This is a genomic window from Rhizobium sp. Leaf341, from assembly GCF_001424325.1.
GTDB lineage: Bacteria > Pseudomonadota > Alphaproteobacteria > Rhizobiales > Rhizobiaceae > Ferranicluibacter.
The window spans coordinates 332,633-447,537 of sequence record NZ_LMPE01000015.1 but is presented as its reverse complement, the minus strand read 5'-3'; the positions used below and the strand labels follow the sequence as shown (position 1 = coordinate 447,537).

At 64.0% G+C, this 114,905-nt stretch carries 100 protein-coding genes, 2 tRNA genes, 1 other RNA gene and 1 pseudogene (1 of these 104 cut by a window edge); 61 read left to right on the top strand and 43 right to left on the bottom strand.

Annotation, left to right across the window (positions count from 1 at the left end):
- The 8 genes from lpxC to ASG03_RS16840 all read left to right on the top strand — a co-directional run.
- Nucleotides 1–341, top strand: partial view of a UDP-3-O-acyl-N-acetylglucosamine deacetylase gene (gene lpxC, locus ASG03_RS16875; RefSeq protein ID WP_062695270.1) — the 3' portion only. 607 nt of this gene lie to the left of the window's left edge; only the last 341 of its 948 coding nucleotides appear in the window; the start codon falls outside the window, past its left edge; the stop codon is at nt 339–341.
- 223 nt (nt 342–564) lie between these two features.
- Entirely contained in the window at nt 565–1,383 is an 819-nt protein-coding gene (locus ASG03_RS16870) for an outer membrane protein assembly factor BamD (protein ID WP_244475317.1), read from the top strand.
- Between the two features lie 21 nt (nt 1,384–1,404).
- The gene (gene recN / locus ASG03_RS16865) at nt 1,405–3,078 is read left to right on the top strand and encodes a DNA repair protein RecN (RefSeq protein ID WP_062474151.1); all 1,674 of its coding nucleotides are present in this window, start codon (nt 1,405–1,407) and stop codon (nt 3,076–3,078) included.
- A 139-nt stretch (nt 3,079–3,217) separates the two neighbouring features.
- The gene (gene ligA, locus ASG03_RS16860) at nt 3,218–5,368 is read left to right on the top strand and encodes an NAD-dependent DNA ligase LigA (protein ID WP_062694665.1); all 2,151 of its coding nucleotides are present in this window, start codon (nt 3,218–3,220) and stop codon (nt 5,366–5,368) included.
- A 109-nt stretch (nt 5,369–5,477) separates the two neighbouring features.
- Nucleotides 5,478–6,353 carry a pantoate--beta-alanine ligase gene (gene panC / locus ASG03_RS16855; protein ID WP_062474147.1) on the top strand — a complete coding sequence of 292 codons (876 nt, stop codon included), beginning with the start codon at nt 5,478–5,480 and terminating at the stop codon, nt 6,351–6,353.
- Nucleotides 6,350–7,183, top strand: a complete 834-nt coding sequence (panB, locus tag ASG03_RS16850; protein WP_062474145.1) for a 3-methyl-2-oxobutanoate hydroxymethyltransferase — start codon at nt 6,350–6,352, stop codon at nt 7,181–7,183. Before panC ends, panB begins: the two co-directional genes overlap by 4 nt.
- Nucleotides 7,184–7,375: 192 nt before the next feature.
- Nucleotides 7,376–8,071 carry an AzlC family ABC transporter permease gene (locus ASG03_RS16845; RefSeq protein WP_062474606.1) on the top strand — a complete coding sequence of 232 codons (696 nt, stop codon included), beginning with the start codon at nt 7,376–7,378 and terminating at the stop codon, nt 8,069–8,071.
- A complete protein-coding gene (locus ASG03_RS16840; RefSeq protein ID WP_062694662.1) occupies nt 8,068–8,394 on the top strand; it encodes an AzlD family protein in 327 nt (108 codons plus the stop codon). The genes ASG03_RS16845 and ASG03_RS16840 overlap by 4 nt, the downstream gene beginning before the upstream one ends.
- A gap of 105 nt (nt 8,395–8,499) precedes the next feature.
- Here ASG03_RS16840 and ASG03_RS16835 read toward each other — a convergent pair whose 3' ends face one another.
- From ASG03_RS16835 to ASG03_RS21560, 4 genes are all read right to left on the bottom strand, one after another.
- Nucleotides 8,500–10,329, bottom strand: a complete 1,830-nt coding sequence (locus ASG03_RS16835; protein WP_062695268.1) for an aminopeptidase P family protein — start codon at nt 10,327–10,329, stop codon at nt 8,500–8,502.
- 446 nt (nt 10,330–10,775) lie between these two features.
- Nucleotides 10,776–11,657: a 50S ribosomal protein L11 methyltransferase gene (locus ASG03_RS16830; protein ID WP_062694660.1), complete on the bottom strand. Its 882-nt coding sequence runs from the start codon at nt 11,655–11,657 to the stop codon at nt 10,776–10,778.
- A 114-nt stretch (nt 11,658–11,771) separates the two neighbouring features.
- Complete coding sequence (locus ASG03_RS16825; RefSeq protein WP_062694658.1) at nt 11,772–12,371, bottom strand: SCO family protein; 600 nt, start codon at nt 12,369–12,371, stop codon at nt 11,772–11,774.
- A gap of 181 nt (nt 12,372–12,552) precedes the next feature.
- The gene (locus ASG03_RS21560) at nt 12,553–12,708 is read right to left on the bottom strand and encodes a hypothetical protein (protein WP_156379658.1); all 156 of its coding nucleotides are present in this window, start codon (nt 12,706–12,708) and stop codon (nt 12,553–12,555) included.
- A 212-nt stretch (nt 12,709–12,920) separates the two neighbouring features.
- On the opposite strand from ASG03_RS21560, the gene ASG03_RS16820 reads away from it, so the two are divergent.
- The 3 genes from ASG03_RS16820 to pncA all read left to right on the top strand — a co-directional run bounded on the left by ASG03_RS16820 (nt 12,921) and on the right by pncA (nt 16,215).
- Complete coding sequence (locus ASG03_RS16820; RefSeq protein ID WP_062694656.1) at nt 12,921–14,990, top strand: methyl-accepting chemotaxis protein; 2,070 nt, start codon at nt 12,921–12,923, stop codon at nt 14,988–14,990.
- A 2-nt stretch (nt 14,991–14,992) separates the two neighbouring features.
- Nucleotides 14,993–15,457 carry a chemotaxis protein CheW gene (locus ASG03_RS16815; RefSeq protein WP_062474135.1) on the top strand — a complete coding sequence of 155 codons (465 nt, stop codon included), beginning with the start codon at nt 14,993–14,995 and terminating at the stop codon, nt 15,455–15,457.
- 116 nt (nt 15,458–15,573) lie between these two features.
- On the top strand, nt 15,574–16,215 hold the full coding sequence (gene pncA, locus ASG03_RS16810; protein WP_062694654.1) for a bifunctional nicotinamidase/pyrazinamidase: 642 nt from the start codon (nt 15,574–15,576) through the stop codon (nt 16,213–16,215).
- A 45-nt stretch (nt 16,216–16,260) separates the two neighbouring features.
- Here the strand turns inward: pncA and ASG03_RS16805 are convergent, their stop codons facing one another.
- Complete coding sequence (locus ASG03_RS16805) at nt 16,261–16,761, bottom strand: CreA family protein (protein ID WP_062694652.1); 501 nt, start codon at nt 16,759–16,761, stop codon at nt 16,261–16,263.
- 241 nt (nt 16,762–17,002) lie between these two features.
- Between ASG03_RS16805 and ASG03_RS16795 the strand changes: the two genes are divergently transcribed.
- From ASG03_RS16795 to ASG03_RS21185, 4 genes and pseudogenes are all read left to right on the top strand, one after another.
- Nucleotides 17,003–18,256, top strand: coding sequence for a YeeE/YedE family protein (locus ASG03_RS16795; RefSeq protein ID WP_082475815.1), 1,254 nt, complete (start codon nt 17,003–17,005; stop codon nt 18,254–18,256).
- Nucleotides 18,257–18,503: 247 nt separating this feature from the next.
- On the top strand, nt 18,504–19,721 hold the full coding sequence (locus tag ASG03_RS16790; protein WP_062694648.1) for a DUF2778 domain-containing protein: 1,218 nt from the start codon (nt 18,504–18,506) through the stop codon (nt 19,719–19,721).
- Nucleotides 19,722–19,793: 72 nt separating this feature from the next.
- Complete coding sequence (locus ASG03_RS16785; protein WP_062694646.1) at nt 19,794–20,507, top strand: spermidine synthase; 714 nt, start codon at nt 19,794–19,796, stop codon at nt 20,505–20,507.
- A gap of 96 nt (nt 20,508–20,603) precedes the next feature.
- Nucleotides 20,604–20,884: pseudogene (locus ASG03_RS21185) on the top strand (helix-turn-helix domain-containing protein); the annotation flags it as partial.
- A 614-nt stretch (nt 20,885–21,498) separates the two neighbouring features.
- Here the strand turns inward: ASG03_RS21185 and ASG03_RS16780 are convergent.
- Complete coding sequence (locus ASG03_RS16780) at nt 21,499–24,072, bottom strand: ATP-dependent helicase (RefSeq protein ID WP_062474126.1); 2,574 nt, start codon at nt 24,070–24,072, stop codon at nt 21,499–21,501.
- 232 nt (nt 24,073–24,304) lie between these two features.
- Here ASG03_RS16780 and ASG03_RS16775 point away from each other — a divergent pair, with 232 nt between their 5' ends.
- The 4 genes from ASG03_RS16775 (at nt 24,305) to ASG03_RS16760 (ending at nt 34,289) form a co-directional block, all read left to right on the top strand.
- The gene (locus ASG03_RS16775) at nt 24,305–25,531 is read left to right on the top strand and encodes an efflux RND transporter periplasmic adaptor subunit (protein ID WP_062694644.1); all 1,227 of its coding nucleotides are present in this window, start codon (nt 24,305–24,307) and stop codon (nt 25,529–25,531) included.
- Nucleotides 25,528–28,683 (top strand): efflux RND transporter permease subunit, encoded by a 3,156-nt coding sequence (locus tag ASG03_RS16770; RefSeq protein ID WP_062694642.1) that lies wholly within the window; start codon nt 25,528–25,530, stop codon nt 28,681–28,683. The genes ASG03_RS16775 and ASG03_RS16770 overlap by 4 nt, the downstream gene beginning before the upstream one ends.
- Nucleotides 28,684–28,872: 189 nt before the next feature.
- Nucleotides 28,873–30,282, top strand: a complete 1,410-nt coding sequence (locus tag ASG03_RS16765; RefSeq protein WP_062694637.1) for an FAD-binding oxidoreductase — start codon at nt 28,873–28,875, stop codon at nt 30,280–30,282.
- Between the two features lie 197 nt (nt 30,283–30,479).
- A complete protein-coding gene (locus tag ASG03_RS16760) occupies nt 30,480–34,289 on the top strand; it encodes an AsmA family protein (RefSeq protein ID WP_082475813.1) in 3,810 nt (1,269 codons plus the stop codon).
- Between the two features lie 82 nt (nt 34,290–34,371).
- Here the strand turns inward: ASG03_RS16760 and ASG03_RS16755 are convergent, their stop codons facing one another.
- From ASG03_RS16755 to ASG03_RS16735, 5 genes are all read right to left on the bottom strand, one after another.
- On the bottom strand, nt 34,372–34,602 hold the full coding sequence (locus ASG03_RS16755) for a ribbon-helix-helix domain-containing protein (protein WP_062474118.1): 231 nt from the start codon (nt 34,600–34,602) through the stop codon (nt 34,372–34,374).
- Between the two features lie 52 nt (nt 34,603–34,654).
- Entirely contained in the window at nt 34,655–34,864 is a 210-nt protein-coding gene (locus tag ASG03_RS16750) for a DUF4169 family protein (protein ID WP_062474116.1), read from the bottom strand.
- A 6-nt stretch (nt 34,865–34,870) separates the two neighbouring features.
- Complete coding sequence (locus ASG03_RS16745) at nt 34,871–35,392, bottom strand: SspB family protein (protein WP_062474114.1); 522 nt, start codon at nt 35,390–35,392, stop codon at nt 34,871–34,873.
- A gap of 200 nt (nt 35,393–35,592) precedes the next feature.
- Nucleotides 35,593–35,995: a transfer-messenger RNA gene (ssrA, locus tag ASG03_RS16740) on the bottom strand.
- Nucleotides 35,996–36,098: 103 nt separating this feature from the next.
- Nucleotides 36,099–36,977 (bottom strand): transglutaminase-like domain-containing protein, encoded by an 879-nt coding sequence (locus tag ASG03_RS16735; protein ID WP_062694634.1) that lies wholly within the window; start codon nt 36,975–36,977, stop codon nt 36,099–36,101.
- 319 nt (nt 36,978–37,296) lie between these two features.
- On the opposite strand from ASG03_RS16735, the gene ASG03_RS16730 reads away from it, so the two are divergent.
- From ASG03_RS16730 to ASG03_RS16710, 5 genes are all read left to right on the top strand, one after another.
- A complete protein-coding gene (locus ASG03_RS16730) occupies nt 37,297–38,091 on the top strand; it encodes a thymidylate synthase (protein ID WP_062694632.1) in 795 nt (264 codons plus the stop codon).
- Nucleotides 38,088–38,642: a dihydrofolate reductase gene (locus ASG03_RS16725; RefSeq protein WP_062694630.1), complete on the top strand. Its 555-nt coding sequence runs from the start codon at nt 38,088–38,090 to the stop codon at nt 38,640–38,642. The genes ASG03_RS16730 and ASG03_RS16725 overlap by 4 nt, the downstream gene beginning before the upstream one ends.
- Nucleotides 38,643–38,786: 144 nt before the next feature.
- Nucleotides 38,787–39,929, top strand: coding sequence for an FtsH protease activity modulator HflK (hflK, locus tag ASG03_RS16720; RefSeq protein ID WP_062474103.1), 1,143 nt, complete (start codon nt 38,787–38,789; stop codon nt 39,927–39,929).
- Nucleotides 39,929–40,870 (top strand): protease modulator HflC, encoded by a 942-nt coding sequence (hflC, locus tag ASG03_RS16715; RefSeq protein WP_156379750.1) that lies wholly within the window; start codon nt 39,929–39,931, stop codon nt 40,868–40,870. Before hflK ends, hflC begins: the two co-directional genes overlap by 1 nt.
- A 258-nt stretch (nt 40,871–41,128) precedes the next feature.
- A complete protein-coding gene (locus ASG03_RS16710) occupies nt 41,129–41,515 on the top strand; it encodes an ACT domain-containing protein (protein WP_062474099.1) in 387 nt (128 codons plus the stop codon).
- 33 nt (nt 41,516–41,548) lie between these two features.
- Here ASG03_RS16710 and ASG03_RS16705 read toward each other — a convergent pair whose 3' ends face one another.
- Nucleotides 41,549–41,767 carry an alkylphosphonate utilization protein gene (locus ASG03_RS16705; RefSeq protein WP_062474597.1) on the bottom strand — a complete coding sequence of 73 codons (219 nt, stop codon included), beginning with the start codon at nt 41,765–41,767 and terminating at the stop codon, nt 41,549–41,551.
- A gap of 315 nt (nt 41,768–42,082) precedes the next feature.
- Between ASG03_RS16705 and ASG03_RS16700 the strand changes: the two genes are divergently transcribed.
- Nucleotides 42,083–43,732 carry a DegQ family serine endoprotease gene (locus ASG03_RS16700; protein ID WP_062694628.1) on the top strand — a complete coding sequence of 550 codons (1,650 nt, stop codon included), beginning with the start codon at nt 42,083–42,085 and terminating at the stop codon, nt 43,730–43,732.
- A gap of 68 nt (nt 43,733–43,800) precedes the next feature.
- Here ASG03_RS16700 and ASG03_RS16695 read toward each other — a convergent pair whose 3' ends face one another.
- Both ASG03_RS16695 and serB read right to left on the bottom strand, forming a co-directional pair.
- Nucleotides 43,801–44,346, bottom strand: a complete 546-nt coding sequence (locus ASG03_RS16695; protein WP_062694626.1) for a GNAT family N-acetyltransferase — start codon at nt 44,344–44,346, stop codon at nt 43,801–43,803.
- A complete protein-coding gene (serB, locus tag ASG03_RS16690; protein WP_062694624.1) occupies nt 44,343–45,245 on the bottom strand; it encodes a phosphoserine phosphatase SerB in 903 nt (300 codons plus the stop codon). The genes ASG03_RS16695 and serB overlap by 4 nt, the downstream gene beginning before the upstream one ends.
- Between serB and miaA the strand changes: the two genes are divergently transcribed.
- Nucleotides 45,244–46,140, top strand: a complete 897-nt coding sequence (miaA, locus tag ASG03_RS16685; RefSeq protein ID WP_062694622.1) for a tRNA (adenosine(37)-N6)-dimethylallyltransferase MiaA — start codon at nt 45,244–45,246, stop codon at nt 46,138–46,140. The genes serB and miaA overlap by 2 nt on opposite strands.
- Before the next feature lie 24 nt (nt 46,141–46,164).
- On the opposite strand, the gene ASG03_RS16680 is transcribed toward miaA, so the two are convergent.
- The gene (locus ASG03_RS16680; protein WP_062694620.1) at nt 46,165–48,297 is read right to left on the bottom strand and encodes an ATP-binding protein; all 2,133 of its coding nucleotides are present in this window, start codon (nt 48,295–48,297) and stop codon (nt 46,165–46,167) included.
- A 355-nt stretch (nt 48,298–48,652) separates the two neighbouring features.
- On the opposite strand from ASG03_RS16680, the gene ASG03_RS16675 reads away from it, so the two are divergent.
- Together ASG03_RS16675 and ilvN are read left to right on the top strand one after the other, a co-directional pair.
- Entirely contained in the window at nt 48,653–50,437 is a 1,785-nt protein-coding gene (locus ASG03_RS16675) for an acetolactate synthase 3 large subunit (RefSeq protein WP_156381880.1), read from the top strand.
- A gap of 191 nt (nt 50,438–50,628) precedes the next feature.
- Complete coding sequence (gene ilvN, locus ASG03_RS16670; protein WP_062474084.1) at nt 50,629–51,201, top strand: acetolactate synthase small subunit; 573 nt, start codon at nt 50,629–50,631, stop codon at nt 51,199–51,201.
- Between the two features lie 191 nt (nt 51,202–51,392).
- Here ilvN and ASG03_RS16665 read toward each other — a convergent pair whose 3' ends face one another.
- Entirely contained in the window at nt 51,393–52,235 is an 843-nt protein-coding gene (locus tag ASG03_RS16665; protein ID WP_062694615.1) for an aldo/keto reductase, read from the bottom strand.
- A 59-nt stretch (nt 52,236–52,294) separates the two neighbouring features.
- The gene (locus tag ASG03_RS16660; RefSeq protein ID WP_062694613.1) at nt 52,295–53,389 is read right to left on the bottom strand and encodes an AbrB family transcriptional regulator; all 1,095 of its coding nucleotides are present in this window, start codon (nt 53,387–53,389) and stop codon (nt 52,295–52,297) included.
- 346 nt (nt 53,390–53,735) lie between these two features.
- On the opposite strand from ASG03_RS16660, the gene ASG03_RS16655 reads away from it, so the two are divergent.
- Entirely contained in the window at nt 53,736–54,863 is a 1,128-nt protein-coding gene (locus tag ASG03_RS16655) for an ATP-dependent DNA helicase (protein WP_062474078.1), read from the top strand.
- 69 nt (nt 54,864–54,932) lie between these two features.
- Here the strand turns inward: ASG03_RS16655 and ASG03_RS16650 are convergent, their stop codons facing one another.
- The gene (locus tag ASG03_RS16650; protein ID WP_156381856.1) at nt 54,933–56,201 is read right to left on the bottom strand and encodes a hypothetical protein; all 1,269 of its coding nucleotides are present in this window, start codon (nt 56,199–56,201) and stop codon (nt 54,933–54,935) included.
- 616 nt (nt 56,202–56,817) lie between these two features.
- Between ASG03_RS16650 and ASG03_RS16645 the strand changes: the two genes are divergently transcribed.
- Nucleotides 56,818–57,573, top strand: coding sequence for a pyridoxine 5'-phosphate synthase (locus ASG03_RS16645; protein WP_062474074.1), 756 nt, complete (start codon nt 56,818–56,820; stop codon nt 57,571–57,573).
- Between the two features lie 33 nt (nt 57,574–57,606).
- Here the strand turns inward: ASG03_RS16645 and ASG03_RS16640 are convergent, their stop codons facing one another.
- Nucleotides 57,607–58,491: an SDR family oxidoreductase gene (locus tag ASG03_RS16640; RefSeq protein WP_062694609.1), complete on the bottom strand. Its 885-nt coding sequence runs from the start codon at nt 58,489–58,491 to the stop codon at nt 57,607–57,609.
- Nucleotides 58,492–58,699: 208 nt separating this feature from the next.
- Here ASG03_RS16640 and ASG03_RS16635 point away from each other — a divergent pair, with 208 nt between their 5' ends.
- On the top strand, nt 58,700–59,062 hold the full coding sequence (locus ASG03_RS16635) for a winged helix-turn-helix transcriptional regulator (protein WP_062695265.1): 363 nt from the start codon (nt 58,700–58,702) through the stop codon (nt 59,060–59,062).
- A gap of 10 nt (nt 59,063–59,072) precedes the next feature.
- Here ASG03_RS16635 and ASG03_RS16630 read toward each other — a convergent pair whose 3' ends face one another.
- Complete coding sequence (locus tag ASG03_RS16630; RefSeq protein ID WP_062695262.1) at nt 59,073–59,801, bottom strand: aspartate/glutamate racemase family protein; 729 nt, start codon at nt 59,799–59,801, stop codon at nt 59,073–59,075.
- Nucleotides 59,802–59,961: 160 nt separating this feature from the next.
- On the opposite strand from ASG03_RS16630, the gene ASG03_RS16625 reads away from it, so the two are divergent.
- The 5 genes from ASG03_RS16625 (at nt 59,962) to ASG03_RS16605 (ending at nt 65,141) form a co-directional block, all read left to right on the top strand.
- On the top strand, nt 59,962–60,426 hold the full coding sequence (locus ASG03_RS16625) for an Lrp/AsnC family transcriptional regulator (RefSeq protein ID WP_062474070.1): 465 nt from the start codon (nt 59,962–59,964) through the stop codon (nt 60,424–60,426).
- A gap of 178 nt (nt 60,427–60,604) precedes the next feature.
- Complete coding sequence (locus ASG03_RS16620; protein ID WP_062694607.1) at nt 60,605–61,249, top strand: TetR/AcrR family transcriptional regulator C-terminal domain-containing protein; 645 nt, start codon at nt 60,605–60,607, stop codon at nt 61,247–61,249.
- Between the two features lie 36 nt (nt 61,250–61,285).
- Entirely contained in the window at nt 61,286–62,305 is a 1,020-nt protein-coding gene (gene ilvC, locus ASG03_RS16615; RefSeq protein ID WP_062474066.1) for a ketol-acid reductoisomerase, read from the top strand.
- A 561-nt stretch (nt 62,306–62,866) separates the two neighbouring features.
- A complete protein-coding gene (locus ASG03_RS16610; RefSeq protein ID WP_062474064.1) occupies nt 62,867–64,096 on the top strand; it encodes an aminotransferase-like domain-containing protein in 1,230 nt (409 codons plus the stop codon).
- A 127-nt stretch (nt 64,097–64,223) separates the two neighbouring features.
- Nucleotides 64,224–65,141, top strand: coding sequence for an SHOCT domain-containing protein (locus ASG03_RS16605; protein ID WP_062694605.1), 918 nt, complete (start codon nt 64,224–64,226; stop codon nt 65,139–65,141).
- Between the two features lie 191 nt (nt 65,142–65,332).
- On the opposite strand, the gene ASG03_RS16600 is transcribed toward ASG03_RS16605, so the two are convergent.
- Nucleotides 65,333–66,391: an aldo/keto reductase gene (locus ASG03_RS16600; RefSeq protein WP_062694602.1), complete on the bottom strand. Its 1,059-nt coding sequence runs from the start codon at nt 66,389–66,391 to the stop codon at nt 65,333–65,335.
- Nucleotides 66,392–66,556: 165 nt separating this feature from the next.
- On the opposite strand from ASG03_RS16600, the gene ASG03_RS16595 reads away from it, so the two are divergent.
- The 7 genes from ASG03_RS16595 to ASG03_RS16565 all read left to right on the top strand — a co-directional run bounded on the left by ASG03_RS16595 (nt 66,557) and on the right by ASG03_RS16565 (nt 73,652).
- Entirely contained in the window at nt 66,557–67,660 is a 1,104-nt protein-coding gene (locus ASG03_RS16595) for an endonuclease/exonuclease/phosphatase family protein (RefSeq protein ID WP_062694600.1), read from the top strand.
- Complete coding sequence (locus ASG03_RS16590) at nt 67,653–68,423, top strand: NUDIX hydrolase (RefSeq protein WP_062694598.1); 771 nt, start codon at nt 67,653–67,655, stop codon at nt 68,421–68,423. Before ASG03_RS16595 ends, ASG03_RS16590 begins: the two co-directional genes overlap by 8 nt.
- Nucleotides 68,424–68,512: 89 nt before the next feature.
- The gene (locus ASG03_RS16585) at nt 68,513–69,430 is read left to right on the top strand and encodes a PhzF family phenazine biosynthesis protein (RefSeq protein ID WP_062694597.1); all 918 of its coding nucleotides are present in this window, start codon (nt 68,513–68,515) and stop codon (nt 69,428–69,430) included.
- A 98-nt stretch (nt 69,431–69,528) separates the two neighbouring features.
- Nucleotides 69,529–69,604 (top strand) — tRNA-Lys (locus ASG03_RS16580).
- A 381-nt stretch (nt 69,605–69,985) separates the two neighbouring features.
- Entirely contained in the window at nt 69,986–71,695 is a 1,710-nt protein-coding gene (locus ASG03_RS16575; protein WP_244475293.1) for a methyl-accepting chemotaxis protein, read from the top strand.
- Between the two features lie 229 nt (nt 71,696–71,924).
- Complete coding sequence (locus ASG03_RS16570; RefSeq protein ID WP_062694592.1) at nt 71,925–72,953, top strand: four-carbon acid sugar kinase family protein; 1,029 nt, start codon at nt 71,925–71,927, stop codon at nt 72,951–72,953.
- 3 nt (nt 72,954–72,956) lie between these two features.
- Entirely contained in the window at nt 72,957–73,652 is a 696-nt protein-coding gene (locus ASG03_RS16565; RefSeq protein ID WP_062474050.1) for a FadR/GntR family transcriptional regulator, read from the top strand.
- Between the two features lie 185 nt (nt 73,653–73,837).
- Here the strand turns inward: ASG03_RS16565 and ASG03_RS16560 are convergent, their stop codons facing one another.
- Genes ASG03_RS16560 through ASG03_RS16550 form a run of 3 tightly spaced genes read right to left on the bottom strand, consistent with a single transcriptional unit; the run spans nt 73,838 to nt 77,126 of the window.
- Nucleotides 73,838–74,962, bottom strand: coding sequence for an iron-containing alcohol dehydrogenase (locus ASG03_RS16560; RefSeq protein ID WP_156381855.1), 1,125 nt, complete (start codon nt 74,960–74,962; stop codon nt 73,838–73,840).
- 5 nt (nt 74,963–74,967) lie between these two features.
- Complete coding sequence (gene pdxA / locus ASG03_RS16555; RefSeq protein ID WP_062694588.1) at nt 74,968–75,933, bottom strand: 4-hydroxythreonine-4-phosphate dehydrogenase PdxA; 966 nt, start codon at nt 75,931–75,933, stop codon at nt 74,968–74,970.
- Complete coding sequence (locus ASG03_RS16550) at nt 75,930–77,126, bottom strand: sialidase family protein (RefSeq protein WP_062695260.1); 1,197 nt, start codon at nt 77,124–77,126, stop codon at nt 75,930–75,932. Before ASG03_RS16550 ends, pdxA begins: the two co-directional genes overlap by 4 nt.
- 319 nt (nt 77,127–77,445) lie before the next feature.
- Here ASG03_RS16550 and ASG03_RS16545 point away from each other — a divergent pair, with 319 nt between their 5' ends.
- From ASG03_RS16545 to ASG03_RS16515, 7 genes are all read left to right on the top strand, one after another.
- The gene (locus ASG03_RS16545) at nt 77,446–78,945 is read left to right on the top strand and encodes an ABC transporter substrate-binding protein (protein ID WP_062474044.1); all 1,500 of its coding nucleotides are present in this window, start codon (nt 77,446–77,448) and stop codon (nt 78,943–78,945) included.
- A gap of 97 nt (nt 78,946–79,042) precedes the next feature.
- Nucleotides 79,043–79,957, top strand: coding sequence for an ABC transporter permease (locus ASG03_RS16540; RefSeq protein WP_062694586.1), 915 nt, complete (start codon nt 79,043–79,045; stop codon nt 79,955–79,957).
- Nucleotides 79,958–79,967: 10 nt separating this feature from the next.
- Nucleotides 79,968–80,891, top strand: a complete 924-nt coding sequence (locus ASG03_RS16535) for an ABC transporter permease (protein ID WP_062694584.1) — start codon at nt 79,968–79,970, stop codon at nt 80,889–80,891.
- Nucleotides 80,884–82,500, top strand: a complete 1,617-nt coding sequence (locus ASG03_RS16530; protein WP_062694583.1) for an ABC transporter ATP-binding protein — start codon at nt 80,884–80,886, stop codon at nt 82,498–82,500. Before ASG03_RS16535 ends, ASG03_RS16530 begins: the two co-directional genes overlap by 8 nt.
- Nucleotides 82,501–82,544: 44 nt before the next feature.
- The gene (locus tag ASG03_RS16525; protein WP_062474035.1) at nt 82,545–83,432 is read left to right on the top strand and encodes a dihydrodipicolinate synthase family protein; all 888 of its coding nucleotides are present in this window, start codon (nt 82,545–82,547) and stop codon (nt 83,430–83,432) included.
- 136 nt (nt 83,433–83,568) lie between these two features.
- Nucleotides 83,569–83,644 (top strand) — tRNA-Lys (locus tag ASG03_RS16520).
- A 316-nt stretch (nt 83,645–83,960) separates the two neighbouring features.
- Nucleotides 83,961–84,896: a dihydrodipicolinate synthase family protein gene (locus ASG03_RS16515; protein WP_062694580.1), complete on the top strand. Its 936-nt coding sequence runs from the start codon at nt 83,961–83,963 to the stop codon at nt 84,894–84,896.
- A gap of 81 nt (nt 84,897–84,977) precedes the next feature.
- On the opposite strand, the gene ASG03_RS16510 is transcribed toward ASG03_RS16515, so the two are convergent.
- The 4 genes from ASG03_RS16510 to xylF all read right to left on the bottom strand — a co-directional run bounded on the left by ASG03_RS16510 (nt 84,978) and on the right by xylF (nt 89,585).
- Nucleotides 84,978–85,964 carry an aldo/keto reductase gene (locus ASG03_RS16510; protein WP_062694578.1) on the bottom strand — a complete coding sequence of 329 codons (987 nt, stop codon included), beginning with the start codon at nt 85,962–85,964 and terminating at the stop codon, nt 84,978–84,980.
- Between the two features lie 203 nt (nt 85,965–86,167).
- Nucleotides 86,168–86,923, bottom strand: coding sequence for an ATP-binding cassette domain-containing protein (locus ASG03_RS16505; RefSeq protein ID WP_062474587.1), 756 nt, complete (start codon nt 86,921–86,923; stop codon nt 86,168–86,170).
- Between the two features lie 98 nt (nt 86,924–87,021).
- Nucleotides 87,022–88,335, bottom strand: coding sequence for a sugar ABC transporter permease (locus tag ASG03_RS16500; protein WP_062474585.1), 1,314 nt, complete (start codon nt 88,333–88,335; stop codon nt 87,022–87,024).
- A 209-nt stretch (nt 88,336–88,544) separates the two neighbouring features.
- Nucleotides 88,545–89,585, bottom strand: a complete 1,041-nt coding sequence (xylF, locus tag ASG03_RS16495) for a D-xylose ABC transporter substrate-binding protein (RefSeq protein WP_062474029.1) — start codon at nt 89,583–89,585, stop codon at nt 88,545–88,547.
- Between the two features lie 222 nt (nt 89,586–89,807).
- Between xylF and ASG03_RS16490 the strand changes: the two genes are divergently transcribed.
- Nucleotides 89,808–91,037: an ROK family transcriptional regulator gene (locus tag ASG03_RS16490; RefSeq protein ID WP_062694576.1), complete on the top strand. Its 1,230-nt coding sequence runs from the start codon at nt 89,808–89,810 to the stop codon at nt 91,035–91,037.
- A gap of 5 nt (nt 91,038–91,042) precedes the next feature.
- Here the strand turns inward: ASG03_RS16490 and ASG03_RS16485 are convergent, their stop codons facing one another.
- Both ASG03_RS16485 and ASG03_RS16480 read right to left on the bottom strand, forming a co-directional pair.
- A complete protein-coding gene (locus ASG03_RS16485) occupies nt 91,043–92,689 on the bottom strand; it encodes a Na/Pi cotransporter family protein (protein WP_062474025.1) in 1,647 nt (548 codons plus the stop codon).
- 186 nt (nt 92,690–92,875) lie between these two features.
- A complete protein-coding gene (locus ASG03_RS16480) occupies nt 92,876–93,529 on the bottom strand; it encodes a TetR/AcrR family transcriptional regulator (protein WP_062694575.1) in 654 nt (217 codons plus the stop codon).
- Between the two features lie 114 nt (nt 93,530–93,643).
- On the opposite strand from ASG03_RS16480, the gene ASG03_RS16475 reads away from it, so the two are divergent.
- From ASG03_RS16475 to ASG03_RS16465, 3 genes are read left to right on the top strand one after another with little or no spacing between them, the layout of a single operon-like run.
- Entirely contained in the window at nt 93,644–94,729 is a 1,086-nt protein-coding gene (locus ASG03_RS16475) for an efflux RND transporter periplasmic adaptor subunit (protein WP_062474583.1), read from the top strand.
- Entirely contained in the window at nt 94,726–95,793 is a 1,068-nt protein-coding gene (locus ASG03_RS16470; RefSeq protein WP_062474021.1) for an efflux RND transporter periplasmic adaptor subunit, read from the top strand. Before ASG03_RS16475 ends, ASG03_RS16470 begins: the two co-directional genes overlap by 4 nt.
- Complete coding sequence (locus ASG03_RS16465; protein ID WP_062694573.1) at nt 95,790–98,894, top strand: efflux RND transporter permease subunit; 3,105 nt, start codon at nt 95,790–95,792, stop codon at nt 98,892–98,894. Before ASG03_RS16470 ends, ASG03_RS16465 begins: the two co-directional genes overlap by 4 nt.
- Nucleotides 98,895–98,948: 54 nt before the next feature.
- Here ASG03_RS16465 and ASG03_RS16460 read toward each other — a convergent pair whose 3' ends face one another.
- A complete protein-coding gene (locus ASG03_RS16460) occupies nt 98,949–99,806 on the bottom strand; it encodes a LysR substrate-binding domain-containing protein (RefSeq protein WP_062695258.1) in 858 nt (285 codons plus the stop codon).
- Between the two features lie 87 nt (nt 99,807–99,893).
- On the opposite strand from ASG03_RS16460, the gene ASG03_RS16455 reads away from it, so the two are divergent.
- A complete protein-coding gene (locus tag ASG03_RS16455; RefSeq protein ID WP_062474017.1) occupies nt 99,894–100,598 on the top strand; it encodes a haloacid dehalogenase type II in 705 nt (234 codons plus the stop codon).
- A gap of 16 nt (nt 100,599–100,614) precedes the next feature.
- Complete coding sequence (locus tag ASG03_RS16450) at nt 100,615–101,406, top strand: aldolase (RefSeq protein ID WP_062694571.1); 792 nt, start codon at nt 100,615–100,617, stop codon at nt 101,404–101,406.
- 47 nt (nt 101,407–101,453) lie between these two features.
- Here ASG03_RS16450 and ASG03_RS16445 read toward each other — a convergent pair whose 3' ends face one another.
- The 3 genes from ASG03_RS16445 to ASG03_RS16435 form a co-directional block, all read right to left on the bottom strand.
- Nucleotides 101,454–102,944, bottom strand: coding sequence for a PAS domain-containing protein (locus ASG03_RS16445; RefSeq protein ID WP_338012405.1), 1,491 nt, complete (start codon nt 102,942–102,944; stop codon nt 101,454–101,456).
- 177 nt (nt 102,945–103,121) lie between these two features.
- Complete coding sequence (locus ASG03_RS16440; RefSeq protein WP_062474013.1) at nt 103,122–103,271, bottom strand: hypothetical protein; 150 nt, start codon at nt 103,269–103,271, stop codon at nt 103,122–103,124.
- A gap of 61 nt (nt 103,272–103,332) precedes the next feature.
- A complete protein-coding gene (locus tag ASG03_RS16435) occupies nt 103,333–103,932 on the bottom strand; it encodes a DNA-3-methyladenine glycosylase (protein ID WP_156381878.1) in 600 nt (199 codons plus the stop codon).
- Nucleotides 103,933–104,050: 118 nt separating this feature from the next.
- Between ASG03_RS16435 and ASG03_RS16430 the strand changes: the two genes are divergently transcribed.
- Nucleotides 104,051–104,392, top strand: a complete 342-nt coding sequence (locus ASG03_RS16430; protein WP_062694566.1) for a hypothetical protein — start codon at nt 104,051–104,053, stop codon at nt 104,390–104,392.
- Nucleotides 104,393–104,420: 28 nt separating this feature from the next.
- Nucleotides 104,421–105,437, top strand: coding sequence for a YihY/virulence factor BrkB family protein (locus ASG03_RS16425; protein ID WP_062694564.1), 1,017 nt, complete (start codon nt 104,421–104,423; stop codon nt 105,435–105,437).
- A gap of 142 nt (nt 105,438–105,579) precedes the next feature.
- On the opposite strand, the gene ASG03_RS16420 is transcribed toward ASG03_RS16425, so the two are convergent.
- A complete protein-coding gene (locus ASG03_RS16420; protein ID WP_162241403.1) occupies nt 105,580–105,756 on the bottom strand; it encodes a DUF2735 domain-containing protein in 177 nt (58 codons plus the stop codon).
- A 420-nt stretch (nt 105,757–106,176) separates the two neighbouring features.
- Here ASG03_RS16420 and ASG03_RS16415 point away from each other — a divergent pair, with 420 nt between their 5' ends.
- Nucleotides 106,177–107,217 (top strand): glutamine synthetase beta-grasp domain-containing protein, encoded by a 1,041-nt coding sequence (locus tag ASG03_RS16415; RefSeq protein ID WP_062474003.1) that lies wholly within the window; start codon nt 106,177–106,179, stop codon nt 107,215–107,217.
- Between the two features lie 411 nt (nt 107,218–107,628).
- Here ASG03_RS16415 and ASG03_RS16410 read toward each other — a convergent pair whose 3' ends face one another.
- The 4 genes from ASG03_RS16410 to ASG03_RS16400 all read right to left on the bottom strand — a co-directional run bounded on the left by ASG03_RS16410 (nt 107,629) and on the right by ASG03_RS16400 (nt 109,441).
- Nucleotides 107,629–108,309, bottom strand: a complete 681-nt coding sequence (locus ASG03_RS16410) for a TerC family protein (RefSeq protein WP_062474001.1) — start codon at nt 108,307–108,309, stop codon at nt 107,629–107,631.
- 192 nt (nt 108,310–108,501) lie between these two features.
- Nucleotides 108,502–108,672 (bottom strand): hypothetical protein, encoded by a 171-nt coding sequence (locus ASG03_RS21550; RefSeq protein ID WP_156379747.1) that lies wholly within the window; start codon nt 108,670–108,672, stop codon nt 108,502–108,504.
- Nucleotides 108,673–108,880: 208 nt separating this feature from the next.
- On the bottom strand, nt 108,881–109,063 hold the full coding sequence (locus ASG03_RS16405; protein ID WP_062473999.1) for a hypothetical protein: 183 nt from the start codon (nt 109,061–109,063) through the stop codon (nt 108,881–108,883).
- Nucleotides 109,064–109,255: 192 nt separating this feature from the next.
- Complete coding sequence (locus ASG03_RS16400) at nt 109,256–109,441, bottom strand: hypothetical protein (RefSeq protein WP_062694562.1); 186 nt, start codon at nt 109,439–109,441, stop codon at nt 109,256–109,258.
- Between the two features lie 702 nt (nt 109,442–110,143).
- Between ASG03_RS16400 and ASG03_RS21545 the strand changes: the two genes are divergently transcribed.
- Both ASG03_RS21545 and ASG03_RS16395 read left to right on the top strand, forming a co-directional pair.
- Nucleotides 110,144–110,308 carry a hypothetical protein gene (locus ASG03_RS21545; RefSeq protein WP_156381854.1) on the top strand — a complete coding sequence of 55 codons (165 nt, stop codon included), beginning with the start codon at nt 110,144–110,146 and terminating at the stop codon, nt 110,306–110,308.
- Nucleotides 110,309–110,441: 133 nt separating this feature from the next.
- Nucleotides 110,442–110,681, top strand: coding sequence for a DUF6894 family protein (locus tag ASG03_RS16395; RefSeq protein ID WP_062695254.1), 240 nt, complete (start codon nt 110,442–110,444; stop codon nt 110,679–110,681).
- Nucleotides 110,682–110,717: 36 nt separating this feature from the next.
- Here the strand turns inward: ASG03_RS16395 and ASG03_RS22275 are convergent, their stop codons facing one another.
- The 4 genes from ASG03_RS22275 to cysW all read right to left on the bottom strand — a co-directional run bounded on the left by ASG03_RS22275 (nt 110,718) and on the right by cysW (nt 114,867).
- On the bottom strand, nt 110,718–111,596 hold the full coding sequence (locus ASG03_RS22275) for an SGNH hydrolase domain-containing protein (RefSeq protein ID WP_443216636.1): 879 nt from the start codon (nt 111,594–111,596) through the stop codon (nt 110,718–110,720).
- A 55-nt stretch (nt 111,597–111,651) separates the two neighbouring features.
- Nucleotides 111,652–112,775: acyltransferase family protein (locus ASG03_RS22270; RefSeq protein ID WP_443216624.1), on the bottom strand; the 1,124-nt coding region annotated here is incomplete at its 3' end.
- Between the two features lie 150 nt (nt 112,776–112,925).
- Nucleotides 112,926–113,963, bottom strand: a complete 1,038-nt coding sequence (locus ASG03_RS16385) for a sulfate/molybdate ABC transporter ATP-binding protein (protein ID WP_062473992.1) — start codon at nt 113,961–113,963, stop codon at nt 112,926–112,928.
- 16 nt (nt 113,964–113,979) lie between these two features.
- Nucleotides 113,980–114,867: a sulfate ABC transporter permease subunit CysW gene (gene cysW, locus ASG03_RS16380; RefSeq protein WP_062473989.1), complete on the bottom strand. Its 888-nt coding sequence runs from the start codon at nt 114,865–114,867 to the stop codon at nt 113,980–113,982.
- Nucleotides 114,868–114,905 lie beyond the last annotated feature (38 nt).

Sequence of the window (114,905 nt, the reverse complement as noted above, 5' to 3'; positions counted from 1 at the left end):
TCGAGCGGATGTGGGCAGCCGGCCGCGGCCTCGGCTCTTCGCTCGAGAACTCCGTCGTCATTGCCGACGATCATACGGTCATCAATGTCGAAGGGCTGCGCTACGCAAAGGACGAGTTCGTCCGGCACAAGACGCTCGACGCGGTCGGTGACCTAGCGCTTGCGGGCCTGCCGTTCATCGGCTGCTATCGCTCCTATCGCGGCGGTCACAAGATGAATGCCAATGCCCTCCAAGCGCTGTTCAGCGATCCCACCGCCTACGAGATCGTCGAAACGGCCATGCCGCGGACCCGGCTCCCCCGGGAGAAGCAGGTCGCGGGCGCGTCCGAACTTTCGGCCTGACACACAGTTTACCATCGGAATTGCCTTAAAGCCGGTCATATGACCGGCTTTTTCATGGACGTGATGCCACAAAATTGCGTTATTCGATCACCATGACGTTGCGGACTTGTTCTAGTATGATCTAGAACCGCATGGTCGGCGGCGGGGCAGCTGCCACTCGAGTTGGGATGTTCTGATGGCTTTTGCAGACGGCTTCGAATGGAAGACGATCACGCGTGTTGCGATGGTCTCGCTTGTCGCGGCGACGACGAGCATCGCGGTGACGGCTTGCCAGAACGATCCCGACATCGACATCACCAAGCTCTCCGCGGAAACCGATCCGCCCGACGTGCTCTACAACCAGGGTCTCGCCAACCTGAATGCCGGCAAGACGACGGAAGCCGCGCGCAAGTTCGACGCGATCGACAAGCAGCAGCCGTTCTCCGAATACGCCCGCAAGGCGCTGGTGATGAAAGCCTTCGTCAATTACCGGCAGGGCCAGAACCAGGACGCGATCAACGCAGCCACCCGCTATCTCAATCTCTATCCCGAGTCCGAAGACGCGGCCTACGCGCAATACATTCTCGGTCTTGCCTATTCCAAGCAGATCCCGACAGTCACGCAGGACCAGAAGCCCGCCTTCAAGACGATCGAGGCAATGCAGGTCGTTGTCGATAAATATCCGAACTCGGAATATGTCGAGGATGCGCAGGCGAAGATCCGTTATGCAAAGGATCAGCTGGCCGGCAAGGAAATGCAGGTCGGGCGCTATTATCTGGAGCGCAAGGAATATCTGGCCGCCGTCACCCGGTTCCGCACCGTGGTTGAGCGGTATTCCGGCACGAACCAGGTCGAGGAAGCGCTGGCCCGTCTCGTCGAAAGCTACTTTGCCATGGGGATTACCAGCGAGGCGCAGACGGCTGCCGCCGTTCTCGGGCACAATTATCCTGACAGCCAGTGGTATGCCGACAGCTACAAGCTTCTGCAGACCAACGGGCTCGAGCCGCGCGAGAATGGCGGATCCTGGATTTCCCGGGCCGGCAAGAAGATCCTCGGCGTCTGATCCGAAAGAACAGAAGACCGAATGCTTTCACAGCTCTCGATCCGCGATATCGTCCTGATCGAACGGCTTGACCTGTCCTTCGATGCAGGCCTCTCGGTTCTGACCGGCGAGACCGGGGCGGGCAAGTCCATCCTGCTCGACAGTCTCTCGCTGGCCCTTGGCGGGCGAGGGGACGGGTCGCTCGTGCGGCACGGCGGCGACAAGGGGCAGGTGACCGCGGTCTTCGACGTCGCGGCCGACCATCCCGCCCGTCTTCTCGTGCGCGAAAACGGCATCGATGACGATGGCGATCTGATCTTCCGGCGCGTGCAATCGTCCGACGGCCGGACCAAGGCCTATGTCAATGACCAGCCGGTCTCCGTTCAGCTCCTGCGGCAGGCAGGGCAGCGGCTCGTGGAAATTCATGGACAGCACGACGATCGCGCACTCGTGGATACCCACGCGCACCGCCTCCTGCTGGATGCCTTCGGTGGCTTGACGGCGGAGGCCGAGACTGTCGGGGATCTCTTCCGGATCTGGCGGGACGCAGAGCGCGGGCTGAAGCGTCATCGCGAAAAGGTCGATGCCGCCGCGCGGGAAGCCGATTATCTGCGCGCCGCCGTGGAAGAGCTCGAAGCCCTCTCGCCGCTGGATGGCGAAGAGGACGAGCTTGCCGAGCGCCGGGCGACGATGATGAAATCCGAGCGCATCGCCTCCGATATCAGCGAGGCCAGCGATTTCCTGAATGGCAATGCCTCTCCCGTGCCGCAGATCGCCTCGTTGGTGCGCCGGCTGGAGCGCAAGAGCCATGAGGCGCCGGGCCTGCTGGAAGAAACGGTCAACCTGCTCGATCTTGCGCTCAATCACCTGTCCGACGCGCAGATGGCGGTGGAGGCGGCGCTCCGGCGGACGGAGTACGATCCGAAGGAACTGGAACGGGTCGAGGAACGGCTGTTTGCGCTGAGGGCCGCCGCACGCAAATATTCGGTTCCCGTCACCGAGCTTCCGGCTCTGGCCGTGCGCATGATCACCAGCGTGGCCGATCTGGATGCGGGCGAGGAGAAGCTGAAGCAGTTCGAGGCGCAGGTCGCCATCGCGCGGGCGGATTTCGATGCGGCGGCAGCTGCCCTGTCATCCAAGCGGCACAATACGGCGAGCGCGCTTTCCGAGGCTGTGATGGCGGAGCTGCCGGCGCTCAAGCTGGAACGCGCACGCTTCATGGCCGAGGTTGCGAGCGACCCGACGCAGCTCACGGCCGAGGGCATCGATGTCGTCGAGTTCCATGTCCAGACCAATCCCGGCACCCGGCCGGGCCCGATCATGAAGGTCGCTTCGGGGGGCGAGCTTTCGCGCTTCCTGCTGGCTCTGAAGGTCGCGCTCGCCGACCGCGGATCCGCGCCGACGCTCGTCTTCGACGAGATCGACACGGGCGTCGGCGGCGCGGTCGCCGATGCGATCGGCCAGCGGCTCAAGCGGCTGTCGAAGACGGTCCAGGTTCTCTCCGTCACCCATGCGCCGCAGGTGGCGGCGCGGGCGGCGACGCATCTCCTGATCTCGAAGGGGCCGTCCGAGAAATCCTCGGAGACGATCGCGACGCGGGTGGCGCGCATGGACGACAAGGCCCGCACGGAGGAGATTGCCCGGATGCTCGCGGGCGCCTCGATCACCGAGGAAGCGCGGGCGGCTGCGGCAAAGCTGCTGGCGGGCGGCGGCTGAAGCTCGAGCCGCTTTTCTCAAGCATTCTTACGTTCTTGCGCAAGAGCGCAAGAGCGCCTGCGCTTTGGATCTCCGCCGGCATCCTCTTCTCAAAAGGGTGATTTTCGCTACAACACTCCCGACAGCAGGAGTGACCGCCATGACCGATACCAAGCCCGTGGATGCGCTGAGCGAAGCCGATGCCGTGGAGGAACTGGCGTTCCTGGCCTCCGAGCTGGCCCGTCACGATGCGCTCTATCATGGCAAGGACCAGCCGGAGATATCGGACGCCGACTATGACGCCCTGAAGCGGCGCAACGGAGAGATCGAGGCGCGGTTTCCCGATCTCGTGCGGCCCGACAGTCCCTCCGGCAAGGTCGGCGCTGCGCCGTCGGGACTGTTCCAGCAGGTCACGCATGCCCGCCCCATGCTGTCGCTCGACAACGTGTTTTCCGACGAGGACGTGAACGACTTCATTGCCAGCGTCTACCGGTTCCTCGGCCGGCTGCCGGATGATTCCATCGCGTTCACGGCCGAGCCGAAGATCGACGGCCTTTCCATGTCGCTGCGATACGAGAAGCGCAAGCTCGTCACGGCCGCCACGCGCGGGGACGGCACGACGGGCGAGAATGTGACCGCGAACATCCGGACGATTGCCGAGATCCCGCAAACGCTTCCGAAGGGCGCGCCCGACGTGGTGGAGGTGCGCGGCGAGGTCTACATGGCCAAAAGCGACTTCCTCGCCCTGAACGCGCAGATGGAGGCCGAAGGCCGGCAGACCTATGTCAATCCGCGCAACACGGCTGCGGGTTCGCTTCGCCAGCTCGATCCGGCGATCACCGCGACGCGGAAGCTGCGCTTCTTCGCCTATGCCTGGGGCGAGATGTCGGACATGCCGTCGGACACGCAGTCCGGTATGGTCGAGGCTCTGAAAGGGTGGGGGTTCCCGGTCAATCCGCTGACGCAACGCCTGACCTCCGTTGCCGACATCCTCGATCACTATCGCCAGATCGGCCTGCAGCGACCGGAGCTCGATTACGACATCGACGGTGTTGTCTACAAGGTGGACGATCTTGGCTTGCAGCGGCGGCTCGGCTTCCGTTCGCGCTCGCCGCGCTGGGCGACGGCGCACAAGTTTCCGGCCGAACAGGCGTTCACGATCCTGACCGCCATCGACATCCAGGTCGGACGGACCGGCGCCCTGACGCCCGTGGCGCGCCTCGTGCCTGTCACGGTTGGCGGCGTGGTCGTCACCAACGCCACGCTGCACAACGAGGATTACATCAAGGGCATCGGCAATGCCGGCCAGCCGCTGCGCGAGGGACGCGATATCCGCCTCGGCGATACCGTCATCGTCCAGCGTGCAGGCGACGTCATCCCGCAGATCGTGGATATCGTCGAAGAAAAGCGGGACGCCGACAGCGCGCCTTATGTTTTCCCCAAGTCCTGTCCCGTCTGTGGCAGCCACGCCGTGCGGGAGGTTAACGAGAAGACCGGCAAGGTCGATTCGGTCACGCGGTGCACGGGCGGCTTCGTCTGCCGCGCCCAGGCGGTCGAGCATCTCAAGCACTTCGTCTCGCGCAACGCCTTTGATATCGAAGGCTTCGGAGCCAAGCAGATCGACTTCTTTTTTGCGGTCGAGGATCCGTCGCTGTCCATCCGGACCGCGCCCGACATCTTCACGCTGGAGAAACGGCAGCAGGCCTCGCTGTCCAAGCTCGAAAATATCGATGGCTTCGGCAAGGTCAGCGTGCGCAAGCTGTACGAGGCGATCGACGAGCGACGGCAGGTGGCACTCTCGCGCTTCATCTATGCGCTCGGCATCCGCCATGTCGGCGAAACCACCGCAAAGCTTCTGGCCCGCTCGTACGGAACCTACAGGGATTTCGACACGGCGATGCGGGCAGCGGGTGAGCCGGGTGCGGAGGCCTGGGACGATCTCAACCGGATCGACGGCATTGGCGAGGTCGTCGCGCGGGCCATCGTGGAGTTCTACAAGGAAGACCGCAACAGAGCCGTGGTCGATCGCCTCCTTGAGGAGGTGACGCCGCTCGATGCGGAAGCGCCGTCCGGTGCGGGGAGCCCGGTCGCCGGCAAGACGGTGGTCTTTACCGGCTCCCTCGAAAAATTCACCCGTGACGAAGCAAAAGCTCGGGCGGAGAGTCTCGGTGCCAAGGTGTCCGGATCGGTGTCCAAAAAGACGGATATCCTCGTTGCCGGTCCCGGCGCGGGCTCCAAGCTCGAGAAGGCGCGGGAACTCGGCGTCGAGACCATGGACGAGGACGCGTGGCTCGCCTTGATTGGCGGGTAAGAGACATCCGAACTGTCCTGAACCCGATTATTTGACATCGGCGTCGCCTTTGAATTGTCTTTTTGCAGCGCACGCGATACCGGATGCCGGATATCGGAGGAGGTCCGGGATGGAGACAGTTTCAGCGATTGGCGACCTGCGGCGGTTGCTCGGCGACCATCGGCGCGCCGGGCGGTCGGTCGGTCTCGTACCGACGATGGGATATCTTCACGCGGGTCACATGGATCTCGTCCGGCGCGCGCGTGCCGACAATGACATCGTCGTCGCCAGCATCTTCGTCAACCCGCTCCAGTTCGGGGCGGACGAGGATCTTTCGCGCTACCCGCGCGATCTGGCGCGCGATCAGACGATGCTGCGGGACGGCGATGTCGACATCCTGTTCGCGCCCGGTGTGTCCGACATGTATCCCCGCCCAATGGAAACGGTGGTCGATGTTCCCGCGCTCGGGGCCGAGCTTGAGGGCGCCGTGCGGCCCGGTCATTTTGCCGGCGTCGCGACGGTGGTGACCAAGCTCTTCAATCTTGTCCAACCGGACCGCGCCTACTTCGGTGAGAAGGATTACCAGCAGGTGCAGATCATCCGCCGCATGGTGGCGGATCTCGCGCAGCCGGTCGACGTGGTTGCCGTGCCGACCGTTCGCGATGCGGACGGTCTCGCTCTGTCCTCGCGCAATGTCTATCTCTCGTCCGACGAACGTCGCGCGGCCGCGATTATTCCAAAGGCTCTCGCGGAAGCCGGCCGTCTGCTCGGCTCCGGCCTGCAGTCGGCTGACGCGCTCGAGCAAGCCCTTGTCGACGTCATCCGCCAGGAGCCGCTCGCCGTGGCGGAGATCGTCGCCGTTCGCGACCCGGAGACGCTCGCCCGGCTCGACACGGTCTCCAGGCGTCCGGTCCTTGTCCTCCTCTTCGTTCGGTTCGGCGCCACGCGGCTCCTCGACAATCGCGTCTACCAACCGGCGTCCTCTCTCGAAAGTCGCCAGCCATGAGCGTTCAGCCCTCGTCTCCCGCGCCCCGTCGCCGGCTCACCCCCTCCGCCATCCAGGCGCTGAAGGGAGAGCGTCCGATCGTCAGCCTGACCGCCTACACGACGCCGATCGCCCGTCTCCTGGATCCGCACATGGACTTCCTGCTGGTGGGCGATTCGCTCGGCATGGTGCTCTACGGCATGGAGTCGACGCTCGGCGTCACCCTCGAGATGATGATCGCGCATGGCCAGGCCGTGATGCGGGGAACCACGTCTGCCTGCGTCGTGGTGGACATGCCGTTCGGCTCCTATCAGGAAAGTCGGGAACAGGCGTTTCGCAATGCGGCGCACATCCTGAAGGAAACCGGCTGCAGTGCCGTCAAGCTGGAGGGCGGCGCCGAAATGGCGGAAACGGTCGATTTCCTGTCCAGCCGGGGGATTCCGGTGCTCGGCCATGTGGGGCTGATGCCGCAGCTGGTGAACACCAACGGGGGCTATCGCTCGCTCGGTCGCACCGAGCGGGAAGCGGCAAAGATCCGGCGGGATGCCAAGGCGATCGACGATGCGGGTGCTTTCGCCATCGTCGTTGAGGGGACCGTCGAACCGCTCGCGCGGGAGATCTCGGCATCTCTGCGGGCGCCCACGATCGGGATCGGTGCATCGCCTGCCTGCGATGGCCAGATCCTCGTGTCCGACGACATGCTCGGTCTGTTCAATGATTTCAAGCCGCGGTTCGTCAAGCACTTCGCTCATCTCGCTCCCGAGATCTCGGCGGCTGCCGAGGCCTATGCGGCCGACGTTAAGGCGCGCAGTTTTCCAGGCCCCGAGCATACCTTCACGGTCAAGACCTGAGCCGATCCACCGCCGGCGTCATGCATGATCGGGGTTGATCCGCGCATCAACGGATTTCATTTGCCGTTCTGGGTGTCGATGGCTAAGCCGGACCTGGCCCTTCTTCCTGCCGCATCGTCCGGTGGCCGAGCAATCACGCTCTGTCCGGACATGCCTTGGTGCCGCTGGTGCGGCAAAGCCTTGGATTTCAACATGGCATCTCGTGATTTCTGGGACGGTGCGCGCCGCGGCGTTCCGATCGTCTTGTCCGCATCGCCTTTCGGAGCGCTGTTCGGCGCGCTCGCCATCGACAACGGTTTCAGCATCGTCGACGCGCTCTTCATGAGCGCGACGGTGTTTGCCGGCGCAAGCCAGATGGTGGGGCTGGAACTCTTCGGTCATGCGGTCCAACCCTGGCTGATCGTGCTCTCGGTCTTCGCCGTCAATTTCCGTCACGTCCTGTATTCCGCGTCCATGGCACGTCACATCGCGCACTTCTCGCTCGTCCAGAAGGCGGCGGCGCTGTTTCTCCTGACCGATCCGCAATATGCCGAGACGGAGAAGCGTGGCGAACGCGGCGAGCCGGTCACCTTCGTCTGGTATATGGGGCTCGGCCTGGCGATCTATCTGCCTTGGCTGGTCGCGACGGCCCTTGGAGCGGTCTTCGGCGGTTTGATCGGCGACCCCAAGGCGATCGGCCTCGATGTGATGCTGCCGATCTATTTCATGGCGCTGGTGCTCGGGTTTCGTCGTCGTGACCATTGGCTGCCGGTGGTCGCGGTCAGTTCCGTCGTGTCCGTGATTGCCATGCGGCTTGTCGGGTCGCCCTGGCATGTCAGCATCGGCGCCCTTGCCGGCGTCGTGCTGGCCGCCTGCCTGCCGGTCAAATCCGGGGAGACCGCCCGATGAGCTTCGATCATCTCCTGCCGCAAGACCTCCGGCTGATTGGCGTCATCATCCTTGCCGCGATCGCCACCTATCTCACGCGCATCGGCGGCGCGATCATGATCGCCCGCATGGAGAAGATCCCACCGCGGATGGAGGCGGCCCTGAATGCCGTTCCGGCCGCCGTCCTCTCGACCCTGGTGGCGCCGGCCATCGTCTTCGGCGGCGTGGATGTGACCATCGCGATCCTCGTCGCCTTCCTCGTCGGCCTCCGGCTCTCGGCTCTTCCCATGCTGCTTGCCGGATGGGCCGTGGTGATGCTGCTGCGCTCTGCCGGGCTGTTTTGATCGTCGCTTCGACCGCCGAGACGACGTCGGCGGCCGAAACACTTTAGGTTCTTGTTTTAATGCATGTGTTTCCCGAAACCGCTGCACACGTTCGGGCAACATGCATTAAAGGGCGGCCGTCGCGGCCTCCAGCCAGCGCTTTGCCTCCGCGTTCTCGATCAGCGGCGTGAGCTTCTCACGGGTTTCAACGTGATAGCGATCGACCCAGGCGCGCTCGTCCGCCGTCAGGAGCTCCGGCAGGATGAGGCGGCGGTCGATGGGGCAGAACGTCAGCGTTTCGAAGCCGAGCATCGCCTGATCGCCCCCCTCGACGGCTGCGGCCTCCTGGACGTACAGCAGGTTCTCGATCCGGATGCCGAACGCGCCGGGGCGGTAGTAGCCCGGCTCGTTGGAGAGGATCATGCCGGGCAGGAGCTCCTGCATGCCGGCGCGCGAGATGCGCTGCGGCCCCTCATGGACCGAGAGGTAGGAACCGACGCCATGCCCGGTGCCGTGCCCGTAATCGGCGCCCGCCTTCCATAAGGCTATGCGCGCCAGCGGATCGAGTTCCACCCCGCGCGTGCCCTTGGGGAAACGTGCGGTGCTGATGGCGATCATGCCTTTAAGGACGAGCGTGAAGAAACGCTTCTGTTCGGCGGGCACGTCGCCGATGGCCACGGTGCGGGTGATGTCCGTGGTGCCGTTGACATATTGACCGCCGGAATCAATCAGAAACATGCTTCCCGCTTCGAGCGGCTGGTCGCTGTCGTTCGTGACGCGGTAATGCATGATCGCCGCATGCGGCCCGGCACCGGCGATCGTGTCGAAGGAAACGTCCTTGAGCGGATTCTGCAGCCGTTCGCCGCAGGCCGTCCGTGCGGCTTCCAGCTTCTGCGTCGCGGCGATCTCGGTCACGGTGCCGGGCGTCGTTCCATCAAGCCAGGCCAGGAACTCGACCATGGCGGCGCCGTCCTGAAGATGTGCGCGGGCCGAGCCTTCGCGCTCGACGGCATTCTTGCACGCCCGGGGAAGACGAGCGGGATCGGCCGCCTCGATGACGGTGCCGCCGTGCTTGCGAATCCGGTCTGCGAGCGCAAAGGCGGCATGATCCGGATCCAGCATCACGGCGGCGCCGGATGCCGCGATGGTCGAGATCCGCGCCTCAAAGGTGTCGGGCGCTTTGATCTCGGCCATCTGCGTCAGATAGGCCTTTTCCTCGATCCCGGTCTTGCGGGCATCGAGGAAGATCTCGGCTCCGCCATCGGCATGGATGATCGCGCGGGCGAGGGGATGCGGCGTATGGGGCACGTCATTGCCGCGAAGATTGAAGGTCCAGGCGACGGAGGAAGGGTCGGTGAGGATCACGGCCGCGGCGCCCGCCTTCACCACGTTCTCCGCCATATCGGCGATTTTTTCGGTGGCGAGGATGCCGGCCTGTTCGATCGTCTGAATGGCGACGCGGCCGAGCGGGATGTCGGGCCGGTCCGTCCAAAGGCGGTCGAGCGGATTGTGGTCGAGGTGGACGAGTGTTCCGCCGATCTTCGCGAGTGCCGTTTCCAGCCTGCGCACCTCGGCGCTGGTGTGCAGCCAGGGATCGATACCCAGACGAAACCCCTTCGGTGCATGGTGCTCGATCCAGAGATGCGGCGGCGCGCCGATCAGGTCGCCGCCGGTGTAGACCGTGCCATCCACCTGTTCGGCCAACTGGGTGACGTAGCGCCCGTCCACAAACACCACGGCCGTGTCGCGCATGACGAGGGCGACGCCTGCCGATCCGGTGAAGCCCGTCAGCCAGGCGAGACGCTCTGCGCAGGCCGGTACATATTCCCCCTGATACTCGTCGGCCCTCGGAACGAGAAATCCATCGATGCCGAGTGCATCGAAGGCGGCGCGGAGGCCATCTGCCCGCGCGCGTCCGAACTGAGGAGCGGAGGTAACGTCGAAGGACTGGAACATGGTGTCTTCCTGCATGCGGATGAACTGGGATGCCCGCTTATAGCAAATCCAGCCGCGGTGTCCCATCAAAGCAACCGACCTGTCCGCGCCCGCATTCATCATACTTATGCGGATTCTGCATGGCACCTATTCGCCCCGGCCCCTAGCGGATCGTGCCGAAAGCGGTAAAAGCATCTCCAACGGACGGGCTGCGAACACCCCGTTGCCGCAGATGCCGAAAGGCAATCTTCTGAGTGATCCGTTCGATCGTTTGCCTTCTCCTCCTCCCTCCGGGCGGCGTTTAGGGATCACGCAGAGTCCGCTTGAGCATTCCTCCTCCCTTGGCTCGCGGACATGGCCGGCTTGCCGGCCACGGGCGGTGCTCCGGCATCGCCTTGGATTGAAAAAGACCGTCCGACGCTGCCTGCGTCGGACGGTCTTTTTGTTTCGCCTGATCGATGCCGCCGTCAGGGACGGCTGTCGAGATGGATGGTGACCCAGCCGTTGCGCCAGAGCGTACGGACGTGACGCAGCTTCTGGGCATTGTAGGCGGAGAGGACCTTCCAGCGCTGCTCGGCGAGGATGCCCGAGAGAATGACGGAGCCGCCCGGCAGCAGGTGGCGCACAAGCTCCGGCGCCATGCGCATCAGCGGACGGGCGAGGATGTTCGCGATGATCAGGTCGAAAGGCCCGTATTCGGCAAAGGCCGGCGACTGAAAACCGGTGGCCGTGACGGCGGAAATGCCGCTGGCGATGCCGTTGCGGCGCATGTTCTCGCGGGCGACGCGGGTTGCAATCGGATCGATGTCGGTGGCGAGGACAGGGACGGCCTTGATCTTGCGCAGGCCGATCGCAAGCACGCCGCTGCCCGTTCCCAGATCCAGCGCATTGGTGACCGTGCGCGACCGAACGACGCTTTCGATCATTTCGAGGCAGCCGGCCGTCGTGCCGTGATGACCCGTCCCGAAGGCTTCCCCGGCGTCGATCTCGATTGCAATCTGCCCCGCGCGCACCTTGTCCCGATCGTGCGAGCCGTGGACCAGGAAGCGCCCTGCGGCCACGGGGCTGAGGCCCTCAAGCGATTTGGCGATCCAGTCGATATCGGGAATTTCTTCGCGCAGGATTTCGGTGCCCGGTTTCCAGCCCTCCACGATATCGGCAAACCGCGCGCGAATCTCGTCCTCCTCTGCGAAATCGAGATAGACGGACGCCTCCCAGATGTCGCGCTTCTCGTCGATCTCCATCGTGGCGATGGCATAGCCGTCGTCCTCGAAAGCGTCGGTCATGCGGGCGAGAAGGCTGTTGGCACCTTTTTCGGTGGTGGTGAGATAGAGGCGCAAGTCAGCCACGGGTCGTCCTTCCGGTCTCAAAAGCTTCGGATGAGCGCTTTACCACGACGGCAGGGGTTTGCACGGCCAAAATGGCATGCGTTTTTCCAATCGAACGCATCACCCGCGCTCGGATCAGCCCTTGGCCAGATTTTCCAGCTTCTGGACGGCCGTATCCGTGTTCTCGCCATAGGCGATGGTGCCGCGGAAGCGACCGTCGGCATCCAGCAGGAAGACGGAGGCCGAATGGTCCATCGTGTAGTCGCCGTCCGGCTTCGCCGCATCGAGCGGGACCTTCTTTGCATAGATCCGAAAGCCCTTGACCATCTCCATGACCTTGTCCGGCGGCCCGGAAATGCCCGTGACGCGGCGGCTGACATTGGACACGTACTGGCCAAGGATGTCCGGCGTATCGCGTTCCGGATCGACGGTCACGAAGAAGGCGTTAAGCCGGGTGCTGTCGGGATCGACCTTCTCGAGCCAGCCGTTCATTTCAAACAGCGTCGTCGGGCAGACCTCCGGGCAATGGGTGAAGCCGAAAAACAGGACCGAGGGCCTGCCGGTCAGGGCTTTCTCCGTGATCGGCTGGCCGTCTTGCGCCACCAGCGTGAAGGGAACGCCGAAGGGACCGCCGGCTGCAGCCTCCTTCGTCTCCGTCATCTGGTAGGTGAGGAAGCCGAGCGCGGATGCCGTAACCAGAACAGCGGCCCAAAGCACGATTCGAAGAAGTCTCATGTCAGGCGCGTCCCGCGTTCATGCTGTGCCGTTGAAGTCCGGACGACGGTTTAGAGCCAAGCAACCCTCCACGCAAACCGATTTCGGTCGCGCGGCGGGTCGGGACGATCACGTCCCCGGCACCCGACGGTGCTCGGTATCTCAGGCGCGACCGAACGCCGCGCATCCATCACATCATCCGTCAGAAACAGAGCGAAAGGCTGCTCGATGCCAGCCCGAGGAGCATTTCGGGGCCATAGCGCCACCAGCCGATCATTCCTGCCCAGCCCAACAGCAGCAGGCCTGCGCCGATGAGCGCGACCCGGGTCGTGTTGGTGGTGACGAGGCGTTTGTCCATGGCCTCCTATAGCGCGTTTCCGGCCGCGGGAGAAGCGGGGAGGGGCCGACATCATCTTTACCAGATCTTTAATGCATCGCTGTTATGCTCTTCGTCCGTGCAGGTATTCCGCGCGTCGACATGAGGTCGGCCGCTCCCGCCAAAGACATCTGTGACCGCTGCTTCTTCCCCTGTGCGCGACACGATCCCGCGCCATTCCGGACGCTTCAAACATGCATCACGAGACCCGTCAAAGATCCCTTACCGTTAGTCAGAGGCTCGCCACGCTGGGCGTGGCGTCGTTCGTCGGAATCAGCGCGATGCTGGCGACTGGCTGGTATGAGCACCGTCAGGTCGAACGGGTTCTGGACGAAGCGACCGTTGCCAAGCACGTGGAGAACAAGGCCATCGACCTGCGGGCGACAAGCCTCGACCTGGTGCTGGCGGCGATGGATACGATCGTCGACAAGGCCGACAAGGTGATCGCGCCGGACCGCATGAAGGAGATCGACGAGAGCGTCTCCGGCCTGACGAGCGCCAGCGGCGATATCGCCAGTCTTGCGGCGGCGGTCGGCAAGCCGGACCTGGGCGCCGGTGTGCCCGAGATGATCGTGCTGTTGACGCAGTCGGTCCAGACAGAACTCAAGGGTCTCGTCGTGTCCGGCGCGGATCAAGCTGCGTTCGATGCCATCGACGACAAGATCGACGCCGCAGGCGCACAGCTGACGGAACGCCTGAGCCGTCTCGCCGATGCCAGCATGGCGATGACGCAGGCCCGCATCGAGGAAGCGAGCGCGATTTCGAGCGAGGCCTTCTTCTGGCAGTTCATCTGTGGCCTTCTCTCCATGGGCCTGGTTCTCGGGCTTCTGACCGTGCAGGGCAATATCCTGCGCCGCGGGATTCTCGGCGTGCGCGACAGCATGCAGCGCATTCACGGCGGCGATTACGCCACGCCGGTCGGAGCGGTGGAGCGTGGCGACGAAATCGGCGACATGGCGCGCTGCGTCGATCGCTTCCGCACGGATGCCATCGACAAGCAGCGACTGGAGCGGGATGCTGCCGACAGCCGCAGCCACAACGAAACGGAGCGCCGGCAGCGCGAGACATCGAGCGCCGATGACGCGCGCCAGGTGCAGATCGCGGTCACGGCGCTCGGTCAGGCCCTGAACAAGCTTGCCGACGGCCAGCTGACCGTCGCCATCGATACACCCTTCCGGGCCGACCTCGAAACCCTCCGCCTCGACTTCAACCAGGCCGTCGAAAAACTGCGCACGGTGCTGTCCGGCATGCGCGACAACAGCGCTTCCATCACGGCCAACGGACGCCAGATGCGGTCGGCCGCCGACGATCTTGCCAAGCGGACCGAACAGCAGGCGGCCTCCCTCGAGGAAACCTCCGCTGCGCTCGACCAGATCACGGTCACGGTGCGCACGGCGACCGAGAAGGCGGAAGAGGCCAGCCAGATGGTCAGCCGCACCCACGCCAATGCCGAAGAGTCCGGCCGTATCGTTAGCGAGGCCGTGGCCGCCATGGCGCGCATCGAGGACGCATCGGCCGAGATCGGCAAGATCATCAACGTCATCGACGAAATCGCGTTCCAGACCAACCTTCTTGCGCTGAATGCCGGCGTCGAGGCTGCCCGTGCCGGCGAGGCTGGCAAGGGCTTTGCCGTCGTCGCCCAGGAGGTGCGCGAGCTTGCGCAGCGGGCCGCGGGCGCCGCCAAGGACATCAAGGGCCTTGTCAGCCGGTCCTCGGCCGAAGTCGGGACGGGCGTGCGGCTGGTCCAGGAAACAGGCGAAGCGCTCGGTCGCATCGGAACCGATGTCGACCAGATCAACGAGCATATGCGCACCATCGTCGTCGCCGCACGCGAACAGTCCACGGGTCTCACCGAGATCAACATCGCGATCGGCCAGCTTGACCAGATGACGCAGCAGAACGCAGCAATGGTCGAGCAGACGAACGCGGCAAGCCATACGCTGGCGCAGGATGCGGAGAGCCTCTCGACGCTGATCGGCCAGTTCGCCATCGGCGGTGCGGCGGCGTCCTACGCGACGGCTTCCACACCCTCGCAGGCATCCCGCACGATGTCCTCCGCCCCGGCAAGCCACCGTCCAGCTACACCTGCAAAAACAACGTCTGCCGCCCCGCGGCCGGTTGCCGCCCGTCCGGCGACCGTGCGACCCGCGGCTGCCAACTCCCGTCCTGCTCCGTCGCCCGCCAAGGCGCTCATGGGCAAGCTTTCCGGCGCCTTCGCAGCACCGGCGGCCTCCAATTCCAAAGATCAATGGGAAGAATTCTGATCATGAACACCACATCCAAACAGTCGGGAAGCTCGATGGAGATCGTATCCTTCCATCTCGGCAACCAGGAATTCTGCATCGACATCATGGCCATCCGTGAAATCCGCGGCTGGGCTCCCGTGACGCCGATGCCGCACACGCCGCCCTACGTCCTCGGACTGATTAACCTGCGCGGCGCGGTCATTCCCGTCATCGACATGGCGTGCCGCCTCGGCATGAACATGACGGAGCCGTCGGAGCGCTCTGCCATCATCGTCACCGATATCGCCGGCAAGCTGGTCGGACTGCTCGTCGAACAGGTTTCCGACATGATGACGATCCGCAGCGAGGACCTGCAGTCGGCACCGGAAATCATTCCCGAAGAACAGCGTGCCTTCTGCCGTGGCATCGTGGCGCTGGAAAAGACCATGGTCTGCTTCCTCAATCTCGACACCGTCATCGCGGACGAGCTCGCGCAGGCGGCCTGATCGACGGCCCGCGGGCGTCACCACATCTGCAGCGTCGCCGCGCAGGGCTAGCCCTGCGCGGTCCTGCGGTTTAAGCTCTGCTTGCCAGAACCCAAGCCGCGGGAGAGACGCAGCCGATGAAATGCCTTCTGCTGATCGATATCCAGAACGGTTTCTGTCCCGGCGGAAACCTTGCCGTTCCCGACGGGGATGCGGTCGTGCCTGTCGCCAATCGGCTGATGGCGGAGGGTGGCTACGATCTCGTCGTCGCGTCGCAGGACTGGCATCCCGCCGATCACGGCAGCTTTGCTTCGCAACATGAAGGTGCGGTTCCCTTCACGATGGGAACGCTGAAGGGGCAGCCGCAGATGCTCTGGCCGGACCATTGCGTCCAGGGAACGCAGGACGCGGCACTTCGTCCGGACCTCGATCTCACGCGGATCGACATGATCCAGCAGAAAGGCCTCGACCGCACGGTCGACAGCTATTCGGCGTTTCGGGACAATGATCGAACGGCCGTGACGGGCCTGTCCAACTGGCTCTCGGCCCGCGGCGTGACCCGCCTCGATCTCTGCGGACTGGCGACGGACTATTGCGTAAAGTTTTCGGCCCTCGATGCCCGGACCATGCTGCCGGCGGTGCAGATCCGGTTCATCGAGGATGCCAGCCGCGGGATCGACCCGGCGGGTGTCCGCCGGGCCATCGATGAAATGACGGCATCCGGAATCGTCGTCGTGACGTCGGACAGGGTTGTCGGCGAGACGCGAGCCGCGACATAACTCCGGCCTCACCGATGACGCCCTGCGTCCGGTATGCAGCGCGCCTTATTGTGGAGCGCCCTTCTTCCACGTCACCTGCTGGTTGAACAGCGGCACGGTCGAGATCGACATCTTTGCAGAGCCCTCGACGACCTGGCGGGAATGCGCGAGGTAGATCAGCGTGTTGTTCTTCCTGTCATAGACGCGCGTGACCTGCAGCGACTTCCAGATCAGGGAGAGGCCGGAGCGGAAGACCTCCTCACCACCCTTCGACAGGTCGATATCATCGATAACGATGGGCCCGGTCTGGCGACAGGCAATCGAATTGTTGGACGGATCTTCAAACCAGTTGCCCTTGCGCAGGCGATCGATGACGCCGCGGTCAAAATAGGTGACATGGCAGGTTATGCCCTCGACCTTCGGGTCCGTGACGGCATCCACGACGATATCGTTGCCGGTCCAGTCCACACCGACATCGCCGACGACTTCGGCCATGGAAGGAGACGTAAGACCGACAAGGCCAACAAAGGCAGCAGCGGCAGCAAGGCGGATCGTGGGCAAAGGCATCGGCAGGTCTCCGGATCAGGTTCACAGCCGAGATAAGCGTGCACCGCCGCAATACAAGCCATCCATGATGAAATGTCGGCCGTAGCGGCGCTCCCTATCGATCACCGGACCGGATATCCCGGCCCGGTCTGAGCGGGCATCGCCGTGGAACAACTTTCCGACCTGGAGCTCCGGGATAGAACAGGTTTCCTCGAAGGACGGTACCCCCGCCTCTATATCCCGGGTATTAGGAGACTTGCCCATGTCCGTTCTGTCGCCATCCGATCTTTCACCGTCGAGGCCGTCGCCTGCGGGCGCGCCGCAAAGCGACGCGCCGTTTCTCGGGGCGCCGGGCCTCGTCGCGATCGCTGTCCTTCTTCTCGGAACCCTTCTTCTCGGTCTTGCCTACGGGCCGGTGCAGGGTGCGCTTTTCCTGGTGGGCGGCGCGCTTGGGATATCCCTTTATCACGCGGCCTTCGGATTCACGTCGGCCTGGCGCGTTTTCATCGCGGAGGGTCGTGGGCGCGGCCTTCGGGTCCAGATGATCCTGCTTGCACTCGCCGTCATCCTGTTTTTCCCGGCGCTGGCCGACGGAACGCTGTTCGGGCATCCGGTCAAGGGCTCGGTCTCGCCAGCAGGTCTCGGCGTTCTCGCCGGCGCTTTCATGTTCGGCATCGGAATGCAACTTGGCGGCGGCTGTGCCTCCGGCACGCTCTTCACGGCGGGCGGCGGCAATGCACGCATGTTGGTGACGTTGCTCTTCTTCGTGATCGGCTCGGTTCTGGCCACCGTGCATTTCGACTGGTGGACGAGCCTGCCCGCGCTTCCGCCGCTCTCGCTCGTCCAGACATTCGGCGCATGGGGCGGCATCGCGGTCTCGCTGGCCATCTTCGCCGCGATCGCAGGCCTGACCGTGATGGTCGAGCGGCGGCGCAACGGTGCGCTGGAGCAGGCGCCGCCATCGCCGCGCAGCGGGATGGGGCGTTTCCTGCGGGGCCCGTGGCCGCTGGTCTGGGGCGCCGTTGCGCTGGCGCTCCTCAACTTTGCCACGCTGGCGCTCGCCGGCCGGCCCTGGGGCATCACCTCTGCGTTTGCGCTCTGGGGTGCCAAGGGCGCGCAGGCCATCGGTCTTGATCCCTCTGCCTGGGCCTACTGGCAGACGCCGGCCAATGCCAAGGCGCTCGCCGAAAGCGTCTTTGCGGACGTAACCTCGATCATGGATTTCGGGCTGATCGCTGGTGCCATGCTGGCCGCGTCGCTGGCAGGGCGATTCGCGCCGAGCCTCGATATTCCCCTGAGGTCCATCCTGGCCGCTGTCGTCGGTGGTTTGCTGCTCGGCTATGGGGCGCGGATTGCCTATGGCTGCAACATCGGAGCGTATTTTTCCGGCATCGCGTCCGGCAGCCTGCATGGCTATCTCTGGGCCGTCGCTGCCTTTGCCGGCAATGTTCTGGGCGTGCGCCTGCGCCCCTGGTTCTTCCTGGAACGCCGGGCTCCGGCGCGGATCGACGGTTAAACCCACGGCCAAAAACGCGAATCAGACGGAAGCCGCGGCCATGCCCGCGGCTTCCGCTTTTTCACAATCGTCAGAATTCGGGATGCTCGTAAAGGAAATGGTTACCATGTTTCGCCATTCTTTCGCCTAGCGGCAGTGTTCTAGGGAGCGCGCAACATCAGCGCCAGGCGACCCAAACGGCCGGCTTCGACGACAGCGCACGGCGTGCTGTCGTCGGATTGCGTAACCAATTTGGGTAAAGAGTTCCATGGCGCTAGCGATTGAGAATGTTCGACAGGTCGACACGCGTTCGCAAACGCGTCCCCCCCGCCAGCAGTCCCAGTCGCCGCACAGGCCCGGCCTTCGCACGGAGAAGCGCGCAGGCTGGCTGCCGGGGTTTGCCATCGCAGGCGTCGGCCTTGCCGGAGCCGGTTGGCTGATGGCGACCCTTCTGACCATGCACGGCGTTGCGGGCGATCTTGCCACCGGAGGGCGTCCGGCCTTCCAGACGTCGCTTGGCCTCAATGCCATCGCACGCGGCCCCGTGGGCGAGCGGACCGTGCATGTGGCAAAGTTCTCGCGCCTCGTGAAAACACCGGTCGTCGCCGTTGCGGTCGCCAAGGCCCCGCCGCCGATCGCATCCGCCAGCGCGGCGCACCGCATCGTCCTGGCGGCTCTGCCGCCGAAGCCGGCCGCGCCGGTCGCGACAGCTGCGGCGGTTCAGGTCGCGTCCCTCGATGCCCGCGCGGAGGTTTCTGTTCCCTTGCGTGAAAATGCGATGCTGGAGCCGGACAACCAGACGACCGGTTCGCTGCCAAAGCCTTTCAGTCTCGTGCTCAACGATGACGAGACGACGGATCGTCTGCCCGACCTCGGGCCGCTGCCTCTGTCCCGCCCCGGCGTCACCATCGAGGCCGACGAGGCGCCCGCGGCTGCGGAGCGTCCGCGCAAGCCATCGATGCAACTGGCCTATGCCAAGCCGAACGCGCCGATCGACCTGGAGGACGACGACGGGCCGTCGATGGCGCCGACCCGGCCGCTGTTCGGCAGCCGCAAGGGTGTCGCATATTACGATATTTCGGCCGGGGTCGTGCATATGCCGAACGGGGAAAAGCTCGAGGCGCATTCCGGCATCGGCAAGCTGCGCGACAACCCCAATGCCGTGCACATTCCGATGAAGGGGCCGACGCCTCCCGGCACCTACAAGGTGACGATGCGCGAAGCCCTGTTCCACGGCGTGGAAGCCGTCCGCCTGACCCCGATCGATGGGGTCGCACCGCATGGCCGCGTCGGCCTGCTGGCGCACAGCTATCTACTGCGCAATCGCGGCGACAGCCATGGCTGCGTGGCCTTTGCCGACTATCCGCGCTTCCTCAAGGCCTTCAAGCGTGGCGAGATCACCCAGATGGTCATCGTCAAGAGCATGAAGGGCGGCTTCTCCAAGCCCGCCAAGACCCTCGCCTCGCTCTTCTCGCGCAACGGCTGATCGGGCCAGCAGGCGGTTCCCGTCCGTCGCGATCTGGGGTAGGGAGGGGCGTCTTCAACCGGACCCCTGCCGATGCTTCCCTGGATCGAGATCGATAGAGCCGACATTCCCGGCGCGACCCCTGACGCACTTTCCGGTGCCGCCGGTGGCGGCAACGTGGGCGAATTGCGGCTGAAGAGCCGCGGCGAGGAGTTCTCCATCATGCTCGGAAACAACGAGCTGATGAACAGTCGGCTCAGCGGATCCGAGGAGGCACTGGCCTCTCTCGCCTGGGCGAAGATCGGCGAGCGGCCGCGTCCGGCGGTCCTCATCGGTGGGCTCGGCATGGGATTTACCCTGCGTGCCGCGCTCGCCATCCTGCCCGAAGGGGCCGAGGTGATGGTGGCCGAACTGGTGCCGGCTGTGGTTCGATGGGCGCGGGGACCGATGGCGAGCGTGTTCAAGGGCTGTCTCGACGACCGGAGGGTCACGATTCACGAAGGCGATGTCGGGACCTGCATCGCGTCCGCGCGCGCAGCCTATGATGCGATTCTGCTCGATGTGGACAACGGCCCCGATGGGCTGACCCGCGCATCCAACGATCGTCTCTACGATCACCACGGGTTGCGGGCCGCGCATGCGGCGCTCCGTCCGGGTGGCGTGCTCGCCGTCTGGTCGTCTCGCCCGGATCCGCGTTTTACCCGCCGGCTGAAAGAGTGCGGCTTCGACGCAGACGCTGTCTCGACGCGGGCCAACGGCAAACGTGGCGGCGCCCGCCATGTCATCTGGCTGGCGGTCAAGCGCTAAGGCGCTAAAGCGCGTCCTCACTGACTGCGACTCTTAGGCTTCCCGAACGGCAATGAACGAGAATCTCTGGTGCAAACTGCAAACCGGAGATGGGCCATGGGGGCAGCGATTTCATTGCGAGCAGATTTCGACGGGAAAAGTCTTCGGCGTCTGGCCCGCCAGAGCAGTATGCGGCGCAGGCGCGTCGTCTTATGGCGCTTGCCTTGATCTATGAGGGAGGCTCGCGCTCGGATGCGGCGCGGCTGGGCGATGTGACGCTGCAGATCGTGCGAGACTGGGGCTTGCGGTTTAATGGCAATGGCCCCGCCGGGCTGGTTGATGGAAAGGCTCCCGGACCTCGGTCACGGTTGAACGATGCTCAACGGGCTGCACTGGCAAAGGCATCGAACGGGGTCCGACTCAGGAACTAACGGCGGCGAAAGCGGCTTGAACCTTTTCGTCAACGACGTGAAAACGGTTAGGTTAGATAACACTGACGACTATAGATTACTTATATAAAACTAAACAAATACAAACACTTCTAGACCGATGTACGATAATAGAAGGGGAATTTATAACACTAAAGCGAAGAGAGCATGGCGTTTGAATCATTTACCCTATATTAATATATTATGATATATTAATATATGTCAGTGACCTAGCAGAGAGGGAGACATGGGTAGTTTTAGTTTATGGCATTTGCTAATAGTTCTGATTTTTGCGGTAGGCTTTGTAGCTCCATTCTGGATCATTTTTAAGCGAACTGGCCTGCCGGCAATCCTGTCGATCTTGACAGTATTACCTTTGATCAGCATCGTCTTTCTATGGATTATCGCGTTGAAGCGCTGGCCGAATGATCCAGCGGTTAATCTCGATCAGAAAAAATAAAAAGAGCCTCACCTGCGATAAAAAGCAGGTGAGGCTCTTTAGTGTAAAAAGCTTATTCATAAAATCATAAGCAGAAGAAGCATACGCACCATACAGGGATCCATCGGGACTAAAGTCTTCGCCGTCAGACCTTTTCGACGAAGCCGTCCAGCACGCGTTTCTGGCCGGCGCGATCGAAGTCGATCGTCAGCTTGTTGCCTTCGATACCGGCGACATTGCCATTGCCGAACTTGATGTGGAAGACGCGGTCGCCGATGGCGAATTTGGAGGGCGTTTCCACGGTCGAGCGGACCGTCAGTTCCCCCTCGATCGTCCGCGCCTTGGGCCCGCTTTCGCCGTAGCCGATGCGGTCGATGGCAACGCCGGAACGGTTGCCCCAGTTGTCGCGGGTCGCATCCGTCTTGTTGGCCTGGGCGCGCTTCCAGCCCGGCGTGGCATAGGTGTTCTGGAAAGGCTCCTGCTTATCGAAGCGGGACTGGCCATAGCCGCCGCGCCCGTAGCCGCCATAGGACTGCTCCATCTCCGCAACCTCGACATGATCCACCGGCAGCTCCTCGATGAAGCGCGAGGGGATGGTCGACTGCCAGAGGCCGTGGATGCGGCGGTTCGACACGAACCAGAGATGGCAGCGGCGCTTGGCGCGCGTGATGCCGACATAAGCGAGGCGGCGTTCCTCCTCGAGCCCCGATCGCCCGCCTTCGTCCAGCGAACGCTGGTGCGGGAAAAGGCCTTCCTCCCAGCCGGGAAGAAAGACCGTTTCGAATTCCAGCCCCTTGGCGGAGTGCAGCGTCATGATGTTGACGGCGTCGAGGCTCTCGTTCTGCTCGGCATCCATGACCAGCGAAACATGTTCGAGGAAGCCGCGCATGCTCTCGAAGGCCTCCATCGAGCGCACGAGTTCCTTCAGGTTTTCCAGTCGGCCGGGGGCTTCGGCCGTCTTGTCGACCTTCCACATGTCGGTATAGCCGGATTCCTCGAGAATGATTTCCGCAAGCTCCGTATGCGGCGTGTTTTCAAGCAGCCCCTGCCAGCGGCGCACCATGGTGACGACGTCGAAGAGGGACTTGCGGGCCTTGGCTTTCACCTCGTCGGTCTCGATGATATCGGCCGCGGCCGCCAGCATCGGGATATCGCGGGCGCGCGCATAGTCGTGGAGGAGGCGGATCGTGGTGTCGCCGAGGCCGCGCTTCGGCGTGTTGACGATGCGCTCGAAGGCCAGATCGTCGGCATCCTGACAGACGAGCCGGAAATAGGCCATCGCGTCGCGGATCTCCATGCGCTCGTAGAAGCGCGGACCCCCGATGACGCGATAGTTCAGCCCGAGGGTGACGAACCGGTCTTCGAACTCGCGCATCTGGAAGGACGCGCGCACAAGGATCGCCATGTCGTTCAGCATGTGCTTGTCGCGCTGGAGCTGTTCGATCTCTTCCCCGACCGCGCGGGCTTCCTCTTCGGAATCCCAGGCGGCGTGCACCTGGACCTTCCGGTCGTCGCTATCGTGCCGGTCCGTGAACAGCGTCTTGCCGAGGCGGCCTTCATTATGGGCAATGAGATGGCCGGCCGTCGCAAGGATATGGGCGGTCGAGCGGTAGTTGCGTTCCAGCTTGATCACGACGGCGCCGGGAAAATCCTTGTCGAACCGCAGAATGTTGTCCACCTCCGCGCCGCGCCAGCCGTAGATCGACTGGTCGTCGTCGCCCACGCAGCAGATGTTGACGGTGTTGTCCGCGGTGCGTGGTTCCCCTTTGGCGGGGCTCGGTCGCTGGGCCAGAAGGCGGAGCCACATGTACTGCGCCGTGTTGGTATCCTGATACTCGTCCACCAGAATATAGCGGAAGCGGCCGTGATACTCGCGCAGCAGATCGGGATGCTTGCGGAAGATCGCGATCGGGTGAAGCAGGAGGTCGCCGAAATCGCAGGCGTTCAGGGTTCGCAGACGCGCCTGGTAGGCCGCGTAGAGCTCGCGGCCCTTGCCGTTGCCGAAGGCGCGCGCATCACCCTCGGGAATGTCCGCGGGCGTCAGCCCCTTGTTCTTCCAGCCGTCGATCAGCTGCGCGAACTGCTTGGCCGGCCAGCGCTTGTCGTCGATCGATTCGGCTTGCAGGATCTGCTTGATCAGGCGGGTGACGTCGTCGGTGTCGAGGATGGTGAAATCCGAGCGGATGCCCGCGAGCTCGGCATGACGCCGGAGAAGCTTGACGCCGATGGAGTGGAACGTGCCGAGCCAAGGCATGCCCTCCACGGCGCCGCCCACGAGAACGCCGATGCGCTCCTTCATCTCGCGCGCGGCCTTGTTCGTGAAGGTAACGGCCAGGATCTGGCTCGGATAGGCCCGGCCGGTCGCCATGATGTGGGCGATGCGCGTGGTCAAGACCCGTGTCTTGCCTGTGCCCGCGCCTGCCAGAACGAGCACCGGACCGTCCAGCGTTTCCACTGCCAGGCGCTGTTCTGGGTTGAGGCCAGAGAGATAATCCGGGGCACGGTCGCGGTCGCGTGCGGCCATGGCGCGCGCGGCAAGACCCGAGGGCCCCTGCGAGGGCGCAGGGCGCCGGTCCTGATCCGCTTCGCCCGGGGTGCCGTGGCCATCCGGCGCGCCACCGGCTGCCTTTGCCGATGCGAGGCTTCCGCGATCGCCTTTCGGAGGCGTGCGTGCGGGCTCTTCGTCGAAGAAGGGGATGTCGTCGAAACCGTTGCTCATGCGGCTCAATGTAGTGATTCGGGTCTGAAAGGCCAGAATTGCGTTCTTCTTTTATTCCGGGCCCGAAGGCTGAACGATCTGCCGGGTACGGGAAATCCGTCCGCATTACAATTGCGTAATGATGGCCGTCCGGGATTGCGTGACACGCGTGCCGCCCGGTACTTTGCCGCTGGCCGTTGCATTCCGCTCGTCTGAACCATCCCTTTCGGGAATGCCCACTTCGGAGACCTGCATGCAGATCTGGAAACAGCTGATCCTCAGCCTCGTCATTCTCCTCGTCGGTCTGGGGGTATGGGTGCGGTTCGCGCCGTCGGCCGGACCCTTGCTCGTCTCGGCAGGCGTTCCCGGCGGGATGGTGGCTCTTGTCGCGCCGGCGACGACCGGGCAGGACAAGGGGCAAGGACGAAGCGGGCCGAGCGGCACGCAACGGGCCGCTGCCGGCAACCAGACGCCGCTTGTCGTGACCGAAGCTGCGGGGACGGCGCTCGTCAATGATCGGCTCAATGCCATCGGCAATGGCGAAGCGATCCTCTCCGTCTCCGTCACGCCGTTGTCGACCGGCAACCTGACCGAAGTTCTGGTGAAATCCGGCGACCGGATCGAAAAGGGGCAGGTGATTGCAAAGCTCGACAGCGACGAGCAGGTGCTCGCGGTCGCGCAGGCAAAGGTGCTCCTGGATGCCGCCCGCGACAAGGTCGAGCGCAATCGGCGCCTCGGCAATGCGGTTTCGATCGCGACACTGCGGGAGGCCGAGTTTGCCGAGCAGGCCGCGGAACTTGCGCTGAAGACGGCGGAACTGGACCTCGCGCGACGCGCCATCACGTCGCCGTCCAAGGGTGTCGTCGGCATCATCACGGTTAATCCCGGCGATTACGTCACCACCTCGACGCCGATCGCCGTCGTCGATGATCGCTCGCAGATCCTTGTCGATTTCTGGGTTCCCGAGCGGTTTGCGAACAACATGAAGGTCGGCCAGGAGGTTTCCGCCGTTGCCGTGGCCCAGGTCACGCGCCAGCTGACCGGCGCGATCCACGCGATCGACAACCGCATCGACCAGGCGAGCCGGACCCTGCGGGTGCGTGCGCGCCTCGACAATCCCGACGACAGCCTGCGTGCGGGCATGTCCTTCTCGGTCACCGTCCGCTTCCCCGGAGACAGCTATCCCACGGTCAATCCGCTGGCCGTGCAGTGGAGCGCCGATGGCTCCTATGTCTGGCGGGTCGTCGACAGCAAGGCCGAGCGCGTGCCGGTGACGATCATCCAGCGCAACTCCGACAAGGTCCTGGTGGATGCCAAGCTTGCTAAGGGCGACATGGTCGCCACCGAGGGCGTCCAGCGCCTGCGCGATGGCGGCGAGGTCAAGGTCGCCAATGTACCTGCCCGTTCGACCAAGGACGGGGACGAGCAGAAGATGTCGAGTGCGCAGCCCGCTGTGACGGCCACGGAGGTGGCGCGATGAGCGGTGCGCACAAGACGGATGCGGGGGGATCGGCGGGTTTCACCGCGCTCTTCATCCGACGGCCGATCTTTGCGCTGGTGGTCAATACGCTGATCATCGTCGCAGGCCTTGCCGCGTTGAACGGCGTGGAGATCCGCGAACTGCCGGAGGTCGACCAGCCGGTCGTCTCCGTCAATACGCGATTCGAGGGTGCTGCGCCGGAGACGGTCGACCGCGAGTTGACGTCGGTGATCGAGGGCGCCGTCTCGCGCGTGCAGGGCATCAAGGATATTTCGTCCACCTCGCAATACGCCCAGAGCCGCGTGACGCTCCAGTTCTCCGACACGACGGATATCGGACAGGCTTCCAACGATGTGCGCGATGCGCTCGGCCGTGTCACCAATGATCTGCCGGACAGTGCCGATGCACCGCAAATCGTCAAGGCGGACGCCGACAGCCAGCCGATCCTGCGGCTTGCGCTGACCTCCGACACGCTTTCGATGGAGGATCTTACCCTTTTGGCCGAGAACGAGGTGACCGACAGGCTCGCTTCGGTCGAAGGCGTGGCCGACGTCCAGTTGAACGGCGAGCAGGAGAAGATCTTCCGCATCGACGTCAACCAGGGCAAGCTCGCGGCGCGCGGACTTACGGTCGCCAATCTGCGCACGGCGCTGGCCACCGCCTCGCTCGACGTTCCCGCGGGATCGTTGACCAGCGCCAATCAAGATCTCTCCGTCCGCGCGACGGCCGACCTGCAGACGCCGGAGCAGTTCGAGAAGGTCATCCTCGGGCCGAATGTGCGCCTCGGCGACGTCGCCACCGTGACCATGGGCCCCGACGTCGGCACGTCCTCCCTGCGCTCCGGCGGCAAACAGGGCATCGGCCTCGGCATCATCCGCCAGGCGCAATCGAACACGCTGGACATCTCGAACGGCGTCAAGACGACGGTCGCGGAGATCGGCAAGATCCTTCCGCCGGGAACCGAGCTCACCATTACCAGCGACGACGCCGTCTTCATCCAGGGCGCCATCCACGAGGTGGAGATCGCGCTGGTGGCTTCCGTCATCATCGTGACGGTGGTCATCTACCTGTTCCTCCTCGACTGGCGGGCGACCCTGATCCCGGTTCTGACCATGCCGATCGCGCTGATCGGCACCTGTGCCGCCATCTACATGGCCGGGTTCTCGATCAACATCCTGACGCTGCTGGCCATCGTGCTGGCGACCGGCCTGGTGGTCGACGATGCCATCGTCGTGCTCGAAAACATCGTGCGACGGCGAAGCGAAGGGATGGGGCCACGGGCCGCCGCCGTGCTCGGCACGCTCGAGGTGTTCTTCGCGGTCATCGCAACCACCGCGACCCTGGCTGCCGTGTTCATTCCGTTGTCCTTCCTGCCCGGGCAGACCGGTGGGCTCTTCCGCGAATTCGGTTTTGTCCTCGCCTTCGCCATCCTTCTGTCGGCCTTCGTGGCGCTCACCTTCTGCCCCATGCTGGCGTCGCGCATGCTCACGGCGCAGCATGATGGGCATGGTCACAGCGGCGTCCTCGGACGGGTCGGCGGCGTCTTTGCCCGTGGCTATCGGCGTTCCCTCACGGCCTGTCTCAATTCACCGCTCGTCGTCTTCCTCGCCGCCGCCATGCTCGTCGTGGCTGGCGGCGTCGCCTTCACCACGCTTCCGTCCGAGCTGACGCCGACGGAGGACCGGGCGCGTATTCTTCTGCGCATGCAGGCGCCGCAGGGCGTTTCGCTGGATTACACCCAGGCGCAGATGCGCCGCGTGGAAGATGCGCTGCAACCGATGGTCAAGGCAGGCGAAATCGCCAATGTCTATTCCATCTCGGGGCAGGGCGGTGCCGTCAACTCCGGCTTCATGGTCCTGTCGCTGTCCCCCTGGGGCGACCGCGAGCGGACGCAGCAGCAGATCTCGCGCGAGATCTCGCGCCTGTCGGCCGAGATTCCGTCGATCCGCGTCTTCCCGGTCCAGCCCAACAGCCTGGGGATCCGCGGTGCCGGCAACGGGCTGCAGCTCGCTTTGGTGGGCAATGATTACAAGGCGCTCGGCGATGCCGCCGCCAAGCTCGTCCGGCAGATGGAGGACAGCGGCCGGTTTGAAAACGTGCGCCTGAACTACGAGGCGAACCAGGCGCAGCTGTCCGTCACCATCGACCGGGAACGCGCCTCGGATCTCGGCATTGACATCAACGGCCTGTCGGCGGCTCTGCAGGCGATGCTCGACGGCAACAGCGTCATCGACGTCTATGTCGAGGGCGAGGCCTATCCGGTAAAGCTGCTGTCGACCACCAATCCCGTCAACGATCCGACGGACCTGCAAAACCTCTACCTGAAGACCGGGGACGGAAAGATCGTGCCGATGTCGTCGATCGCGACCGTCAAGGAACAGGCCGTCGCGCCACAGCTGTCGCGCGAATCGCAGCTTCGTGCCGTGTCGCTCTCCGCCGGCCTTGCGCCCGGGACCGGGCTTGGCGAAGCGCTTGCCTATGCCGAGCAGGTTGCCAAACCGCTCCTGCCCGCAGGGTCCCGCGTGGTGCCGCTGGCGGAAGCTGCCACGCTTAACGAGAATTCCGGCGCCCTGTTTGTCACCTTCGGCTTTGCGATCGTCATCATCTTCCTTGTGCTGGCCGCGCAGTTTGAAAGCCTGGTTAGCGGCCTCGTGATCATGTCGACGGTGCCGCTCGGCCTTGCCTGCGCCGTGTTCGCGATGATTCTCACGGGCAACACGCTGAACATCTACAGCCAGATCGGCCTTGTGCTCCTGGTCGGCATCATGGCGAAGAACGGCATCCTGATCGTCGAGTTCGCCAACCAGCTGCGCGACCGCGGGCAGGGCCTGCGCGAGGCGATCGAGAATGCCGCCAATATCCGGCTTCGTCCGGTGATGATGACGATGATCGCGACCATCGTCGGTGCCGTACCGCTCGTGCTTGCCAGTGGTGCGGGGGCGGAGGCCCGTGTCGCGCTTGGCTGGGTTCTCGTCGGCGGCCTCGGTCTTGCCACCGTCGTCACGCTGTACCTGACCCCTGTCGCCTACCTGGCCATCGCACGCTTCTCCAAGCCGCAGGTGGACGAGGAACGGCGCTTGCAGCGGGAGCTCGCCGCAGCCTACGGCGTCCACGAGGTGGAGCAAGAGGAACGGCTGCGCGCGGCGGAATAGTCGGCCGCGCACCGCATCTGTCTCGAAACGGTGCAGCTGTGGCGCCGGCGTCCCATGCGTTTTGCAAAATGCCGGGAGATCCTCACGCGACGAAGGAGAGGCTGGACAAAGTGATTCCGGATTCTACAGTAGCGCATTGATATCTCAGCAGGACCGCAGGCACCGTGCCTCGGTTGGAGGATGCGGTCGATGGCTCTGAAGGCGATCAAGTCGGGTGTTCGCAACGAGCCGGGGATCACGGATGCGATCGTCGCGCTGAAGGCGCAGTTCGGTGAACGCCTCCAGACCGGGCAGGCGATCCGCGAACAGCACGCCCACACCACCACCTACATACCGGCGCAGCTTCCCGACGCCGTGGTGTATCCTGAAACGAGCGCCGAGGTTCAGGCGATCGTCCGGGTCGCCGCCGAATACCTTGTGCCTCTCATACCCTTCGGGACAGGCTCTTCGCTCGAAGGCCATGTCAATGCACCGCACGGCGGCATCAGCCTGGACATGAGCCGGATGGATCGCGTTCTCTCCGTCAACGAAAGCGATCTCGACTGCACGGTCGAGCCCGGGATTACCCGCGAGGCGCTGAACCGGGAGCTGCGGGCAACGGGCCTGTTCTTTCCGATCGATCCCGGCGCCAATGCGTCGATCGGCGGCATGGCGTCCACCAGAGCGTCCGGAACCAACGCGGTGCGCTATGGCACGATGCGGGAAAACGTTCTCGCCGTCACCGCGGTCATCGCGGATGGCCGCGAGATCCGCACCGCGCACCGGGCGCGCAAGTCCTCGACCGGCTACGACCTGACCCGGCTGTTCGTCGGCGCGGAAGGCACGCTCGGCGTTCTGACCTCGGTCACCCTGCGGCTGCACGGCATCCCCGAAACGATCGCCGGCGGCGTCTGCGCGTTCGACGATGTCGGTGCCGCCTGCAACGCGGTGATCCTGACCATCCAGTCGGGAATTCCCGTCGCGCGGATCGAGCTTTTGGACGAGACCCAGGTCATCGCGAGCAATGCCTATTCCGGTCTTCAACTCCCGGTGAAGCCGACCCTGTTCGTCGAATTTCACGGCAGCGCGGAAAGTGTCGCGCTGCAATCAGCGGCCTTCGCCGAGATCGTCGCAGCCTTCGGCGGCAGCGATTTCAGCTGGACCGCGAATGCCGACGAACGCGCCGTTCTGTGGAAGGCCCGCCACAACGCCTACTGGGCGCAGAAAGCGCTTCGCCCCGATCTCGCCATGCTCTCCACCGATGTCTGCGTGCCGATCTCCCGTCTGGCCGACTGTGTCGAGGCCACACGCGAGGACATCCGGGAAAATGGCCTGATCGCCCCCATCGTCGGCCATGCCGGCGACGGGAACTTTCATGTCGGCCTTCTGTTCGACGACAAGGATGCAGCCTACGTCGCGCGAGCGGAGGCCTTCGTCGAGCGGCTGAACGCGCGAGCGCTCTCCATGGACGGGACCTGTACGGGAGAGCACGGGATTGGTCAGGGGAAAATGCCGTTTCTGGAGGCGGAACTCGGCGATGCTTTGGTTCTGATGCGACAGATCAAGCGGGCCGTCGACCCGGCGGGAATTTTCAATCCGGGGAAGATTTTTAAAGGATGAACGAGAATTTGCCGCCGCGCCATGCTACTGCATCGCCCGTACGGTGCCCGGCAGACATGGGGCAGAACGGCAGGTCTTTGACAGTCGACCGCCGCCGACGCGCGATGCGCAGCTGCAGCGTGGCGGCAGTAGGGATAACGGGGAGACACCAGCCCATGGGGGGCTGCGTGGCAGGATCGGACAGGACGTAACGCTCGGTGCTTTCGCGTATTTTCGTCATCGTCGGCGGTTTGTTCGTGCTCGCGCTCTTTGGCGCGCTGATCGCACCGCTGTTCATCGACTGGACGGATTTCCGCAAAGACTTCGAGCGGGAGGCCAGCCGGATCATCGGACAGCCGGTGGTCGTGCATGGCAGCGTCGATGCCCGGATCATTCCCTTTCCCTCGGTAACCCTCAGCGATGTGCGCATCGGAGAAACCGAGGCCGGCGCCCCTCTCGTCCAGGTCGAGCGATTCTCGATGGACGCGGAGCTTGCGCCCTTTCTCTCCGGCGAGGCCCTGATCTTCGACATGCGGCTGGACAAGCCCAAGGCCAAGATGCGGCTCCTGCCGGACGGAACGCTCGATTGGGCGCGCGGTCGCCGGGCCGCCATCCCCGCAAAGACGGTGGTCCTCGAGAACGTCGAGATCACCGATGGCGAGATCGAGTTCATCGACGAGCAGACGGGCCGCACGCGGGAGGTGACCGCCCTGAATGCCGACCTGTCCGCGCGCACGCTTGCCGGCCCTTGGAAGGTCGAGGGGCGGGCTGCGCTTGATGGCGAGGCGGGAAGCTTCGCCTTCTTGAGCGGCGAGCTTCTGGACGGCGGCGGCCTGCCGCTGCGCGCGCGGCTGACGCCCGACAAGCGACCCTTCGGCGTCGATCTCGATGGCGAGCTGAAGGTCGTCGAATTCCGCCCTGTCTACCAGGGCAAGTTCACGATGACGGAAAACCGTCCTGCCGATGCGGCCAAGCGCGAAGACGACGTGGCGGCGCTCCGGATCAATGGCCAGTTCGAACTGACCAACGACCGGATTCGCGTGCCGGACTATCGCGTCGAGGTCGGCCCGCGGGACGATCCCTATCTCGTCACCGGCGAGGCGACGCTCGATACCGGCAAGACACCCGAGTTTCTTCTCCTCGCCGACGGCCAGCAGATCGACGTCAGCCGGATTGGCGGCAAGGCCGGCGCTGCAGGCAAGACGGGGCGCGATCCCGCAATCTCGATCCGCCAGCGGCTCTCCGCGATGATGGAAATCATCGCCAACATCCCCATTCCCCAGGTACCGGGCAGGGCCAATCTGAAGCTTCCCGCCATCGTCATCGGCGACACGACCGTCCGGGACGTGCGGCTGGATCTCCGTCCCGACGGCGCAGGCTGGATGGTCGACAATGCCGTCGCGCAGTTTCCGGGCCGAACCCAGCTCGAAGCCAAGGGGCGGCTCAATCTCTCGGGTCAGCGCGCGTTCCGCGGCGACCTGCTCGTCGCATCCAATCAGCCTTCGGGGCTTGCCTCCTGGCTCGCCGGCTCGGTCGATCCCGCGATCCGGCGCCTGCGCACCGCCGGCTTTTCCGCGACGGTCAATCTGACAGATTCGCTGCAGCAGTTCGAGCGTCTCGAAGTTGCCGTCGGGCCAGCCACCTTGACCGGGCGGGTGGAGCGGCAGGCCCTGAACGGCGTTCCCCCCACGCTTTCGGTGCAGCTCAAGGGCAACCGGATCGATCTCGAAGCGCTGCAGGCGTTGACGGGACTCGTGGCGGGCGATGCGTCCTACGAGACGCTGCTGTCGCACACGATTGCCGCGGATATCTCTGCCGACACGCTCCTAGCCTTCGGCGAGGAGGCGCGCGACGTGCAGCTGGTCGCGACGCTGAAGAACGGACAATTGCAGGCCGAGCGGGCCTCCATCGGCAACATTGCCAGCGCGCAGCTTGCAGCATCCGGACGCATGGGCGGAACGCTGGCGGCGCCGATCGTGTCCGCAAAGATGAAGATCGCCGCGCCGGATATGACCGCCTTCTTCCAGATGGTGGAGCGACATGCCGCCGCCCATCCGATTCTCGCGCGGCTCGCCCGCAGCGGTGGCTACTACAACGACGCAGCCCTGGACGTGACGCTGACGGCCGGAAGTCGCGAAGGCGACGCACCGGTGACCTTCGGCATCGTCGGCACGGCGGGCGGCAGCCGTGTCGCCGCGAACTATCAGGCGCCGACGATTGCACAGGCGCTGGCGGGGCAAGGCATCTTCCTCGAGGCCACGCTCGAAAATCCGTCGAGCCTGGCGCTGCTCGGGCAGGCGGGTTTCGACCCGCTGCCGTTCGATACGGATGCCAACGGCCTCCTGTCGATCAAGCTGCAAAGCACGGAAGGCGACAAGGCTTCGGGGACGCTGAGCTTCACCACGGAGAAGACGGCGCTCAACGCGAGCGGGGAGATCGACCTGTCCCGCGACCGGTTCCTCACGGGGCAGACCAAGCTGACGCTCGAAAGTCAGGATATCGAGCCCTTCCTGCTGGTGCAGGGGATCGCGCTGCCGCAGACGGGGGCCGGACTGCCGGTGAGCCTGAAGAGCGACGTGACCGTGACACCCGAGGCGGTGACGCTGTCCGGTGTCGAGGGCAAGGCGGACAGGAACGCGTTCACCGGCCAGATCGCCTTTGACCGAACGGTGCCCGGCAAGGCGACCGGCCAGCTGGCGGTCGATACGCTCGATCTCGCCTGGGCAGCGGAAGGCCTGCTCGGGCCGGTCCTCGACCCGCTCGAGGGGACGCTCGCGACCTCGCCGGTCGCGCCCGTCGCGTTGAGCGGCTACGATGTTGCGCTCGACCTGACGGCCAAACAGGTGTGGCCCGGCGTCTACGGCGCCATTTCCAACATGATCGGCAAGGCCGTCTGGAAGGGTGACCAGCTCGAGATCACCGATGCGGCCGGCGAGTGGCTCGGCGGCAAGATGTCAGGCCGGATGTTGCTCGGCAACGGCAACGGGTCCGGCTTCCTGCAGGCCCGGCTCGATCTCTCCGGAGGCGATCTTTCCGCCGCGGCGTGGAAGACATCCGGAGCCTCGGTCGCCAACGGGCGTTTCGATCTGGCGCTGGCGCTTGAAGCGTCCGGCAAGACCCCGGCGGCCATGGCGCAATCGGCGAGCGGGTCCGGCGAGGTCAACCTTTCGGACCTGACGGTGCGCGGGCTGAACCTGGGCGCGTTTCCGGCGATCCTCGATGGGGCGGACCGGCTCGAAGGCGAGATCACGCCGGTGGCCGTCGAGCCGCTTGTCCGGCCGGCGATCCTTTCGGGCGATGCAGCCCTCGGCTCGGTCAAGGTCCCGTTCAGCATTGCGGGAGGGACGCTCCGGGCGCAGAACGTGACCGCGAAAGTCGAGGGCGCGACGGTCACGGGCAATGCCGAGGTGTCGCTCCCGGACGAGACGCTGAATGCAAGGCTGCGGGTTCTCTTCGACGCAGGCGACCAGACCGTTGCCGGTGCCGAGCCGGAGGTCGACCTGTCCTACCAAGGGGGTCTGGACGCGCCGGGGTTCCAGTTGCAGACCGGCGAGCTTGCCAGCTTCCTGTCGCTGCGCGCCTTCGAGCGCGAGCGGCGGCGGGTGGAGATCCTCCAGGCGAACGTGCTGGAGAAACAACGCCTGCGCCGGGAGGCCACGCTCTACAAGGCACGCGCCGAGCAGCGGGAGGCCGACCGGGTCCGCGCCGCGGAGGAGCAGAGGCGGCGCGCGCTCGCTCTCGAGGAGGCCGCGCGGCAGAAGGCCGAGGCAGATGCCCGTGCCGCTGCGGTCGCCAAGGCGGCGGCGGAGGCCAAGGCGCTCGCCGACCAGCGGGCAGCCCAGGCGGCGCGGCAGGCTGCGGAAAGAAAAGCGGCCGCGGACGCGCGTGCCGCCGAAGAGGACCGCCGGTCAGGTCTGATGCCGGTCAACCCAAGCGATGAGGTGGAGCGGGGCGGTGCTTTGCCGGCGCCCGGATCAGCACCGGATTCGCTGAATTTCCAGACCCTACCGGGAATCGGGCCGCGATAGGCCTCAGCGGTGTCGGCCTATGCTGCGCGAGATCCGCAGCGCCGGACTTGAACCGTGCAGCGCCCGACGGTCGGTGCAGCGACTATGCGTCCGGCGTGGTATCGCGCGTCGACTTGATCCAGGCCAGCACATGGACGCGGAGGGCGGAGGAGAGATTGCTGTCGGCCGACCGGGCATCGTCGATCTCGGCCACGAGACGGGCAAGGGGAATGGCGCGGGCGGCGGCGATGAGCTTCAGCTCGTCCCAAAAGACCTCTTCGAGCGAGAAGCTCGTGCGGTGACCGTGGAGGGTGGCCGAGTGCTTCCTCAGCATGTCTGGAGCCTGTCCCGGACAATCGCCGTCCGGCGCGGAGATGCGGGGCGCATCAATCCTCGTCCGGCCGCTCGGATCCGGTCGGCGCTTCCCGCCGGCCCTGTTCGAGCCGACGCTCCGCCTGGTCGTTCAGCGTCCGGGTCAACGTCTTTTCGGCTTTCGTCCGGCCGAAGTCGATGCGGTTCTGATCCGCAACCTTGTCATGCTCGGCGCGGGTCTTCTTCTTGCGAAACTGACGCAGGTTGACGACGTCGCCGGTCATGGACGGTCAGTTCTTCTTGCGAAACGCGTCAAGGGAGACGACGGACGCACCGGGTTTGCCATCTTCACCCTTTGGCGCCTCGGCTTCCGTCTCTTCGTCGCGTTCGACCGTCACGCCGGGATAGGCCGTGATCTCCGCCGATTCTGTTTCCGTATCCTCGTCCTCGCCGACGGCCACGTCGAACTCGAGCTCGAAGTTTACGGACGGATCGTAGAACCCGCGAATGGCATTGAAGGGAATGACCAGCTTTTCCGGTGTGTCGGAGAAGGAAAGGCCGATCTCGAACAGCGACTCCGTGACCTTCAGATCCCAGAACTGGTGCTGCACCACGATCGTCATCTGCTCGGCATATTTCGACTTCAGATGCTGGGAGATGCGAACGCCGGGCGCGCCCGTGAGAAACGTGATGAAGAAGTGGTGATCGCCGGGAAGGTGACCTGTCGCTGCAACCTCGCTCAGAACCTTGCGGATGACGCCCCGAAGCGCGTCCTGTGCGAGAATGTCGTAGCGGATATGGTCCTGGCCCATCGGATCCCCGTCTTGCCTAGATGTTTCAGTGCGCAGGGGCATCGGCCGCGAGAACGGCATCGACCCTGCGTCGTCCATCAAACCATTTGCACTATTGATGGACGATTTCAAGGCGCGGCGGGCGGCCTGCGGGAAATCACATGGACGCACCGAGGCCGGGAGCCTTATTCCTTGGAGCGGTCGTCGCATGTCATGGGAAAAGTGGAGGTTTCTGTTGCCAGGTACCTCCGAACCCCGCCTTACGGTGCGAACCGGAAGGGCTTGATTTGAAGTGTCACACCGCGATTAAGCAGCGAGACGAGCTTCCGCATAGTTGTCGTTTGCAACTACTGTTTGAGCCCGATAACGGTGGTACAATGCCGAGCAAAAGTTCGATCTTTACGCCCTTGTCGATCCTATTTCGCCCCCATCAAAAGCCGGCCGCCTGATTGGCGTGGCGCCATTCCGGTCTCCTGTTTCCAGTGAACCTTCAGGCCGGTTTTTGGTGGAGGCGCCGGGTACCGCCCCCGGGTCCAATAGGTTTATTACACCGACAGTTTATTGCCATAGCCGCCTTGCGACGGCACGGAAGATATAGGCGTTCCCGCAGCCGATGGAAAGGGCAAAGCGCATCGAAAAAGGGCATCGCCGCCAAAAAGCGGGATGCCCATTCTCGATGTCGGTTCGCACTTGGTCACGCCGGTTGTTCGATCCGCCGTCTTGCGGGTCAGGCCGCGTCCTGTTCGATCTCGGCGATCTCGATGCGATCGTCCGTGGAGATGGCGTCGATCGTCCGGCCGGGTTTCTCCGGCGTGCCGTCGGCATGCTCGATCGTGATGTCGACCGCACCGGGCTCCATCAGGCCGAAAGGTGTGCAGAATGCGATCTCGGCAGCGTCGCGACCGACGCCGATGCGCACCAGACCGTCGAGATTGGCCTGGCGGGTCGCGTCGAACAGCCACCAGCGGCCGTCAAGATAGGCTTCGAAGACGGCGTGAAAATCAGAGGGGCGCAGGCCGTAGGCATAGCAGCTGACGAAGCGGGCGGGGATGCCCAGCGCCCGGCAGAACGCGATGCCGATATGCGAGAAGTCGCGGCAGACGCCGGCGCGCAGCAACAGGCTCTCGTCCGCTGTCGTCTGCCCGTTGGATGAGCCGCGCTGATAGTCGATATTGTTGTAGATCCAGTTGCAGATCGCCGTCACGCGCTCATGGCCCTTCGGCAGATTGCCGAATTCGCGGATGGCAAAGGCGCCCAGACGGTCGGAGGATACGAAGCGCGAAGGCAGCAGGAACGGCATGATGTCGAGCGGGATGTCCGACAGCGGCGTCTCGTTGATGGTTGCGGGATCCGCGCGAAAGACGTCGAGCGTGACCTCCGCCGCGTAGGTGACCGACAGCGGGCCGGGCGCGACGTCGATCTTGAAGTAGCGGTTCCGTTCTTCCGGCACCGTATAGGTCCAGCGCGCCGTCTTCGGGCTGATCGTCAGGGTTTCCACCAGATCATGATGACGCTGAAGCTTGGCGACTTCGACGTTGAAGATGAACACGGTGGGTTCGCGAACCTCGTAGGTGAGGGTACAGCCGAGCTTGTAACGGACGGTCATGACAGTGCTTTCGTGGCGGGATGCGCACGGCCTGTGGCCGGACGACAGGATCTGGATGGCAGACGATCTGGGATGTAGCAGATCTTGAATGGCAGGGGGAGGTGAAGGTGCCGGGGAACACGCAAGGTGCCGAAATGGTTCCCTCGCTTTTTCGAAAATGATAAATCGCGCCGATGTCAGCCCTGTGACGACTGTGCCGAGGCGTCATCACGGTCCAAAATCGACGAACGCCCGCGGGGGACAAACCGGCAAGGGGTCTATCGCGCCTGCGCTCCAGGTCTTATCCTAGCCGGACTCGAATTTGGCGGACCCGTCTCTCATGAAGCAATATCTTGATCTCCTGCGCCATGTTCTGGAGACCGGCAACGACCGGAGCGACCGGACCGGAACGGGCACACGCTCGGTCTTCGGCTATCAGATGCGCTACGATCTCGCGGACGGCTTTCCCGTCCTGACGACGAAGAAGCTGCATCTCCGCTCGATCATCCACGAACTGTTGTGGTTTCTGCGCGGCGATACGAATGTCGCCTATCTCCGGGAAAACGGCGTCAGCATCTGGGATGAGTGGGCCGACGCGAACGGCGAGCTCGGTCCCGTCTACGGCTACCAGTGGCGGTCCTGGCCGGCACCCGACGGGCGGCACATCGACCAGATCGCCCAGCTCGTCGAAGGCCTAAAGACCAATCCGCATTCCCGGCGTCATATCGTGTCGGCCTGGAATCCGGCCCTTGTGGACGAGATGGCGTTGCCGCCCTGCCACTGCCTGTTCCAGTTCTACGTTTCCGAGGGCAGGCTGTCCTGCCAGCTCTATCAACGGTCCGGTGACATCTTCCTCGGCGTTCCCTTCAATATCGCCTCCTATGCGTTGCTGACGCTGATGCTGGCGCAGGTCACCGGTCTGGAGCCGGGAGACTTCGTGCATACGCTCGGAGACGCGCATATCTACAGCAATCACTTCGAGCAGGCGCGCCTCCAGCTGACCCGGACGCCGAAGGCGCTGCCGGAGATGCGGCTCAATCCGGACGTGAAGGATCTGTTCGCGTTTCGCTACGAGGATTTCCAATTGCTGGGCTATGACGCCGATGCAGCGATTCGGGCGCCGATCGCCGTATGAGTGCGGCACGGATCGTCATCGTCGTCGCAGCCGCCCGCAACGGCGTCATCGGCCGGGATGGAGGCATGCCCTGGCGGTTGCCGACGGATCTCAAGCATTTCAAGGCGCTGACACTGGGGCGTCCGGTGGTGATGGGTCGAAAGACCTGGCAGTCGATCGGCCGACCGCTGCCAGGCCGGCCGAACATCGTCATTACGCGCGACACCGGTTTCGAGGCGGACGGCGCGACACGCGTCGGGTCGCTGGAGGAGGGGCTCCATGTCGCCGGGGAAAAGGCGCGTGAGCTCGGGGTCGACGAGATCTGCATCATCGGCGGCGGCCAGATTTACCGGGATGCGATCGCCATGACCGATACGATCGAGATGACCGTGGTCGAGGCGGATCTGGACGGCGACACGGTCTTTCCGGCAATCGACCCCGCCGTTTTCGAGCAGGTTTCGCACGTGGTTCCGATGCAAGCCGAGGCGGACAGCCATCCGGTCATCTTCACGACATGGCAGCGGCGCGCACGCTCCGCGGGGCACGAAGGCGGGGCTTCGCTCGAACTTTAGCAATAAACGGAACGAAATCGCCTTGTTAACGCCAAAGTTATGACGCGGCGCGTTGAAAGGCTCCGGGGCGATACCTATAACGGGTTCACTTCCCAGTCGGTTCCGCCGATTGCCGGAGGCGGGAGTTTAACGAAAGAGGTATGAATGCCCTGGAGCAATCAGAACGGCGGCGGCGGCGGTCCTTGGGGCGGCGGCGGCAACGGCGGCGGTGGTAATGGCGGTGGTGGAAACAAGGGCCCGTGGGGCCAGGGTCCCAATCGCCCGCGTGGCGGCGGCGGTGGCCGCGGCAATGGCGGCCCGCCGGATCTCGAAGAGATCTTGCGCCGGGGCCAGGACCAGCTGAAGAACGTCGTTCCCGGCGGTTTCAACGGTGGCGTCGTCGCCATCATCGGTCTTTTGATCGTCGGCTTCATCCTCATCAACTCGATCTATACGGTCCAGCCGGACGAGCGTGGCGTCGAGATGCGCTTCGGCAAGCCGAAGGACGAGATCTCCATGCCGGGCCTGCATTATCATTTCTGGCCGCTCGAAACGGTCGAACTGGTGAAGGTCACCGAGCAGCAGCAGAATATCGGCAGCAAGTCGGTGTCGGCCGATCCGTCCTCGGCGGGTCTGATGCTGTCGGGCGACCAGAACATCGTCAATGTCCAGTTCTCGGTCCTGTTCTCCGTCACCGACCCCAAAGCCTATCTCTTCAATGTCGAGGATCCGGCCAACACCCTGCAGCAGGTCGCCGAAAGCGCCATGCGTGAGGTCGTCGGCCGTCGTCCGGCACAGGACATCTTCCGCGACAACCGTCAGGCGATCGCGCAGGACGTGAAGGCGACCATCCAGGCGACCATGGACACCTATGGCGCCGGCATCTCCGTCAACACGGTCGCGATCGAAGATGCGGCGCCGCCTCGCGAGGTCGCCGATGCGTTCGACGAGGTGCAGCGCGCCGAACAGGACGAGGATCGCTTCGTCGAGGAATCCAACCAGTACGCCAACCAGGTGCTCGGTCGGGCACGCGGTCAGGCCGCGCAGAACCGCGAAGAAGCCGCCGCCTACAAGGATCGCGTCGTCAAGGAAGCCCAGGGTGAAGCACAGCGCTTCGTCTCGGTCTACGACGCCTATGCACAGGCTCCGGACGTGACGCGCAAGCGCCTCTATTTGGAAACGATGCAGGAGGTTCTCGGCAAGTCCAAGAAAGTTATTCTGGACGAGAAGAACGGGCAGGGCGTCCTGCCGTATCTGCCGCTTACCGAAATCGGCCGACCGGCCCCGCAGGTCGGAGGAAGCAACTGATGAACAGCCGTCTTCCCTATTTCCTGATCGCCTTCGCGGTGATCCTGATGGTCGTCTATTCCTCCATCTTCGTCGTGACCGAGCGCCAGCAGGCGATCGTCGTCCGCTTCGGCCAGATCCAGGACGTCAAGACCGAGCCGGGCCTCTACTTCAAGCTGCCCTTCGCCTTCATGGATGCCGATCGCGTCCAGTATGTCGAGGATCAGGCTTTGCGGTTCGACCTCGACAACATTCGCGTCCAGGTGTCCGGCGGCAAATTCTACGAGGTCGATGCCTTCGTCGTCTACCGCATCCAGGATCCGCGCCGCTTCCGCGAAACCGTATCCGGTGATCGATCCTCCGCCGAGGCGCGTCTGCGCACGCGTCTCGACTCCTCGCTGCGTCGGGTTTACGGTCTTCGCGGGTTCGAGTCCGCGTTGTCCGAAGAGCGCGCGTCCATGATGCGCGAAGTGCGCGCCGACCTGAAGAGCGATGCCGAGTCTCTCGGCCTCAACATCCAGGACGTGCGCATTCGCCGGACCGATCTGACGCAGGAAGTCTCGCAGCAGACCTTCGACCGCATGAAGGCGGAACGTCTGGCCGAGGCCGAACTGATCCGTGCCCGCGGTAACGAGGAAAGCCAGCGTCGTCGCGCCATCGCGGATCGACAGGTCGTCGAGATCGTCGCCGATGCCCAACGGGATGCCGAAATCCTGCGCGGTGAAGGCGAAGCCGAGCGGACCCGCGTCTTTGCCGATGCCTTTGCGCGCGATCCGTCCTTCTTCGAGTTCTACCGCTCGATGACGGCTTACGGTGCGGCCATCGCAAGCCCGGATACGACCCTCGTCATCTCTCCGGACTCCGAGTTCTTCCGCTACTTCAACAGCTCGCAGGGCACGCCGCAGCCGCCTGCTGCTCCGGCAGCGCCGGCCGCACCGGCTGCCGCGCCCGCGGCAAACTAAGCGGGTTGCCGCTGCCGACGCGGCGGAACTACCGGGTGATAAAAGAAGGGGCCGGCAGCGATGCCGGCCCCTTCTTTCTTGACGACATGCGCTGGGGATGGCAGGGCAAGGCCAGCAGGGCGTCATGTCTCCCGTTCCCGCCCTGATCGAATGGTTTTGCCTGCTGCCCTGCTGCAGCAGACGTTGCGTCCACCGCGCTTGCCGTCCATCAGGTCTTCGGAAGGCCTTGGCCGGACCACGGCGTCTCGAGGGGTATGAATGTCTCGCAAACTGCTGATCCGGCTGGTCGAAGCCGAATATTCGATCACGCGTCTCAATGTCGGTTCGCCGCTGCCGGATTGGCTTCCCGGCGCGGGCTTCTGGGCCGTCTCCTCGTCGCGCGAAGAAATGACGCTCGTGTGCCGCGCAGCCCGCGTGCCGACCAGCGTCATCTCGTCCAACGGCTGGCGGTGTCTTCGCATCGAAGAACACTTCGCCTTCGACATTCCCGGCATCCTGTCGTCGGTTCTCGACCCGCTCTCGACCGCCGGCGTCGGGCTGTTCGCAAACTCCACCTTCAGCACCGACTACATCTTCATCCTGGGATCGGACCTCGACAAGGCGGTCGCCGCGCTCAGGAACCATGGCCACGAGGTCATGGTCTGAAACGACGCGGTGGAAGCGACGTGGGTGGCCTGCTCAGGCCTTTTTGAGAAACTCCGTCCGCAGCACCAGGCCCTTCACCTTCTCGGCATTGCATTCGACTTCCGCGGCGTCGTCCGTCAGGCGGATGTTCTTCACCAGCGTGCCACGCTTCAGCGTGACCGAGGTGCCCTTCACCTTGAGATCCTTGATCAGCGTGACCGAGTCGCCATCGGCAAGCGCGGTTCCGTTGCTGTCTCTGACGACAATGCTCATGATGTCACCTCTCCGGCGCGCCTGCGCCCACATATCTGTTTCATCGCTTATGAAGCGCGGCCGCCGCCTGCGCAAGAGGCCGCGTTGCGGGATGTGACCCGGGTGTCGCCCCGGTCCCGGCATAACGAAAAGATGACTGGACGCGTTGCCTTCGCGCCTTATCTTCGCTCGCACCAGGGCTGACATCAGCAGTGGTATGAACACCGGCGTCCGCGCTTGCCGGGTTCGTCGTTCCTGCCCTTAGGCTTTTCCTTCCGCCATCGGACCGATAAGGTACGCGCGAACCGATTGCCCCATCATCGAAACGAGGACCTCATGGGATCACACCGTTCCAGCTTCACCCGGGCGGCGGCGCTTGCCCTGTCGAGCGCCCTTGTTCTGACGGCTCCTTTCACGGCGATGGCGCAGGTCGCCAAGCCGATCGCGCCGCCGGCAGCGGGCACGGCCACGCCGCTTCCTGTTCCGCCCCAGCCGTCGCCGTCGATCGCTCCGCCGGGACGCGCTGTCCAGGGGCCGGACTCGGTGGCCGATCTCGCGGCCGGGCTGCTCGATGCCGTCGTCAACATCTCGACCTCGCAGAACGTGAAGACGGACGACGATGCGCCGATGCCGAAGGTGCCGCAGGGCTCGCCGTTCCAGGATTTCTTCGACGAGTTCTTCAAGGGGCAGAACGGGCAGGGCGCGCCCGGCCGCAAAGTCGAATCGCTCGGCTCCGGTTTCGTCATCGATCCGACCGGCTACATCGTCACCAACAATCACGTCATCGAAGGTGCCGACGATATCGAGGTCAACTTCGCCAACGGCTCGAAGCTGAAGGCCAAGCTGATCGGAACCGACACGAAGACCGATCTGGCCGTGCTCAAGGTGGAGCCCAAGAAGCCGCTGACGGCCGTGCCCCTCGGCGATAGCCGCGCGATGCGGATCGGCGACTGGGTCATGGCGATCGGCAATCCCTTCGGGCTTGGCGGCACGGTGACGGTCGGCATCATCTCGGCGCGGGGCCGCAACATCAATGCCGGCCCCTACGACAATTTCATCCAGACGGATGCGGCCATCAACCGCGGCAATTCCGGCGGACCTCTCTTCAACATGAAGGGCGAGGTCATCGGCATCAACACGGCCATCATCTCGCCGTCCGGCGGCTCGATCGGCATCGGCTTCTCCGTGCCGACGGAGCTCGCCTCCAACGTGATCACGCAGCTCAAGGATTTCGGCGAGACCCGGCGCGGTTGGCTCGGCGTGCGGATCCAGCCCGTGACCGACGATATCGCAGAAAGCCTCGGCATGGACACGCCGCGCGGCGCGCTGGTCGCCGGCATCATCGAGGGCGGCCCGATTTCGAAGGGCGAGATCAAGACAGGCGACGTGATCACCAAGTTCGACGGTCGCGATGTTGCGGAGATGCGCGACCTGCCGCGCGTGGTGGCCGAAAGCCCGGTCGGGAAGGCCGTCGACGTCATCGTGATTCGGGACGGCAAGGAGATGACGGTGCAGGTCACGCTGGGCCGGCTCGAGGATGCCGATGTGGCGAATGCCGAGACGGCGCCGACGTCCGATGATGCGCCGGCAACCTCCGAGGACGCGCCGGACGATCAGAGCGACGGCGGAAAGGGCGGCCAGGAGGGAACGGACCAGGCGGAACCGCCGGCGGCCGAACTGCCCAAATCCGACGAGGTTCTCGGCATGAAGCTGGCGCTGCTCGAGGCGCCCAATCGCCGGAGCTTCGGGATCGCAGACGATATCGAGGGTGTCGTCATCACCGATGTGGCCAAGGGCTCGGCTGCGGCCGAACGCCGGATCACCGCCGGAGACGTGATCGTCGAAATCGGTCAGGAAGCCATGAAGACGCCGGAAGATGTCACCGCGCGGATCGAAGAGCTGAAGGCCGACGGACGGCGCAATGCCTTGCTGATGATTTCCAACAAGACGGGCGAACTGCGCTTCGTGACCGTGCGCATCGAATAGGCGCACACACCGCCCGCGCAAAAAGACCTTAAAGCGCGTTGCGTGAATCCTTTTTCACGCGACGCGCTTCAGGCCCCGCGCGTCCGGCGATAGAGGACGTGACGCTTCAGGTGCGGATGTGTTTCGGGGATGCGGGGATGGTCGAAGTCGCCATCGATGTCGCGCACAAGACCGATGCGCTCCATCACCGCGATCGAGCGGTGATTGTCGGCCACGGCGAAAGAGACGATCTCGCCGAGACCGCGGACGTCGAAACCGAACGTGATGAGGGCGGTTGCCGCTTCCGTTACGTAGCCTTTGGACCAGTTGCGGTGCACCAGGCGCCAGCCGATCTCGACGGTGTCGCTCGGCAGGATCGGGCTGAGATTTGCCTTGGCGAGGCCGCAAAAGCCCAGAACTTCGTCGGTCGCCTTCAAGGCAAGCGCGTAGAAGCCGAAGCCCGTGTCGGCAATGTCTCGACGGTTGCGGTCGAAGAGCGCATCCGCCTCGCTCCGGTTCCGGCGCGTCGGGAAAAACGTCATCACGTCAGGATCGCTGTTGATCTCGAAGAAGAGATCCCGATCGCGTTCCTCCCAGTTGCGCAGCCGCAGCCGTTCGGTCTCCGTCAGGATCACGGACGGTCTGCCGGGCTGACGAAGTCGGTCTTGCGATAGCCCTGAATGTAGAGAAGCGCCGTCAGATCGCCGTGATCGATGCGGATCCGGGCCTCGGCGGCAACGGCGGGCTTTGCATGCAGGGCGACGCCCGAGCCGGCAAGCTGGATCATGCCAAGGTCATTCGCACCGTCGCCAACGGCCATGGCGTCCTGCGGGTCGATGCCAAGCCGCCGGGCAATGGCGATCAGCGCATCGACCTTGGCCTGGCGACCGAGGATGGGTTCTTCCACAGTGCCGTCGAGAATTCCGTTCGCAACGACCAGCCGATTGGCGCGGTTTTCGTCGAAGCCGAGTCTGTTGCCGATCGGCCCGGTAAAGACGGTGAAGCCGCCCGAGACGAGCGCGGTGTAGGCGCCTTTCGCCTTCATGGTCGCGATCAGTTCCATGCCGCCCGGCGTCAGGGTGATGTGCTTTGCGATCACGTCATCGACCACGCTGAGAGGCAGGCCCTTCAACAGGCGCACGCGCTCGATCAAGGCGGGTTCGAAGGCGATATCGCCGTTCATGGCCCGCGCTGTGATCAGGGCGACCTGATCCTTGAGGCCCACCTCGGCGGCCAGTTCGTCGATGCATTCCTGGCCGATCATGGTCGAGTCCATATCGGCGATCAGAAGGCGCTTGCGCCGTGTCTCCGCATCCTGGACGACGACGTCGATCGGCGCGCCGGCCATGGCGTCGCGCAGCCGCTGCTCGGCAGCGTCAGGGTTCGTTCCGTCCCGCAGCGCGATATCGCAGGCCACGCCGTCGGCAAGCCAGTAGAGGCCGGATGCCTGGACGGCCGCCGCGGCCGTTTCGCCGAGAGCCGCGCTCAGCGCCGGATTTGACGGATTGGCGACAAGCGTGGCAACGAGAGCCATGATGAAAAACCTTGAAAGAGGACAGGACACGATCCTGATAACGGGGCCGACCGCCAGCGGCAAGTCTGCGCTCGCCCTGCGGCTGGCGCAGGCCCAAGGCGGCGTGGTCGTGAACGCCGACAGCATGCAGGTGTACGACACCCTCCGGATGCTGACCGCGCGGCCCGCGGATGCCGAGATGGAGGGCGTGCCACATCGGCTCTACGGGCATGTGCCGGCCGGCCACAGCTATTCCACGGGCGAATGGCTTCGGGACGTGACGGCACTGCTCGGACATCTGCGCGCGGAGGGACGCGTTCCCGTGATCGTCGGCGGCACGGGGCTCTATTTCAAGGCGCTCACGGGCGGACTGTCCGCGATGCCCACCGTGCCGGACGAGATCCGTTCGGAGCTCCGCGCGCGTTTGCTCGCGGAAGGAGCGGAGGCGCTTCACGCGAATCTCGCGGCCGTCGACCCCGAGACGGCGGCCGTGCTCAGGCCCGCAGACGGGCAGAGGATCGTGCGGGCTCTCGAAATCTTCCAGGCGAGCGGACGGTCGATCCGCGCCTTCCAAAACGCGCCCGGCGCGATCGTTGTCGATCCTGACCGATCGCTGAAAATGGTCGTCATGCCGGACCGGGACGAGCTTCGTCGCCGCATCGACCGGCGGTTCGAGACGATGCTGGAGCAGGGGGCCGTCGAGGAGGTCGAAGCGCTTCTGGCGCTCCGTCTCGCGCCCGATCTTCCGGCCATGAAGGCGATCGGCGTGCCGCAGATCGCCGCGATGCTGCAGGGGACCATGAGCCGGCTCCAGGTGATCGAGACGGCGTCGGCGGCCACACGGCAATATGCCAAGCGGCAGATGACATGGTTTCGCAACCAGCTGACGGACGATTGGGCGCGCGTCACACCCTGAGGACATGCGCCGCGAAGCGGATGCTCACTTGCGGATCATGCTGCCCAGCGGCTTTCGGAGCAGGCTTTCCCGCAGGGACGGGGCGCGCGTGAAGGCTGCGGCCTCGTCGGTCCCGCTCGCGACCGGAGCGGGAGCCGGGGGCGGGGGCGATGCCGGGGATTGTGACGGAAGCGCCGGCGTGTCCGGCCCGCGCCTGTCCAGCTCGCCGCCAAGGATCTGCCGGCGATAGGCATTGAAGCGGTCGGCCTGCGGATTGGACAGCGGATCGGCCGGTGGCGGTTCGGCGCGCGGCAGCATGTCCGGGCGATAGCTGTCGAGCCTGTCCGCCCGGCTCTGGATGTCCCCCCGGTTCTGGATGTCCGGCCGGCTCGGCATGTCCGGTCGGGCGCCGGTGTCCTGGTTTTCCGGCATGCGCCCGGACGGAAGCGGCTCGAAGGGGTCGGCTGGGGAAAATCCCCCGGCCCCTGCTGCCGAAGCTGCGAAGGATCCTGTCTCACCGACGGTGCTTGCACGCATGCGCGCGACGATGGTGCGCAGATCGACATTGGCCGGCGTTTCGTCTTCGCCCTTCACAAGTCCGCCAGCTGCCTTCGGCAGGCGATTGTCCGGGATGCGCGAGAAGCGCATGCGCATGGGCACCGACACGGCTTCCCCGAAGGCGATGGCCTCGCCATTACCGATCGAGGATAGGAAGCTCATGGTGGAGACGGACGAATCCGGGATGGCGGAGCGAATGATGTCCTGGTCGCGATCGTTCGAGAGCCGCATGGCAAAGACCGTGGAGCACTGCGACAGGATGGTCGGATCGAGCTCTCCCGGACGCTGCGTGATCATGCCGAGAGAGACACCATACTTCCGGCCTTCCTTGGCGATCCGGGCGATGGCTTGGCGCGTTGGCAGAAAGCCGAGCGACTGGTCCGACGGGACGTACCGGTGTGCCTCCTCGCAGACCACGAGCATGTGAACGCCACCATTGCTCCAGAGCCCGATTTCGAAGGCCATCCGGCAGAGGACGGAAGCGACCGAGTTGACGACTTCCGAGGGGATGCCGGCCAGCTGGAACGTCGTGATCGGACGTCCTTCGCCCGGGATGCGGAAGATCTTGGCGATCGTTTCGAGGATGGTGTCGTTGATCGTGTTCGACGAGAACATGAAGGTGTATCGCGGATCGTTGACGGCGGCCATGATGCGCACCTTCAAGGAGCGGAGCGCCGGCTTTTCGCCGCGTCCCTCCAGGCGGCCGATCCTCTCATCGATCAGCGCGATCAGATCAGCGATGCGGTAGGGCACCGGCGTATCTGCCGTCAGGGAGCTCTTTTCCGTCTGGCGCCGCATCAGTCCGCTGTCGCCCTTGAAGCCGCGCTTGGCCTCGGGGATGAGATCGCGCAGGATGTCGAGCTCTTCGGCGATGGCGGAGCGTCCCCGGAAAACGACCTCCGCAAATTCCTCGAGCCGCATCAGCCAGAAGGGCAGGTCCAGCGTGTCGGTGTCGATGACGACGGCATGGTCGGGGAACGCGGCCGCGAACTCGTTGTGGGGATCGAGAATGAGAACCCGAAGCTTCGGATCGGCTTCGATGGCCTTGCGCAGGAGAAGCGTGACGGCCGTGGACTTGCCGACGCCTGTGGTGCCGACCACGGCGAAGTGCTTCGACAGCATCGACGGAATATGGATCGCGGCGTCCAGGCTGTCGTCCTGCGTCAGCTTGCCGATGGTGTGGCTGCCACCGCGACCGGTGTCGTAGATGCGCGCGAGATCCGCCGTCCGGATCCGGTGGGCGACGGCGCCGAGATAGGGATATTGGCTGATGCCCGCTGAAAAGGCTTCGCGCCCGTCGCTGTCGACCCGCACTTCGCCGACAAGTTCGACATCGATGCGGAAGATGTTGTCCTGCTGCTCCGCCCAGTTGTCGTCGCTGGTGCGCATGGACGAGACGAGGGCGACGACACGATTGGTGCCGACGGTGATGGACACCAGCCGACCGACCGACCAGAGTTCGGTCAGCGACGTCTCGCCGTTCTCGGCCAGAGCGGCGATGGTCGCGCGCGAACCGTTGCAGGCGATGACGCGGCCGAGAAAGCGATTGCCTCGGGCGACCGTATCGCGCCTGTCCGCATCCGCCGTCCGGCCGTCGGCCTGTATTTCGTTGCTTACCACGTCGCACCTCGCTTACAATCGCGAATGTAAGTGGCGGACTTTAAGAAGATGTTTCTGTTTGGCTCTTTTAACCCCGCGAAGCATCACGGCTTTGGCATCGCGGAGGAGAGGGCGTTGCCGGGCAGGATCGCGGCAAAGGTGTAAAAACCGTTGACGACATGCCCGAATGCCGGTATCAGTGCGCCCCATGAACATTCAAGCAATCATTCTTGTGGTGGGATCGCGCATGGGCAGGATGGTGTAACCATCCGGCGATAGCCACCCATGCGCGAACCAAGGCTCCTGACGGGGCCTTTTTTTATGCCTTCGAACACGCAGAGCACAGGATCGAGATATGTCGGGCGGGAATAGCGAAATGCATGCAGCGACCAAGGACAACAGGATGACAGGCGCAGAAATCGTTCTGCGTGCGCTCAAGGACAACGGCGTCGAAGTTATCTTCGGCTATCCCGGCGGTGCCGTCCTCCCGATCTACGACGAGATCCACCAGCAGGAAGACATCAAGCACATCCTCGTGCGCCACGAGCAGGGCGCAGGCCACATGGCCGAGGGCTATGCGCGCTCGACGGGCAAGGTCGGCGTCATGCTCGTCACCTCCGGTCCCGGCGCGACCAATGCCGTCACGCCGCTGCAGGACGCGCTGATGGACTCGATCCCGCTCGTCTGCCTGTCCGGCCAGGTTCCAAGTTCGCTGATCGGCTCGGATGCCTTCCAGGAATGCGACACCGTCGGCATCACGCGGCCCTGCACCAAGCACAATTGGCTCGTCAAGGACGTCAACGAGCTGGCCGCCATCATCCATGAAGCGTTCCGCATCGCAAAGTCCGGCCGCCCGGGTCCTGTCCTCGTCGATATTCCCAAGGACATCCAGTTCGCGACCGGTACCTACACACCGCCATCGGCCGTTCCGATCCAGACGAGCTACCAGCCGAAGGTCGATGGGGATATCCGCCGCATCGAGGAAGCGGTCGCCCTGATGAAGACGGCACGCCGTCCGGTCATCTATTCCGGCGGCGGCGTCATCAATTCGGGCGACGCAGCGACGCGGCTGCTGCGCGAACTGGTTTCGTTGACGAATTTCCCCATCACGTCCACCCTGATGGGCCTCGGCTGCTACCCTGCCTCCGGCACAAACTGGCTCGGCATGCTCGGCATGCACGGCACGTACGAGGCCAATATGGCCATGCACGATGCCGACGTCATGATCTGCATCGGCGCCCGCTTCGACGACCGCATCACCGGCAGGCTCAATGCCTTCTCGCCGAACTCCAAGAAGATCCACATCGACATCGATCCATCTTCCATCAACAAGATCGTGCGCGTCGACGTTCCGATCGCCGGCGATGTTGGCCGGGTCCTGGAGGAAATGGTTCGTCTGTGGCACGCGGCGTCGGCCGATCTCGATACGGCACGTCTCAACGACTGGTGGGGTGACATCGCCCGGTGGAGGGGCCGCAGGTCCCTGTCCTACAAGCCGAGCGACGATGTCATCATGCCGCAATACGCCATTCAGCGCCTGCACGCGCTCACCAAGGATCGCGACACCTACATCACAACCGAAGTCGGCCAGCACCAGATGTGGGCCGCGCAGTTCTACGGGTTCGAGGCACCGAACCGCTGGATGACCTCGGGTGGCCTCGGCACGATGGGGTATGGTTTCCCGGCAGCGATCGGCGTCCAGGTCGCCCATCCCGACAGCCTGGTCATCGACATCGCCGGCGATGCCTCGATCCAGATGTGCATTCAGGAAATGTCGTGCGCCGTCCAGTATGGTCTGCCGGTCAAGATCTTCATCCTGAACAACCAGTATATGGGCATGGTGCGCCAGTGGCAGCAGCTGCTGCACGGCAACCGTCTGTCGAACTCCTACACGGAAGCGATGCCGGATTTCGTCAAGTTGGCGGAAGCCTATGGCGGTGTCGGCATCCGTTGCGAAAAGCCCGGCGAACTGGACGACGCGATCCGCCGGATGATCGACAGCCCGGCGCCGGTGATCTTCGACTGCCGCGTCGCCAATCTGGCCAATTGCTTCCCGATGATCCCGTCCGGCAAGGCGCATAACGAAATGCTCCTTCCCGACGAGGCCACCGACGAGGCTGTCGCGACCGCCATCGACGCCAAGGGGCGCCAGCTGGTCTGATCGAGCGCACGGGACGCTGGCGATTGACGGCGTCCCGTTCGAAGGGTGGCTCTCGCGACGAGAGGAAGGCCTGATTTCGCGCCCGGCGCCGAAATGCTTCCGACGACCCGCGACGGCGCACGAACGAGACGGCACGCGCCAAAAGCCAGCACGAACTGGCAGACATACTCTAAAGGAAACGGACCGAAACCATGAACGCTCATCTTCAGCCGACCGGCTCTGCCTATTTCATCGCCAAGGAGACCGAGATTGCGGAGAAGCACACGCTGTCTGTCCTCGTGGCCAACGAGCCTGGTGTTCTGGCGCGGGTGATCGGGCTGTTTTCCGGGCGCGGCTACAACATCGAAAGCCTCACCGTTTCGGAGACCGAACACGAGGCGCATCTTTCACGCATCACGATCGTGACGCGCGGAACGCCGCATGTGCTCGAGCAGATCAAGTCGCAGCTCGAGCGGTTGGTGCCGGTCCACCGCGTCGTGGATCTGACGGTGCGTGCCGGTTCGCTGGGCCACGACAGGCCGATCGAGCGTGAAGTGGCGCTGGTCAAGGTCAAAGGTACGGGGGAAAACAGGGCGGAAACCCTGCGTCTTGCCGATGCCTTCCATGCCAAGGTTGTCGATGCCACGGTCGAGCATTTCATCCTGGAAATCACTGGCAAGTCGTCGAAAATAGACCAGTTCGTCGCCGTCATGAAGCCGCTGGGTCTTCTGGAAGTCTGCCGCACCGGGATCGCCGCCATGAACCGCGGCGCCCAGGGGATGTGAGGCAGCGTCACGCTAGAAACGCCTGACGCTCCGACGCCGTAACCGACAGACAAGGCCGCGCATCCCAAGGGGTGGGCGGTCTTTTCGCCTCATGCATGTCGCCCGAAAGTGTGCAGCGGTTTCGGGAAACGAGATGCATCCAAACAAGAACGTAAAGCGCGTTGCGTGAATCCGTTTTCAAGCAACGCGTTTTAGATCATCTCGAGCGGTCGCTTGCGCGATGGTGGCGGGAAGGCGGCGTCGAGCGCCGTCCTGTCTTCGACCGTCAGGCGGATGTCGAGGGCGGCAAGGTTTTCGCGAATCCGGTCCGGGCGGCCGGTCTTCGGGATGGCGATGACGTCCGGCGTTGCCAGAACGAAGGCCAGCGCGATCTGCGCCGGGGTCGCGCCATGGGCTGCGGCCACACGGTTGACCGCGGCATTGCCCAGCAGGCGGCCTTCGTCCAGAGGCGAATAGGCCATGACCGGAATGCGCTTCTCGGCGCACCAGGGTAGGAGATCGAAGGCGATCCCGCGGCGCGACAGGTTGTAGAGAACCTGGTTGGTCGCCACCTGGCCCGGTGCGTGTTGCTCGATCTCCTCCATGTCGTCGACATCGAAGTTTGAAACGCCCCAGGCGCGGATTTTTCCGGCTTGCTGCAGGCGCTCGAACGCCTCCAGCGTCTCCGAGAGCGGTGTCCCGCCCCGCCAGTGGAGGAGGTAAAGGTCGATATGATCGGTCTTCAACCGCTTCAAGCTGTCGTCGCAGGCCCGCAATGTCCGGGCCGTCGACGCGTTCGAGGGCAGGACCTTGCTGACGACGAAGGCCTCGTCGCGGCGACCTTGGATGGCCTCACCCACGACCCGCTCGGCCCCCCCATCTGCGTACATCTCGGCGGTATCGATCAGCGTCAGGCCGAGGTCGAGGCCGAGCCGAAGGCTCGAGACCTCGTCCGCTCGTGCGCTGGAAGCCTCGCCCATGTGCCATGTGCCCTGGCCCAGAACGGGAACCGTCGCTCCGTTGGGAAATGTGGTGGTGGTCCGTGTCGTGCGCATGGCGGCCTCTCCTGTGGTGAGGGGAGATATAGGCGTCGCTCGGCCGGCCGGAAGAGGGGTCAGGGAAGGGCGGGACGTGCACCGGCCCGACGGGCGACGAAGCGGGCCAAGGGCGGTCCCATGGCCATGACGATCAGCAGACGTGCGGTCTGGAGCGCCATGACGAAGGAAATGTCGACATTGCTGGAGGCCGCGATGATGGCGATCGAATCCATCCCGCCGGGGCTGGTGGCGAGATAGGCCGTCAGCGGATCGATTCCGGTTGTCCTGGTCAGAACGAAGGCGAGCCCGCCCGAAATACCCATCAACACCAGAATGGAGGCGACCGTGGGCAGGAGCACGCGACGGGCATGGGCGAGAACTGGGCGCGTGAAGCCGAGACCGATGTTCCAGCCGAGCGCGGCATAGCTGATCGCGAGCAGCCATTCCGGGAGATGGATGTGGATGCTGCCGGTCACGCTCAGCAGGCCGCCGATCAGGAAGGGCACGAGAAGGACACCCGCGGGAATGCGAAGATACCAGCCGAGCATGCCGCCGAAGATGGCGACAAAAAGCGTCTGGGCGAAGGACAGCGCTGCGATCGGCGCGAACCAGACGATCGCTGTGGTCGCGCCCTCCAGCCCTGCCCAGTAGCGGGCGACGAGAGCGGCGGCCGCGGCGACGAACACCACCCGCAGATACTGCATGAAGGCCACGAGCCGGACATCGGCGCCATACGCCTCCGCCATCACCATCATCGTCGTGGCGGCTCCGGCCGAGCACCCCCAGATGGCGGTCGTGCCGGGAAGGACGTTCAACCGCGTAATCAGATAGCCGCTGAGTGTGCTCATGGTGATGACGCAGACGACGATGCCGAGGAACAGCGGCCAGTTGCCGAGGAAGGTGCCGACGATGTCGGCCGTGATGGAGCCCGCGATCATCGTGCCGATGAGCGTCTGGCACGACAGGACGAACGCACGATGAAGGCGGATCGTGCTGCCGTTCAGGCCGAGGATGCCGCCGGCGACCATCGGCCCCATCAGGAGGGCCGCGGGAATGCCCAGGGCTTCCAGGCCGCTGGCAAGGGCAAGCGACAGGACGAGCAGCAGGAGCCACTGGAGGCTGCGGGATCGCCGGCCGAGACCGGTTGTTGCAGGGCTTGACGGTGAGATCATGGGGCGGCTCGATTTCTGGCCATTCTCATTCCGGATCTCCGTCCGGAACACGCGATGTCGGTGCGGATCCTGCAGCCTCAACAATCACACGATCCGGCACGGAGCTGTGCGACGAACGGGATTGCCGGGACCTTGGATATGACGCGTGCGGCCTGCAGGAGGGCGGACGTCGGCGGATGCTTTCCCCGGGGTTAGTGCTACCGGGCTGCGGAAGTCAAGCTCGCGTCCTGCGCGGATTGAAATTCCGCCCGCATTCACCGGCATCCACGCGCGCTGCCGCTTGCGCATGCCGGGAAAGCGCACCGGCGGGCTTGCACTTCGGCGCCGAATCCTGCCACGTCGCTGCATGGAATTTGCCCCCCAGCAGGATGAAGCGCTGAAGGCCGTCAGCCAGTGGCTGAAAGCCGGACGCAAGCCGTTGTTCCGCTTGTTCGGCTATGCCGGTACCGGCAAGACGACGCTTGCCCGCCACTTCGCCGAGCATGTCGATGGCGAAGTCCTGTTTGCAGCCTTCACCGGCAAGGCCGCCCAGGTGCTGCGCTCGAAGGGGGCCTCCAATGCCAAGACGATCCATTCCCTGATCTACCGTCCGCGGGGCGAGGAAGAGGTTTCCGACGAGGAAACCGGCAAGACGTCGGTGTCGCCGATGTTTTCGATCAACCGCCAGAGCCCGGTTGCGAAAGCGGCGCTGATCATCGTCGACGAATGCTCGATGGTCGACGAGGCGCTGGGCAAGGACCTGATGAGCTTCGGCACGCCGATCCTCGTTCTCGGCGATCCCGGTCAGTTGCCGCCCGTGACGGGTGGGGGCTATTTCACGAACGACGCGCCCGATTACCTTCTGACCGACATTCACCGGCAGGCCCGCGACAACCCGATCATCAAGCTTGCCATGCAGGTGCGCGAGGGCAAGGAGATCATGTTCGGCGACTACGGAACGGCAAAGATCATCCCGAAATCCGAGGTGACGCAGGATCTGGTGCTGAAGGCCGATCAGGTCCTGGTCGGAACCAACAAGACGCGGCGGCGCTACAATACGCGGCTGCGCGAACTCAAGGGGTTTTCGACAGAGTATCCGCAATCCGGCGACAAGCTCGTGTGCCTGCGCAACGACCCCGCAAAAGGCCTTCTCAACGGATCCCTTTGGCAGGTGATGACCTCCTCGAAGGAAACCGTGAAGCCGGGAATCAATCTGATGATCCGTCCCGAGGACGACGATCTCGATCGGGGCGCGGCCAAGATCAAGCTGCTCAAGACGGCGTTCGAGGATGTCGAAGGTGAAATCCCCTGGACGACACGCAAGCGTTACGACGAGTTCGACTACGGATATGCGCTGACCGTGCACAAGGCGCAGGGGTCGCAGTGGAACGATGTCGTCCTGTTCGACGAGAGCTGGGCGTTTCGCGACACACGCGAACGCTGGCTTTACACGGCCATTACGCGGGCGGCGGAAACCCTGACGATCGTTCGCTGATCCGGGTGCGCCGATCGGCTGGCCCGGTTATCGACACGTCCGGAAACGCCCACGCGATGTATGCGATCGCTAAGGGTGAACGTTGCGCTTCAACTCGCTGGCGCTGATGATGAACTCACCCTCCGTCTTTCGCTTGCCGAGAAGCTTCTCCTGGCAGATGCGGGCTTCCTTGAGGGCTTCCCGGCTCTTTTCCCGGCGATAGGTGTCCGTGACCAGCATGCACTGCATGAGCGGGCTCGATATGCCCTTGTCGACGGCATAGTGGAAGAGGTCGCCATTCGTCGCCAGCGTCCTTGCGGCGACGCCGAGGCTTTCGAACAGAAGGTCGAAATCGTTCGAGAGATTCTGGTTGTCGATCCATATCTGCGACACGATCTCACCCGTCGCGTCGCTCGATACGGTGACCCTCGTCTGCTCATCGGTTTCGGCAGGCGCGATCGAAATGGTGAAGGACAGGGCGCTCTTTGATGGCGGCTGCCCGGCGAGCACGTCGGGCAAGGGACCCGGCGTGATCACCGTATAGTAATCCATCGCTGCACGGATCTGTCGGGCAAGCCGGGCCGCGTGATCGTCGTTGCCAACGGCCTCGATCGCCACGCGCGGGACCTCGATGTCCGCGGCATCCCTTGAGAGCGACAGGCGCGCCTGGACCTGCGGACTGACGCCAAGCGCCGTCGAGCTCAGAGGTGCGAAGAGGAGCAGGGGGAGCAGCGAGATCATCGCGACGGGTGTCGCGAGCGGCGCGGGCAGCCAGCTCGGCCTCACCCGCTTCACGATCGGGCTTCGAGACGTCAGAGGCGCAGCGGCGATCGCCGGTTCCGGTTCGGCCTCGATCGGGAGGTGGTCGCTCGTCAACGCCGTGTCTTCCGGGAAGGCTGCATCCGGGGTGGGCTCGGCGAGCGCCATCGGCGCCACTGCCTCGAGCGGTTCGACCTCGTGGACGACATCAGCCTCAAAGCTTTGAGGCGCGGGCTCGTGCGCAGGGGCACTGGCCGGACGATGCACGTAGACAGGGGCGTAACCGCCCTTGGGGATCTCGATTTGCCAGACGGCCTCGCGCCCCTCGGTTTCATAGAAGGCGGTCAGAAGCTTGCGCAGCTTGCCTGCATGCACCCGGACCAGGGGGTCGCTATCGGCATTGAAGGCGTCCGGACGGCGGAACACGTCGACAGCGATCGTATAGCCCTTCAGCTGCATGGACTGACCGGCCAGATCCTTGTTCACGACATAGGAGAGAAATGCGCGAAGGCGCTCGGATCGCGCGAAAACGGTGCTGGCCAGAACATCGGCAAGCGCGGAGCGGATTTCCGTATCGGTTGGTCTCTCCAACGGCTTCAAAACACTCTGCCTCCTTCCGCTCTCATCCAGTCACCGAGCAATCCTCTTTTGGACGCACCGGTATCGTTACAGTCTCAGAAACGCCCTGGTTCACGTCGGTGCTTGTCGTTTTGATCCGCGCGATGCGGCACGAACCGCATCGATACGTCACTTTACCAGACCTGCACGAAAATGCTCTTCAAAATTGCGTAAATTATCGCTGACTCTTCAGTGGCACGGGACGCCTGTGATCCCATATCCGCAAGAGCGACGCGACTCGATGCCCTCACGGCGCAGCCGGCAAACCCATTGTTGGTTCTCTCCATCGTTCTAGCAAGACCTGATATCATTCGCGTTTAAAAATGATATCGTTTACTTACTAATAATGAAGAAATAAACCTTTTGCGTACCTTTCCGATGCCATTCTGGTGCGGCTACGGACATCGAGAGGATGCAGTGCGCCTGGGGTTCGGCAGTCTCCGGTTGCGGTTTGCGCGCTTCGGCAGGTGCCCGGGCCGGCGAGCCGTCCCGTTGCCGCCTCTGGATCGCCGTCCGGGGGAATGCTAGAGATGGCCCGTCGCCTCCGGGCGCTGTCTTCGTGTTCTGTCCCGATGTCTCCGGTCTTCCAAGGTGTCACATGCCCGCCAAGCTTTCGGTCAACCTCAATGCGATCGCCATGCTGCGAAACCGCCGCGATCTTCCGTGGCCGTCGGTGGTCGGGATCGGCAAGCAGGCGCTTGAGGCCGGGGCACACGGATTGACCGTTCATCCGCGTCCGGACCAGCGGCACATCCGGTTCTCGGATCTCGGTCCCCTGCGCACGCTGATCGACCAGATGTTTCCAAAGGCCGAGTTCAATATGGAAGGCTATCCCAATGCCGAGTTTCTCGGGCTGGTCGAGCGCCACCGGCCCGAACAGGTCACGCTGGTTCCCGACGATCCGGCGCAGGCCACGTCCGACCACGGCTGGGATTTCCGGGCAAACCGGGCGCTTCTGACGGATGTCATCGCCCGGCTCAAAAATCTGGGGCTTCGTGTCTCGCTGTTTGCCGACGGTGACGGCGATCGCGAGGCGCTGGACATCGCTCGGGCGACCGGGGCTGACCGTATCGAGCTCTATACCGGGCCCTATGGCGGATGTTACGGCGCGCCGGATCGTGCGGCCGTCATCGCGCGCGAACTCGGGCGCACTGCGGAAATCGCGCGTGATCTCGGGCTTGGGGTCAATGCAGGCCATGATCTGACCGTCGAGAATCTGCCGCTCCTCGCCGAACACATTCCCCATCTCGATGAGGTCTCCATCGGGCATGGCCTGACGGCCGACGCCTTGGAATATGGCATGACGGAAACCGTGCGCCGGTTCCGCCGCGCCTGCGGCGAGACCGTCGCCTGACCGCAGACCCGTCGCGGTGACGCCGGAGTGCGCCTAGCCGGCGAGCGCCGCCTTGTTTTCCTCGAGGAACGCGCGGAGCGTCTTTGACGGCCGGCCCGTCAGTGTCTCCACCGAATCGGTCACGATCCCGATATGGCCGAGACGGGCGTTCGTGTCGAAAGAGACGAATGTCGGGATGAGGAAGGCGGGAACGCCGGCTGCCTCCATTCCGCCTGCCAATTGCGCGTCGGTGAGGTTCAGCACGGCAAGCGGCTTGCCCGTGACGTCGCTCACGAGCGCGGCGATCTCTGCCGTCGTATAGGCGACCGGGCCGGTGAGGGTCAGCGTGACGTTGTCCGTTTCATCGCCAAGAAGGGCTGCGGCGGTCGCCTCGGCAAGATCCGCGCGTGCGACATAGGAGGTCTTGCCGTCACCGGCCGACGTGAACCACGTGCCCGACTGCAGCGCGTTCGGGACGGACAGAAACAGGTTTTCCATGTACCAGCTGTTGCGCAGGATCGTGTAGGCGAGGCCGGACGCCTTGATCGCTGCCTCGGTGCCGAGATGATCCGGCGCAAAGGTCACAGCCGAGACGTCGGCGTTCGGGAGAGAGGTGTAGAACACCCTGTTCACACCAGCCTTTTGGGCAGCGGCCACGGCATTGCGGTGTTGTGCCAGGCGCTGGCCGGGAACCGCGAGCGCGTCGGTGGAAATGATGAGCGCCTTGTCGATGCCGTCGAAGGCGGCATCGAGCGTGGAAGCATCATCGAAGTCCGCCCTGCGGAGCGTCACGCCTTTTTCGGCATAGGACGCGAGTTTGCCGGGATCCCGGCTGGCCGCGACGATGTCGGCCGGGGCCAGCTTGCCCGACGCGAGGAGGGCGTCCAGGACGAGACGGCCGAACTTGCCGGCGGCACCGGTGATGAGGATTTTGGACATGGGCTTCCTTCTCCAGATGATAGCTCAGGAATGACAGGCTCCGCATTGCAGCGTGAACCGAGGCAAGGTATGGTCTCGAAAAGAGACTTCCTCTTCATTCTCTACTGAGCCGCATCTGTAAAGGCGGCAGTTTTTTCGCCTATAGGCACGTAAAGGGAACCGCCCTGTGAACACGAATGTCCGCAAGACCCGAGGTGAAAGCGCGATCATGATCGGTGGCGTCGTGTTCACGCCGGGCAATTGCCCCATGCGCGACGTGCTCGGCAATATCGCGGGCAAGTGGACGACCCTGATGATTCACGCGCTCAGCGATGGTCCGAAGCGGTTTTCTGCCCTCAAGCGCACCATTCCGGATATTTCGCAGCGCATGCTCACGCAGACACTGCGCGACCTCCAGCGCGACGGCTATATCGCCCGCACCGTCTATCCGACCAATCCGCCGAGCGTCGACTACGCTTTGACGGATCTCGGTCGGTCTTTCCTCACGGTTCTCCTCCCGCTGGTGGAGTGGTCGACCCTGCACCACGGGACGATCCGGACCTCGCGGGAGGTGTTCGACGCCGCGAGCTGACGCTGACGGCTCAGGCTGCCTTGCGGCAGCCGGTCTGCGTCATTTCGGTCCCGTCGAGCGCGAAGGCCACGGCAGCGCCGGCATGAAGGGCCGTCGAATCGAAGCCCGGAAGCGAAAGCGTGTCCGGGTCGAGAATGAGGCAGATCTCGGTGCAGCCGAGGATGACAGCGTCGGCGCCGTTCGCCTTGGCCTCGGCGATGACGGCATGCAGAGCGGTGCGCGAGGCATCGTGAACGTGTCCGGCGCACAGCTCCTTGAAAATGACGTCATGGACGAGCGTCCGATCCTCGGGCGAGGGGACCATGACCTCGATCCCGTGGCCGGCCATGCGATCGGCGTAGAAACCGTGTTCCATCGTGTAGCGCGTGGCGAGCAGCAGGGGCCGGCGGATCCCTGCGGCGGACATCGCCTTGGCCGTTTCGTCGATGATGTTGATGAGCGGGATACCGATGGCGGCCTGCACCTCTTCCGCGACCAGATGCATCGTGTTCGTGCAGATCAGCACGCAATCGGCGCCGGCAGCTTCCAGCGCACGCGCGACATCCGAAAGGCGCTTCGCGGCATCGGCCCAGCGACCGGCCATCTGCAGGTCGACGATCGACTGGAAGTCGACGGAGTGCAGCAGCACCTCGGCCGAGTGCAGACCTCCGAGGTGACGCCGAACCGCCTCGTTGACCATGCGATAGTAGACCGCCGAGCTTTCGAAACTCATTCCCCCGATAAGACCGATCTTGCGCATGTTGTCCGTGCCCCTGATGCCGTGATGACGACCATGATGCGGCGGAACGGGCGGCATGTGCTTGCATTCCACGGCTCTTGACAGCCGTCACGCAGGAAAAATTTGCGCCATGACGAGCTCTTATGCAATAAATCCGCGTGAGGTGATCGGGAGACGCGTGATGCTGGATGATCGTGACCGGAAATTGCTCGGGCTGCTGCAGGAAAATGCGGACCAGTCGGTCACGGTCCTGGCCGAACGGATCAGCCTGTCGCTTTCGGCCTGCTCGCGCCGGATCCAGCGGCTGGAGGAGGCAGGCTATATCGCGCGTCGTATCGCGGTTCTCGACCGCGATCGAATCGGCGTGCCGACGACGGTGTTCGCGCTGATCAAGACGACTCAGCATTCCGACGAATGGATCGACAGTTTTCGCCGGATCATCCGTGATATCCCCGAGATCGTGGAGGTGCACCGGCTGACCGGCAATTACGACTACATCCTGAAGATCGTCCTGCCGCGCGTCGAACACTACGATGTCATCTACAAGCAGATCGTCCGCAAGACGGAACTCTTCGATGTCTCCGCGTCCATCTCGATGGAGGTTCTGAAAAGCGGAGCCGCCTTTCCGGTCGACTACGCCGTCTAATCCTCCGACCAAACCGTCAGGGTCCATCGGCCTGGCACCCGGCTGACGTGGCCGGAGATCCGACTGTCACAACCTCGCTCCCAACCCTGATTTTTTTTGCCCGTGCCGCTTGACCACCCGCCCTTCTTCCGCTTAGAAAGAACCGTACCGTACGGTACTATTTTGGAGGTTTGTCGTCGTGTCGTCCTTGTCCACCCAGCCGGAATTTTCGCCGCGCCAGAACGCCGTTCTGGACAGCGCGCTCCGGTTGCTGGTTGACGGCGGCGAGCGGGCACTGACCACCGCCGGCGTCGCACGGGCGGCGAACTGCTCCAAGGAAAGCCTTTACAAGTGGTTCGGCGATCGCGACGGCATTCTGTCGGCGATGATCGGATACCAGGCCAGCAAGGTTCGCACGCTGGAAGAGCGGGCGGAAACACTGACGGGCGACAGCCTGCGTGCGCATCTGGTGGTTTTCGCACGCGATCTGCTCGACGTGCTCAGCGGCGACGTGTCGCTGGCCCTCAACCGCCTTGCGATTGGCCAGGCGAGCCGCGACGGCGCGCAGCTCGGGCAGATGCTGCAGGAGCGCGGGCGCCGCCAGATCGGCAAGCGTGCCGGAGGGTTGCTCGACGCCGGACGCAGGGCAGGGCTCCTGCGGTTCGACAATGGCGAAGAGGCCTACGGCACGCTCTACGGGCTCATCGTCACCGATCTGCATCTTCGCATGCTGCTCGGCGAGGACGTGAAGCTGACACAACAGGATTTCAGCCGCAGGGCGGAGCGGGCGGTCGACGCCTTCCTTGATCTCTACGGTACGAAAAGACAGATGGCCAAGCCCTGAAGGCGGCCGGGATTCAACAAGGGAAGGACACACTCCATGCGCGTCTATTACGATCGTGATGCCGATCTCAATCTCATCAAGTCCAAGAACGTCGTCATCGTCGGCTACGGCAGCCAGGGCCGCGCCCACGCGCTGAACCTGAAGGACAGCGGCGCCTCGAACGTCGTGATCGCGCTGAAGGCGGGATCCCCGACGATCAAGAAGGCCGAAGCCGACGGCTTCAAGGTCATGACCGTCGCCGAAGCCGCCAAGTGGGGCGACCTGCTGATGATGGCGACCCCGGACGAACTCCAGGCCGACATCTACAAGGCCGACATCGCCGGCAACATCCGCGACGGTGCCGCCATCGCCTTTGCACATGGTCTCAACGTGCATTTCGGCCTGATCGAGCCGAAGGATACGCTCGACGTCGTCATGATCGCGCCCAAGGGCCCGGGCCATACGGTGCGCGGCGAGTACCAGAAGGGCGGCGGCGTTCCCTGCCTCGTGGCGGTCGAGAAGGACGCGTCGGGCAATGCGCTCGATCTCGCGCTGTCCTACGCTTGCGGCGTTGGCGGCGGTCGTTCGGGCATCATCGAGACGAACTTCAAGGAAGAGTGCGAAACCGACCTCTTCGGCGAACAGGTCGTTCTCTGCGGTGGCCTGGTCGAGCTCATCCGCGCCGGCTTCGAAACGCTGGTCGAAGGCGGCTATGCGCCGGAAATGGCCTATTTCGAGTGCCTGCACGAAGTGAAGCTCATCGTCGATCTGATCTATGAAGGCGGCATCGCCAACATGAACTACTCGATCTCCAACACGGCAGAGTGGGGCGAATACGTCACGGGTCCGCGGATCATTACAGAAGAGACCAAGGCCGAGATGAAGCGTGTCCTCAAGGACATCCAGACCGGCAAGTTCACCTCGGACTGGATGCAGGAATACCGGTCCGGCGCGGCCCGCTTCAAGGGTATCCGTCGCGTCAACGACAGCCACCAGATCGAAGAAGTCGGTGCGAAGCTGCGCGGCATGATGCCGTGGATCGCCAAGAACCAGCTGGTCGACAAGGCCCGCAACTGAGCGTCTCCGTCCTCGGAAACGTCGATGCCGGGCGGTTGCGCCCGGCATTTTCGTTTGCTCCGCCAGACGCGGGCGCACGCTGCTTTTGCAATGCAAGAAAGATTGTGCTTTGCAAAACATGTGATTGAAGGTTGCATGATCGCGCCGTTCGGCGCACACTCTCTCCGTCTCGTTCCACATCGAGGAGGATAGTGTGATGACGACCGTGATGGAGTATTTCGCCTGGTTCGACTTTGCGATTCTCTGCGCCATCGGTGCGCTGATCGCCTGCAGCCTGACCTCGGGCAGCGCCTGAGAGGCCATTGGCAGAACGGATTTCGGTCGTGGCCGGAAGATCGTTTTCTTACAGCCTAACACGCCGGGCATGCGTGCCCGGTGGTTCAGGTCGCAAGCATCTGTGACCTCATCGGCAGGGTCTCCGCAACGCTTCTCCCCACAACCGGCCTTCTCTTTCGCCCGCAGCCTTGGCAGCCGACTTTTTCTGCTGATTTAGGTCAGTATTGTTGACTTATTCCACCTGCCGTGATGTGGTTCGGCAAAAGCATCATCGAGGAAATATCCATGCTGGACTGGGAATCCATTTTCGCAACGCGCTCGAGCCGTATGCGCGCGTCGGAAATCCGCGAACTTCTGAAGCTGCTCGATCGTCCCGACATTATCTCGTTTGCGGGCGGTATTCCGGACCCGGCGCTGTTTCCGGACGCGGAATTCAAGGCTGCCTATGCCGACATCTTTTCCGGCCCCTCGGTCGGCGCTGCGCTCCAGTACTCGGTGAGCGAAGGCTATCTGCCCTTGCGCGAATGGTTGGTCGGCGAGATGGCGAAGATCGGCATTCCCTGCGAGGCCGAGAACATCCTCATCACCTCCGGGTCCCAGCAGGCGCTCGACTATCTGGGCAAGCTGTTCCTGTCTCCCAACGATACGGCCCTCGTGACGTGGCCGACCTATCTCGGTGCGCTGCAGGCCTTCAATGCCTACGAGCCGAACTACGATCAGCTGACTCCCGGCGGCAACCGGACACCGGCGGCCTACCAGGAAACGGCGGCGAAAGCCGGCGGCCGCGTCAAGTTTGCCTATCTCTCGGCGGACTTCTCCAATCCGACGGGTGAGACCGTGACGCGCAGCCAGCGCGAGGCGCTGATCGACATGGCCGACGAGATGGATATCGCCATCATCGAGGACGGTGCCTATCAGTCGCTCCGGTTCAACGGCGATGCGATCCCGCCGATCCTCGCGCTCGAGATCGCCCGCAAGGGTGCGATCAACGAGACGCGCACGATCTACAGCGGTTCTTTCTCGAAGACGCTGGCCCCCGGCCTGCGTGTCGGCTTCGTCGTCGCCGCCATGCCGGTCATCCGCAAGCTGGTCCTGATGAAGCAGGCGGCCGACCTACATTCCTCGACGATCAACCAGATGGCGATCTGCCATGTGGCCGAGCGCGGCTTCGACCGGCAGGTCGACAAGATCCGCTCCGTCTACAGCCAGCGCCGCGATGCGATGCTGAACGCGCTGCAGACCCACATGCCCGACGGCGTCTCCTGGACGCGCCCGGAAGGCGGCATGTTCGTCTGGCTGACCCTGCCGGTGGGCATGGAAGGGGCCGCCCTTCTGGCGAAGTCGCTGGTGACGGCCAAGGTTGCGTTCGTGCCCGGCAAGGCATTCTTCGCCGACGGATCGGGCGCCAACACGCTGCGCGTCAGCTTCTCCTGCGCCAATGAAACGATGATCGAGGAAGGCATATCGCGTCTTGCCACGCTCATCCGTGGCGAGATGCTCGACAAGGTTGCCTGATCGGCTCCCGCACCTGATCGCTTGCCACACCTGATCGTTTGCAAGCCTTGCCCTATATCTTCGCGTGCCACTCTGTCATGGGAGTGGTACGCGGCGCCGCCGCGTGGCGAAAGCGAAGGGACAAACGATGCAGGGCCAGAGCGATGCCACAAAAGCTATTCTTTCCGAACTCGCCGGACGCTTCCAGCTGAGCGAGAGCGCCGTGACGGCCATGCTCGTCGCGGTGAAGCGCGGCCATGGTACCATGGCCCAATTCGACATTGCCGAGCTCGGCGGCAACGGCCAATGGATGCGCGGCGGCATGACCATGGTCGGCGACATGTTCAACCATGGACTGAAGAACACGGTCGACTCCCTTTGCAACAGTCTGGCCGAAGCCCTGTCGTCGGGGCGGATCGAGATGAACGACGCGTCGAGCGGACATCACGCCTGGTGGCCGGACTGGCTGGGCGTGCCCTCGAGCACGGGCGCACAGAACGACAGCGCCTATGCGGTCTTCCCGTCCCAGCATTGCCTCGCCATCAAGGACGGCGACGGTCTGACGCTTTACGACACGGAGGATCACGTGATTTCCGGCGTCGGCCAGCAGCAGGGTGTCGGAGGCTCGCAAACCTTCACGAGCCAGCGCGGTTCGTTTTCCGTCTCCCGCCTTCGCCGGCTCAACAATGGCGGCGACCTGCCCGGGGCCGATCCCATGGTCGATCAGGACGGCCATCATGCGGGAGCCGGGTATACGGCGGCACCGCTTTCCGCAGCGCCGGCCCCGGCATCGGAGGTCGAAACGGACGGCTATGCGGGCGAAGGCTGGTCGGCCGCCCAGTCCGCGCCGCTGGCCGCGATCGATCCCGGCAGCGCGTCTCTCGAGGCGCGTCTGGTCGGTGCGGCCGAATCCCGCCTGCAACCGCAGGCGCCCCAGCAACCCGTGTCGAACGATGGCCTGCAGATCATCGCCATGATCGAAAAGCTCGCGGCGCTCAAGGCCGCCGGGATCCTCTCGGAGGAAGAATTTTCGGCGAAGAAGGCCGAGCTTCTCCAGCGCCTGTGACGATCGGCATCGTTCCTTGATCAGGCAGTTCGGTGCGATGGGCTTGAACGGCGACGGATGATGATCCGCCGCCGTTTCCTGTCTTAAAGCGCGTTGCGTGAAAAAGGATTCACGCAACGCGCTTCAAGGTCTTGTTTTGATGCATGTCGTCTCCCGAAACCGCTGAACACTTGTCGGCGACATGCATGAGCTCAGGCCTTGGCGATATGCGGGCCGAGCAGCGAAAGGTCGGCCTCGCCGAGCCGTTCGGCCGCCGTCTGCATCTGGTGCCAGTAGGGGTAGAGGATGGGCGGTGCGCTGACAGCATCCAGCCGGCCGCGTTCCTCGTCCGTCAGCTTCAGGTCGGCGGCCGCGAGGTTGTCGCGGAACTGCTCTTCCGTGCGCCCGCCGATGATGACGGAGGTCACGGGTTTGCGGCCGATCAGCCAGGCCAGCGCCACCTGCGCTGCGGAAACACCGCGGCTCTCGGCAATTTCGATCAGCGCGTCCACGATCGTCCACAGGCGGTCGACGTCGCGGATCGGCGGTTCGGTCCAGCCGGCTGCCTGACGGCTGCCTTCCGGGGTGTGATTGCGGCGATGCTTGCCGGACAGCAGCCCGCCGGCGATCGGGCTCCAGACGAGAACACCGAGGCCCTGGTCGATGGAGATCGGCAGCAGCTCGTATTCCGCTTCGCGGGCCTCGAGCGTGTAGTGGATCTGTTGGCTGACGAAGCGATGACGATGGTCGCTCGCGCTAATGCCCATGGCCTTCATGATGTGCCAGCCGGAGAAATTCGAGCAGCCGATATAGCGGACCTTGCCGTGCTGCACGAGCGTGTCGAGCGCCGCCATGGTTTCCTCGAGCGGGGTCTGCCCGTCCCACTGGTGGACCTGGTAGAGGTCGATCACATCCGTGTTGAGGCGCTTGAGGCTCGCCTCGCATTCGCGGATCAGGTGATGCCGCGAAAGGCCCTGATTGTTGATGCCGTCGCCCATGGGAAACCGGGCTTTCGTGGCGATGAGAACGTCGTTCTTGCGCTTGCCGCCGAGGACCTCGCCGATGATCTCCTCCGAGGCTCCGGCAGAGTAGGCGTTGGCGGTGTCGATCAGGTTGACGCCGGCGTCGAGACACATGTCAATCAGCCGTCGTGCTTCGTCCACGCCCTGGCTGCCGACCATCGAGGCCCAGCCTTTGCCGCCCATGGTCATCGTGCCCATGGTGATGGTGGAGACCTTGAGACCGGAGCGGCCGAGATTGCGGTATTCCATGCTGTTTCCTCCTGTTGATCCGTCGTGCCGCGGCAGATAGGGCGGCAGCGGCGGTCGGGAAATACGGCCGGCGGCAGATGAGCGATTGCTTGCGGGGCGGCCGGCTTCAGCGCTTGCCTCTCGTGCCAGCCCGTCTATGGTCGGGGCGACACAGCGGACGCTTTCATGACCCTTCGACTTGCGACCTTCAACATCGAAAATCTCATGCGCCGGTTCGATTTTTCGGGCTATCGCAATCCATCCAAGCAGGATCGGGTGCTCCGGCTCTTCGATATCGGCAACGAGGCGGTCTATGAGCGTCTTGAGGAGGCGCGCACGATTACCCATGCCGACGACACGCGTCAGATGTCGGCCCTGGCGATCGCCGACTGCGATGCCGATATTCTCTGCCTGCAGGAGGCCGACGACATGGCCGCGTTGGAGGCGTTCGAATATGGCTATCTCTACCGGATGATGGGCAGCGGCTATCGCAAGAAGGTGCTGATCGAGGGCAATGACGGGCGCGGGATCGATGTTGCGGTGATGATGCGGGAGGTGACGCGGGACGGGGAGTCCATCGTCTGCACCAGCGCCATCTCGCATGCCGCCCTGACCTATGCCGAGCTCGGATTGCATGACGCGGAGATCGCGCGGACCAACGTGCCGGCGGACCGCGTTTTCCGGCGGGATTGCCTGCAGCTGGAACTGACCATCGGCGGACGGCCGCTGACCGTCTTCGTCGTGCATTTCAAATCGATGGGTCCGAGCCGCGACGGGTTGGACGGCAGGTCGTCCACGCTGCCCGTGCGTCGGGCGGAGGCGCTGGCGGTGCGCGGCATCATCGAGAAGCGGTTTCCCGGCCAGACGCAGACCGCGAACTTCGTGATCTGCGGCGACATGAACGACTATCAGGAGCGGATCGACGTCACGGGAGATCGACGGAGCGGCTACGGGTTCGTACCCGCCGCGGAGACCTCGTCGGCGCTGGACGTCTTTTCAGCCGAGGGGTTTGCCGAGAACGTGGTCCGGCGGCGTCCCGTGCTCGATCGCTGGACGCTGTTTCACAGCCGTGGCCCGGCCGAGCGGCATCTCTGCCAGCTCGATTATATCTGGCTTTCTCCGGCGCTCGCCGCCCGCAACCCGGACGCCGTGCCGGATATCATCCGTGCCGGGCAACCCTATCGCACCGTGTTTCCACCCGGCCAGGACGTGGAGCGCTATCCCCGCACCGGATGGGATCGGCCGAAGGCCTCCGATCACTGCCCCGTCGTGGTGGCGCTCGATGTCTGAGGTCTCGAAGATCGCCCGGCCGCACCCGCCCGGCATCGGCGACGGATGGCCGGCGGCGGGCGTCATCTTTCCCGTGGCCGATATCGATCTGCGCGTCCTGCCGGGCCCCCATCCGGTTCTTGCGGAGCACGCACCCGAGATTGCGGAGAACTGGGCACGAGAACAGGCCGCCAATCCCGCCCTCTTCAATGGCGAAATGGTCTTGCAGCATCGGCTCAGCGTGCAAGCCGGAACGCTCGTCGGCGAAGGCTATCTCGCGCCGTTCGCAGCCTTTCTCTGGTGGCGTTCGGCATCGCGTCCGCCCATTGTCTGCCATCTCGCCGCCGTTCCGGTGATCGAGACCTCCGACGGCGCCGTCATTGCTGTGCGGATGGGCGCACATACGGCAAATCCCGGCAAGGTCTATTGCGCGGCCGGGTCCATCGATGCCTCCGACCTCGTGGAGGATGCGCGGGGCCTTGTCTGCGACGTGCCCGGCAACATGCGTCGCGAGGTTCTGGAGGAAACGGGCCTCGATGCCGGCGAGGCCGTCGCGGGACCGTTCGAGGGGATGCAGATGGACGGCTCGGCGTTCCTGTTTCGCAGGTTCCGCTTTTCCGAAACCTCGGACTCCCTCCTCGCGCGCATCGGGCGCCATATCGAAACAGCGGAGGAGGAGGAGATCGACGATGCGGTTGCGATCTTCGACGCCGATCCGCACGCACACAACTACCAGCCCCACATGCGTGTGATTCTCGCGCATATCTTTGGTCGGTATCGATAACGATTTGCCTTGCCCGCGTCGGATCCCGAAGGCAAGGTCCTCCGGCGGCTGACGACAGCAAGGCCGGTCGCTTCAACGGGAGAACGGATTTGGCACGCCGCTATGCGATCTACGACGTCTTCACGAGGGAAAAGCTGCAGGGCAACCCGCTGGCCGTCGTGTTCGATGGCGACGGGCTATCGACGGAAACCATGCAGGCGATCGCTGGAGAGTTCAATCTGTCGGAGACCGTCTTCGTCTGCGCGGCGGACAATCCCGCATCGGCAGCCCGGCTGCGGATCTTCACGCCGGGCACCGAGCTTCCCTTCGCCGGCCATCCGACGGTCGGAGCGGCCGTGGCACTGGCTGAAGACGCGCAGGGGGGTGAGGGCGTCAATCGCGATCTCGTCCATGTCCTGGAGGAAAATGTCGGTCCGGTGCGCTGCGCGGTGAAGCTGCGGCCCGGGGAGGCGAGCTTTGCCGAGTTCGACCTGCCGCGCAAGTCGGTGCGCCTCGAGGCGCGCTTTGACGTCGGTCGGATTGCCGACGCGCTGAGCCTGAAGACGACGCAGATCGGTTTCGAAAATCACGTTCCTGCCTTCTGGAGCGCCGGCGTGCCGTTCGTCGCGATACCGTTGCACGACCTGAAGGCGATGGCCGACGTCGACTTCGACGCGGCACAATGGGAGCAGATGGCCCCCATGGCCGATGGACGGCTGGCGAGCGCCTATCTCTATTGCCGCGGCGGGATCAACCATCATGCCCGTTTCCACACCCGCATGTTCGCGCCGGCCATGGGCGTGCACGAAGATCCGGCGACCGGCTCGGCGCTCGCCGCCTTCTCGGCCGCCATCCATTGTTTCGACCAGTTGCCGGACGGGCATCACAGCTATCTCGTCGAGCAGGGCGTGGAAATGGGCCGGCCGTCCTACCTGCATCTTCATCTGGATATCGGCAACGGCGAGATTGTCGGTGCGCGGATCGGCGGACAGGCGGTCAAGATCGCGGCCGGCGAACTTTATCTCTGATAAGTTTGCGGTTTGCTCGGATTCCGCGGCCCAGCAACTGGACAAGCCGGGCGAAGGCCTCTATACGCCGCGTCAGACAGCAGCGATGTTGTCCTCGTGGGTGATTAGCTCAGTTGGTAGAGCAGCTGACTCTTAATCAGCGGGTCGTAGGTTCGAACCCTACATCACCCACCAAATTTCTCCATCTCCTTGTTTGCGTACCGCTTTCAGCCTCGCCCGGCCAGGGTGGTGCGCTGAAACGTCGCGCCTCGATCAGGCACCCGTCCTCCCGAAGGCGACGCGCGGGTCAGCAGCACGTCACGCAGCGTCCATGACATGATCGTCGTCCGGATCTATCGCGGCCGCATGGCGGCGGAGAAGGGCGCTGCCGCATGGCAGTGGGAGGGGCATTGTCGGGCTTTGCTGTCCTTCCGGAGCCGGGGTCAGCTTGCGCGAACAGATCTCCTGCAGAAAGCGGCGCGGCGCGTCTATGAAATGTAGGCTTAGACTTTCATCTTAGCGATGTCTTCATCTTAAGGCGCGAGTATATGTGACACTTCTATGGAGAGCGTGATCGTGACTGGGATATTTACATCGACATCGAGCAAGATCCTGGACGCGCTCGATCTGTCCTTTGCCATCATTGAGTTCGACACTTCGGGCAAGATCCTGCGGGCGAACAAGAATTTCTGCGATCTCATGGGCTATGCCGAACAAGAGATCGTCGGGCGAAATCACCAGATGTTCGTCGAGGCGGAGTATGCCGCGAGCCCCGACTATGCCGCTTTCTGGAAAAAGCTGCGGGATGGGGACTTCATCTGCAGCGAGTTCATGCGCGTCGCAAAGGATGGCTCGGAGATCTACATCCGCGGCAACTACAATCCGATCAAGAACGCCTCCGGCAAGGTCTTGAAGGTCATCAAGTTCGCGAACGACATCACCGCGACGAAACTCGCCGGCATGGACACGGGCGCCAAGATCGATGCGGTCTCGCGCGCGCAAGCCGTGATCGAATTCGCGCCGAACGGCACGATTCTGACCGCCAACGACAATTTCCTGAAAGTGCTCGGCTATAGCCTGAGCGAGATCGTCGGCCAGCATCACAGCATGTTCGTCGATCCGGCCTACCGCGCGTCGGCGTCCTACAAGGCGTTCTGGGAGAAGCTGAACGCCGGCGAATTCGTATCGAGCGAGTTCACGCGGATCAGCAAGAGCGGCCAAGCCGTCTACATCCAGGCATCCTACAATCCGGTTTTCGATCCGAAGGGCCGGGTCATCAAGGTGGTGAAGTTTGCGACCGATGTGACCGAGCGCGTGCAAAACGTCGACCGTCTCGCGGACAGCCTGTCCAAGCTTGCCGAGGGCGATCTCAGCCAGCAGATCGAGAAGCCGTTCCAGCCGAGCCTCGACAAGCTGCGGACCGATTTCAATGCCGCCTGCCGCAAGCTGGAAACGGCGCTCAAGGCCGTCAGGACGAATGCCGAAGCCATCGCTTCGGGCGCGGACGAGGTGCGCACATCGGCGGACGATCTTGCACGCAGAACCGAACAGCAGGCGGCCTCCGTCGAGGAAACCGCCGCCTCTCTCGAACAGATCACCACCACGGTCAAGGGATCCAGCAAGCGTGCCGAGGGCGCGGGCATCCTCGTCGGTCGCGCCAAGGAGAGTGCCGATCATTCCGGCGATGTCGTGCGCGAGGCCATCTCCGCGATGGACAAGATCGACAATTCCTCCCGCGAAATCGCCAATATCATCGGCGTCATCGACCAGATCGCCTTCCAGACGAACCTGCTGGCGCTGAATGCGGGTGTCGAGGCGGCGCGCGCAGGCGAAGCCGGCAAGGGCTTTGCCGTCGTGGCACACGAGGTCCGGGAGCTCGCGCAGCGTTCCGCCGGCGCGGCCAAGGAGATCAAGGCCCTTATCACCACGTCGAGCGCGCATGTCGAAAGCGGCGTATCGCTCGTCAGCAAGGCGGGTGAGGCCCTTCAGACGATTGCCGGCCATGTCGAGCACATCAACGAGGACATCCGCGCCATCGTGGAAGCGGCCCGGGAGCAGTCGACGGCCCTTGGCGAGATCAACCAGGCCATCAATACGGTCGACCAGAGCACACAACAGAATGCTGCAATGGTCGAGGAGCAGACGGCGGCCAGTCATGGTCTCGCGGAAGAGGCCAGCGCACTCTTCCAGCTGCTGGAGCAGTTCCGCTTTGACGACAAGGTTGCGCATCGCGCGGCCTCGCCATCACCGGCGCCGCGCGACGCCCGCAGCCGGTTCGCCGCCTGATCGTGCGGCGTCCGTAGCCGCGTTCGGTCGCCGCCCACATCTCCAGAGACCCCGGAATGCACAGGGCAGACGCACCGCGTCTGCCCTGTTTGGCGACCACGGGTTCGGCCCTGCAGCCCCAGTGCTGCAGTCTGTCCGCGCAATATCTGTCACTTCATTGCCAAAAATGTTGACAAAACAACAGATCATGGGCGAATGAAGATAACAACTTATTGCGGAGACCGTGTCCTTGCTGGTCATACTTGCCGACGATCTCACGGGTACGCTCGATGCCGCAGCACCCTTTGCCGCGCGGGGCCTCAGGGTCGAGGTCGCGCTGGTCCCGGCTGCCATATCCGACGCGCTTTCCGAGGGACCGGACGTCCTGTCGATCAACGTCCAATCGCGCGAGGTCGGCGCAGAGGCCGCGCAGGCCGCGACGCGCGCCGTTCTTGCAGCTCTGCCGGACGACGTCGTGCTTTTCAAGAAGGTCGATTCGCGGCTGAAGGGCCATATCGCAGCCGAACTTGATGCGATGCCGTTCCGCAGGGCCCTGATGGCGCCCGCGATACCGGACTTCGGACGCCTCGCCGTGAACGGGCATGTGCGCGGGTTCGGCGTGGATGTCCCGATCCCGATCGCCGATCGTCTGGGCGTCCACGCGGGAAGGGCGCGGATCCCGGACACGGCCGATGCAGCGCAGATGCGCGCGGCGCTCGAGGCGGCACTTGCCGAGGGCGTCGATCTCCTGATCGGTGCGCGGGGGCTTGCCGAAGCCCTGGCGGTGCGCATGACGGGCGATGCCGCGCCCAAGGCCGCGACGATCCCCGCCGGGCCGGGCCTGTTCGTCATCGGGTCGCGCGATCCCATCACGCTTGCGCAGATCGCGCATCTGCGCACCGGCCACGCGCCGGCCTATCTTGCCGCGCCCAACGGGCGTGTCCCGTCCGACGGCGCGGAAGATCCGTTTCTGACCCTCGTCCAGGCGGTGCCGGGCGAAATGCCGATCTCGTCGCTCGACGTCGCGCGCCATCTGGCGGACGGGGTCTATCCCGACCGGGTGCGCAAGGCGTCGACCCTCGTCCTTTCGGGCGGGGCGACGGCTGAGGCGGTGCTCGCGCATATGGGGATCCATCGCTTCCGTCTCCTGGGTGAATGCATGCCGGGACTGGGTGTTGCCTTTGCGGACGGGCATTGCATTATCGCCAAGTCCGGCGGTTTCGGCGGTGCGGAAACGCTCAGCGAGATCGCGGCCCAGATGGTTCGCAACGGGGGGTGAGGAATGGGACTGGAAGCGGGAACGACTCGCAAGAGCCTCGGCGACGTCGTCTTCGAGCGGATGCATCGCGCCATCAAGTCGGGTGCCTACCAGCCGGACGAGCGCCTGCCGACGGAGCATGATCTGGCGGCGGAATTCGAGGTGTCCCGGCCGATCATCCGCGAGGCGCTTCGGCGGCTGCGGGAGCAGGGCCTGATCTATTCGCGCCGCGGAGCGGGCAGCTTCGTGCGGGCGCTGGGGCTGAAGGAGCCTCTGGGTTTCGGCCAGCTCGAGAATGTCGCCGATCTCTTGAACTGCTACGAGTTCCGCTTGACGCTCGAGCCGGCGGCGGCGAGCGCTGCGGCCGCGCGGCACACGGAGGCAAGCCTGACAGCCATCCGTCAGGCTCTGGAATTGATGCGCGACGCCACCAATCGGCAGTCCCATCGGGTAGACGCGGATTTCGAGTTCCATCTCGCCATCGCCCGTGCAGCGCGCAACTCCTACTTTTCGACGGCCATGGAGGCGCTCAAGGAGCATATCGCCGTCGGCATGAAGTTCCATGGCGCCTCGGTCAAGCGCGACAGCGCCGGTCTTGCGCGCGTCTTCGGCGAGCATGAAGCCATCGCCAAGGCGATTGCGTCCGGCGATGGTCCGCTCGCGGGCCAGCTGATGCGCGAGCATCTGACCGGATCGCGCGAACGGCTGTTTCCCCACTAATGCAGGTCGCCCGAACGTGTGCAGCGGTTTCGGGAAACGACATGGATCACAACAAGACCTTCAAGCGCGTTGCGTGAATCCTTTTTCACGCAACGCGCTTTCAGTCCGGTCGCCACAGTCTCTGTTGCGCCCCGACATCGCAGTCGGGGCGGGTCGCGTCGAAGGTTTCGCGTGCCCGCAGCCTGTCAGTAGGCGGCGCGGTAGATCGCAAGGATATCCTCGACGCTCATGTCGATCGGGTTGTTGTCCATCAGCCGGCGATTGGCATGGGCGTCAGCCGCATAGATCGGCAAGTCCGCCTCGAGGGCACCGTGCGCGCGCAACGACATCTCGATGCCGAGGTTGCGGCAGAAGACATGTGCCTGACGCAGCAGGTCGTCCTGGGACAGTCGCTCCCCCGCGCCAAGCCCCAAGGCATGGGCAACCTCTGCGGATTTCTCCTGCGCAACCGGCTGGTTGAAGGCAAGGACGCGCGGGAAGATGATCGCATTCGCCAGGCCATGGGGGAGGCCAAGCCGCGTCCCGAGTGGATAGGCAATGGCATGACCCGCTGCCGTGTTCACCGGGCCCAGGCAGATGCCGCCATAGTAGGAGGCGAGCATCATTCCCTCACGGGCTTCCGTATCCGTTCCATCGCGGACCGCCCGCGCAAGAAAACGTCCGACGAGGCTGAAGCCCATGCGGGCAAAGCCGTCGATCATCGGATGCGCGCGCCGGTTGGTGAAGGCTTCGACGCAATGGGCCATGGCATCCACGCCGGTCGCGGCGGTTACGGCGGGCGGCACGGAATAGGTGAGCTCCGGATCGAGCACCGCGACGTCCGCAATCAGGTGCGGGCTTTCCACGGCGATCTTGCTGCCCTTTTCCGGATCCGTGATCAGCGAGCGGATGCCGGCTTCCGAGCCGGTGCCGGCGGTCGTGGCGACCTGCACGAGGCGCGTGGTCCGTCCGGCAACCTTGTTCGGTCCGGCAACATCGGCAAGCGTCTGGTCTCCAGTCCAGAGCGCGGCGACGAGCTTGGCGACGTCCAGGACCGAGCCGCCGCCGAGACCGACGATCAGATCCGGCCTGCAGCCGCGCGCGGCCTGGATGGCAGCATCCAGCGTGGCGATGTCGGGTTCCCCGGGGATTGCATCGAAGACGGTGATCCGCGCCTTCAGCTGCAGCCGGTCGATAAAGCCGGCCGTGATCGGCGTGGCGATGACCAGGACGGACGCCGCATCCGCGGCCCAGATGCCGACCTCGCGGATGGTGCCGGCGCCGACGATCAGGCGCCGCGGCTGGTGAAGGGTGATGGGGGCGATCGCCATGCGGGTCATCCTTGCTGTGCCTTGCCGGAGCGACCGGCCACAAGCTTGCGGGCATAGGCGATGGCTTCGTTCATGTTGCCATGGTTGGCGATGCCCTTGCCGGCGATGTCGAAGGCGGTGCCGTGATCGACCGAGGTGCGATCGATCGGCAGGTCGACCGAGACGTTGACGGCCGTGTCGAAGGCCACCAGCTTGATCGGGATGTGTCCCTGGTCGTGATACTGCGCGACAATCAGGTCAAAGGCGCCGGTATAAGCCCGGTGGAAGACGGTGTCGGCCGAAATGGGGCCGTGGGCATCGATCCCTTCGGCGCGGGCTGCGACCACGGCGGGGCCGATCTGGTCGTCGTCCTCGGTGCCGAACAGACCGTTCTCGCCGCAATGCGGATTGATGCCGGCGATGGCGATGCGGGGCGCTGCATAGCCGATCCGCTTCAGATGGGCGTCGCCCGCGCGAATGGTGGCGAGCACGCGTTCCGTCGTTGCCCGCTGGATCGCCTCCTTCAGCGAGACATGGGTCGAGACATGGATGACCTTGAGCTTCTCCGATGCGAGCAGCATGTAGGCGGCTTTCGCGCCGGTAAGGCTGCGCAGCATGCCCGTATGGCCGTCATAATGATGGCCGGCGAGGTTCAGGGCCTCCTTGTTGATCGGCGCCGTGACGATGCAGCCGATCGTGCTGGCTTCCGCATCGCGCACGGCCTTCTCGATGAACCGGAAGGCGGCGTCGCCGGCGATCGGGCTCAGTTGTCCCCAGGCGAGCGGCGCGCCCTCGATCGGCAGATCGACGACGTAGGGCGCGAGATCGATCTCGAGGCCCAGCGCATCGCGCGCGGCTTCCAGCGTCGGCAGGTTGCCGTAGATGCGGGTGCGGGCCCGATCCTCTGGGGACATGTCGAGAAGGGCGCGGACGGAAATCTCCGGGCCGACGCCGCAGGGGTCGCCCATGGTGATGCCGATGATGTTGCTCATGATACTCTCCGTCCAGCCGCACTGTCCCAGCCGCGGGCCAGGCGGACATGTTTGATCGCGCGACGATGATAGGTGTAGGCAAGATGCAGCGTACCGTCCGGCTCTTCGAGCAGCCAGGGATACGACATCTCCTTGTTGCGCCCGTCGATCGAGTCGTTCGACAGGCAGGTGCCGGGGCCGGTCTCGATGACCAGCCATTCCGGAAAGGTCAGGCCGCCGTCGCTCGAAAGGCAGAGCGCAACGGGGGCGCGGGGCACGCCCCAGATCGGCGTGCAGCCGCCGGTCGGATCCGCGTCAGGCCGGTCGTCCGCTTCGCCGAGTTCGTCATAAAGGGACGCGCGGCGTTCCGATGACTGCTCGGCATTGACCGGATTGCAGAGGATGGCGAGCCGGCCGTCCTGAAGGCGGGTGGCGGCGATGGAGGAATTGTTGTTGGGGACGTCTGTCGGCTGGGGTTGCGACCATGTCCGCCCGCCATCCACCGTTTCCGTGCGATAGATGAAATCCGCCTGACGACGACGGAAGAAGGCTGCATAGCGATCGTCCCCCAGAAGGACCGGTCCGAGATGCACGCAGCCGATCGAGGCATCGATATCCTGCAGACGCCAGGTCTCCCCGCCGTCCTCCGAGATCGCGACCGCCGCGGTGTCGTGGCTGCCGTTCCACTTCTGGTTCGGCCGCTGAATGCAGCGAAAGATCGGCAGCAACCACGCGCCGTCCTGGCGCACGACGACACCGGCCCGAACGAAGCAGCCGCGGGGCAGGTCGAGATAGCGCCCGCCCGGTGCCGTGAGACCATGCGGGTCGTCCTTGTCCCGGAGAACTTCGACCATCCGGATCCGGCATTCGTCCTGATTCCCGGAGGGCTGAGACGTGTGGAACAACCAGAGCCGGCCGTCCGGTGCCGTGAAGAACATCGGATTCTGCTCGGAATGGGCAGGGTCGTTGCTCAGTTGTTGCGGTGGGCCCCACTGCGACGCGCCTTTGGTTAGCACGCAGGCAAAGATGGAGATATCGGACTTGCCTTCCAGCGTTCCGCCGAACCAGGCGCAGACGAGGGCACCGTCCCCGAGCCTGTGCAGAAAGGCGGCGTGGTTCTGGATCATGGGAGAGGGCAGCAGCGCTTCCTCCCGTCCAGAGGCCACGGATGCCAGGGTCCCGCTCATGCGTCGGGCGATGTCTTCGGGATTCATCTTGTCCTCCATGCCCGCCAAAAACCACGGGAATTTCATAGTTGTCAAGTTTCCTGATGTCATCTATCAGGCGATTTCCGATCTTCTAAAATACTATCCTACTGCAAATAATAGAGAATTTTGAGGATAATTTTTTGTTTGAAATGACATTCGAAATTAATTTGACAAAGTTGTGACGAGGTCCGATGGTATGGCCAGCCTTGGCAGGAGGATGCTCGGGACGACGATCATCGCCGACCGGATGTCTTGAGCAGCGGTGTGACGCCTGCTTCGCGAGAGGCCCGCGTCGCGGTCAACAGAGAAAAGGGAGGAGACTATCGTGAAGAAGACACTGATTCTCGGTGCGCTGATGCTGTGCACCGCTTTGACGCCGGCGTTTGCCGCGTCCGGTCCGGTCAAGATCGTGCTGGCTGAAGAGGCCGACCTGCTGGAGCCGTGCATGGCGACCCGCTCCAACATCGGGCGCGTCATCATGCAGAATGTCAGCGAGACGCTGACCGAGCTCGACGTTCGCGGTCAGCAGGGCGTGAAGCCGCGGCTGGCCGAGAAGTGGGAACAGAATGCCGACGGATCGTGGCGCTTCCATCTGCGTCAGGGCGTGAAGTTCTCCGATGGCACCACCTTCGATGCCAAGGATGTCAAGCACAGCTTCGACCGTATCATGAGCGACAAGAATGCCTGCGAATCCCGCCGTTACTTCGGTGGCATGAAGATCGAGGCGAAGATCGTCGACGACAACACGGTCGATTTCAGCGCCGATCCGGTGCAGCCGATCCTTCCGCTCCTTCTGTCGCTCGTCACGATCGTTCCCGAGGAGACGCCGCTCGAGTTCATCCGCGAGCCCGTCGGGACCGGGCCTTACAAGCTGACAAACTGGACGCCGGGTCAACAGATCGTGCTGACCGCGCGCGACGACTATTGGGGCGCCAAGCCGGACGTCACCGAAGCGACCTATCTGTTCCGGGCCGATCCTTCCGTGCGCGCCGCGATGGTGCAGGCCGGCGAAGCGGACCTTGCGCCGTCGATCTCGCAGCTCGAGGCGACGAATGCCGCGACCGACCTGTCCTATCTCGACAGCGAGACCGTGTATCTGCGGATCGACCACAACATTCCGCCGCTTTCGGACGTGCGTGTCCGCCGCGCGCTGAACCTTGCCATCGATCGCCAGGCGTTCCTGGGAACCCTCGTGCCCGAAAGCGCGGTTCTCGCCACGGCCATCGTGCCGCCGACGACCATCGGCTGGAACCCGGACGTCAAGCAGTTCCCGTTCGATCCCGAGGGTGCCAAGAAGCTTCTGGCAGAGGCCAAGGCCGACGGCGTGCCGGTCGATACGCCCATCGAGATCATCGCCCGCTCGGCGAACTTCCCGAACGTCACGGAAATCATGGAAGCCGTCCAGGGGCAGCTCCAGGATGTCGGCTTCAAGATCAATCTGAAGTTCGTCGAAGTGGCCGAGCACGAGCAGTATTACTCCAAGCCGTTCAAGGAAGGGCGTGGACCGCAGATCGTTGCCGCGATGCATGACAATTCGAAGGGCGACCCGTCGTTCTCGATGTTCTTCAAGTATGCAACCGAAGGCACGCAGTCCGGCTTCTCGGATCCCAAGGTTGACGACCTGATCAAGCGCGCATCAGCAGCGGTCGGGGAGGAGCGTGCCAAGCTCTGGTCCGAACTGATCGCCTATCTCCACGACGACGTCGTGGCTGACGTGCTGCTCTTCCACATGGTCGGCTTTGCCCGGGTTTCCGAGCGTCTGGAGTTCACGCCCACGATCGCCACGAACTCGACGCTCCAGCTGTCCGAGATCAAGATCAAGTAAGACCGCGACGGCGGGCGCTCCGGCGCCCGCTGTCCAGATTGCGGTGGCGGCGGGCTGATCCCGCCGCCATTGCCGCAGGACTTCCGGCGAGGATGCCATGTTAAGCTTCATTCGAAAACGCGCCGTCGCCAGCCTGATCTCCCTCGTCGGACTGATCGTGATGGTGTTCTTTCTGTCGCGCCTGACGGGCGATCCCGCGGCACTCTTTCTCCCGGTCGAAGCGTCCGCGGAGTTGAAGCAGCAGTTCCGGGAACTGCATGGCCTCAACGATCCCTTGCTCGTGCAGTTTGGCCACTATGTCGGCGATGTCGTCACCGGAGATTTCGGGGAATCGCTGCGCAAGGCGCGCCCGGCGCTCGACGTCGTGCTCGAAGCCTTCGTCTGGACGCTGTGGCTCGCCGCGATCACGATGACGCTGGTCACCGGCGCCGCCATCCTCGTCGGTTCGCTCGCCGCCTTTCGCGCCGGCGGCTTTTTCGACCGGTTTTCCTCGGTCGTCTCGCTGATCGGTGCGTCCGTCCCGGATTTCTGGCTCGCGATCGTCGCCATCGTGGTCTTCTCGATCAATCTCGCCTGGCTGCCGACCTCCGGCACCGGATCAGTGCTGCACTGGATCCTGCCGATCTGCGTGCTGTTCGTGCGCCCCTTCGGCATCATCGTGCAAATCGTGCGCGGCTCGATGATCGGCGCGCTGTCGTCGGCCTACGTGAAGACGGCGCGGGCCAAAGGGGTCAAGTCCGGCCCGATCATCTTCATCCACGCGCTGCGCAATGCCATGTTGCCCATCATAACGGTCATCGGTGACCAGGCGGCGAGCCTTTTGAACGGCGCCGTGATCGTCGAGACCATCTTCGGCTTTCCGGGCGTCGGCAAGCTGATGATCGACAGCATCCTCCAGCGGGACTTCAACGTCGTGCTGGCCGCCATCCTCGTGACTGCGCTCGCGATCTTCCTCATGAACCTGCTGATCGACCTCGCATACGCGCTGCTCGATCCGCGCATTCGGCATTGAGGCGCTGACCATGACACTGCAGACCATCGACGCGCCGCTCGCCGAAGAGCCTTCCTTCCTGAAGCGCATGGGCCGCATGCTGTGGGCCGACAAGTTCGCGCTTTGCGCTGCCATCTTCCTCCTTGTCATCCTGGTGATGGCCATCATCGGCCCGCACTGGATGGGCGATCTCGCCACCAAGCAGAACCTGCGCGGCCGCAATGCCGCACCGTTCGACTGGAGCCGCGGCTGGGTGTGGTGGATGGGGGCCGATGCGCTCGGACGGCCGCTGCTTGCCCGCATCGTGGTGGCGACGCAGAACACGCTCATGGTGGCTGCCGGCGCCGTTGCCATTTCCTCGATCACCGGCACGCTGCTCGGTCTCGTCGCCGGCTTCTCGTCGCCGCGGGTGAACCAGATCATCATGCGGCTTGCCGACGTCATCATGTCGTTCCCGTCGCTGCTGATCGCGGTCATCGTGCTCTACGTTCTCGGCGCCTCGATTCTCAATCTCATGCTGGTGCTCGCCATCACCCGCATTCCCGTCTACCTGCGCACCACGCGGGCGGAAGTGCTGGAGATTCGCGAGCGCATGTTCGTGCAGGCGGCCCGGGTCATGGGGGCTTCCAGCAAGCGCATCCTGTTCCGTCACATCCTGCCCGTGGTCCTGCCGACGCTGACGACCCTTGCGACCCTCGACTTCGCCTATGTGATGCTGGCGGAAAGCGCCTTGTCCTTCCTCGGTATCGGCATCCAGCCGCCGGAGATCACTTGGGGCCTCATGATCGCGCAGGGACGCCAGTACCTCCAGAATGCGTGGTGGCTGTCGTTCTGGCCGGGCCTTGCCATCATTCTCACCACCATGTCGCTGAACCTCCTGTCGAACTGGATGAGGATCGCGCTCGATCCCGTCCAGCGCTGGCGTCTCGAAATGAAGGGTCGCAAAAATGGCTGACCATCTCCTCGAAGTCCGCAACCTCTCCGTGGAGTTCCACACCGCCGTCGGCGTCGTGAAGGCGGTCCGTGACATTTCCTACCATCTCGACCGCGGGGAAACGCTGGCCATTCTCGGGGAAAGCGGCTCGGGCAAGTCGGTGTCCTCCTCGGCGATCATGAATCTGATCGACATGCCGCCCGGCCGCATCAGCGGCGGCCAGATCCTGCTCGACGGCGTCGATCTCCTGACGATGCCGGCGCAGGCGCGGCGCGAGGTCAACGGGCGCCGCATCGCGATGATCTTCCAGGATCCTCTCAGCCACCTGAACCCGGTCTACACCGTGGGGTGGCAGATCCGCGAGGCGCTGACGACGCATGGCACGGACGGCGCGACCGCGCAGGCCGAGGCCCTGCGGCTGATGGGCCGCGTCGGCATTCCCGATCCCGAAGGATCGCTCGGGAAATATCCGCACGAATTTTCCGGCGGACAGCGCCAGCGCGTCATGATCGCCATGGCGCTCGCGCTGCGGCCGGACCTCTTGATCGCCGACGAGCCGACGACGGCGCTGGACGTGACCGTCCAGGCGGAAGTGCTGGCGCTGCTCGAGGAGCTGCAGCAGGAAACCGGCATGGCCATCCTGATCATCACCCACGACCTTGGCGTTGTCGCCGAGGTGGCGGACCGCGTGGTGGTGATGGAAAAGGGCCAGCTGGTGGAAAGCGGTACGGTGCGCGAGGTCTATCGCAATCCGCAGCATCCCTATACCCGCAAGCTGATTGCGGCGGCGCCGGGAAAAGGCGAGATGCACGTGCCGCTGCCGCGCGTCGAACCCGTGCTGTCGGTGCGCGAAGCCCGCAAGTCCTACGGCGCTTTCGAAGCGCTGAAGGGTGTTTCGTTCGACCTCATGCCGGGCGAAACGCTCGCGGTGGTCGGCGAAAGCGGCTCGGGGAAATCCACGCTGGCCCGTGTTCTGCTGCGACTCGAGGAGCCGACCGGTGGGAGCGCGCTGTGGAAGGGCAGGGACCTGTTCCAGATGGGTCCGACGGAGCTCTACAAGCTGCGCCGCGATCTGCAGATGGTGTTCCAGGACCCGACGCAATCGCTCAACCCGCGCATGACGGTCTACCAGCTCGTCTCGGAAGCGTGGGTCATCCATCCCGACATTCTGCCGAAGCCGAATTGGCGCGCACGCGTGGCGGAGCTGCTGGTGCAGGTGGGACTGGGACCCGAGCATATGGGACGCTACCCGCATCAGTTTTCCGGCGGGCAGCGTCAGCGCATCGCGATCGCGCGGGCGCTGGCTTTGGAGCCGCAGCTGATCATCTGCGACGAGGCGGTATCGGCGCTGGACGTTTCGGTGCAGGCGCAGGTGATCGCGCTGCTCGACAATCTGCGCAAGACCATGGGCATCGCCTTCATCTTCATCGCGCATGACCTGCCGGTCGTCCGCGATTTCGCCGACCACGTCATGGTGATGCAGAACGGCAAGGTGGTCGAGCTGGGGACGGTGCGGGAGGTCTTCGATACGCCGCGCGAAGCCTATACGCAATCCTTGCTGGCGGCCGGCCTCAACCCCGATCCCGACGTCCAGGCCGCGCACCGTGCGGCACGCCTGCAGCGGGCCTGAGGCTTCATCAGAGGCCGGAAAATTCGAGAGTTCAGGAGAACATGATGTCCAAGAAAGCCTTCGTCGCGCTCGTCACCTGCTTCAATGACGACGAAACCATCAACTACGCCGCGACGCGCGCACAGGTCCGACGTCAGGTCGCGGCCGGCAACAACATCATGTGCGCCGGCACCAATGGCGACTTTTCGGCACTGACCTATGACGAGAAGGTGCGGCTGACCGAAGAAGTGGTGGACGAGGTCGCGGGCAAGGTCGATGTCATCGTCAATGCCGGGATGCCGGCGACGTTCGAGACGCTGAAACTGGCCCGTGCGTTCGACCGGATCGGCGTCACGGGCATTGCCGTCATTACGCCCTTTTTCATCGCCTGCACGCAGGATGGCCTGATCCGGCATTTTTCAACGGTCGCGGATGCGGTGCAGACACCTGTCTATCTCTACGACATTCCCGCCCGCACGCAGAATCACATCGAGCCGGAGACCGCCCGGGCGCTGGCGGCGCATGGCAACATTGCCGGCATCAAGGATTCGGGCGGCGCCAAGGAAACGCTGGAAGCCTACCTCGCGGTCGGCAAGAGCGTCGACGGCTTCGAGGTCTATTCCGGCCCCGATCATCTCGTGCTCTGGTCGCTGCAGAACGGTGCTGCGGGCTGCATCTCGGGCCTCGGCAATGCCATGCCGGCGGTCCTCTCCGGCATTCTTACAGCCTTCAACGCGGGCGACATCGCCGAAGCCGAACGCCAGCAGGCCATCTACACGGCGTTTCGAACGGACCTTTATGCCCTCGGTTTTCCGCCGGCGCTGGTCAAGCGTGCGCTCTATCTGACCGATCCGTCGGTCGGCGCCAGCCGCCAACCGGCCCTGTTGCCCGACCGGGAGCAGGACGCGAAGATCGCGGTGATCCTCGAACGCTACGGCCTGATGGCGGCCTGAGACTGTCGACCAAAAAAATCCCGGGGGCCTCGGGAAAAAGATGTCCACGATCGCTGGACAAGCCGGGCGAAGGCCTCTATACGCCCGGTTACACCGCAGCGATGCAGTGTTGCACCGCCACGATGCGGCGCAGGATGGGTGATTAGCTCAGTTGGTAGAGCAGCTGACTCTTAATCAGCGGGTCGTAGGTTCGAACCCTACATCACCCACCAAATTTTCTTCAATGCGCGTTTACGACGATCCTCGACAGCCCCCAGGGGTAGTCGAACTCGTGGCGATTCCTGTCTCTCCGCCAATTCTACAGCACACGTGTCATCATGCCGTCGCATGACCCACCCGCTGTGGCTGCTCGACGTCTTACGTCATCACCTTCGTCGGCAATGTCGCGGATTGCGCGCTCAAAAAACCTTGTCCGGATCTCCTGTATTTATTTTGTCGACAGAGCGTGGATGATTTGGTACAGCCATCTCCGACAGCGAGCGAACGATGTTACAACGGTTCGGCTCGCACTTCCTTCGGAGACATGAGATGACCGTTCCCGTTTTTGCCGGCTGCATTCCCGCCTTGATGACACCCTGCCGCTCCGACCGCACGCCGGACTTCGATGCGCTCGTGCGCAAGGGGCGCGAACTGATCGACCTCGGCATGTCGGCGGTCGTCTATTGCGGATCGATGGGCGACTGGCCGCTCCTGACCGACGCGCAACGCCAGGAAGGCGTCCGCCGGTTGGTCGAGGCGGGCGTGCCCGTCATCGTGGGGACGGGTGCCGTGAGCACGGCTTCGGCTGCAGGGCATGCGGCGCATGCGGCGAAGGTCGGCGCGAAGGGCCTGATGGTCATCCCGCGGCTTCTGTCGCGGGGTTCGTCGCTTGCCGCCCAGAAGGATCATTTCTCGGCCGTGCTGAAGGCGGCCGACGGCCTGCCGGCCGTCATCTACAACAGCCCGTACTACGGTTTTGCCACGCGCGCCGACCTCTTCTTCGCGCTGCGTGCGAGCTTTTCAAACCTTGTCGGCTTCAAGGAATTCGGTGGCAAGGCCGACATGACCTATGCGGCCGAGAACATCACCTCGGGCGATGATGATCTCATCCTCATGGTCGGGGTCGACACCGGCGTCTATCACGGCTTCGTCAACTGTGGCGCGGGCGGCGCGATCACCGGCATCGGCAACGCGCTTCCCAGGGAAGTGCTGCACCTCGTCGCCCTTTGCGAGAAGGCGGCCAAGGGCGATGCCGAAGCGCGCCGCGATGCCAAGGAGCTGGAAGAGGCGCTCTGGGTGCTCTCGACCTATGACGAGGGTCCGGATCTCGTTCTCCATTACAAGTATCTGATGGTGCTGAATGGTGACGCGGAATACACGCTGCACTTCAACGAGGGCGATGCCCTGAGCGCCTCGCAGCGCCGCCATATCGAAAACCAGTATACGCTGTTCAAGGCCTGGTACGCGTCGCGTTATCCCGCCTGAGCCAATAAGCGCCCGACTAGAAAAAAGCCCATGCCGCAAGCTGCGACATGGGCTTTCTGTTTTTGAACGGAGCGTTTCAGGCTACCATTTCTGGTGGACGTGCGGCGCGATCAGGCGCGTGTAGATCTCGCGCGAGGCTGCCATCACGTCGTCCGTCAGAGGTGCGAGATCCGCCGCCGCTGCATTGGCGCGGGCCTGCTCGGCATTGCGGGCGCCAGGGATGACGACGGTGACGGCATCGCTCATCAGGATCCAGCGAAGCGCAAAGGCTGCCATGGTCGCACCCTGCGGCACAAGCTTGCGCACCTCTTCCACGGCCTGCAGGCCGACCTCGAAGGGAACACCGGCAAAGGTTTCGCCGACGTCGAAGGCGTCGCCGTTGCGATTGAAGTTGCGGTGGTCGTCCTTGGCAAAGTGCGTGTCCGCCGTGATCTTGCCGGAGAGAAGGCCGCTGGCAAGCGGGACGCGGGCGATGACGGCGATGTTGCGGCGGCGGGCCTCCTGGAAGAACAGGTGGTCAGGGCGCTGGCGGAAGAGGTTGTAGATGATCTGGATGCTGACGACGCCCGGATACTCGATCGCCTTCAAGGCCTCTTCGACCTTCTCCACGGAGACGCCGTAGCCCTGGATCTTGCCGGCGGACTGCAGGGCGTCGAGACCTTCGAACACGTCCGGCCGATAGAGAACCTCCGTCGGCGGGCAGTGCAGCTGCACGAGGTCGAGCGTCTCGACTCCGAGATTGGCAAGGCTGCGGTCGATGAAGCCTTCGAGGTTCGCCTTGGTGTAGCCATCGGCCACATGCGGATTGAGCCGGCGGCCGGCCTTGGTCGCGACCATCGGGCGCGTCCCGCCACGGGTCTTTAGCACGTCGGCAATGATCTTTTCCGAGCGGCCGTCGCCGTAGACGTCGGCGGTATCGATGAAGGTGATGCCGTTATCAAGCGCCGCGTTCAGGGCGTCGCGGCCGTCGGCCTCGCTGACGTCGCCCCAGGATCCGCCAATCTGCCAGGCGCCGAAGCCGACATTGGACACGGTGAACGGCAGTCTGCCGAAGGAATGGTTTTTCATGATGATCTCCCTTTCGAAGTCTCGGCGGCGACATGACGATCCATGTCGATGGTAAGCCGCAGAGTGCCTCCTGATCGAAGGCTATGACCGAAGTGTCCGGCCACGGCAAGCAAAGGCGCGCTCGCCGACAAGGTTCCCGAACCGATGCGCCGGACATTGCGAAAATGCCCGGCGCGCGGATGCTGGATGGTGCTGGGTGAGGCTCAGGCCGTCTGCATGGCGCCCGGTCCCGGGATCGCTTTCGGCGGAACCTTGCCGAGAATAATCATGCCGAGCACCTCGTCCTTGGTCACATCCTCCGTGCGGGCATGGCCGACGACCTGACCATTCTTCATGACGGACACCCGATCCGCGAGATCGAAGACGTCGTGAATATCGTGGCTGATCAGGAAAATGCCGATGCCTTCGCGTTTCAGCTGACGGATGAGGTCGCCGACCTGCGCGGTCTCCTGCGGTCCGAGTGCCGCGGTCGGCTCGTCCATGATGAGGATCCGCGCATCGAACAGGATCGCGCGCGCGATCGCCACGGATTGCCGCTGCCCGCCCGAGAGCGCCTTCACAGGCTCCTTGAAACGGCGGAAGTTCGGGTTCAGCCGTCCCATCACCTCGCGGGCCTTCGCTTCCATCGCCACGTCATCGAGCGTGCCCCACGGGGTGCGCAGTTCGCGCCCGAGGTACAGGTTCGCGGCGGCATCCACGTTGTCGGCGACGGCGAGCGTCTGGTAGATCGTTTCGATGCCGTATTTCTTGGCGTCTCGCGGGTTGGAGATGTCGGCAGGCTGGCCGTTGATCAGGATCTCGCCGCCATCCCGCTTGTAGGCGCCGGACAGGATCTTGATCAGCGTCGATTTGCCGGCCCCGTTGTGGCCGAGAAGCGCCACCACTTCGCCGGGGTAGAGGTCGATCGACGCATTGTCCACGGCGTGGATGCCGCCGAAGGAGATCGAGACATTCTTCATCTCGACCAGCGGGGTGCCGGTCGGCGTCGTCGGCGTGTGTGCACCGGCGGCGGCGGCAGGGAAGCCTGGGGGTGTTGTCGTGGGCATGATCGGCCTCCTTACTTGGCGCGCGCGCGATAGACGGTGTCGAGCCAGACGGCGACGACCAGCACGAAGCCAACGACGATGCGCTGGAGCGGGCTGTCGATGCCGAGAAGCACCATGCCCGACTGCAGGGACTGCATGACGAAGGCGCCCAGCATGGCGCCGGCGATGGTGCCGACGCCGCCGGCGAGGGACGTTCCCCCGATAACCGCCGCGGCGATCGTGTAGAGTTCGTCGAGTTCGCCCTGGGCATTGGTGGCGGCGTTGAGGCGGGCGGTGGAGATGGCGGCGGCGATGGCGCAGAGGATGCCCATCAGCGCGAAGATGCGCACCGTGACCCAGCGAGTCTTAATGCCCGCGAGCTCTGCCGCTTCCTGGTTTCCGCCGATGGCAAAGACATAGCGGCCGAACCGCAGGCGGGTGGAGATGAAGGTCATCACGATCCCGACGGCGATGGCGATGAGGACGGGAACGGCAATGCCGTGCGAGATCTTCAACCCGCCCTCAGGCACGGGAATGGCGTTGGCCTCGGCATAGCGCGTCGCGATGTTGACGGGCCAGTAATAGCTGTTGGCGACGAAGACCGCTGCGATGACGATGGCGCAGGAGAGGGTTGCGAGGACATATTCGGCCCAGACCGGGCGACGCGGGAAACCGAAGCGCTTGCGCTGCTTGCGCGCGTTGAGGATGGCTCCGACGATCGCCAGGCAGGCAATCAGCCCGACGACCCAGCTGGCGGTGGCGCCGATGGAGCCTTCCGTGCCGCCACCCATGAGGCGGAAGGTGGCGTTCATCGGAGCGACCGTCTGTCCCGAGGTCACGAACCAAGTCGCGCCGCGCCAGACGAGCAGGCCGCCCAGCGTGACGATGAAGGACGGCACGCCGAGAAAGGCGATGATAACGCCGTGGAGCGCGCCGATGAGCCCCCCGACGACCACGCCGCAGGCCAGGGTCACGATCCAGGTGAGCGAGCTGTCGAGGCCGAGATATTGCGGCAGGATCTGCGCCTGGAGGACCCCCATGACCATCCCGCAGAAACCAAGCACCGAGCCGACGGACAGGTCGATGTTGCGCGTGACGATGATCAGCACCATCCCGGTCGCCATCACGGCGACGGAGGAGGTCTGCACCGTCAGATTCCAGAGGTTGCGCGGGGTCAGGAACAGGCCGCCCGTCAGCAGGTGAAAGCCGATCCAGATGATCAGCAGAGCGCCGATCATGCCGAGCAGGCGCGTATCGATCTCGGTGGCGCGGAAAAAGCGGCGGACCGGGTTCTCGGTCGTCGCGCGCGCCGTGTTGAATGGAATGGTGTTGGTGGTTTCGGCCATGGCCTCGTCGTTCTCCCTCATGCGCCGGGCAGGCGTGCCTGTCTCTTGCCGCGCGTATGGCCGGCTGTCTCGCGCGGATCCCGGCCTGTGTACAAGCCGTGTTCCCGCCGTCTTCGAGCCTCTCGCTCGCGCGGCTCCCCGCCGTGCGCGATCGGGGCGGACGCGGCACGCTCCATGCCCCGTCCGCCCCGTTTCACGTCAGTCGACCATTACTTGCAGGCTGCGACCGAACCGGCCTTCACGCCCTGGCAGGCTTCTTCCTTGCTGATCCACTTGGCGTCGATCACGGCGTTCAGGTTGTCCTTGGTGATCGGCATCGGCGACAGGAAGACCGACTTCATCGCGACCTTCTTCGGGCCACCTTCGAAGGTCTGGACATCGGCGATCTCGTCCATCTTCTTGCCGTTGGCGAGTTCGACCGCGATTTCCGCGGCGCGCTTGCCGAGGACGCGGCTGTCCTTCCAGACCGATACGGTCTGCGTGCCGAGCGCCACCCGGTTGAGCGCTGCCTTGTCGGCATCCTGGCCCGAGACCGGAACGGAGCCTGCGAGCCCCTGTGCGTCGAGCGCGGCGATCGCCCCGCCAGCCGTGCCGTCATTGGAGGCAACCACGGCGTCAACCTTGTTGTCGGCCGCAGTCAGGAACTGCTCCATGTTCTTCTGGGCCAGTTCCGGCTTCCAGCCGTCGGTGTAGGCTTCGCCAACATTCTTGATCTTGCCGGCGTCGATCGCTTCCTTCAGCACTTCCATCTGACCGGAGAAGAGGAAGTCCGCGTTCGGGTCGGACGAGGAGCCCTTGATGAAGACGTAATTGCCTTCCGGCTTGGCCTTGAACACTTCGCGGGCCTGCATGCGGCCGACTTCCTTGTTGTCGAAGGTGATGTAGAAGGCCGCAGGATTTTCGATCAGACGGTCGTAGCCGACGACCGGAATGCCTTCCGCAGCTGCCTTTTCGATGGCCGGGCCGATGGCCTCGGAATCCTGGGCGAGCACGATCAGCGCATTGGCGCCCTGCGAGATCAGCGATTCCACATCCGTCAGCTGCTTGGCGGCGGACGACTGGGCGTCGGCCGAGATGTACTTGTCGCCCGATGCTTCGAGCGCGGCCTTGATGGCTGCCTCGTCCGTCTTCCAGCGCTCTTCCTGGAAGTTCGACCAGGACACGCCGACGACGAGGTCCTTGGCCTGGACGGCCGAGTGCAGGGATACGATGACGGCAACGCCAGCCATGAGTTTCAGAACGGATTTCATCAAAACCTCCCAAACGCGGCTGACCGTTCGCGCGAACCTCCCGCACGACCCCCGCCCAGCCCCAAAACCTGCCGATCTCTCCTCCTGAGAGTTTTTTCTCGACAGTCGAGAAAATAGATGTCAGAGAAATTTGAGGCTGTCAACACGTCCTCATGCTAAGGATTTTGACGCCGTTTCGGCACGGCTCTGCGCCGTCGTGACCCAGGGAAGATCAGGCTTCGCATGCTCAACAAGGCCGGCTCAGAGCAGATGCGACAGCAGAATATCCTGCTCGTTCTCTCTGCGCTGCGACGCCATGGGCCGCAGTCGCACACCGACCTTGCCGAGCGGACAGGCCTGTCCTCGGCCACCGTCTCGGCCATCACCATGGAGCTCGAAAAGACCGGCGTTCTCGAACGCAGCGAGCAGCAGCCGGGGGCGGGGCGGGGACGTCCGCGCGTTCTTTTCTCGCAGCGGCGCGCCTGCGGCTATCTCGTCACCGCGCAGATTTCCTCGGACGCCGTCCAGTATTCGCTGGTCGATTATGCTGGGCGGCTGATCGATCGGTTCGACGAGACGCGACGTCACGAAGCGCAGGCTTCCTCGCAGTTCGCGCTGCAGTTTCGCGAAGCGCTGCGCCGGCTGGTGGAGCGTTCGCAGCTTGCACGCGATGCCGTGATGGCGATCTCGATCAGCAGCAAGGGAACGGTCGATGCCGATGGGCACCGCCTCCTCTGGTCGCCGCTCCTCGGCGGTCAGGAAATCGATTTTGCGGCGCTGTTGTCTCCGGACTGGCGCGCTGTGGTGACCCTCAGCAACGAGACGCTTCTCGTTGCCCAGGCGCTCGGCCTCGCGGCGAAAAGCTCTCCGGAGGGGCATGCCCTGGCCGTCGTTTCGCTCGGCCACAGCATCGGGCTCGGCATCGCGCGACTGCGCCGGCACGACGAGGTGGAGGCGAGCGCGCCCAATTTCGGGCACATGCTTCATGCACCCGGCGGCGGTCTTTGCCGCTGCGGCGGGCAGGGGTGCATCGAGGCAACCGCCGGCTTCTACGGCATCCTGCGCACGGCCTTCCAGGTTCCGGCCGACACGATCCCGGCGAAATTCGTTCCCTTGCCGGAAATGGACAAGATCGCGCAGACGGCACGGGCGGGCAACCGGATGGCCGGCTACGCCTTCCGCCAGGCGGGACTTGCGCTCGGGAACGGACTGTCGCGCCTGATGAGTTTTCACGATCGCCTGCCGGTCGTGTTCACCGGGCCGGGAACGCGCTATTTCGATCTCCTGGCGCCGGGGATCGAGGAGGGGCTTTCGGCCTCGCACGAGGTGCGGCTGAAGGGACGGCCCGAGATCACCGTGCACCTGGACGAGCAGCGCCTCGTCTTCGAGGGGCATCTTGGCCGCGCCTTGACCGGCATCGACCAGGCGATTGCCGAAGCGCGGCTCTCGCCTTCCGAAAAGCGCTCCGCCTGAGGCGGTCAGACGCCGAGCGTCTTCAGCCGGCTTTCGCGCAAAAGACCACTCGCATCCATGATCGGATGGGCGACAGAGACGATGTGGGCGTTGATGCGCTTGAGATCGCGCAGCATGTCGAGATGCAGCGAGCTGGTCTGCAGGCTGTCGGCATGGCCGTCGCGCAGGCGCTGGAAGTGCCGCTCCGCAGACTGCTTCTCGAGATTGCGCACCTCCACCTTCACCTCCATCAACTGGCGGGCGAGGTCGAGATCGCGGGTGACGAAGATCGTCTGCGCGATGCGCAGATTGTCGATCGTCAGGTCGAACAGCGTCTTCAGTTCCTGGAAGCCGGCATCGGAGAAGTTGAGGCCGAGCGTGATCTTCTTCGTCACCTGGTCCAGAAGGCCCTTTTCGATGATGTCGCCGACATGTTCAAGATTGATCGCATAGTCGATGATGACGATGGAGCGTCGGCCGTTCTCATCGTCCAGCCCTTTCCGGCCGAGTTTCGACAGATAGATTTTCACCTCCTGCTGGAGGCTGTCGACGCTGTGCTCCAAAGCCGGGATCTGGCGGAGCGGCGTGATGTCGTTTGTGCGGAACGCGTCCGACGCGAGAATGAGCATGCGTTCGATCAGGTCGCCGACCCCGAGCACCTCGCGCGTGGCGCTGGTCAGCGCGACGACGGGTGTGGACAATTCATGGTTGTCAAGAAACTTCGGTGCATTTTCCCGCTCGGGTTGGTCCGGAACGATGCGCATCATCAGGATCGAGAGGCGCCGGGCGAAGGGCCAGGCGGCAGCGGCCAGCAGGATGTTGAAGATGAGATGGGCGTCGACCGGTAGTTTTTCCGGCGGCAGCGGCAAGCGTCGAAGAAGATCCGCGCCGAAACCTGCAAGCGGCAGGGCGACGAGGCAGCCGCAGGTGCGCACGATGAGGTTTCCGAGCGTCACCCGGCGCGCGGCCGGAGGCCCGCTCAACGTGGCGACGAAAGGCGGAATGGCGCCACCGAGATTGGCGCCGAGCACGAGCACGACGATGAGGCCGGGGGAGAGAATGCCGGTCGAGGCAAGCGAGAGGATGAGAACGACGATCGCGAGGCTCGAGGACGAGACGAAAGCGAGCACGGCGCTGAAGACGAGCGCAACCAGCCACGCGCCGTCGAGAAGCGCGATGAAGGCGGCCAGCGCGGGGGAGTTGCGCATGGGCTCGGTGGCCAGGCCGAGCAGATGCAGCGACAGGAGCATCAGACCGATGCCGATCAGCGCGGTGCCGCCGCCCTGGCGTCCGCTGTGCTTGCCGCGATAGAGAACGGTTCCCGCGAGAATCAGCAGTGGCGAAAGCCACTCGATGCCGGTCGAGACGATCCAGGCCGTGACCGCCGTGCCGATATTGGCGCCGAGAAGCACGATCTGCGCCAGCCGCTGCTTGACCATGCGGCGTTCCACGAAGGACGAGACCATGAGGGCCGTCGCCGTCGAGCTCTGCAAGGCGACGGTCGCGACAAAGCCGGAGAGAAACGCCCGCCAACCATGCTTGGTCCCGGTCGCAAGCCCCGTGCGCAGTCGTGCGCCGAAGGCCCGCGACACGCCGTCCTTCACCAGCGACAGGCCGAAGAGGAGGAGCGCGATCGCGCCGAACAGATTGATCATGACGATGGTGGATTGCATCAGGCTTCGTTCCGGCAGTCGTGCAGAGGGGGCTTCGCCTGCAGACATGTCGGAGCATAGGGTGCGGGACGAGGAGGGGCAACGATACCGCCGAAAGTAGCAGTTTGCCGGCCTGTTTTCACGGGTGCCTGCGACGCCGGCCGTCGTTATCCCCGCTTGCAGGCGGAGAATGCGGTTTTGCGGACCTCAGGAGGCCCGGGGCGGCATCAGGGCGGGACGGACGATCCGGATCAGGTGCTCGATGCGGCCCTCGCGCTCCCGATCGGTCATCGGTATCGGCCGTCGGATGAGGGCGGTCACCAGCGATTCGCCGATGATGGCGCCGACGAGCAGGCTGGCGAGTTCCGCCGGACGATCGCCCTTCAGCCGGCCGGTCGTCTGCAGGTGCGCGAGGATATCGGTAAGCTTTTCCTTGCAGCAGCGCAGCCCATTGTCATGGAAAGCTGCGGCCAGCTCCGGTGCATGGGCGCTTTCCGAGATGACGAGCCGGGTGATGTTGACCTGGCGATCCGAAAGCACGAAAGCCGAGAGGCGCGACAGAATATCGGCGACAACCACGTCGGCCGCCTGTTTCTCGTCCGGCATGTCCAGTTTGATGTCGGCTTGCATGACGCGGTCGATCAGGGCGACGAACAGGTTCTCTTTCGTCCCGAAGCTGCGATAGACCGTCTTCTTTGACATCCCGCAGGCCTTGACCACGTCGTCCATCTGCGTCGAACGATAGCCCTGTGAGACGAAACACTGCTCGGCTGCGTCGAGAATGAGGTCACGGCGGCGCGCTTCGCTGATCGCGGCAGGGCGGCCGGGCCTTTTCTTGCAACTGTCTGCGCATGTGCTCATGTGGTCGTCTTGACTTTCGGAAACCGATGCGTTTTCTATCAATAGGAAACTGAAGGGTTTCCCGTCAAGTCCGAGAGGTCTCCCTCCGGATCGAATGGCAACATGGATCCGATCATGACATTCCCCCACGCCCGCCTGGCGCTCGTTGCGACCCTGGCGGTGTCCTTTCTGGCAGCCTGCTCCGACGAGGAGGCGCCGCCGCCGAAGCCGGTGCCGCGCGTCCGCGTCGAGACGGTCGCCCCCAAACCGTCGCAGACGGTCATCAGCCTGACCGGTTCCATCGCAGCGAGGACGGAGACCAACCTGTCTTTCCGCACCAGCGGCCGCATCATCGAACGCCTGGTCGATGTCGGCGACGCGGTGCGCAAGGGACAGTTGCTCGCCCGGATGGACGACGAGGTGCAGCAGGCGGATCTCGTGTCCGCCCGCGCGACGCTCGCTTCCGCCAATGCCGATCTGTCGCATGCCAACGCGGCCTTTGCGCGGCAGCAAACCCTGCTGCGCGCCAACTCGACGGCGCAGACCACGTATGATCTCGCGGAAGAGAATCTGAAGGTGGCCAAAGCTTCGCTCGAATCCGCCGAATCGGCGCTGAGCAATGCCGAGGAGACCTTGTCCTACACGCGGCTGACGGCCGGTGCCGACGGGGTCGTGACCGCGCGGAACGCCGATGTCGGCGAGACCGTTCAGGCGGCACAAGCCGTCTTCTCGGTTGCGGTGGATGGGCCGCGCGATGCCGTCTTCGACATCTACGAGTCCCTGCTGCGCAGCGGCGAGCCGCCGGAGGTGACCGTGAGCCTTGCGTCCGACCCTTCGGTCGTCGCGCGCGGACCTGTGCGTGAAATCGCGCCGACGGTCGACCGGCAGACCGGCACGGTCCGCGTCAAGGTCGGGCTCGAACAGCCGCCGGCCGCCATGACGCTCGCCTCGGTGGTGCGAGGGACGGTCTCGCTCGCAGGTCCACCGGCCTTCACCCTGCCGCCGAGTGCGCTTGCCGCGTCCGGCGGAAAGCCGGCCGTGTGGATCCTCGATCCCGCCAAGACCACCGTGTCGCTCCGCCCGGTGACGGTTGCCGATTACCAGACCGATGCCATCATTGTCGCCACGGGCCTGAAGGCCGGCGAGCAGGTCGTCGTCGACGGCACCAAACTGCTCCGCGAAGGGCAGACCGTGCTGCCCGCCGAGGGGAACACCCCATGAAGCCCGCTCTCATTCTCCTGCCGCTCGCTTTCATGCTGGCGTCCTGCTCGGACGACGGGGAGACGGCGCCTCCGCCGCCGCGGCCGGTCAAGTCGCTGGTGCTGGAGGAGACGAATTCCGCACCCCTGTCCTTTGCCGGCACGGTCGAGCCGCAGATCGTCACGAACTACAGCTTCCAGATCCTCGGGCGCATGGTCTCCCGCAATGTCCAGGTCGGCGATCCCGTGGAACGGGGCACGCTGCTGGCCGTGCTGGAATCCACGGCGCTGGAGCAGGACGTGGCGGCCGCGCAGGCATCGCTCGTCAGCGCGCAGGCCTCCAGCAACAATGCCCGCGTGGTGGAGCAGCGCCAGAAAGGCCTCTTCGCCAAGACGGTCGTCTCCCAGGCGGCTGTCGAGGATGCGGTGCAGGCGGCACAGGCGGCGCAATCTGCCGAAGTGCGGGCGCGGGCCAATCTCGCCAAGGCGCAGGAGCGGCTGAGCTACGCGAAGATCGCCGCCGACTACACCGGCGTCGTCACCAGCACGGCTGCGGAGCCGGGCCAGGTGGTGGCTGCCGGACAGACCGTCGTGACCGTCGCGCGGCCGGATCTTCGGGATGCGGTGGTCGATCTTCCCTCTTCGGCAGCGTCCGGCGTCAAGATCGGCGACCCGTTCCTCGTGGTTCTCCAGTCCGACCCGACGACGGTGGTCAAGGGTCGCGTCCGCCGGATCGAGCCCTCAGCCGACCCCGTCACCCGTTCGCAACGCATCCGCATCGCGCTGCAGGCCGCGCCCGCCGCCTTCCGTCTCGGCTCCGTCATCTCCGTCACCTTGCCGGATACACGCCCGTCCGAGCTGCTGCTGCCGGCAACCGCCCTCGTCACGCGCGACGGCAAGACCTTCGTCTGGATCATTCCGGAAGGCACGGAGGCTGTTGCGATGCGCGAGGTGGCGACCCGGGACACCCGTGGTGATCGCGTATCCATCTCTTCCGGCCTCAAGCGCGGCGACCGTGTCGTCGTCGCCGGGGTCAATAGCCTGACCGACGGGCAGAAAATCCGCATTTCCGGAGACTTGAAATGACGCCGTTCAACCTGTCGGACTGGGGGCTGGGGCACCGCTCGCTTCTCTGGTATTTCATGCTGGTCTTCTCGATCGCCGGCTTCTTGTCCTACCTCAACCTCGGGCGCGAGGAGGATCCGTCCTTCACCATCAAGACCATGATCATCACCGCCCAGTGGCCCGGCGCCACGGTGGAGGACACGATCAAGCAGGTCACGGAGCGCATCGAGAAGAAGCTCGAGGAGTTGCCGCAGCTCGATTACACGAAGAGCCAGACCGTGGCCGGGCAGACGACCGTTTTCGTCTATCTGCGCGAAACCACACCGGCGGCCCAGGTCGCGCCGACCTGGGTGCGGGTGCGCAATCTCGTCAGCGATATCAAGAGTTCCTTCCCCTCGGGCGTGCAGGGACCGTTCTTCAACGACAGCTTCGGCGACGTCTACGGCAATATCTACGCCTTCACCTCGGACGGCTTCTCGCAGCGCGAGCTTCGCGACACCGTGGAGGCCGTGAGGGCCGAGGTTCTGACCGTCCCCAACGCCGGCAAGGTGGATATCATCGGGGCGCAGGACGAGGTGATCTTCCTCGAATTTTCGTCGCGCCAGCTGGCCGCCCTCGGGCTCGACCAGCAGAGCGTGGTGGACACGCTGCAGGCGCAGAATGCGGTGGCGCCCTCCGGCGTCATGCAGGACAGTCCCGAACGCATCAGCGTTCGCGTGTCCGGCCAGTTTTCCTCCGAAGAGAGCCTGCGCAACCTCAACCTGCGCGTCAACGACCAGTTCTTCCGGCTGAGCGACGTGGCGTCGATCCGCCGCGGCTATGCCGATCCGCCAAGCACGATCTTCCGTTACAACGGCGAGCCGGCGATCGCCCTGGCCGTCAACATGAAGCAGGGCGCCAATCTTCTCGCCTTCGGCGAGGCGCTCACCGAACGCATGGACACGATCGAGCAGAAGCTGCCGGTCGGCATCGATGCGCATCTGGTGTCCGACCAGCCGAAGATCGTCGACGAGGCGGTGACGGGCTTTACGCGCGCGCTGTTCGAGGCCATCGCCATCGTGCTCGCGGTTTCCTTCGTCAGCCTCGGCCTCAGGGCCGGGTTGGTGGTGGCGGTGGCGATCCCGCTCGTTCTGGCGATGACCTTCGTCATCATGGAATATCTCGGAATCTCCCTGCAGCGCATCTCGCTCGGCGCGCTCATCATCGCGCTCGGCTTGCTCGTGGACGACGCGATGATCGCGGTAGAGATGATGGTGGCGCGGCTCGAGGCGGGCGATGACCTGCGCAAGGCCGCGACCTATGTCTACACCTCGACGGCCTTTCCGATGCTGACCGGCACGCTGGTCACCGTCGCGGGCTTCATTCCGGTCGGTCTCAACAACAGTGCGGCCGGTGAGTTCACCTTCACGCTGTTCATCGTCATCGCCGCGTCGCTGATCCTCTCCTGGATCGTCGCCGTGCTCTTCACCCCGCTTCTCGGCGTTCTGATGCTGCCGAAGACGATGAAGCAGCATCACGGCTCCAAGGGTATCGTCGCCCGCATCTTCTCGCGGCTTCTCCTCACCTGCATGCGGTTCCGCTGGGTGACGATCGCCGTCACGCTGATGGTGTTTGCAGGCTCGGTGTTCGGCATGCAGTTCGTGCAGCAGCAGTTCTTTCCCTCGTCGGACCGCAACGAGCTGATCATCGACTGGAACCTGCCGCAGAGCGCCTCGATCCGCGAGACGCAGCGCCAGATCGCCCAGTTCGAGAACGAGAAGCTGAAGGGCAATCCGGATGTCGAGCACTGGTCGAGCTATGTCGGGCAGGGCGCGGTCCGCTTCGTTCTGTCGTTCGACGTGCAGCCGAACAGCCCGGCCTTTGGACAGACGATCATCGTCAGCAAGAGCATCGAGGCACGCGATCGGCTGAAGGGTGATCTCGAGGCCTACCTCAAGAAGACCTTCATCGGCACGGATGCCTATGTGAAGCTGCTCGACATCGGCCCGCCGGTCGGACGTCCCGTCGCCTATCGCGTCAGCGGACCGGATATCCAGACGGTACGGCAACTGGCGCTCGATCTCGGCAACATCGTCGGCGGCAACAAGCATCTCGGCGACGTCGCCTATGACTGGAACGAGCCCGCCCGCGTGGTCAAGATCGATGTCCAGCAGGACAAGGCCCGCCAGCTCGGCATCACGTCGCAGGCGATTGCCACGACCATCAACGGCATCGTCGGCGGCACGACGGCCACGCAGGTGCGCGACGACATCTATCTCGTCAACATCGTCGGACGTGCCGTGGAGGCGGAACGCAGCTCGATCGAAACGCTGCGGGACCTGCAGCTTCCGGTCGGCGACGGCCGGTCCGTTCCGCTCGCAGCCGTGGCCACCTTCCGCTACGACGTCGAACAGCCGCTGATCTGGACCCGCTCGCGCATCCCCACGGTCACCGTGCGGGCCGGCATGATCGACAAGGTCCAGCCGGCCACGGCGGTGGCCGAGCTCGCTCCGGCGGTGAAGACGTTCGAAACGACGCTGCCGCCCGGCTATGCGGTCGCGGTTGCCGGTGCCGTCGAGGAAAGCGGCAAGGCGCAGGGACCGATCGCCGCCGTCGTGCCGCTGATGCTGTTCGTCATGGCGACCATCCTGATGATCCAGCTGCAGAGCTTCAGCCGGCTCTTCTTGGTCTTCGCAGTCGCCCCGCTCGCCATCATCGGCGTCGTCGCCGCCTTGCTGCCCAGTGGCGCACCGATGGGCTTCGTCGCCATCCTCGGCATCCTCGCGCTGATCGGCATCCTGATCCGCAATTCGGTGATCCTGATCGACCAGATCGAGACGCTGCGTCGCGATGGGGTCGCGCCCTGGCGTGCGGTGGTGGAGGCCACCGAACATCGCATGCGGCCGATCATGCTGACGGCCGCCGCGGCCAGCCTTGCGCTCATCCCGATCGCCCGCGAGATCTTCTGGGGTCCGATGGCCTATGCCATGATCGGCGGCATCGTCGTGGGCACGGTCCTGACCTTGCTCTTCCTGCCAGCGCTCTACGTGGCCTGGTTCCGCATCCATGAGGAGAAGCCCGACGCGGACGCTGGGGCAAGCGCGCCCTCCGCATCCGAGCCCGACCTTCAGCCCCAGGGCTGAACGAGGCTCGGCAATGATCCTTCAGCCGCGCCGTCCCGCCGCGCGGCTGTCTGGTCAGACGGAAAGATTGCGGGCGATGTAGCCGGCGAGATCCTGCGCCTCCGGCGCGAGTGTCGCACGCCCCTTCACAAGAGCGAGTTCGGCTTCCGGCTGCGGCTCGAAGCCGTCGGCCCGCGTCAGCCGCCGATGGTCGGCCAGCACGGCATTGGCCGGAACGAGGCTGATGCCGAGCCCGGAGGCCACGGCGGCCTGCACGCCCATCAAACCCTGACTGGTATAGGCGATCCGCCAGCGCCGCCCGCTGCGCTCCACGGCGCGGATGGCGCGATCCCGGTAGATACACCCGACCGGGAAGACGGCGAGGGGCACGACGTCCTCGTCGATCGTCCGGTTCTCGGCTCCGATCCAGACGAGGTCTTCCTTCCAGCTCGCGAGACAGGCGCCGACGGCGGGCTCCCGCTTGACAAGCGCCAGGTCGATCTCGCCCGCCTCCAGCAGCCGTCCGAGCCCTGTGCTCCAGCCGCTCGTCGTGTCCAGGCGAAGATGCGGCGAGGCGTCGGCAAACCCGGACAGCAGATCGATCAGACGCCGTCCCGCGAAGTCTTCGGGAACGCCGAGCCGCACGGTGCGTGGCGCTGAAGGACGGCGCATCACCTCGGCTGCTTCATCTGCCGTGGCGAGCATCCGGCGGGCATAGCTCAGAAGCAGCTCGCCGGCCTCCGTGGTCTGCAGCGTCCCGGTGGACCGGTCACGCAGAATGAGCGGCTGGGCGAGACCGGTCTCCAGCTTCTTGATCTGCTGGCTGACGGTGGACTGCGTGAGGCAGACGCGCTCGGCAGCGCGGGTGAAACCACCGCTGTCGATGACGGCCACGAAGGTGCGCAGCAGATCGAGGTCGAATGGATAGGTCATCGGCATTCTCGATAGGGTTCATGAGAACATTTAATTTCCCAATGACAACGAGATTTGTCAACATGGCCACACACAGGAGATTTGACCATGACATTGTCCGGACAGCGGCCCGACTGGCTGACATTCGATTGCTACGGCACCCTGATCCAGTGGGACGAGGGACTGTTGGCCGCAATGGAGAAGATCCTCTCGGCAGACGCTGCGGCGGTCGATCCCGCGGCTTTCATTGCGACGTTCGACGGTCACGAGCATGCGCTCGAAGCAGAGCGGCCGCACCGGTCCTTCCGGGAGGTCAGCGCGCTCGCACTGGAAAAGACGATGGCGGCCTTCGGCCTGCGCTTCGACCCTGCCGATGCCGAGATCCTGACCGGATCGATCGGCCGCATGCCGCCCTTTCCCGAGGTGGTTGCGACGCTGCGTCAATTGAAGGATGCCGGTTTCAAGCTGGCGGTCATTTCCAACACAGACGACGCGATCATTGCTGGAAACATCGCACAGCTTGGCGGGTCGATCGACCGGGTGATCACCGCCGAACAGGCCGGCGCCTACAAGCCCACGGCGCAGATTTTCCGACATGCCTGGAAAACGCTGGGCATTTCGCCAGACGCGCTGGTGCATATCTGCGCAAGTCCGCATCTCGACCTTGTCGCGGCCCGCGATCTGGGCTTTCGTACGATCTGGATCGATCGTGGAACAGGCCGCAAGCCGCCTTCCGATTATCGACCGGACGAGCACGTTTCCGCGCTCGATCGCGTGCCCGGCCTGCTTCAGGCTGCCGGGTGGATGCAGTAAGATCTGGAGGCCCCGCATGGCGCACGAAATGACGATCCCGAAGACCGCTCCCGCCTTGTTGCGCAACGTCTCGCTCGAGACGGACGAAATCTGGCAGGCGCGCGCCGATCTTGCCGCGTGCCTGCGGATGGCGGCGCGGCTCGGGCTGGAGGAGGGCATCTGCAACCACTTTTCGGCGGTGGTGCCCGGTCATCCCGATCTCTTCCTCGTCAACCGGCTCGGCTGGGCCTTTCAGGAAGCGACGGCCTCATCTTTGCTCATCTGCGATTTCGAGGGGCACGTGATCGCCGGCGACGGCGTGCCCGAGGCGACGGCCTTCTACATCCACGCCCGGCTGCACAAGAAAAGTCCCCGCGTCGGTGCCGCTTTTCACACGCATATGCCGAACGCGACCGCGCTCAGCATGGTGGAGGGCGAACCGCTCGTCTGGGCGGGGCAGACGGCGCTCAAGTTCTACGGCCGCGTTGCCGTGGACGAGGCCTATAACGGGCTCGCGCTGGACGAGCGGGAAGGCGATCGGATTGCCGCCGTTCTGGGCGACAAGGACATCCTGTTCATGAAGAACCACGGCGTCATGGTCTGCGCCCCGAACATCGCGGAGGCGTGGGACGACCTCTATTATCTTGAGCGCGCAGCCGAGGTGCAGTTGAAGGCGATGAGCACCGGGCGACGCCTGTTGCCGGTCTCGCCGGAAATCGCCACCATCGCCGCACGGCAGATGCGGGAGGGGGATCCGGAAAGCGCCAGGCTTCATCTGGCAAGCGTGCGCCGGGTGCTCGACCGGCAGTCGCCGGACTACAACAGCTGAAACGTGCGGGCCGCGACGCTGCGCGCGGCGGCTGCCGGACGTCGCCCTCAGCGCGGATGCATTTCCTCGCCGTCCTCGTCCTCGTCGCCGATCGGGGCTTCCATGGTGAAGACCACGCCCGTGACGTCGAAGCGCAGTTCTGCACTGCCGCCGAGGCTGTTGGAGAGCACCCGCTCGATCATGCGGGTTCCAAAACCCCGGCTGGTCGGAGGTTCCACCGGAGGGCCGTCGCGTTCTTCCCATGTCAGCTTGAGGCGGTTCAGCGGTGCGTCCGGCATGGCGTGCCAGCGCACCCGGATGCGTCCGGCAAGGTTGGAGAGCGCCCCGTATTTGATGGCATTGGTCGCCAGCTCGTGCAGCGCCATGGCCAGCGTCAGCACGAGATTGGACGACACCTGCAGGTCTGGCCCATCGATGTCGATGCGATTGGGGTAGCTGTCCCAGAACGGATCGAGCGTCGCACGGACGATGCGGCCGAGATCCGCCCCGGCAAAGTTGCCGGACACCAGAAGATCCTGCGCCGCGCCGATCGACTGGAGGCGCGAGGTGATGGCCTTGCCGGCCGCCTCCTTGTCCGGCGCCTGGCGAAGCGTCTGGTTGATCACGGACTGGACCGTCGTCATCAGGTTCTTCATGCGGTGGCTGAGCTCGCGCACGGTGATGGCGCGGGCTTCCTCGGTCCGCTTGCGGTCGGTGATGTCCATCGACAGGCCCGACATCTGCGAGGCATGGCCGTCCGGCTCGTAGTAGACCAGTCCGCGAATATGGACCCATCGCAGCCGGCCGTCCGGAAACACGCAGCGGTGCTCGACGTCGTATTCCTCGTGATTTTCCACGGCGTTCCGGAACGCGTCGTGGACCCGTGCCTTGTCCTCCGGCAGGACCGCGTTCAACAGATCGTCGATCGAGAAATCCTGGTCCGGCGCAACGCCGAAGTTGGCCTTGCAGTCGGGCGACGCGACGAGCTCCATCGTGGCGAGATTGAGGGTCCAGTAGCCGAGATGCCCGGCTTCCATCGCAAAACGAAGCTGAGTCTCGTTGCGTTTCAGTTCCGCCGTCCGCTTCTGGACTTCGCTTTCCAGCAGATCCCGGTCCCGCTCCAGCCGCACGAGGCGGTCGCGTTCCATGGTGACGTCGAGCTGGGAGGCGAAGAAATAGGTCAGCTTGCCTTCTTCGTCGAAGACGGGCGAGATCAGAAGGCGGTTCCAGAAGGGTTCGCCGTTCTTCTTGTAATTGACGACGTCGATTTCGATCGGATACCGGTTGTCGATCGCATCGCGAACTTTCTGGATGTCCGCGCGGTTCGTCTCGGGGCCCTGGAGAAAGCGACAGTTCCTGTCGATGATCTCGTCACGGCGATAGCCGGTGAAACGGAGAAATGCGTCGTTGACGAACACGATCGGATTGTCCGGCTTCGACGGATCCGTGATCAGCATGGGCATGCGGGTCGCGCGGACGGCGGCTGCAAAGGGGTCATGCCCGACATCCATGCGGGCAATCTGGGCTTCGATACGCTGATGCTCTGTGACGTCGTTCAATGACTGTCCTCTCGGTGACCTTTCTCCTAGACGGTTAATTCAGGGCGGCCATTAAAAAAAACAATATCCGTGGGAATTAGCTGGGGAAACGGCGCTTTCCTGCGTCGGTATTCGACGGATACCGACGGTTTGCCAAAAACAACTGCCGCAGCGAAGACGCGTGTAGGCCACCGCCCCTTACTTGCCTGCCGAGAGCACGCGTCCGGAGGCATCGTCCAGGGCGCGGCTGGTCCCCTGTCCGTCGCGCTTCAGACCCTTGGCCGTATTGCCGCAGCCGGCAAGCGTCAGGACGGACAGGCTGAGGATGGCGATGAGGATCGGGCGCATGGTCTCTCCTGCACGTGTTTCGAGAAATACTTGGCAAAAAATGTGGCGAGACGCGGATTTTTCAATCCTGCGCCTGTGGCATGTCGGAAAACGGCATTCGCCGCCTGGGTTTCTTCGGCGCAAAGCCGCGGCTCACATAGGGCGAGCCGGCCAGCCCGAAACGCCAGGGCTGCTCGATCGCCTTGGTGATGCCGATCCGCGGACCGGCGACGACGTCGACGGGCGCTGTCGCCGCAGCGAGATGGAACGGCGCCGCCAGCAGCGACAAGCCATCATGGCCGATATCGATTCCGAGCGCCTGGCACAGCCGCCCCGGTCCTGCACACAGGAGCCGGGGATTGTCGAGCCCCCGGCGGTCCATCATCGTTTCCAGCCCGACTGTGGGCGCCAGCGCACGGACCAGAACGGCGCTGCCCGGACGGCAGACCAGATTGACGCACCAATGAATGCCATAGGACCGATAGACATAGGCGTGCCCCGGCGGACCGAACATCGCGCGGTTGCGCGGCGTCGGCCCGCGGAAGCTGTGGGACGCCGCATCGTCCGGCTCGTAGGCCTCCGTTTCCACGATGATGCCGCCGACCCCGTCGACGAGGAAGGTTGCTCCGACAAGGTCTCGTGCGGCGTCGACGGCGGAGCGTTGGAAGAAATCAGGAGACATCATCAGGGTCGCTCTGCCGGTCGCGTTTTTGGATGTGCTCGATCTGGAATGGTGTCGCCACGTTATCTCCGGGAACGATCATGGCGCGTTTTCGTTCTCGAACCAAAGGAGATTTTCCATGCGCATCAAGGCTTTCCTGAAAGGTTCACCTTTGTCCACCGTCGGGGGTGCTGCGCTGGCGGCTCTCGTCGTTTCCCTGGCGTCCGTTCCGACCGGGCAGGCCTTTGCGCAGGCGCAGCAGGGAGAATGCGGTGTCGGTACGCCACAACAGGGGACGGCGCCCAACGCCAATCCCGGCAGCGGTTCGCTGACAGAGAAGCTCGACGATTGCAACGGTGTGCTGAAGCCCCCGTCGGTGGGCGACGGCGAGATCGTCGAGCCTGCGCCGTCATCCGGGCAGATGCCGGTGATCACGCCGAATGATCTTCCAAAGGATGGAAATTCCGCGCAGCAGCCGTAGATCTCCGTCAAAGACTGGAGAGGGTTTCATGGCAGACGGATATCAGGCTGGACGACAAGCGGGCGGCATCGGATCGCGGACGGAGAGCGCTGCGGACAACGACACGCGCGGTCGGCTCGCAAAGACCCCGTCCGCCATCCCTTATCCCGGTCTGAAAGACGTGTTCTGGCGGGTCATTGCCGAGATCAGCGAAGACCGGGTGACGCTGATTGCGGCGGGCGTGACCTACTATCTGCTCCTCGCGCTGTTTCCGGCTCTTGCCGCTCTTGTTTCGATCTATGGCTTCGTCGCAGACCCTGGCGCGATTGGTGCGCAGGTGACGCTGCTTGCCGACATCGTCCCGACCGGATCGCTCGACATCATCCTCGAACAGCTGAAGACGCTGGCGACACAGAAGACCTCTACGCTTTCGATCGGTTTCGTGTTCGGTCTCGGCGTCGCACTGTGGAGTGCGCACAACGGCATGCGTGCGTTGTTCGACGCGATGAATATCGCCTACGGAGAGACGGAAAAGCGCGGCTTCTTCAAGCTGACCGGCCTCGGGCTCCTGTTCACGCTCGGGGCGCTCGGCGTCGCGGTGATCGTGATCTCGGCGATCGGCATCCTGCCGGCCGTGCTCGCGTTTCTCTGGCTCGACCGCTGGGTCGAACTTCTTGCGCGCTTCGCGCGCTGGCCGCTGATGCTCGTCATCGTCTGCTTCGCCACGATGATGCTCTATCGCTATGGTCCCAGCCGGGAGAGGGCCAAGCTGCGCTGGCTAAGCTGGGGCGCGGCCTTTACCAGCGTCTCCTGGCTCGGTGCGTCGCTCGGCTTTTCCTACTACATCGAGAATTTCGCCAATTACAACGCGACCTACGGCACGCTCGGAGCCCTCATCGGCTTCATGGTGTGGACCTGGATGTCGGTGATCATCCTGATCGTGGGCGCTGAAATCAACGCGGAACTCGAGCACCAGACGACGATCGACTCGACCACCGGCCATCCTCGCCCGATGGGCGACCGTGGCGCCTATGTCGCCGACACGGTCGGCGACGCGGTCTCCTGATCCATCAAGCACCCAGCCGGAAAGATTGAAAGCGGGCCCACGACCGGAAACGCTTGGCCGCCCCGGCATCGATGCATAAAAAAGCGATTGTCGCATGCCTGCGGCAATCGCTTTCTGCTTTCTAAACCTGGGATGGCGACCCTTACTGGGGCTTCGTCTCGTTCATGGCAGCTTCGTGATACCAGCTGTCGATGATCACCGGGGAGGCGGGGGCCTCGACCTTGACGTCCGGTACAGTCTTCCAGCCGGACAATCCTTTCAGACCACCGACAGGAAATTGATAGATCGTCGCCGACTGGCGCTGTGGTGTCATTGGCATGGCATCGGCTCCCTTTTGTGTGTCCGAGATGTATGCGTTCATATGCACATATTTTGCGCTGAATGTCTAAAAATAAATCAATTTTCGTGTCGGCTTTTCGCGCATTTTCTGCGGTGGTGGCGATTTTTCCGGTGCGGGCCCGGTTTTCTGCCTGCAAATTCTCCTCGTTCAACGCGGTCCGAGCCTTAAGGGTTCCTCGCGGCGCCCAGAGGTCGCGCGCATGCGCGACAAGGTGGGTGTTCCCGGTCCACGATCGGGTATGCCGAGTGTCATCGAGACGGATTTTCGAGAATTATCGCTTCTGCTGGCGTCAATGGCCACCAACTGGCACGGCTTGTGCATTCCCTTACGTTCAGAGGATGTCGGCTTCGGGTTCGCGGTCGCTGTTCTGGATTGCTCACCATTTATGAGAGATTTGCCATGACCAAGTATAAGCTCGAGTACATCTGGCTCGACGGGTACACACCGGTACCGAACCTGCGCGGCAAGACGCAGATCAAGGAATTCGACGCGTTCCCGGCGCTGGAGCAGCTGCCGCTCTGGGGCTTTGACGGTAGCTCGACGATGCAGGCCGAAGGCCGCAGCTCCGATTGCGTGCTGAAGCCCGTCGCTCTCTATCCGGATCCCGCCCGCACCAACGGCGTTCTAGTCATGTGCGAAGTCATGATGCCGGACGGCGTGACGCCGCATCCGAGCAACTCCCGTGCGACGATCCTTGACGACGAAGGCACGTGGTTCGGCTTCGAGCAGGAATACTTCTTCTACCAGAACGGCCGCCCGCTCGGCTTCCCCGAGCAGGGTTACCCCGCGCCGCAGGGGCCGTACTACACCGGCGTCGGCTACAGCAATGTTGGCGACATCGCCCGCGAGATCGTCGAAGAGCATCTGGACCTCTGCCTGGAAGCCGGCATCAACCATGAAGGCATCAATGCCGAAGTGGCCAAGGGCCAGTGGGAATTCCAGATTTTCGGCAAGGGCTCCAAGAAGGCTGCCGACGAAATCTGGATGGCCCGCTACCTGCTGCAGCGCCTGACCGAAAAGTACGGCATCGATATCGAGTATCACTGCAAGCCGCTCGGCGACACCGACTGGAACGGCTCGGGCATGCACTGCAACTTCTCGACCGCCTACATGCGCGAAGTCGGCGGCAAGGCCTACTTTGAAGCCCTGATGGCGGCGTTCGAAAAGAACCTGATGGATCACATCGCCGTCTACGGTCCCGACAACGACAAGCGCCTCACGGGCAAGCACGAAACGGCTCCGTGGAACAAGTTCAGCTACGGCGTTGCCGATCGTGGCGCATCGATCCGCGTTCCCCACTCGTTCATCAAGAACGACTACAAGGGCTATCTGGAAGATCGCCGCCCGAACTCCCAGGGCGACCCCTACCAGATCGCTTCCGCCGTGCTGAAGACGATCTCGGAAGTTCCCACCGAAGGCTACGCCTCCGCTGCTGCCTGATCACGCGGGCGCGCATCGTCGCGCCGCGGGATGGGCCACTGTGCGGGGTGCGATACGATCGCACATCCGCCGGATTCAGAGAAACGAAGAACGGCGCCGGGAAACCGGCGCCGTTCTTCGTTGACGGGGATTTTCTCGACGCTTTCCCGACACGCTGTCGGAGCGGCTTTCGGCTGGACCGGCAAAGCCTCGGGGCAGTCTCGCGATCGAAGCATCGTGTTGGAGGGCTCGCATGGCGGCGAAGAGGGGCCGTCGTCGTTCTCGCGGCTTGTGTGCCGCTCCTTGCAACACGCCGAGGACACACAAAAAAAGCCCTCCGGCTGGGTCAGCAGGAGGGCTCGGCATTTGCGATCCGGGTCGCGTCACGCCGGACATTCATCCGGCGATCCCATCCGACAATTTCTGGGCGCGTTACGGCGCCGGTGTCGTCGCTGGAGGGGCAGCGGGCGCGGCGGCCGGCATCGTGGCGGCGCTGCCGTCGATGTAAGGCAGGATCTCCATGCCGCCGTGGAACAACATGCTCAGCGCGACATAGAAGATGACGGCAAGGCCGACATAGGCGATCCAGCGATGCTTGTGCAGGAGGTTGGCGATGAAGCTGGCAGCCAGACCCATGAGCGCGATCGAGACGATCAGGCCGATGACCAGCACCGTCGGATGATCCTGCGCAGCGCCGGCGACGGCCAGAACGTTGTCGAGCGACATGGAGACATCGGCAATGACGATCTGCGTCGCCGCCTGCAGGAAGGTCTTGCGAACCCGGGTCTCGTCTGCCGTCGCACCGATGTCGTGGGCGGCGTTTTCATCTGCCTGGCGCAGTTCGCTCCACATCTTCCAGCAGACCCACAGCAGCAGAAGGCCGCCGAAAAACTGAAGGCCGACAATGGCCAGCAGCTGGACGGTAATGGCCGCAAATGCGATGCGCAGCACCGTGGCGGCGATGATTCCGACCAGGATCGCCTTGCGGCGCTGGTCGACCGGCAGGCCCGCGGCGGCAAGGCCGATGACGATGGCATTGTCGCCCGCCAGCACCAGATCGATGGCAATGACCTGCAGAAACGCAGCCAGACCGGCTGCCGTGAAAATTTCCATGTCGGATCTGTCTCCCTCGTGCCGTTCATTCCGAATGACAATTGCGCGTCCCGTTCGCTAAAGCCATTCAAAGCTTCAAGGCAAGGGCAAACCGTCAAGGCGAGGAAAAATCGACACATTCGCCAGCTTGGAATGCGCCTGATGCTGCCGTGCCGCGATGCCGCGTGCCCGGTTGGGTGCCATCGGTTCGCGTTACCGGCGCAGGGGGTCCACGGCCAGCGTCTCGCGCTGCGTCACCTCATAGAGCGCCGGCTCGATGCTGCTTTTTTCGACGTTGGGAAGATAGTAGAAGTGAACGAAGCCCAGGGCGAGCACGCCGCCTATGACGTTCATGGCCGCAAAGATCAGAATTTCGGAGTCCATGTCGCGTCTCCTTTGGAGAACGCCCCGTTTCGGTCATGGACAGAATGACCCTTTTGCCCGCGGGGCATTCTGTCCGTTCAAGGTCAAATGTCGGCAAGGTCGCTCGCGCATGCATGTCGCCCGAAAGTGTGCAGCGGTTTCGGGAAACGACATGCATCAAAACGAAAACAAAATCACGTTGCGTGAATCCTTGCTCATGCAAGGCGATTTAGAGTGCGGGAACCCGGCGCTTGGCCGCCATCAGAAGGTCCAGCTCCGTCGAGGAGGGGCCGAACCGTTCATAGAGCCGCTTTGCCTCGTCCGTCTGCAAACCGTAGCGTGCCTGGAACTCCTCCAGCGTGCAGGATTCGCCCCGCACCGTCTTTCCTCGTATTCCCTTCAGATCCGTCATGTCACCGCTCCCTTGCAAGTCGCATCTGTACGCTCGCCTGTGAACGCCTCGATTCCGCCGAAGTTCCCTGAACGATCGGATTTACGATCGAAAGTAAGCTTGAAGTTGCAGTGCTGGCGCAAAGAACCCTCCAGCGGTTCCGGCGCCCGTTCTGTTCGGCTGCGCTGACCCAGCTGCAAGGGCCGTGCAATCCTATCCACGCGGACGGCTTTCCAAGGCTTTGAGCGCCGCTTGCCCCGCAAACTGCGCCTGCAGCTGAGACGGAAACTTGCCGGTTGCGGGATGCGTGACGCCCTTGAACGTCAAGATGAAGCTCCACGAGCCATCCCGCTGTTTTGCAACCGCAATGCCCGATTTCGACTGATTGACGTCGCCCATCTACTCGTCTCCCTGATTGCCACGCGTCCCTGATTGTCACGCGCAATGGCTCTGATGTCGTTCCATACGGCAAGTTCACCTCGGCGGACATCCCCTTCGCAGCCGTTCGCCGCGATCCACCGCGCGGCAACGCCGTCTTCGCATGTGCGAAACACATAGCTGCAATGCAAGAATTCCGCTCGTCGTGGTGCGAGAAGTTTGTATGATGAGCCTATCGAAGCGATGCACCTCCTCCCGCATCGTTTTGACGACCTTGATGATCCTATCCTCCTCCCGGGATCGTCGGTTGTGGTTGCAGCTTCTCCTCCTCCCAAGCTGCCAACCGGAATTGAGAGCCTGCTGCACCTCCTCCCGCAGCAGGCTCTTTTCGTTTGAGGATCCAGGCAACGATCAGCGCGCCTTTCAGCGGCTCCACGTCCGTCGTGTCACGAGCCTCCGGGTTACGGCTTTGCCGAACCTGCGCCATCGGCGGAACATTGCAGCAAAACCCGCGTTTCTTGCTGTGGTATCGGAAAACGGACGATCTGGTTCCAGGCCTCGCGATCGACAGCTCAGCCTTGAAGCTTGAGCTTTCAAGCCGAATGGGCGGCGTTCTCGTTTGTGCGCGTGCCGGCGCGTTTGCGTTCGGCAGGGCTCCAGCGTCCGACGACCAGTGTGCAGTATCGGCAATCGCCTTGCCGAAGTCTTGTCGAGGAGCGCGTTTTGCCCGTCCGTTATCTCATGTTGGGTGTCATCGGCTTCGTGGTTGCCGCGATCCTCAGCGTCGTCGTCGTCCAGCAGCTGGAGGGCAAGTCCGGCGATCAATCGACGACCCCGCCGGATCCCCTCGTTGTCGCGCCTGACAAGGCTGCCGAGCAGAGCCCGTAAGAGCCCACGCATGCCTTGCCGTCGCGCGATCGTCAGCGGTCGCCGCGATGTCTGCCAAGCCTCTATCTCGGACGTTATCCCGTTCTCTTCTCGCGTGCGTCATCAGCGCGACCCTGTCGTCAAGGCGGTCACCATGCCACATTTCTACTTCAACCTTGTCGATCACGAGGGTTTTTCCGACGGCGAGGAAGCCTACGCCTTCGCGGATGTCGCCACGGCGCTGGCCGAAGCCGAAGTGGTTCTGGCGGAAATGGCGCTCGACGGGCTGCCGCGAGGGCCTCTTGGCAGGCTCGAAGTCGAGGTTCTCGATGAAGACAGGGTCTGCGTCGGCAAGGTCAGCCTGGAACTGCGTCGGCAGGTTTTCCCGCGCTGACATCAAGACCGCCCCAAGCGGGCAGATCCTGTGCCGTCAGCGTGTCGTCTTCCCCGGCGTGCCCTTGGGGTTGGCATTGAGGCGGCGCACGGCGTCGATGATCGGCGGCATCAGCAGGGCAGCACCCGCATTCGAGAGGTGGTCATCGTCAAAATAGAAGATCCGGTCCGTCGCAAGGCTGTTGATGCAGCGCCCGGCGACGAAGCTGTCGCAAAAGATCGCGTCGGGCCTGATCTTGGCAAGGCGCGGATGGTCGAGTGTGTCGAACGCGGCGATGACAGCCGCATTGCGCGCGCGATATCGCTCCGACGACGTCCCGAGAGGCTCCGCGTCGTTGCCCGTCATGGCCGCCCGGGCAAGCAGGTCGGGCACGTTCCACCCGGCTTCGGGGATCGGATAGACGAGCACGACGTTATCGCCGCGATCGAGATAGGCGTTGATATCCGCGAGATAGGCCGCGAGAACCCGGTCCTTGCGGGCGAGGTCGTTCTCCCCGCCCATGTCGTCGCGCCGCTCGTAGAGGTCGGCATAGGTGGGCTTCAGCGCCTCGATGCCGCCTTCGCCGTTGTCGAATGCCGTTCCATCGACATAGAGCGACCAGCGGCTGACCATGATGATCGTCTTGATGTCGCTCCGGGCGATGTAATCTTCGACGCCGGTGAAAAAGCGGTTGCAGCGAAGGCGATATTTCGCATTGGAGACGACAAGGCCCGAGAACCCGGCGCAGGAGGAGTGGGAGAGGGCGTAGAGATCGAGTCCGGCGGCCGAGAAGGCGCGCAAAGCCTCGCCCGTGACCGCCCCGGCATGAGAATCGCCGATCAGGATCGTGTCGCTCGTCTGCGTGCCGGGTGTCATGCAGGCGCGCACGGGATGCGGCAGCGTTGCCTCGCCCTTGTCGAACAGACAGGTCGACATGGCCGGATCCGGATGCGCCTGCACGTCGAGCGCCGCCAGTGCGGACGGGGGCAGNGGGGGCAGGCGGAACGCCCAGCCGTTGTCTACGCGGCCCGCCGCACCGACCGCCATGAGGAAAACGGCGGCCGCCGCCGTCGCGCCGAGAATGCGGGGCGCGCTGCCGAGGATCCGAATGCGGCCTGTGCGGAACGGGGTCTCGACGAAGCGCCAGGACAGGACCGCGAGAAGCACGGCGGCGACCGTGAGGCTCGTCATCAGAACCGGCGTCGGCTCCGTGAGGCTGCGAATGCGGGCAAAGGCAAACAGCGGCTGGTGCCAGAGATAAAGGCTGTAGCTGATTAGACCGATCCCGGTGAGAAGCGGGAGCGACAGAAACCGATGCACGCGCGTGCCGGGTCCGCCAAAGAGGATGATCAGGGCGGTTCCGCCCACCGGTGCCAGCGTCCAGGCGGACGGAAACGGCGTTCCGTCGTCGTAGAGGAAGACGCCGGCCAGGACGCCAGCGAGGCCGAGAAGCGACAGGGTCTCGTTGGCAGGCTGTTGGCGATGGAGGAGGAAGAGGGCGCAGAGGGAGCCCGCCAGCAATTCCCAGGCGCGCGTATGGGGCAGGTAGAATGCCGCATTCGGGAACGCGATCGCGCCGTAGACTGCAAGGGCGAAGCTGACGAGGGCCGCCAGCAGCAGGACCACGAAGCGGATGCGCGGGCCTGCCCGATGAAGGAGCATCAAGAGGATCGGGAAAACGACGTAATATTGCTCCTCGACAGCCAGGCTCCAGGTGTGCAGCAGCGGCTGCTTCTCGGCGGCCGCGGCGAAATAGCCGCTTTCCTGCCAGAACAGGACGTTCGACAGGAAGAGGCAGACGGCGATGATGCTTTCGCCGAAACTCTTCATCTGCGCCGGGAGCATCCACGCCCAGGCAAAGGGCAGGCAGCAGAGGATGACGGTGAACAGCACGGGCATGATCCGGCGCGCCCGTCGCTCATAGAAGCCGAGGATCGTGAAGGTGCCCTTGTCCTGCGCCGTCGCGATGATGGTGGTGATCAGGTAGCCGCTGATAACAAAGAAGACATCCACGCCGACATAGCCGCCGGAAAACCAGGCCAGGCCTGCGTGAAAAAGGATGACCGGGACGACGGCCACGGCCCGGAGGCCATCGATTTCGGGTCGGTGCTGCATGAAGCTCAAGTCAAGATGCGGAGAAACGGTCAGGTGGGGACACGCCTTCGGCGGCGGATCGGAGTCCGCTGCCGAAGGCGCTTGATGTCCTTTAGATCATAAACGTTTTCGGGATGAAATCCCGCAGCCATGCCTTTCCGACCCGAAATGTCAGGCGCGGAAAAGCTTCCAGCGGTTGGGCCGGAAGGCGATGCGCGTGCCGGGCGCCGCAGCGACGTCGGAAGGCAGCTCGATCTCGATCCGACGCGTGGCGCCAGCGACGTCCAGTTCGACGTGCCGCGTTCCGGCCACCCGTCGGCTGATCGTCACGATCCCGGCGAGACAGCCGCCGCAGCCGTCGAGCAGGTCGATATCGTGCGGTCGAAAATAGAGTTCGGCCGGCCCCTCCGGCTCGCCCGGCGCGCTGACACCGATCGAGCGATCCTCGAGCCAGAGCTGCCCGTTCTCCACGCGCACCGGAAGGGTGTTGGACTGGCCGATGAAGCCGAAGACGAACGGCGAGTTCGGCGTGTCGTAGATCTCGTCCGGCGTTCCTACTTGCTCGATCTGCCCCTTGCTCATGACCACCACCCGATCCGCCAGTTCCAGCGCCTCGTCCTGGTCGTGCGTCACGAAGACGGTCGTGTGGCCGGTGCGGTCGTGGATCTCGCGCAGCCAGCGGCGCAGCTCCTTGCGCACCTGCGCGTCGAGCGCCCCGAATGGCTCGTCCAGCAGAAGAACGTTCGGCTCCACCGCCATGGCGCGGGCCAGCGCCACCCGCTGGCGCTGGCCGCCGGAAAGCTGGGCGGGGTAGCGCTTTTCCATCCCGCCGAGCTGGACGAGATCGATGAGATCTTCGGCGCGCTTGCGGATCTCGGCGGCCGGCGGGCGGCGCGACGCGGGGCGCACCTTGAGACCGAAAGCGACGTTGTCGATCACCGTCATATGTCGGAAAAGGGCATAGTGCTGGAACACGAAGCCAATATTGCGCTCCTGCACCGTTTTCTTCGAGGCATCGTCGTTCCCGAAGAAGATCATGCCGTCGGTCGGGCTTTCCAGCCCGGCGATGAGCCGCAACAGCGTCGTCTTTCCGGAGCCGGACGGCCCGAGAAGGGCAATGAGTTCACCGGAGCGGATATCGAGCGAAACCTTCTCGAGAGCGGGAAACCGGCCGAATTCCTTGCGAATGTCCTGAACGCGTACTTCCATGAAACCCTGTGCCTTTTCAGTGCTTGCGTGCGGCGGCGATCTGCGCACTGAATTTGAATTCGAGCAGCGACTTGATGACGAGCGTCACCAGCGCCAGAAGCGCCAGCAGCGTTGCCACGGCGAAGGCGCCGATGAAGTTGTATTCGTTGTAGAGAATCTCGACCTGCAGCGGCATGGTGTTGGTCATGCCGCGAATATGGCCCGACACCACCGAGACGGCCCCGAACTCGCCCATGGCGCGGGCGTTGCAGAGCAGCACTCCGTAGAGGAGACCCCATTTGATGTTCGGCAGGGTGACGTACCAGAAGGTCTGCCAGCCGCTCGCGCCGAGCGACAGCGCTGCTTCTTCGTCGCTCGTGCCCTGCTCCTGCATCAGCGGAATCAGCTCGCGCGCAACGAAGGGGAAGGTGACGAACACCGTCGCCAGCACGATGCCGGGGACGGCAAACAAGACCTTGATGCCGTGGCTGGACAGCCAGGGACCGAGCATGCTGTGCGACCCGAAGAGCAGGACGAAGACGAGGCCCGAGATCACCGGCGAGACCGAGAAGGGCAGGTCGATCAGCGTTGTCAGGAACGCCTTGCCCTTGAACTCGAACTTGGCGATGGCCCAGGCGGCGGCGATGCCGAAGACCAGATTGAGCGGAACCGCGATGGCGGCCACCAGCAGCGTCAGCCGGATCGCCGCCCAGGTCTCGGGATCGGCCAGCGCTTCGTAGAAGCGTCCCGGCCCGTTGCGGAAGGCCTCGGTGAAGACAATCGCGAGCGGCAGCACGAGAAAAAGGCCGACGAAGGCGAGCGACAGGGCAATCAGACCATAGCGCGCGAAGCGGCTTTCCGAGGTGGCCGACCGCACCATTTCCGAGGTCGCGCCCGATGCGGGGGCAAGAGCGTCATGTGCCATAACCATACCTCCGCCGGCTCCAGGCCTGGATGGAATTG

Coding starts and splice junctions, on each gene's coding strand:
- ASG03_RS16630 (WP_062695262.1), bottom strand. CDS start 59,801: ATGCGCAAGATCGGTCTTATCGGGGGAATGAGTTTCGAAAGCTCGGCG.
- ASG03_RS16785 (WP_062694646.1), top strand. CDS start 19,794: ATGCTTCCCTGGATCGAGATCGATAGAGCCGACATTCCCGGCGCGACC.
- ASG03_RS16475 (WP_062474583.1), top strand. CDS start 93,644: ATGACATTCCCCCACGCCCGCCTGGCGCTCGTTGCGACCCTGGCGGTG.
- ASG03_RS16485 (WP_062474025.1), bottom strand. CDS start 92,689: ATGCAATCCACCATCGTCATGATCAATCTGTTCGGCGCGATCGCGCTC.
- ASG03_RS16550 (WP_062695260.1), bottom strand. CDS start 77,126: ATGAATCCCGAAGACATCGCCCGACGCATGAGCGGGACCCTGGCATCC.
- ASG03_RS16750 (WP_062474116.1), bottom strand. CDS start 34,864: ATGACCGGCGACGTCGTCAACCTGCGTCAGTTTCGCAAGAAGAAGACC.
- ASG03_RS16560 (WP_156381855.1), bottom strand. CDS start 74,962: ATGGCGATCGCCCCCATCACCCTTCACCAGCCGCGGCGCCTGATCGTC.
- ASG03_RS16410 (WP_062474001.1), bottom strand. CDS start 108,309: ATGGAAATTTTCACGGCAGCCGGTCTGGCTGCGTTTCTGCAGGTCATT.
- ASG03_RS16505 (WP_062474587.1), bottom strand. CDS start 86,923: ATGAAGAATGTCTCGATCTCCTTCGGCGGCATCCACGCCGTGGACAAT.
- ASG03_RS16735 (WP_062694634.1), bottom strand. CDS start 36,977: ATGACCGTCCGTTACAAGCTCGGCTGTACCCTCACCTACGAGGTTCGC.
- ASG03_RS16770 (WP_062694642.1), top strand. CDS start 25,528: ATGAGCGGTGCGCACAAGACGGATGCGGGGGGATCGGCGGGTTTCACC.
- serB (WP_062694624.1), bottom strand. CDS start 45,245: ATGGCTCTCGTTGCCACGCTTGTCGCCAATCCGTCAAATCCGGCGCTG.
- panC (WP_062474147.1), top strand. CDS start 5,478: ATGGAGACAGTTTCAGCGATTGGCGACCTGCGGCGGTTGCTCGGCGAC.
- ASG03_RS16645 (WP_062474074.1), top strand. CDS start 56,818: ATGCCCGCCAAGCTTTCGGTCAACCTCAATGCGATCGCCATGCTGCGA.
- ASG03_RS16675 (WP_156381880.1), top strand. CDS start 48,653: ATGCATGCAGCGACCAAGGACAACAGGATGACAGGCGCAGAAATCGTT.
- ASG03_RS16460 (WP_062695258.1), bottom strand. CDS start 99,806: ATGACCTATCCATTCGACCTCGATCTGCTGCGCACCTTCGTGGCCGTC.
- panB (WP_062474145.1), top strand. CDS start 6,350: ATGAGCGTTCAGCCCTCGTCTCCCGCGCCCCGTCGCCGGCTCACCCCC.
- ASG03_RS16490 (WP_062694576.1), top strand. CDS start 89,808: ATGCTCAACAAGGCCGGCTCAGAGCAGATGCGACAGCAGAATATCCTG.
- ASG03_RS16430 (WP_062694566.1), top strand. CDS start 104,051: ATGCGCATCAAGGCTTTCCTGAAAGGTTCACCTTTGTCCACCGTCGGG.
- ASG03_RS16610 (WP_062474064.1), top strand. CDS start 62,867: ATGCTGGACTGGGAATCCATTTTCGCAACGCGCTCGAGCCGTATGCGC.
- ASG03_RS16405 (WP_062473999.1), bottom strand. CDS start 109,063: ATGACGGATCTGAAGGGAATACGAGGAAAGACGGTGCGGGGCGAATCC.
- hflC (WP_156379750.1), top strand. CDS start 39,929: ATGAACAGCCGTCTTCCCTATTTCCTGATCGCCTTCGCGGTGATCCTG.
- ASG03_RS16765 (WP_062694637.1), top strand. CDS start 28,873: ATGGCTCTGAAGGCGATCAAGTCGGGTGTTCGCAACGAGCCGGGGATC.
- ilvN (WP_062474084.1), top strand. CDS start 50,629: ATGAACGCTCATCTTCAGCCGACCGGCTCTGCCTATTTCATCGCCAAG.
- ASG03_RS16500 (WP_062474585.1), bottom strand. CDS start 88,335: ATGGCCGAAACCACCAACACCATTCCATTCAACACGGCGCGCGCGACG.
- ASG03_RS16425 (WP_062694564.1), top strand. CDS start 104,421: ATGGCAGACGGATATCAGGCTGGACGACAAGCGGGCGGCATCGGATCG.
- ASG03_RS16450 (WP_062694571.1), top strand. CDS start 100,615: ATGGCGCACGAAATGACGATCCCGAAGACCGCTCCCGCCTTGTTGCGC.
- ASG03_RS16455 (WP_062474017.1), top strand. CDS start 99,894: ATGACATTGTCCGGACAGCGGCCCGACTGGCTGACATTCGATTGCTAC.
- ASG03_RS16525 (WP_062474035.1), top strand. CDS start 82,545: ATGTCCAAGAAAGCCTTCGTCGCGCTCGTCACCTGCTTCAATGACGAC.
- ASG03_RS16815 (WP_062474135.1), top strand. CDS start 14,993: ATGAACACCACATCCAAACAGTCGGGAAGCTCGATGGAGATCGTATCC.
- miaA (WP_062694622.1), top strand. CDS start 45,244: ATGATGAAAAACCTTGAAAGAGGACAGGACACGATCCTGATAACGGGG.
- ASG03_RS16420 (WP_162241403.1), bottom strand. CDS start 105,756: ATGCCAATGACACCACAGCGCCAGTCGGCGACGATCTATCAATTTCCT.
- ASG03_RS16755 (WP_062474118.1), bottom strand. CDS start 34,602: ATGCTGAGGAAGCACTCGGCCACCCTCCACGGTCACCGCACGAGCTTC.
- ASG03_RS16710 (WP_062474099.1), top strand. CDS start 41,129: ATGTCTCGCAAACTGCTGATCCGGCTGGTCGAAGCCGAATATTCGATC.
- ASG03_RS16745 (WP_062474114.1), bottom strand. CDS start 35,392: ATGGGCCAGGACCATATCCGCTACGACATTCTCGCACAGGACGCGCTT.
- ASG03_RS16480 (WP_062694575.1), bottom strand. CDS start 93,529: ATGAGCACATGCGCAGACAGTTGCAAGAAAAGGCCCGGCCGCCCTGCC.
- ASG03_RS16725 (WP_062694630.1), top strand. CDS start 38,088: ATGAGTGCGGCACGGATCGTCATCGTCGTCGCAGCCGCCCGCAACGGC.
- ASG03_RS16510 (WP_062694578.1), bottom strand. CDS start 85,964: ATGAAAAACCATTCCTTCGGCAGACTGCCGTTCACCGTGTCCAATGTC.
- ASG03_RS16440 (WP_062474013.1), bottom strand. CDS start 103,271: ATGCGCCCGATCCTCATCGCCATCCTCAGCCTGTCCGTCCTGACGCTT.
- ASG03_RS16465 (WP_062694573.1), top strand. CDS start 95,790: ATGACGCCGTTCAACCTGTCGGACTGGGGGCTGGGGCACCGCTCGCTT.
- ASG03_RS22275 (WP_443216636.1), bottom strand. CDS start 111,596: ATGTCGACCTGTCTGTTCGACAAGGGCGAGGCAACGCTGCCGCATCCC.
- ASG03_RS16795 (WP_082475815.1), top strand. CDS start 17,003: ATGTCCGTTCTGTCGCCATCCGATCTTTCACCGTCGAGGCCGTCGCCT.
- ASG03_RS16515 (WP_062694580.1), top strand. CDS start 83,961: ATGACCGTTCCCGTTTTTGCCGGCTGCATTCCCGCCTTGATGACACCC.
- ASG03_RS16845 (WP_062474606.1), top strand. CDS start 7,376: ATGGCATCTCGTGATTTCTGGGACGGTGCGCGCCGCGGCGTTCCGATC.
- ASG03_RS16805 (WP_062694652.1), bottom strand. CDS start 16,761: ATGCCTTTGCCCACGATCCGCCTTGCTGCCGCTGCTGCCTTTGTTGGC.
- ASG03_RS16590 (WP_062694598.1), top strand. CDS start 67,653: ATGTCTGAGGTCTCGAAGATCGCCCGGCCGCACCCGCCCGGCATCGGC.
- ASG03_RS16625 (WP_062474070.1), top strand. CDS start 59,962: ATGCTGGATGATCGTGACCGGAAATTGCTCGGGCTGCTGCAGGAAAAT.
- ASG03_RS16835 (WP_062695268.1), bottom strand. CDS start 10,329: ATGTTCCAGTCCTTCGACGTTACCTCCGCTCCTCAGTTCGGACGCGCG.
- ASG03_RS16395 (WP_062695254.1), top strand. CDS start 110,442: ATGCCACATTTCTACTTCAACCTTGTCGATCACGAGGGTTTTTCCGAC.
- ASG03_RS16775 (WP_062694644.1), top strand. CDS start 24,305: ATGCAGATCTGGAAACAGCTGATCCTCAGCCTCGTCATTCTCCTCGTC.
- ASG03_RS16820 (WP_062694656.1), top strand. CDS start 12,921: ATGCATCACGAGACCCGTCAAAGATCCCTTACCGTTAGTCAGAGGCTC.
- ASG03_RS16655 (WP_062474078.1), top strand. CDS start 53,736: ATGGAATTTGCCCCCCAGCAGGATGAAGCGCTGAAGGCCGTCAGCCAG.
- cysW (WP_062473989.1), bottom strand. CDS start 114,867: ATGGCACATGACGCTCTTGCCCCCGCATCGGGCGCGACCTCGGAAATG.
- pdxA (WP_062694588.1), bottom strand. CDS start 75,933: ATGAGCAACATCATCGGCATCACCATGGGCGACCCCTGCGGCGTCGGC.
- ASG03_RS16700 (WP_062694628.1), top strand. CDS start 42,083: ATGGGATCACACCGTTCCAGCTTCACCCGGGCGGCGGCGCTTGCCCTG.
- ASG03_RS16780 (WP_062474126.1), bottom strand. CDS start 24,072: ATGAGCAACGGTTTCGACGACATCCCCTTCTTCGACGAAGAGCCCGCA.
- ASG03_RS21560 (WP_156379658.1), bottom strand. CDS start 12,708: ATGGACAAACGCCTCGTCACCACCAACACGACCCGGGTCGCGCTCATC.
- ASG03_RS16540 (WP_062694586.1), top strand. CDS start 79,043: ATGTTAAGCTTCATTCGAAAACGCGCCGTCGCCAGCCTGATCTCCCTC.
- ASG03_RS16640 (WP_062694609.1), bottom strand. CDS start 58,491: ATGTCCAAAATCCTCATCACCGGTGCCGCCGGCAAGTTCGGCCGTCTC.
- ASG03_RS16705 (WP_062474597.1), bottom strand. CDS start 41,767: ATGAGCATTGTCGTCAGAGACAGCAACGGAACCGCGCTTGCCGATGGC.
- ASG03_RS16530 (WP_062694583.1), top strand. CDS start 80,884: ATGGCTGACCATCTCCTCGAAGTCCGCAACCTCTCCGTGGAGTTCCAC.
- ASG03_RS16415 (WP_062474003.1), top strand. CDS start 106,177: ATGACCAAGTATAAGCTCGAGTACATCTGGCTCGACGGGTACACACCG.
- xylF (WP_062474029.1), bottom strand. CDS start 89,585: ATGAAATCCGTTCTGAAACTCATGGCTGGCGTTGCCGTCATCGTATCC.
- recN (WP_062474151.1), top strand. CDS start 1,405: ATGCTTTCACAGCTCTCGATCCGCGATATCGTCCTGATCGAACGGCTT.
- ASG03_RS16870 (WP_244475317.1), top strand. CDS start 565: ATGGTCTCGCTTGTCGCGGCGACGACGAGCATCGCGGTGACGGCTTGC.
- ASG03_RS16825 (WP_062694658.1), bottom strand. CDS start 12,371: ATGAGACTTCTTCGAATCGTGCTTTGGGCCGCTGTTCTGGTTACGGCA.
- ASG03_RS16660 (WP_062694613.1), bottom strand. CDS start 53,389: ATGATCTCACCGTCAAGCCCTGCAACAACCGGTCTCGGCCGGCGATCC.
- ASG03_RS16400 (WP_062694562.1), bottom strand. CDS start 109,441: ATGGGCGACGTCAATCAGTCGAAATCGGGCATTGCGGTTGCAAAACAG.
- ASG03_RS16470 (WP_062474021.1), top strand. CDS start 94,726: ATGAAGCCCGCTCTCATTCTCCTGCCGCTCGCTTTCATGCTGGCGTCC.
- pncA (WP_062694654.1), top strand. CDS start 15,574: ATGAAATGCCTTCTGCTGATCGATATCCAGAACGGTTTCTGTCCCGGC.
- ASG03_RS16730 (WP_062694632.1), top strand. CDS start 37,297: ATGAAGCAATATCTTGATCTCCTGCGCCATGTTCTGGAGACCGGCAAC.
- ASG03_RS16600 (WP_062694602.1), bottom strand. CDS start 66,391: ATGGAATACCGCAATCTCGGCCGCTCCGGTCTCAAGGTCTCCACCATC.
- ASG03_RS16840 (WP_062694662.1), top strand. CDS start 8,068: ATGAGCTTCGATCATCTCCTGCCGCAAGACCTCCGGCTGATTGGCGTC.
- hflK (WP_062474103.1), top strand. CDS start 38,787: ATGCCCTGGAGCAATCAGAACGGCGGCGGCGGCGGTCCTTGGGGCGGC.
- ASG03_RS16535 (WP_062694584.1), top strand. CDS start 79,968: ATGACACTGCAGACCATCGACGCGCCGCTCGCCGAAGAGCCTTCCTTC.
- ASG03_RS16385 (WP_062473992.1), bottom strand. CDS start 113,963: ATGGAAGTACGCGTTCAGGACATTCGCAAGGAATTCGGCCGGTTTCCC.
- ASG03_RS16605 (WP_062694605.1), top strand. CDS start 64,224: ATGCAGGGCCAGAGCGATGCCACAAAAGCTATTCTTTCCGAACTCGCC.
- ASG03_RS16665 (WP_062694615.1), bottom strand. CDS start 52,235: ATGCGCACGACACGGACCACCACCACATTTCCCAACGGAGCGACGGTT.
- ASG03_RS16565 (WP_062474050.1), top strand. CDS start 72,957: ATGGGACTGGAAGCGGGAACGACTCGCAAGAGCCTCGGCGACGTCGTC.
- ligA (WP_062694665.1), top strand. CDS start 3,218: ATGACCGATACCAAGCCCGTGGATGCGCTGAGCGAAGCCGATGCCGTG.
- ASG03_RS16435 (WP_156381878.1), bottom strand. CDS start 103,932: ATGTCTCCTGATTTCTTCCAACGCTCCGCCGTCGACGCCGCACGAGAC.
- ilvC (WP_062474066.1), top strand. CDS start 61,286: ATGCGCGTCTATTACGATCGTGATGCCGATCTCAATCTCATCAAGTCC.
- ASG03_RS21550 (WP_156379747.1), bottom strand. CDS start 108,672: ATGGACTCCGAAATTCTGATCTTTGCGGCCATGAACGTCATAGGCGGC.
- ASG03_RS16595 (WP_062694600.1), top strand. CDS start 66,557: ATGACCCTTCGACTTGCGACCTTCAACATCGAAAATCTCATGCGCCGG.
- ASG03_RS16790 (WP_062694648.1), top strand. CDS start 18,504: ATGGCGCTAGCGATTGAGAATGTTCGACAGGTCGACACGCGTTCGCAA.
- ASG03_RS16635 (WP_062695265.1), top strand. CDS start 58,700: ATGATCGGTGGCGTCGTGTTCACGCCGGGCAATTGCCCCATGCGCGAC.